126 protein-coding genes, 2 tRNA genes and 7 pseudogenes (2 of these 135 running past the window's edge) are annotated in these 106,452 nt (G+C 62.9%); 60 read left to right on the top strand and 75 right to left on the bottom strand.

Annotation, left to right across the window (positions count from 1 at the left end):
• On the bottom strand, positions 1–436 hold the 5' portion of the coding sequence (locus FW760_RS01555) for a CheR family methyltransferase (protein ID WP_043861753.1). 386 nt of this gene lie to the left of the window's left edge; only the first 436 of its 822 coding nucleotides appear in the window; it begins with the start codon at positions 434–436; its stop codon lies beyond the left edge, outside the window.
• Positions 433–3,924, bottom strand: a complete 3,492-nt coding sequence (locus tag FW760_RS01550; RefSeq protein WP_415378330.1) for a response regulator — start codon at positions 3,922–3,924, stop codon at positions 433–435. The genes FW760_RS01555 and FW760_RS01550 overlap by 4 nt, the downstream gene beginning before the upstream one ends.
• 269 nt (positions 3,925–4,193) lie before the next feature.
• Here FW760_RS01550 and FW760_RS01545 point away from each other — a divergent pair, with 269 nt between their 5' ends.
• Both FW760_RS01545 and FW760_RS01540 read left to right on the top strand, forming a co-directional pair.
• Positions 4,194–4,553 (top strand): response regulator, encoded by a 360-nt coding sequence (locus tag FW760_RS01545; RefSeq protein ID WP_100632579.1) that lies wholly within the window; start codon positions 4,194–4,196, stop codon positions 4,551–4,553.
• A gap of 118 nt (positions 4,554–4,671) precedes the next feature.
• Positions 4,672–5,985, top strand: coding sequence for a glycosyltransferase (locus FW760_RS01540; protein WP_446443525.1), 1,314 nt, complete (start codon positions 4,672–4,674; stop codon positions 5,983–5,985).
• Here the strand turns inward: FW760_RS01540 and cobF are convergent.
• Both cobF and FW760_RS01530 read right to left on the bottom strand, forming a co-directional pair.
• Positions 5,954–6,691 carry a precorrin-6A synthase (deacetylating) gene (gene cobF, locus FW760_RS01535; RefSeq protein ID WP_043861749.1) on the bottom strand — a complete coding sequence of 246 codons (738 nt, stop codon included), beginning with the start codon at positions 6,689–6,691 and terminating at the stop codon, positions 5,954–5,956. The genes FW760_RS01540 and cobF overlap by 32 nt on opposite strands.
• A 65-nt stretch (positions 6,692–6,756) precedes the next feature.
• Positions 6,757–8,046, bottom strand: coding sequence for an OprD family porin (locus tag FW760_RS01530; RefSeq protein WP_258662552.1), 1,290 nt, complete (start codon positions 8,044–8,046; stop codon positions 6,757–6,759).
• A gap of 358 nt (positions 8,047–8,404) precedes the next feature.
• On the opposite strand from FW760_RS01530, the gene FW760_RS01525 reads away from it, so the two are divergent.
• The 3 genes from FW760_RS01525 (at position 8,405) to FW760_RS01515 (ending at position 9,857) form a co-directional block, all read left to right on the top strand.
• The gene (locus FW760_RS01525) at positions 8,405–8,764 is read left to right on the top strand and encodes a histone-like nucleoid-structuring protein, MvaT/MvaU family (RefSeq protein ID WP_043861747.1); all 360 of its coding nucleotides are present in this window, start codon (positions 8,405–8,407) and stop codon (positions 8,762–8,764) included.
• Between the two features lie 219 nt (positions 8,765–8,983).
• On the top strand, positions 8,984–9,505 hold the full coding sequence (gene gloA, locus FW760_RS01520; protein ID WP_043861746.1) for a lactoylglutathione lyase: 522 nt from the start codon (positions 8,984–8,986) through the stop codon (positions 9,503–9,505).
• A gap of 103 nt (positions 9,506–9,608) precedes the next feature.
• On the top strand, positions 9,609–9,857 hold the full coding sequence (locus FW760_RS01515; RefSeq protein WP_054914310.1) for a hypothetical protein: 249 nt from the start codon (positions 9,609–9,611) through the stop codon (positions 9,855–9,857).
• Positions 9,858–9,941: 84 nt separating this feature from the next.
• Here FW760_RS01515 and ahpF read toward each other — a convergent pair whose 3' ends face one another.
• From ahpF to FW760_RS01480, 7 genes are all read right to left on the bottom strand, one after another.
• On the bottom strand, positions 9,942–11,504 hold the full coding sequence (gene ahpF, locus FW760_RS01510; RefSeq protein ID WP_078481836.1) for an alkyl hydroperoxide reductase subunit F: 1,563 nt from the start codon (positions 11,502–11,504) through the stop codon (positions 9,942–9,944).
• A 117-nt stretch (positions 11,505–11,621) separates the two neighbouring features.
• Positions 11,622–12,185, bottom strand: coding sequence for an alkyl hydroperoxide reductase subunit C (gene ahpC, locus FW760_RS01505; protein ID WP_043861743.1), 564 nt, complete (start codon positions 12,183–12,185; stop codon positions 11,622–11,624).
• A gap of 218 nt (positions 12,186–12,403) precedes the next feature.
• Complete coding sequence (gene gorA / locus FW760_RS01500) at positions 12,404–13,759, bottom strand: glutathione-disulfide reductase (protein ID WP_054914308.1); 1,356 nt, start codon at positions 13,757–13,759, stop codon at positions 12,404–12,406.
• A gap of 98 nt (positions 13,760–13,857) precedes the next feature.
• Complete coding sequence (gene galU, locus FW760_RS01495; RefSeq protein WP_043861741.1) at positions 13,858–14,697, bottom strand: UTP--glucose-1-phosphate uridylyltransferase GalU; 840 nt, start codon at positions 14,695–14,697, stop codon at positions 13,858–13,860.
• Positions 14,698–14,892: 195 nt separating this feature from the next.
• Entirely contained in the window at positions 14,893–15,741 is an 849-nt protein-coding gene (locus tag FW760_RS01490) for a c-type cytochrome (RefSeq protein WP_370409331.1), read from the bottom strand.
• A 62-nt stretch (positions 15,742–15,803) separates the two neighbouring features.
• Positions 15,804–16,454, bottom strand: coding sequence for a c-type cytochrome (locus FW760_RS01485; RefSeq protein ID WP_100632575.1), 651 nt, complete (start codon positions 16,452–16,454; stop codon positions 15,804–15,806).
• A 146-nt stretch (positions 16,455–16,600) separates the two neighbouring features.
• Positions 16,601–16,954, bottom strand: a complete 354-nt coding sequence (locus FW760_RS01480) for a hypothetical protein (RefSeq protein WP_043861738.1) — start codon at positions 16,952–16,954, stop codon at positions 16,601–16,603.
• Between the two features lie 155 nt (positions 16,955–17,109).
• On the opposite strand from FW760_RS01480, the gene FW760_RS01475 reads away from it, so the two are divergent.
• From FW760_RS01475 to csrA, 8 genes are all read left to right on the top strand, one after another.
• Positions 17,110–17,412, top strand: coding sequence for a DUF1883 domain-containing protein (locus tag FW760_RS01475; protein ID WP_043861737.1), 303 nt, complete (start codon positions 17,110–17,112; stop codon positions 17,410–17,412).
• 4 nt (positions 17,413–17,416) lie between these two features.
• Positions 17,417–17,587: a hypothetical protein gene (locus FW760_RS01470; protein ID WP_088514404.1), complete on the top strand. Its 171-nt coding sequence runs from the start codon at positions 17,417–17,419 to the stop codon at positions 17,585–17,587.
• Between the two features lie 26 nt (positions 17,588–17,613).
• Complete coding sequence (locus tag FW760_RS01465) at positions 17,614–18,687, top strand: NAD(P)H-dependent flavin oxidoreductase (RefSeq protein ID WP_302099059.1); 1,074 nt, start codon at positions 17,614–17,616, stop codon at positions 18,685–18,687.
• A gap of 78 nt (positions 18,688–18,765) precedes the next feature.
• On the top strand, positions 18,766–19,524 hold the full coding sequence (gene modA / locus FW760_RS01460) for a molybdate ABC transporter substrate-binding protein (RefSeq protein ID WP_100632574.1): 759 nt from the start codon (positions 18,766–18,768) through the stop codon (positions 19,522–19,524).
• Positions 19,524–20,204 carry a molybdate ABC transporter permease subunit gene (gene modB, locus FW760_RS01455; protein WP_043861734.1) on the top strand — a complete coding sequence of 227 codons (681 nt, stop codon included), beginning with the start codon at positions 19,524–19,526 and terminating at the stop codon, positions 20,202–20,204. Before modA ends, modB begins: the two co-directional genes overlap by 1 nt.
• A 3-nt stretch (positions 20,205–20,207) precedes the next feature.
• A complete protein-coding gene (gene modC / locus FW760_RS01450; protein WP_078481840.1) occupies positions 20,208–21,296 on the top strand; it encodes a molybdenum ABC transporter ATP-binding protein in 1,089 nt (362 codons plus the stop codon).
• Between the two features lie 52 nt (positions 21,297–21,348).
• The gene (locus FW760_RS01445) at positions 21,349–22,365 is read left to right on the top strand and encodes a DNA topoisomerase IB (protein ID WP_274096946.1); all 1,017 of its coding nucleotides are present in this window, start codon (positions 21,349–21,351) and stop codon (positions 22,363–22,365) included.
• A gap of 336 nt (positions 22,366–22,701) precedes the next feature.
• Positions 22,702–22,899 (top strand): carbon storage regulator CsrA, encoded by a 198-nt coding sequence (csrA, locus tag FW760_RS01440; RefSeq protein WP_043861731.1) that lies wholly within the window; start codon positions 22,702–22,704, stop codon positions 22,897–22,899.
• Positions 22,900–22,947: 48 nt separating this feature from the next.
• Here csrA and FW760_RS01435 read toward each other — a convergent pair whose 3' ends face one another.
• Genes FW760_RS01435 through FW760_RS01425 form a run of 3 tightly spaced genes read right to left on the bottom strand, consistent with a single transcriptional unit; the run spans position 22,948 to position 25,973 of the window.
• Positions 22,948–23,340, bottom strand: coding sequence for a response regulator (locus FW760_RS01435; protein WP_054914301.1), 393 nt, complete (start codon positions 23,338–23,340; stop codon positions 22,948–22,950).
• Between the two features lie 19 nt (positions 23,341–23,359).
• Positions 23,360–24,805: an ATPase domain-containing protein gene (locus tag FW760_RS01430; protein ID WP_213607515.1), complete on the bottom strand. Its 1,446-nt coding sequence runs from the start codon at positions 24,803–24,805 to the stop codon at positions 23,360–23,362.
• A gap of 4 nt (positions 24,806–24,809) precedes the next feature.
• Positions 24,810–25,973: a two-component system sensor histidine kinase NtrB gene (locus tag FW760_RS01425; RefSeq protein WP_054914300.1), complete on the bottom strand. Its 1,164-nt coding sequence runs from the start codon at positions 25,971–25,973 to the stop codon at positions 24,810–24,812.
• 269 nt (positions 25,974–26,242) lie between these two features.
• Between FW760_RS01425 and FW760_RS01420 the strand changes: the two genes are divergently transcribed.
• The 9 genes from FW760_RS01420 to FW760_RS01380 all read left to right on the top strand — a co-directional run bounded on the left by FW760_RS01420 (position 26,243) and on the right by FW760_RS01380 (position 32,589).
• Positions 26,243–26,437: a hypothetical protein gene (locus FW760_RS01420; protein WP_043861727.1), complete on the top strand. Its 195-nt coding sequence runs from the start codon at positions 26,243–26,245 to the stop codon at positions 26,435–26,437.
• Positions 26,438–26,451: 14 nt separating this feature from the next.
• A complete protein-coding gene (locus FW760_RS01415; protein WP_043861726.1) occupies positions 26,452–27,156 on the top strand; it encodes a YoaK family protein in 705 nt (234 codons plus the stop codon).
• Positions 27,157–27,265: 109 nt separating this feature from the next.
• A tRNA-Leu gene (locus tag FW760_RS01410) sits at positions 27,266–27,350 on the top strand.
• Between the two features lie 214 nt (positions 27,351–27,564).
• Positions 27,565–27,987 carry a nuclear transport factor 2 family protein gene (locus FW760_RS01405; RefSeq protein ID WP_116053648.1) on the top strand — a complete coding sequence of 141 codons (423 nt, stop codon included), beginning with the start codon at positions 27,565–27,567 and terminating at the stop codon, positions 27,985–27,987.
• Positions 27,984–28,748: an SDR family NAD(P)-dependent oxidoreductase gene (locus tag FW760_RS01400; RefSeq protein ID WP_043861724.1), complete on the top strand. Its 765-nt coding sequence runs from the start codon at positions 27,984–27,986 to the stop codon at positions 28,746–28,748. Before FW760_RS01405 ends, FW760_RS01400 begins: the two co-directional genes overlap by 4 nt.
• Positions 28,745–29,992 carry an FAD-dependent oxidoreductase gene (locus FW760_RS01395; RefSeq protein ID WP_116053645.1) on the top strand — a complete coding sequence of 416 codons (1,248 nt, stop codon included), beginning with the start codon at positions 28,745–28,747 and terminating at the stop codon, positions 29,990–29,992. Before FW760_RS01400 ends, FW760_RS01395 begins: the two co-directional genes overlap by 4 nt.
• Entirely contained in the window at positions 29,989–30,804 is an 816-nt protein-coding gene (locus FW760_RS01390) for a DUF1365 domain-containing protein (RefSeq protein WP_116053642.1), read from the top strand. Before FW760_RS01395 ends, FW760_RS01390 begins: the two co-directional genes overlap by 4 nt.
• On the top strand, positions 30,791–32,062 hold the full coding sequence (locus FW760_RS01385) for an SAM-dependent methyltransferase (protein ID WP_116053639.1): 1,272 nt from the start codon (positions 30,791–30,793) through the stop codon (positions 32,060–32,062). Before FW760_RS01390 ends, FW760_RS01385 begins: the two co-directional genes overlap by 14 nt.
• A 26-nt stretch (positions 32,063–32,088) precedes the next feature.
• Positions 32,089–32,589 carry a DUF2878 domain-containing protein gene (locus tag FW760_RS01380; protein ID WP_116053636.1) on the top strand — a complete coding sequence of 167 codons (501 nt, stop codon included), beginning with the start codon at positions 32,089–32,091 and terminating at the stop codon, positions 32,587–32,589.
• Here the strand turns inward: FW760_RS01380 and FW760_RS01375 are convergent.
• From FW760_RS01375 to FW760_RS01365, 3 genes are all read right to left on the bottom strand, one after another.
• Positions 32,558–33,082 (bottom strand): DUF3833 domain-containing protein, encoded by a 525-nt coding sequence (locus FW760_RS01375; RefSeq protein ID WP_043861719.1) that lies wholly within the window; start codon positions 33,080–33,082, stop codon positions 32,558–32,560. The two genes, FW760_RS01380 and FW760_RS01375, sit on opposite strands and share 32 nt — an antisense overlap.
• Positions 33,079–33,612, bottom strand: coding sequence for a chalcone isomerase family protein (locus FW760_RS01370; protein ID WP_116053633.1), 534 nt, complete (start codon positions 33,610–33,612; stop codon positions 33,079–33,081). The genes FW760_RS01375 and FW760_RS01370 overlap by 4 nt, the downstream gene beginning before the upstream one ends.
• Before the next feature lie 112 nt (positions 33,613–33,724).
• Positions 33,725–33,916, bottom strand: a complete 192-nt coding sequence (locus FW760_RS01365; RefSeq protein WP_043861717.1) for a hypothetical protein — start codon at positions 33,914–33,916, stop codon at positions 33,725–33,727.
• 168 nt (positions 33,917–34,084) lie between these two features.
• On the opposite strand from FW760_RS01365, the gene FW760_RS01360 reads away from it, so the two are divergent.
• Both FW760_RS01360 and FW760_RS01355 read left to right on the top strand, forming a co-directional pair.
• Complete coding sequence (locus tag FW760_RS01360; protein ID WP_116053630.1) at positions 34,085–34,486, top strand: glycine zipper domain-containing protein; 402 nt, start codon at positions 34,085–34,087, stop codon at positions 34,484–34,486.
• A 213-nt stretch (positions 34,487–34,699) separates the two neighbouring features.
• Positions 34,700–35,263 carry a hypothetical protein gene (locus FW760_RS01355; protein WP_116053627.1) on the top strand — a complete coding sequence of 188 codons (564 nt, stop codon included), beginning with the start codon at positions 34,700–34,702 and terminating at the stop codon, positions 35,261–35,263.
• Positions 35,264–35,299: 36 nt separating this feature from the next.
• On the opposite strand, the gene FW760_RS01350 is transcribed toward FW760_RS01355, so the two are convergent.
• The 3 genes and pseudogenes from FW760_RS01350 to FW760_RS01340 all read right to left on the bottom strand — a co-directional run.
• The gene (locus tag FW760_RS01350) at positions 35,300–35,602 is read right to left on the bottom strand and encodes a hypothetical protein (RefSeq protein ID WP_116053625.1); all 303 of its coding nucleotides are present in this window, start codon (positions 35,600–35,602) and stop codon (positions 35,300–35,302) included.
• 78 nt (positions 35,603–35,680) lie between these two features.
• On the bottom strand, positions 35,681–36,031 hold the full coding sequence (locus FW760_RS01345; protein WP_256213296.1) for a CZB domain-containing protein: 351 nt from the start codon (positions 36,029–36,031) through the stop codon (positions 35,681–35,683).
• Between the two features lie 45 nt (positions 36,032–36,076).
• Positions 36,077–36,352: pseudogene (locus FW760_RS01340) on the bottom strand (methyl-accepting chemotaxis protein); the annotation flags it as partial.
• Positions 36,353–36,991: 639 nt separating this feature from the next.
• Here FW760_RS01340 and FW760_RS01335 point away from each other — a divergent pair.
• Positions 36,992–37,399, top strand: coding sequence for a hypothetical protein (locus FW760_RS01335; RefSeq protein WP_078481846.1), 408 nt, complete (start codon positions 36,992–36,994; stop codon positions 37,397–37,399).
• Between the two features lie 32 nt (positions 37,400–37,431).
• Here the strand turns inward: FW760_RS01335 and FW760_RS01330 are convergent, their stop codons facing one another.
• Entirely contained in the window at positions 37,432–37,854 is a 423-nt protein-coding gene (locus tag FW760_RS01330) for a hypothetical protein (RefSeq protein WP_116053622.1), read from the bottom strand.
• A 130-nt stretch (positions 37,855–37,984) separates the two neighbouring features.
• Here FW760_RS01330 and FW760_RS01325 point away from each other — a divergent pair, with 130 nt between their 5' ends.
• The 4 genes from FW760_RS01325 (at position 37,985) to FW760_RS01310 (ending at position 39,559) form a co-directional block, all read left to right on the top strand.
• On the top strand, positions 37,985–38,419 hold the full coding sequence (locus tag FW760_RS01325; RefSeq protein WP_116053619.1) for a GNAT family N-acetyltransferase: 435 nt from the start codon (positions 37,985–37,987) through the stop codon (positions 38,417–38,419).
• 46 nt (positions 38,420–38,465) lie between these two features.
• Positions 38,466–38,720 (top strand): hypothetical protein, encoded by a 255-nt coding sequence (locus FW760_RS01320; protein ID WP_054914290.1) that lies wholly within the window; start codon positions 38,466–38,468, stop codon positions 38,718–38,720.
• 154 nt (positions 38,721–38,874) lie between these two features.
• Positions 38,875–39,207, top strand: a complete 333-nt coding sequence (locus tag FW760_RS01315) for a hypothetical protein (protein WP_043861710.1) — start codon at positions 38,875–38,877, stop codon at positions 39,205–39,207.
• 25 nt (positions 39,208–39,232) lie between these two features.
• On the top strand, positions 39,233–39,559 hold the full coding sequence (locus tag FW760_RS01310) for a DUF2388 domain-containing protein (protein ID WP_043861709.1): 327 nt from the start codon (positions 39,233–39,235) through the stop codon (positions 39,557–39,559).
• A 129-nt stretch (positions 39,560–39,688) separates the two neighbouring features.
• On the opposite strand, the pseudogene FW760_RS01305 reads toward FW760_RS01310, so the two are convergent.
• Positions 39,689–39,880, bottom strand: a pseudogene (locus FW760_RS01305) (hypothetical protein); the annotation flags it as partial.
• A gap of 170 nt (positions 39,881–40,050) precedes the next feature.
• Between FW760_RS01305 and FW760_RS01300 the strand changes: the two are divergent.
• Positions 40,051–41,199, top strand: a complete 1,149-nt coding sequence (locus FW760_RS01300; RefSeq protein ID WP_116053617.1) for a serine hydrolase domain-containing protein — start codon at positions 40,051–40,053, stop codon at positions 41,197–41,199.
• Between the two features lie 34 nt (positions 41,200–41,233).
• Here the strand turns inward: FW760_RS01300 and FW760_RS01295 are convergent, their stop codons facing one another.
• From FW760_RS01295 to FW760_RS01285, 3 genes are all read right to left on the bottom strand, one after another.
• On the bottom strand, positions 41,234–41,530 hold the full coding sequence (locus FW760_RS01295) for a hypothetical protein (protein WP_078481849.1): 297 nt from the start codon (positions 41,528–41,530) through the stop codon (positions 41,234–41,236).
• Positions 41,531–41,765: 235 nt separating this feature from the next.
• A complete protein-coding gene (locus FW760_RS01290; protein WP_147303867.1) occupies positions 41,766–42,185 on the bottom strand; it encodes a hypothetical protein in 420 nt (139 codons plus the stop codon).
• A 39-nt stretch (positions 42,186–42,224) separates the two neighbouring features.
• Positions 42,225–42,443: a hypothetical protein gene (locus FW760_RS01285; RefSeq protein WP_116053615.1), complete on the bottom strand. Its 219-nt coding sequence runs from the start codon at positions 42,441–42,443 to the stop codon at positions 42,225–42,227.
• Between the two features lie 57 nt (positions 42,444–42,500).
• On the opposite strand from FW760_RS01285, the gene FW760_RS01280 reads away from it, so the two are divergent.
• The gene (locus tag FW760_RS01280) at positions 42,501–42,986 is read left to right on the top strand and encodes a GNAT family N-acetyltransferase (RefSeq protein WP_043861704.1); all 486 of its coding nucleotides are present in this window, start codon (positions 42,501–42,503) and stop codon (positions 42,984–42,986) included.
• A gap of 72 nt (positions 42,987–43,058) precedes the next feature.
• On the opposite strand, the gene FW760_RS01275 is transcribed toward FW760_RS01280, so the two are convergent.
• A complete protein-coding gene (locus FW760_RS01275; protein WP_116053609.1) occupies positions 43,059–43,526 on the bottom strand; it encodes an anti-virulence regulator CigR family protein in 468 nt (155 codons plus the stop codon).
• A gap of 103 nt (positions 43,527–43,629) precedes the next feature.
• A complete protein-coding gene (locus FW760_RS01270) occupies positions 43,630–43,830 on the bottom strand; it encodes a hypothetical protein (RefSeq protein WP_100632513.1) in 201 nt (66 codons plus the stop codon).
• A 175-nt stretch (positions 43,831–44,005) separates the two neighbouring features.
• Here FW760_RS01270 and FW760_RS01265 point away from each other — a divergent pair.
• A pseudogene (locus FW760_RS01265) lies at positions 44,006–44,338 on the top strand (nucleoid-associated protein); the annotation flags it as partial.
• A 1,002-nt stretch (positions 44,339–45,340) separates the two neighbouring features.
• Here FW760_RS01265 and FW760_RS01260 read toward each other — a convergent pair.
• The 35 genes and pseudogenes from FW760_RS01260 to FW760_RS01090 form a co-directional block, all read right to left on the bottom strand.
• Positions 45,341–45,547, bottom strand: a complete 207-nt coding sequence (locus FW760_RS01260) for a hypothetical protein (protein WP_446443524.1) — start codon at positions 45,545–45,547, stop codon at positions 45,341–45,343.
• Positions 45,513–46,055 carry a DUF2514 family protein gene (locus tag FW760_RS01255; protein ID WP_446443523.1) on the bottom strand — a complete coding sequence of 181 codons (543 nt, stop codon included), beginning with the start codon at positions 46,053–46,055 and terminating at the stop codon, positions 45,513–45,515. The genes FW760_RS01260 and FW760_RS01255 overlap by 35 nt, the downstream gene beginning before the upstream one ends.
• The gene (locus FW760_RS01250; protein WP_446443522.1) at positions 46,052–46,546 is read right to left on the bottom strand and encodes a glycoside hydrolase family 24 protein; all 495 of its coding nucleotides are present in this window, start codon (positions 46,544–46,546) and stop codon (positions 46,052–46,054) included. Before FW760_RS01250 ends, FW760_RS01255 begins: the two co-directional genes overlap by 4 nt.
• Positions 46,547–46,618: 72 nt before the next feature.
• Positions 46,619–47,059, bottom strand: coding sequence for a phage tail assembly chaperone (locus tag FW760_RS01245; RefSeq protein WP_446443521.1), 441 nt, complete (start codon positions 47,057–47,059; stop codon positions 46,619–46,621).
• 2 nt (positions 47,060–47,061) lie between these two features.
• Positions 47,062–48,726: a tail fiber protein gene (locus tag FW760_RS01240; RefSeq protein ID WP_446443520.1), complete on the bottom strand. Its 1,665-nt coding sequence runs from the start codon at positions 48,724–48,726 to the stop codon at positions 47,062–47,064.
• A gap of 2 nt (positions 48,727–48,728) precedes the next feature.
• Positions 48,729–49,319, bottom strand: a complete 591-nt coding sequence (locus FW760_RS01235; protein ID WP_446443672.1) for a YmfQ family protein — start codon at positions 49,317–49,319, stop codon at positions 48,729–48,731.
• Positions 49,316–50,359, bottom strand: coding sequence for a baseplate J/gp47 family protein (locus FW760_RS01230; RefSeq protein WP_446443519.1), 1,044 nt, complete (start codon positions 50,357–50,359; stop codon positions 49,316–49,318). The genes FW760_RS01235 and FW760_RS01230 overlap by 4 nt, the downstream gene beginning before the upstream one ends.
• Positions 50,349–50,744, bottom strand: coding sequence for a phage GP46 family protein (locus FW760_RS01225; RefSeq protein ID WP_446443671.1), 396 nt, complete (start codon positions 50,742–50,744; stop codon positions 50,349–50,351). The genes FW760_RS01230 and FW760_RS01225 overlap by 11 nt, the downstream gene beginning before the upstream one ends.
• A gap of 9 nt (positions 50,745–50,753) precedes the next feature.
• Positions 50,754–51,287 carry a phage baseplate assembly protein V gene (locus FW760_RS01220; RefSeq protein WP_116054666.1) on the bottom strand — a complete coding sequence of 178 codons (534 nt, stop codon included), beginning with the start codon at positions 51,285–51,287 and terminating at the stop codon, positions 50,754–50,756.
• Positions 51,284–52,396, bottom strand: a complete 1,113-nt coding sequence (locus tag FW760_RS01215) for a phage baseplate assembly protein (protein WP_116054669.1) — start codon at positions 52,394–52,396, stop codon at positions 51,284–51,286. Before FW760_RS01215 ends, FW760_RS01220 begins: the two co-directional genes overlap by 4 nt.
• Before the next feature lie 5 nt (positions 52,397–52,401).
• Positions 52,402–53,781 (bottom strand): DNA circularization protein, encoded by a 1,380-nt coding sequence (locus FW760_RS01210; protein ID WP_446443518.1) that lies wholly within the window; start codon positions 53,779–53,781, stop codon positions 52,402–52,404.
• Between the two features lie 3 nt (positions 53,782–53,784).
• Complete coding sequence (locus FW760_RS01205; protein ID WP_446443517.1) at positions 53,785–55,956, bottom strand: phage tail tape measure protein; 2,172 nt, start codon at positions 55,954–55,956, stop codon at positions 53,785–53,787.
• A 129-nt stretch (positions 55,957–56,085) separates the two neighbouring features.
• Positions 56,086–56,400 carry a phage tail assembly protein gene (locus FW760_RS01200; RefSeq protein ID WP_043863309.1) on the bottom strand — a complete coding sequence of 105 codons (315 nt, stop codon included), beginning with the start codon at positions 56,398–56,400 and terminating at the stop codon, positions 56,086–56,088.
• The gene (locus FW760_RS01195) at positions 56,400–56,747 is read right to left on the bottom strand and encodes a phage tail tube protein (protein WP_446443516.1); all 348 of its coding nucleotides are present in this window, start codon (positions 56,745–56,747) and stop codon (positions 56,400–56,402) included. Before FW760_RS01195 ends, FW760_RS01200 begins: the two co-directional genes overlap by 1 nt.
• 56 nt (positions 56,748–56,803) lie before the next feature.
• Positions 56,804–58,303: a phage tail sheath subtilisin-like domain-containing protein gene (locus FW760_RS01190; protein WP_446443515.1), complete on the bottom strand. Its 1,500-nt coding sequence runs from the start codon at positions 58,301–58,303 to the stop codon at positions 56,804–56,806.
• Positions 58,300–58,479, bottom strand: a complete 180-nt coding sequence (locus FW760_RS01185) for a DUF2635 domain-containing protein (RefSeq protein WP_043863306.1) — start codon at positions 58,477–58,479, stop codon at positions 58,300–58,302. Before FW760_RS01185 ends, FW760_RS01190 begins: the two co-directional genes overlap by 4 nt.
• Positions 58,476–59,075 (bottom strand): phage tail terminator protein, encoded by a 600-nt coding sequence (locus FW760_RS01180; RefSeq protein WP_446443514.1) that lies wholly within the window; start codon positions 59,073–59,075, stop codon positions 58,476–58,478. The genes FW760_RS01185 and FW760_RS01180 overlap by 4 nt, the downstream gene beginning before the upstream one ends.
• A 56-nt stretch (positions 59,076–59,131) precedes the next feature.
• Positions 59,132–59,641, bottom strand: a complete 510-nt coding sequence (locus FW760_RS01175) for a hypothetical protein (RefSeq protein WP_116054691.1) — start codon at positions 59,639–59,641, stop codon at positions 59,132–59,134.
• Positions 59,619–59,993 carry a head-tail adaptor protein gene (locus tag FW760_RS01170; protein ID WP_446443513.1) on the bottom strand — a complete coding sequence of 125 codons (375 nt, stop codon included), beginning with the start codon at positions 59,991–59,993 and terminating at the stop codon, positions 59,619–59,621. Before FW760_RS01170 ends, FW760_RS01175 begins: the two co-directional genes overlap by 23 nt.
• Entirely contained in the window at positions 59,990–60,373 is a 384-nt protein-coding gene (locus FW760_RS01165) for a head-tail connector protein (protein WP_446443512.1), read from the bottom strand. Before FW760_RS01165 ends, FW760_RS01170 begins: the two co-directional genes overlap by 4 nt.
• A gap of 39 nt (positions 60,374–60,412) precedes the next feature.
• Positions 60,413–61,648 (bottom strand): phage major capsid protein, encoded by a 1,236-nt coding sequence (locus FW760_RS01160; RefSeq protein ID WP_446443511.1) that lies wholly within the window; start codon positions 61,646–61,648, stop codon positions 60,413–60,415.
• A 156-nt stretch (positions 61,649–61,804) separates the two neighbouring features.
• Positions 61,805–62,155 (bottom strand): annotated as a pseudogene (locus FW760_RS01155) (HK97 family phage prohead protease); the annotation flags it as partial.
• 139 nt (positions 62,156–62,294) lie between these two features.
• Entirely contained in the window at positions 62,295–63,521 is a 1,227-nt protein-coding gene (locus tag FW760_RS01150; protein WP_446443510.1) for a phage portal protein, read from the bottom strand.
• Positions 63,518–63,664, bottom strand: coding sequence for a hypothetical protein (locus tag FW760_RS01145; protein ID WP_446443509.1), 147 nt, complete (start codon positions 63,662–63,664; stop codon positions 63,518–63,520). The genes FW760_RS01150 and FW760_RS01145 overlap by 4 nt, the downstream gene beginning before the upstream one ends.
• Positions 63,665–63,671: 7 nt before the next feature.
• A complete protein-coding gene (locus tag FW760_RS01140; RefSeq protein ID WP_446443508.1) occupies positions 63,672–65,408 on the bottom strand; it encodes a terminase large subunit in 1,737 nt (578 codons plus the stop codon).
• Positions 65,409–65,417: 9 nt separating this feature from the next.
• The gene (locus FW760_RS01135) at positions 65,418–65,864 is read right to left on the bottom strand and encodes a phage terminase small subunit P27 family (RefSeq protein ID WP_446443670.1); all 447 of its coding nucleotides are present in this window, start codon (positions 65,862–65,864) and stop codon (positions 65,418–65,420) included.
• A gap of 190 nt (positions 65,865–66,054) precedes the next feature.
• Positions 66,055–66,387, bottom strand: coding sequence for an HNH endonuclease (locus FW760_RS01130; protein WP_446443507.1), 333 nt, complete (start codon positions 66,385–66,387; stop codon positions 66,055–66,057).
• Between the two features lie 40 nt (positions 66,388–66,427).
• Positions 66,428–66,751, bottom strand: a complete 324-nt coding sequence (locus FW760_RS01125) for a phage holin, lambda family (protein ID WP_446443506.1) — start codon at positions 66,749–66,751, stop codon at positions 66,428–66,430.
• A 97-nt stretch (positions 66,752–66,848) separates the two neighbouring features.
• The gene (locus FW760_RS01120) at positions 66,849–67,073 is read right to left on the bottom strand and encodes a hypothetical protein (protein ID WP_446443505.1); all 225 of its coding nucleotides are present in this window, start codon (positions 67,071–67,073) and stop codon (positions 66,849–66,851) included.
• Between the two features lie 203 nt (positions 67,074–67,276).
• The gene (locus tag FW760_RS01115; RefSeq protein ID WP_446443504.1) at positions 67,277–67,963 is read right to left on the bottom strand and encodes a hypothetical protein; all 687 of its coding nucleotides are present in this window, start codon (positions 67,961–67,963) and stop codon (positions 67,277–67,279) included.
• A 10-nt stretch (positions 67,964–67,973) separates the two neighbouring features.
• Positions 67,974–68,291, bottom strand: a complete 318-nt coding sequence (locus tag FW760_RS01110; protein ID WP_446443503.1) for a hypothetical protein — start codon at positions 68,289–68,291, stop codon at positions 67,974–67,976.
• The gene (locus tag FW760_RS01105; RefSeq protein WP_446443502.1) at positions 68,288–69,580 is read right to left on the bottom strand and encodes a tyrosine-type recombinase/integrase; all 1,293 of its coding nucleotides are present in this window, start codon (positions 69,578–69,580) and stop codon (positions 68,288–68,290) included. Before FW760_RS01105 ends, FW760_RS01110 begins: the two co-directional genes overlap by 4 nt.
• The gene (locus FW760_RS01100) at positions 69,577–69,873 is read right to left on the bottom strand and encodes a DUF1364 domain-containing protein (protein ID WP_446443501.1); all 297 of its coding nucleotides are present in this window, start codon (positions 69,871–69,873) and stop codon (positions 69,577–69,579) included. Before FW760_RS01100 ends, FW760_RS01105 begins: the two co-directional genes overlap by 4 nt.
• Before the next feature lie 196 nt (positions 69,874–70,069).
• Positions 70,070–70,738 carry a replication protein P gene (locus FW760_RS01095; RefSeq protein WP_446443500.1) on the bottom strand — a complete coding sequence of 223 codons (669 nt, stop codon included), beginning with the start codon at positions 70,736–70,738 and terminating at the stop codon, positions 70,070–70,072.
• Positions 70,735–71,499, bottom strand: coding sequence for a DnaT-like ssDNA-binding domain-containing protein (locus FW760_RS01090; protein ID WP_446443499.1), 765 nt, complete (start codon positions 71,497–71,499; stop codon positions 70,735–70,737). Before FW760_RS01090 ends, FW760_RS01095 begins: the two co-directional genes overlap by 4 nt.
• Before the next feature lie 250 nt (positions 71,500–71,749).
• Here FW760_RS01090 and FW760_RS01085 point away from each other — a divergent pair, with 250 nt between their 5' ends.
• The gene (locus FW760_RS01085; protein WP_446443498.1) at positions 71,750–71,995 is read left to right on the top strand and encodes a hypothetical protein; all 246 of its coding nucleotides are present in this window, start codon (positions 71,750–71,752) and stop codon (positions 71,993–71,995) included.
• A gap of 127 nt (positions 71,996–72,122) precedes the next feature.
• Here the strand turns inward: FW760_RS01085 and FW760_RS01080 are convergent, their stop codons facing one another.
• Complete coding sequence (locus tag FW760_RS01080; RefSeq protein ID WP_446443497.1) at positions 72,123–72,308, bottom strand: Cro/CI family transcriptional regulator; 186 nt, start codon at positions 72,306–72,308, stop codon at positions 72,123–72,125.
• 109 nt (positions 72,309–72,417) lie between these two features.
• Between FW760_RS01080 and FW760_RS01075 the strand changes: the two genes are divergently transcribed.
• From FW760_RS01075 to FW760_RS01060, 4 genes are all read left to right on the top strand, one after another.
• Positions 72,418–73,074: a LexA family protein gene (locus tag FW760_RS01075; RefSeq protein ID WP_446443496.1), complete on the top strand. Its 657-nt coding sequence runs from the start codon at positions 72,418–72,420 to the stop codon at positions 73,072–73,074.
• Between the two features lie 126 nt (positions 73,075–73,200).
• On the top strand, positions 73,201–73,452 hold the full coding sequence (locus tag FW760_RS01070; protein WP_446443495.1) for a DUF1654 domain-containing protein: 252 nt from the start codon (positions 73,201–73,203) through the stop codon (positions 73,450–73,452).
• A 361-nt stretch (positions 73,453–73,813) separates the two neighbouring features.
• A complete protein-coding gene (locus FW760_RS01065) occupies positions 73,814–74,200 on the top strand; it encodes a response regulator transcription factor (protein WP_446443494.1) in 387 nt (128 codons plus the stop codon).
• Between the two features lie 162 nt (positions 74,201–74,362).
• A complete protein-coding gene (locus FW760_RS01060; RefSeq protein ID WP_446443493.1) occupies positions 74,363–74,638 on the top strand; it encodes a hypothetical protein in 276 nt (91 codons plus the stop codon).
• Between the two features lie 6 nt (positions 74,639–74,644).
• Here the strand turns inward: FW760_RS01060 and FW760_RS01055 are convergent, their stop codons facing one another.
• Together FW760_RS01055 and FW760_RS01050 are read right to left on the bottom strand one after the other, a co-directional pair.
• Positions 74,645–74,878 (bottom strand): PLD nuclease N-terminal domain-containing protein, encoded by a 234-nt coding sequence (locus FW760_RS01055; RefSeq protein ID WP_229589100.1) that lies wholly within the window; start codon positions 74,876–74,878, stop codon positions 74,645–74,647.
• Positions 74,879–75,006: 128 nt separating this feature from the next.
• Complete coding sequence (locus tag FW760_RS01050; protein WP_275731667.1) at positions 75,007–75,240, bottom strand: hypothetical protein; 234 nt, start codon at positions 75,238–75,240, stop codon at positions 75,007–75,009.
• Positions 75,241–75,358: 118 nt separating this feature from the next.
• Between FW760_RS01050 and FW760_RS01045 the strand changes: the two genes are divergently transcribed.
• Positions 75,359–75,697 (top strand): hypothetical protein, encoded by a 339-nt coding sequence (locus tag FW760_RS01045; RefSeq protein ID WP_446443492.1) that lies wholly within the window; start codon positions 75,359–75,361, stop codon positions 75,695–75,697.
• A 63-nt stretch (positions 75,698–75,760) separates the two neighbouring features.
• Here the strand turns inward: FW760_RS01045 and FW760_RS01040 are convergent, their stop codons facing one another.
• Entirely contained in the window at positions 75,761–76,120 is a 360-nt protein-coding gene (locus FW760_RS01040; protein WP_275731665.1) for a hypothetical protein, read from the bottom strand.
• Between the two features lie 76 nt (positions 76,121–76,196).
• Here FW760_RS01040 and FW760_RS01035 point away from each other — a divergent pair, with 76 nt between their 5' ends.
• From FW760_RS01035 to FW760_RS01020, 4 genes are all read left to right on the top strand, one after another.
• The gene (locus FW760_RS01035; RefSeq protein WP_275731664.1) at positions 76,197–76,958 is read left to right on the top strand and encodes a GIY-YIG nuclease family protein; all 762 of its coding nucleotides are present in this window, start codon (positions 76,197–76,199) and stop codon (positions 76,956–76,958) included.
• 82 nt (positions 76,959–77,040) lie between these two features.
• Positions 77,041–77,391, top strand: coding sequence for a hypothetical protein (locus FW760_RS01030; protein WP_275731662.1), 351 nt, complete (start codon positions 77,041–77,043; stop codon positions 77,389–77,391).
• Between the two features lie 18 nt (positions 77,392–77,409).
• A complete protein-coding gene (locus FW760_RS01025; protein WP_275731661.1) occupies positions 77,410–78,333 on the top strand; it encodes a DNA cytosine methyltransferase in 924 nt (307 codons plus the stop codon).
• A 92-nt stretch (positions 78,334–78,425) separates the two neighbouring features.
• The gene (locus tag FW760_RS01020) at positions 78,426–78,719 is read left to right on the top strand and encodes a hypothetical protein (RefSeq protein ID WP_275731659.1); all 294 of its coding nucleotides are present in this window, start codon (positions 78,426–78,428) and stop codon (positions 78,717–78,719) included.
• Between the two features lie 3 nt (positions 78,720–78,722).
• Here FW760_RS01020 and FW760_RS01015 read toward each other — a convergent pair whose 3' ends face one another.
• Entirely contained in the window at positions 78,723–79,019 is a 297-nt protein-coding gene (locus FW760_RS01015; RefSeq protein ID WP_116054764.1) for a hypothetical protein, read from the bottom strand.
• A gap of 183 nt (positions 79,020–79,202) precedes the next feature.
• Between FW760_RS01015 and FW760_RS01010 the strand changes: the two genes are divergently transcribed.
• The 9 genes from FW760_RS01010 to FW760_RS00970 all read left to right on the top strand — a co-directional run bounded on the left by FW760_RS01010 (position 79,203) and on the right by FW760_RS00970 (position 82,802).
• Positions 79,203–79,529 (top strand): hypothetical protein, encoded by a 327-nt coding sequence (locus tag FW760_RS01010; protein ID WP_446443491.1) that lies wholly within the window; start codon positions 79,203–79,205, stop codon positions 79,527–79,529.
• Positions 79,526–79,819: a hypothetical protein gene (locus tag FW760_RS01005; protein WP_275731657.1), complete on the top strand. Its 294-nt coding sequence runs from the start codon at positions 79,526–79,528 to the stop codon at positions 79,817–79,819. Before FW760_RS01010 ends, FW760_RS01005 begins: the two co-directional genes overlap by 4 nt.
• The gene (locus tag FW760_RS01000) at positions 79,816–80,082 is read left to right on the top strand and encodes a hypothetical protein (protein WP_275731655.1); all 267 of its coding nucleotides are present in this window, start codon (positions 79,816–79,818) and stop codon (positions 80,080–80,082) included. Before FW760_RS01005 ends, FW760_RS01000 begins: the two co-directional genes overlap by 4 nt.
• Positions 80,079–80,435, top strand: coding sequence for a hypothetical protein (locus FW760_RS00995; RefSeq protein ID WP_446443490.1), 357 nt, complete (start codon positions 80,079–80,081; stop codon positions 80,433–80,435). The genes FW760_RS01000 and FW760_RS00995 overlap by 4 nt, the downstream gene beginning before the upstream one ends.
• Complete coding sequence (locus FW760_RS00990; RefSeq protein WP_275731652.1) at positions 80,432–80,818, top strand: phage protein NinX family protein; 387 nt, start codon at positions 80,432–80,434, stop codon at positions 80,816–80,818. Before FW760_RS00995 ends, FW760_RS00990 begins: the two co-directional genes overlap by 4 nt.
• Entirely contained in the window at positions 80,815–81,150 is a 336-nt protein-coding gene (locus FW760_RS00985) for a hypothetical protein (protein WP_027609605.1), read from the top strand. The genes FW760_RS00990 and FW760_RS00985 overlap by 4 nt, the downstream gene beginning before the upstream one ends.
• Positions 81,151–81,193: 43 nt before the next feature.
• On the top strand, positions 81,194–81,427 hold the full coding sequence (locus tag FW760_RS00980) for a hypothetical protein (RefSeq protein WP_116054775.1): 234 nt from the start codon (positions 81,194–81,196) through the stop codon (positions 81,425–81,427).
• 81 nt (positions 81,428–81,508) lie between these two features.
• Positions 81,509–81,751, top strand: a complete 243-nt coding sequence (locus FW760_RS00975) for a DUF4224 domain-containing protein (protein WP_088514779.1) — start codon at positions 81,509–81,511, stop codon at positions 81,749–81,751.
• A 1-nt stretch (position 81,752) separates the two neighbouring features.
• Complete coding sequence (locus tag FW760_RS00970) at positions 81,753–82,802, top strand: tyrosine-type recombinase/integrase (RefSeq protein ID WP_275731649.1); 1,050 nt, start codon at positions 81,753–81,755, stop codon at positions 82,800–82,802.
• 99 nt (positions 82,803–82,901) lie between these two features.
• Here FW760_RS00970 and FW760_RS00965 read toward each other — a convergent pair.
• Together FW760_RS00965 and FW760_RS00960 are read right to left on the bottom strand one after the other, a co-directional pair.
• Positions 82,902–82,975 (bottom strand) — tRNA-Cys (locus FW760_RS00965).
• 182 nt (positions 82,976–83,157) lie between these two features.
• Complete coding sequence (locus FW760_RS00960) at positions 83,158–85,323, bottom strand: methyl-accepting chemotaxis protein (protein ID WP_116053604.1); 2,166 nt, start codon at positions 85,321–85,323, stop codon at positions 83,158–83,160.
• Between the two features lie 301 nt (positions 85,324–85,624).
• Here FW760_RS00960 and FW760_RS00955 point away from each other — a divergent pair.
• The 4 genes and pseudogenes from FW760_RS00955 to FW760_RS00940 form a co-directional block, all read left to right on the top strand.
• Positions 85,625–86,713 (top strand): annotated as a pseudogene (locus tag FW760_RS00955) (cache domain-containing sensor histidine kinase); the annotation flags it as partial.
• Positions 86,714–86,743: 30 nt separating this feature from the next.
• Positions 86,744–87,571: a methyl-accepting chemotaxis protein gene (locus tag FW760_RS00950; RefSeq protein ID WP_370409200.1), complete on the top strand. Its 828-nt coding sequence runs from the start codon at positions 86,744–86,746 to the stop codon at positions 87,569–87,571.
• A 208-nt stretch (positions 87,572–87,779) separates the two neighbouring features.
• Positions 87,780–89,870: pseudogene (locus FW760_RS00945) on the top strand (TonB-dependent receptor); the annotation flags it as partial.
• Between the two features lie 241 nt (positions 89,871–90,111).
• Positions 90,112–92,577, top strand: coding sequence for a sensor domain-containing protein (locus tag FW760_RS00940; RefSeq protein ID WP_058540378.1), 2,466 nt, complete (start codon positions 90,112–90,114; stop codon positions 92,575–92,577).
• 41 nt (positions 92,578–92,618) lie between these two features.
• On the opposite strand, the gene pdxR is transcribed toward FW760_RS00940, so the two are convergent.
• On the bottom strand, positions 92,619–94,103 hold the full coding sequence (gene pdxR, locus FW760_RS00935) for a MocR-like pyridoxine biosynthesis transcription factor PdxR (protein ID WP_054914280.1): 1,485 nt from the start codon (positions 94,101–94,103) through the stop codon (positions 92,619–92,621).
• 161 nt (positions 94,104–94,264) lie between these two features.
• Between pdxR and FW760_RS00930 the strand changes: the two genes are divergently transcribed.
• Positions 94,265–95,329: a phosphotransferase gene (locus FW760_RS00930; protein WP_116053598.1), complete on the top strand. Its 1,065-nt coding sequence runs from the start codon at positions 94,265–94,267 to the stop codon at positions 95,327–95,329.
• A complete protein-coding gene (locus tag FW760_RS00925) occupies positions 95,330–96,649 on the top strand; it encodes an aspartate aminotransferase family protein (protein WP_116053596.1) in 1,320 nt (439 codons plus the stop codon).
• 96 nt (positions 96,650–96,745) lie between these two features.
• Here the strand turns inward: FW760_RS00925 and FW760_RS00920 are convergent, their stop codons facing one another.
• Together FW760_RS00920 and FW760_RS00915 are read right to left on the bottom strand one after the other, a co-directional pair.
• On the bottom strand, positions 96,746–97,780 hold the full coding sequence (locus FW760_RS00920; RefSeq protein WP_058540381.1) for an ABC transporter substrate-binding protein: 1,035 nt from the start codon (positions 97,778–97,780) through the stop codon (positions 96,746–96,748).
• Between the two features lie 70 nt (positions 97,781–97,850).
• The gene (locus tag FW760_RS00915; protein ID WP_043861694.1) at positions 97,851–98,624 is read right to left on the bottom strand and encodes a class II aldolase/adducin family protein; all 774 of its coding nucleotides are present in this window, start codon (positions 98,622–98,624) and stop codon (positions 97,851–97,853) included.
• Positions 98,625–98,795: 171 nt separating this feature from the next.
• Here FW760_RS00915 and FW760_RS00910 point away from each other — a divergent pair, with 171 nt between their 5' ends.
• Both FW760_RS00910 and FW760_RS00905 read left to right on the top strand, forming a co-directional pair.
• Positions 98,796–100,196, top strand: a complete 1,401-nt coding sequence (locus FW760_RS00910) for an aminotransferase-like domain-containing protein (RefSeq protein WP_043861693.1) — start codon at positions 98,796–98,798, stop codon at positions 100,194–100,196.
• A 183-nt stretch (positions 100,197–100,379) separates the two neighbouring features.
• Entirely contained in the window at positions 100,380–101,432 is a 1,053-nt protein-coding gene (locus FW760_RS00905; RefSeq protein ID WP_116053593.1) for an NAD(P)-dependent alcohol dehydrogenase, read from the top strand.
• Positions 101,433–101,441: 9 nt separating this feature from the next.
• On the opposite strand, the gene FW760_RS00900 is transcribed toward FW760_RS00905, so the two are convergent.
• The 3 genes and pseudogenes from FW760_RS00900 to FW760_RS00890 all read right to left on the bottom strand — a co-directional run bounded on the left by FW760_RS00900 (position 101,442) and on the right by FW760_RS00890 (position 104,963).
• Entirely contained in the window at positions 101,442–102,269 is an 828-nt protein-coding gene (locus FW760_RS00900; protein ID WP_370409199.1) for a methyl-accepting chemotaxis protein, read from the bottom strand.
• A 30-nt stretch (positions 102,270–102,299) separates the two neighbouring features.
• A pseudogene (locus FW760_RS00895) lies at positions 102,300–103,325 on the bottom strand (HAMP domain-containing protein); the annotation flags it as partial.
• A 222-nt stretch (positions 103,326–103,547) separates the two neighbouring features.
• Positions 103,548–104,963: an amino acid permease gene (locus FW760_RS00890; RefSeq protein ID WP_054914275.1), complete on the bottom strand. Its 1,416-nt coding sequence runs from the start codon at positions 104,961–104,963 to the stop codon at positions 103,548–103,550.
• Positions 104,964–105,323: 360 nt separating this feature from the next.
• On the opposite strand from FW760_RS00890, the gene FW760_RS00885 reads away from it, so the two are divergent.
• A protein-coding gene (locus FW760_RS00885; protein WP_043861689.1) for an aminotransferase-like domain-containing protein crosses the window boundary here: on the top strand, positions 105,324–106,452 show its 5' portion. 284 nt of this gene lie beyond the right edge of the window; the window shows 1,129 of its 1,413 coding nt (coding positions 1–1,129); its start codon is at positions 105,324–105,326; its stop codon lies beyond the right edge, outside the window.

Genomic DNA, 106,452 nt, shown 5'->3' with positions numbered 1-106,452 from the left:
CCTTTTCCAGCGAGCTGGGGTTGATGTCGGTGGCGTAGATGATGGTGCGTTCGAGCAGCCCCTCTTCGCGCAGCAGGATGGCCATGGAGTAGACCTCCTCGCCCGTGCTGCAGCCGGCAATCCAGATCTTGATCGAGGGCCAGGTCTTGAGGTGCGGCACCACCTCCTCGCGCAGCGCGAGGAAGTGACCGGGGTCGCGAAACATCTCGCTCACCGGGATGGTGAGGTACTGCAGCAACTGCATGAACACACTCGGGTCGTGCAGCACCCGTTCCTGCAGGGCCGACACCGTGGCACATTCGAACTGGCGCACGGCATGCAGCACCCGGCGCTTGATCGAAGCGCCGGAATAGTCGCGAAAGTCGTAGCTGTACTTGAGGTAGATCGCCTCGATCAGCAGCCGGATTTCAATGTCGGTGTTACGTTCGATACTCAAATTCGCTCCAGTTGCGGCAGCCATACCCGAATCAGGGAGAACAGCCGGTCCAGCTCTATCGGCTTGGCCAGGTAGTCGTTGGCGCCGGCCTGCAGGCAGCGCTCCTGGTCATCCTTCATGGCCTTGGCGGTGACGGCGATGATCGGCAGCTTGCGCCAGCGCGGGTCCTTGCGAATGCGCCGGGTGGCTTCATAGCCGTCCATCTCCGGCATCATCACGTCCATCAGCACCAGGTCGATATCGCTGACCTGCTCGAGTTTTTCGATGGCCTCGCGGCCATTGCGACCGATCTCCACGATCGCGCCCTTGTGCTCCAGCGCACTGGTGAGGGCGAAGATGTTGCGCACGTCGTCGTCCACCAGCAGGATCTTGCGCCCCTCGAACACCTTGTCGCGGCTGCGCGCGGTCTTGAGCATGCGCTGACGTTCATGGGACAGCGTGGACTCGACTTTGTGCAGAAACAGCGTGACTTCATCCAGCAACCGCTCGGGTGAACGCGCGCCCTTGATGATGATCGAGCGCGAGTACTTGAGCAGGTCGGCCTCTTCGTCGCGGGTCAGGTTGCGCCCGGTGTAGACGATCACCGGCGGGAACGAGCGGATATCGTCGGCGGTCATGCGCTTGAGCAGCTCGTTGCCGAGCATGTCGGGCAGCTTGAGGTCGATGATCATGCAGTCGTAGATGTTCTCGCGCAGCAGCTCCAGGGCTTCCTGGGCCATGCCCACCGCGGTGATCTTGATGTCTTCGTCGCCGATCAGGCGGGCGATGCTTTCGCGCTGCAGGTCATCGTCTTCCACCAGCAGGATGTGCTTGAGCTTCTGGGTCAGCTTGGCTTCCAGGCGGCCGAACACGGCCTTGAGCTCCTCACGGCTGGTGGGCTTGACCGCATAGCCGATCGCGCCCATGTGCATGGCCGCCTCGACACGGTCCTCGACCGAGATGATGTGTACCGGTATGTGCCGGGTGGACGCCTGCTCCTTGAGCCGCTGCAGCACGGTAAGGCCGGAATGGTCGGGCAGGCGCATGTCCAGCAGGATGGCGTCGGGGATGTAGCTGGCCGCCAGTTCGAAGCCTTCGTCGGCGGCCTGGGCCACCAGGCAGCTGTAGCCCAGTTCGTGGGCCAGGTCGAAGAGGATGCGGGCAAAGTTGGGCTCGTCTTCGATCACCAGGATGCAGCGGTTGCTGAACGGTGCCAGGTGACGGTCGTCGGCGAAGCTGGCCGCCGGCCGCGGGGCTTCGGCGGCCGGCAGCACGACGGGTGCCGCCGCGGGCAACGGCGCGGCGGCGCGGGCCACCAGTGCCAGCGGCTGCGCCTCGACGCTCGGCTCGTACGACTCGGGCAGTATCAGGCTGAACACGCTGCCCTGGCCCAGTTGGCTTTCGACACGGATCTGGCCGCCCAGCAACTGCGCCAGGTCACGGGAAATCGACAGCCCCAGGCCCGTGCCGCCGTAGCGCCGGTTGGTGGTGCCGTCGGCCTGGTGGAAGGCTTCGAAGATGCTCTGCTGCTGGTCGTCGGCAATGCCGATGCCACTGTCGCGCACCGAGAACACGATGCCGGTGCCGGCCTGGTAGCCGATGGTCAGCGCCACCTGGCCGCGCTCGGTGAACTTCAGCGCGTTGGACAGCAGGTTCTTGAGGATCTGCTCCAGGCGCTGTCGATCGGTGAACAGGGTGGCCGGCACCTGCGGCTCTACGGTGACGCTGAAGGCCAGCTGCTTCTGCTGCGCCAGCGGCTCGAACAGGCTGCGCAGGCCTTCGGCCATGCGGCTGATGTGGGTGGTTTCGGCGCGTACATCGAGCTTGCCGGCCTCGACCTTGGCGATGTCGAGAATGTCGTTGATCAGGTTGAGCAGGTCGTTGCCGGCCGAATAGATCGACTCGGCGAACTTGACCTGCTCGGCGCTGAGGTTGTCCTGCGGGTTCTCGGCCAGCAGCTTGGCCAGGATCAGCGAGCTGTTGAGCGGGGTGCGCAGCTCGTGGGACATGTTGGCGAGGAATTCGGACTTGTACTTGCTCGAGCGCTGCAGTTCCTCTGCACGCTCCTGCAACTCGACCTGCACCCGGTTCAGCTCGCCGTTCTTGCGGTCCAGCGCATCGCGCTGCTCGGCCAGCGCGTCGGTACGCTCGGCCAGTTGCTCGTTGGTCTGCTCCAGCTCGGCCTGCTGCGTCTCCAGATGGGCCTGGGACTCCTTGAGCACCCGGGACTGTTCCTCGAGCTCTTCGTTGGCGGTCTTGAGCTCTTCCTGCTGCACCTGCAGCTCTTCGTTGAGCTGCTGGGTTTCGGCCAGCACTTCCTGCAGGCGCTGGCGATAGCGCGCACTCTCGATGGAGGTGCCCAGGTTGTCGGCCAACCGCTCGAGAAACTCGATGTCGCGGTCCTCCACTGCGCGCAGAAAGCCCAGCTCGACCACGCCATTGACCTGGCCGTCGTTGATCGCCGGAATCACCAGCACGTTGCGCGGGCACCCCTCGCCCAGCCCGGAGCTGACCTTGAAGTAGTCCTGCGGCACCTCGTCCAGGCGCATCAGGCGACGCTGCGCCACGGCCTGGGCAAGGATGCCCTCCTGGGCGCCGACAACCTGCTCCTGCCCCTGCTGCTCGCGGGAGAAGCCGTAGCTGGCCACGCGGCGCAGGCTGCCATGCTCGTCGCGCACGTACACGGCCGCCACCACGCTGCCCAGGTAATGGGCGAAGAACTGCAGGATGTTGTTGCCCAGCATCGGCAGGGTCAGTTGCCCCAGCACCTGCTCGGCCAGACGCGATTGCCCGGCGCGCTGCCAGGCCTGCTGTTCGAGGCGCTCGGCAGCGCGCTGCTGGGCCTCCAGGTTGGCCGCGTAGTTACTGGACAGGTTGAGCAGGTCGCGGCGGCCGATATAGGCCAGCAATGCGCTGAGCAGCACCACGAAGGCCAGATAAAGGGAAATGGACCACTTCGTGGTGTTGCTGACCTGATCGTTGCGGGCAAGACGCAACTGTTGCTCCATCGCGACGAAATCGTCGAACTCCTTGCGGATCTCGTCGGTCAGGCGCTTGCCCTGACCGAGCTTGATGGGCGTGCGGTAGTCGTCATTGGCGCGGCGCAGGGCGATCATGTCCTTGCCGAAGTTGTTCCAGGCGGCCTGCAGGGCTTGCAGGCGGCTCAGGCGGTCGACCTGCTGCGGGTTGTCGGCCACCAGTTCCTTGAGCGTCTCGAGTTCGGCCTGTATGCGTGGCTTGGCCACTTCATAGGGGTCGAGGAACTGCTCGTCGCCAGTGAGCAGGAACCCGCGCATGCCGGTTTCCATGTCGATGGACAGCTTGACCGCCTCGTTGGCGTTGTTGATCACCCGGTCGGTGTGGGCGACCCACTGGATGACCGACAGCAGGTAGGCAATCACGGCGACGAAAACCACCGCACTGATCAGACCGACCCCCAGGGGCAGGCCGATGTTGCGGCTCAGCAGCTTGCGAAAGCTCTGCTGATCGGTCGAGGCTGGTTGACTCATTGGAAAGGCCCGAGCAAGTAGACGAACGAAAGAGTGTGACGGATTTTCGAGCAATTGTTCCAGTTTTCCGCCAGTTCAATGCCCGCAGCGTGGCGCCGTGCCCGTGTTGGCCGGGCATCGAGCCCGTATTTGAGCCAGTGCTGCGCCAAACGTTCCCTGTTTGGCCAGAGCCCGCTATGCTCACTGGCTGGTACGTTTGACGATCCAGGGAACTAAGCACCGCGTGCTGTTTACAGATAGTGTGTCACCCATTTTCACAGGATCCTGCCATGCCCGATAATCACCCTCTTCTGGTCGTCGAAGACGACACCATCGTGCGCATGCTGATGGTGGATGTGCTCGATGAACTGGGTTACCAGGTGGTGGAGGCCAAAGATGCCGAACAAGCGCTGCAAGTGCTGTGCGACCCGGACAAACCCCTTGCCCTGATGATGACCGATGTCGGCTTGCCCGACATGGACGGCAAGCAACTGGCGGGCAGGGCCCGCGAACTGCGGCCGCTGTTGCCCATCCTGTTCGCCAGTGGCTATGCCGACAGCTTCGATGTGCCCGAGGGCATGCACATGATCGGCAAGCCGTTCAGCATCGACCAGCTGCGCGACAAGGTGACCTCGATTCTGGCCCTCTAGGCGCGCCAGCTCCCGCACCGCTGTACCTGCGGGAGCCGGCCTGCCGCCGAAGTGGCCGAAACGGGTGGCCTGGATTCTGGTTTAATACGCCTTTTTTGCCCAAAGGCCCGCCCTCCCCATGCACCCAACCGCCCTCCACGTACTGGTCATCGGCTATGTCTGGCCCGAACCCCGCTCTTCGGCCGCCGGCGGGCACATGATGCAGCTGCTGGAGTGTTTTCTGGAGCGCGGCTGGCACATCACCTTCAGCAGCCCCGCAGCCATCGGCGAACACAAGGCCGACCTCGCGAGCCTGGGCATCGCCGAGCAGGCCATCGAGCTGAACAACGCCAGTTTCGACCGTTTCATCACCGACCTTGCCCCCGACGTGGTGCTGTTCGATCGCTTCATGATGGAGGAGCAGTTCGGCTGGCGCGTCGAGAAGCATTGCCCGGCGGCCCTGCGCGTGCTCGAGACCTCCGACCTGCAGAGCCTGCGCGATGCCCGTCATCAGTTGCTGCGCCGGCGCCTGGCCGAGGGCCTGGACAGCAACGACTTTCGCGCGCTGTTCAACACCTCGGGCCCCGACCTGTATCGCCAGATGGCCGGTGCCGACCTGGCCCAGCGCGAACTGGCGGCGATCTACCGCAGCGACCTGAGCCTGATGATCTCGGATGTCGAGATAGACCTGCTGGTCAATGGCTTCGGCGTGCCCGAGGCGTTGCTGCACTGGTGCCCGCTGATGCTGGCGCCGCCCACCGAAGCCTTCAGGCCGTTCGCGGAACGCGAGCACTTTCTCAGCATCGGCAACTTCCGCCACGCGCCGAACTGGGATGCGGTGCTGTGGATGAAGCACAGCCTGTGGCCGATGATCCGCCGTCGCCTGCCCAAGGCGCAGTTGCACATCTATGGTGCCTACACGCCGCCCAAGGCCACCGCGCTGCACAATGCTGCCGAAGGGTTTCACGTGATGAACTGGACTGAGGACGCCCTGCAGGTGATGAGCGGCGCACGGGTGTGCCTGGCCCCGCTGCGCTTTGGCGCCGGCATCAAGGGCAAGCTGACCGATGCGATGCTGTGCGGCACGCCGAGCGTGACCACCCCGATTGGCGCCGAGGCCATGCACGGCGACCTGCCCTGGCCAGGCCTGGTGGCCGACACCGCCGAAGGGTTGGCCGATGCCGCGGCGCGGCTCTACAGCGAGCAACCGCGCTGGGAGCAGGCCCAGCGCGACGGGCGCCAGCTGCTGAGCGCCCGCTACGACAGGCGCTGGCACGGCCAGGCCCTGGTGCAGCGCATCGAACACACGCTGGCGCACCTGGATGAACAGCGCCTGTACAACTTCACCGGGGCCATGCTGCGCCACCATCACCACAAGAGCACCCAGTACATGGCCCAGTGGATCGAGGCCAAGAACCGGCCTAGCGGCGGCGCAGCAGATACGTGTCCATGATCCAGCCCTTGCGCGCGCGGGCCTGCTCGCGCTGCGCCAGGATCTGCGCCTTGACCTGCATCAGCGGCCCCTCGATCAGCAGCTCGTCGGCAGTGCCCAGGTAGGCGCCCCAATAGATGTGCAGGTGCGGATCGTCCAGTTCGGCAAAGGCGCATTGCCCGTCAAGCATCACCACCACGTTGTCGATGCCTGACTCATCAGCCAGGCGTCGGCCCGGCAGGATATGCAGCGGCTCGCCGATACGGTTCAGTGCAATGCGGTGAGCGGCCGCCAGGGCCTGGACGCTGCTGATGCCGGGGATGACTTCAAGGCTGAACGCCGGCTGCGCCACCCGCTCCAGAATGCGCAGGGTGCTGTCGTAAAGCGTCGGCTCGCCCCACAGCAGGAACGCGCCGCATTGCCCCTCGGCAAGCTCGTCGTGCAGCAGGCGCCCATACAGCGCAGCGCGCTGGCGGTGCCAGTCCTCCACGGCACCGACGTAGTCTGCAGCCGCCGCGTCGCGTTGCGGGTCTTCGACCTGCACCAGGCGATAGGGCCGGGTGACGTGGCGCTCCAGCAGCTCCTTGCGCAGGCGCAGCAGGTCGTCCTTGGCCGCGCCCTTGTCCAGCACGAAGAACACGTCGGCGCGGTTCAGGCTGTCGATGGCTTCGAGGGTGATCTGCCGGGGGTTGCCCGGGCCTATTCCAATCAGCAGCAGGTGTTTCATCGCAAGCTCTCCCTGGGGCGCGCGGCCATTGTCGGCCGGCCCGCGCCACTTGGCAAAGCCTGCGCCTACAGTACCGAGAAGTTGTAGCTGACGATCACCCGGGTCTCATCCATGTCGCGGGCGAATTTCTCGTAGTTGCTGCGGTAGGTGGAGTTGCGCAGGCGCACGCTGACGTCCTTGAAGGTGCCGCTCTGCACCTGGTACTTGAGTTCGCTGTCGCGCTCCCATTCCTTGCCCTGTGCCGGGCTGCCCGGCACCTTGACGTGATCGCCGCTGATGTAGCGGGTCAGGAAGCTCAGGCCTTCGAGCCCTACTGCCTTGAAGTCGTAGTCGTAGCGCACCTGCCAGGACCGCTCCTGGGCCGCAGCGAAGTCGTTGACCTGGGCGTAGTTGACCAGGTAGGGGTTGCTGCCATCGAGGTACGGCATGGCGTTCTCGCCGTACATGCGCTGCCAGCCGGCGCTGAGCTTGTGCCCGCCCAGGCTGTAGCCAAGCATGGCGCTGAATGCACGGTGGTCGATGTCGCCGGCACGGGCACGACCGATGTCGTCGCTCTTGATCAGGCGCAGGTCGGCCGAGAGGCGGCCCACGCTCAAGGGCTGGCTGGCCACCAGCCCGAGGAAATGCTGGCGATAGATGTTTTCGAGCTTGGCCACCTGGTACTGCGCGCTCAGGCGCTCGTTGAAGCGGTACTCCAGCCCGGCCGTGTCGAAGTGGTCGGCGCGGGTGTCGCAGGCATAGCGCTTGTTCTTGCAGTGCACGCGGATATCTTGCTGGTCGGTCGAATCGCGGGCGGTGTACTTGTCGAGCCGCGCGGCGCTGAAGGTGAGGTTGTCGACCTCTCTGGACGTCAGCATCGCGCCATGGAACATGGTGGGCAACAGGCGCCCGTCGTTGTACTTGAGCAGCGGCATGTCCGGCAGCATGGCACCGTATTTCAATACGGTCTGCGAGTAACGCACCTTGCCGGCCACACCCAGTTTTGCGTACTGATCGGCCGAATGGCGCGGGTTGTGGCCGCTGGAAGGCAGCAGCCCGCTGTTGCTGTCGGCCGGGCTGGAATCGAGTTTGAAACCCAGCATGCCCAGCGCATCGATACCAAAGCCCACGGTGCCCTGGGTATACCCGGACTGCGCGTTGAGTATGAAACCCTGCGCCCACTCTTCACGTTTCGACGCGCCCTGGGAGGAGGCGGTGTGACCGTCACGAAAGTCGCGATTGAAATACACATTGCGCGCCTCGATGTTGACACTGCTGTCTTGCAGGAAACCACTGGCCTGGGCCGAAACAGTAACGAGAGACAACAACGCGCCGACCACCGGGCGTTGGGCAATGAAGGGAGTTGGGGCACGCATGAAAAGCAGTATCCAGAACGAAGGGCAAGGTATCCATCAGCCCCGACGGGGCTGGGCAAGGGCCGCTGCACACAACTAGGCAGCGACCGCTTATTGTCTCCAAAGCGCTCTGGCACGGGCCATTGGACCATGGTCTAGAACAGATGCCGATGCGGTAATTAATTCTTTAGTGTGGCGAGCACTGTGCAATAAGAAAGTTCCGTAGTGTGTTGTCGTAAAAGTTTGATGTTTATCGCAGGGCGATTGACTACACTCTTTTTACTGTGTTGTTTGTTTTCTACCCGGTGACGCGGCATCAATAGCGGCCTCAAGCGGTTGCGCCGCGCACGGCCCTTACCGACCAACAGGAGAGATGACAGTGTCCAGACTTGCAGAGTTTCGTGCTGCCGAAAAAGCCCTTCAGGAACAGCTTGCTCAACTGGAGGCACTGAAAAAAGACGCCGGCCTCAAACGGGAAATCGAATTCGAGCAGAAACTTGTCAGCCTGATGAAAACCTATGACAAGGGCTTGCGCGACATCATCAATATTCTCGACCCGGCGGCCACTACGCGCCGGCCTGCCAGCGCGCCCAAACAACGCCGTGCGCGCGTGGTGAAAGTCTATGAAAATCCGCATACCGGCGAGCTGATCGAAACCAAGGGCGGCAATCACCACGGCCTCAAGGCATGGAAGCAGGAGTACGGCGCACAGACAGTCGACAGCTGGTTGCGCAAGTGAAACAGTACTTCACACTTTTTTCACATGTACTGGCTCAGGATGAAGACTGCTAAAGGATTAGCGCCCCATACGCCCGCTTCGGCGGGCTTCTAATTCTTGCGCCCCGTCAGGCCTGGCCGACGGGGCGCAAACCGTTTGCGCAATCGCTTCAGTTCCGTATCATTGCTCCCTGACTGTTTTGCTGGCGCGCCAAGCGCCGGCCCTATCTGCGGAGTGCCCATGAGCCTGCAAAACCTCGACACCCTCCCCGGCGTCACCGCGCAACCGGATGCCGCGACCCACAACTTCGTGTTCAACCACACCATGCTGCGGGTCAAGGACGTCGCCAAGTCCCTGGACTTCTACACCCGCGTTCTGGGCTTCAGCCTCGTGGAAAAACGCGACTTCCCGGAAGCCGAATTCAGCCTGTACTTCCTGGCGCTGGTGGACAAGGCGCAGATTCCGGCCGACCCGGCCAAGCGTACCGAGTGGATGAAGTCGATCCCGGGCATCCTCGAGCTGACCCACAACCACGGCACCGAAAACGATCCCGCGTTCGCCTACCACAACGGCAACACCGACCCGCGCGGTTTCGGCCATATCTGCATTGCCGTACCGGACATCCGCGCGGCCTGCGAGCGCTTCGAACAGCTGGGCGTGAACTTCCAGAAGCGCCTGAGCGACGGGCGCATGAAGCACCTGGCCTTCATCAAGGACCCGGACGATTACTGGGTAGAGATCATCCAGCCGACCGAGTTCTGACAGCGGCCCCGGGGGCGCGCTCGTCGGCGCGCCGCCCCGGCGCACCTGGCTGTGGTATACCGGAGCTGATACCGGTTGAAGCCACCACAGCGAGGTAGCGCTCATGCACACCCTTGAATGTGTCCACCGCAACTACACGGTCACGGCAAACGTGGTTCCGCATGCCGGCATTCCCCTGCCGTTCGAAGTCGGATGCCGCATCACCTCCCCAGACAAGCACAGCACCCGGCGATTGTGTGCCCACGCGCCGCTGTTTCTGGCCGACCTGGAAAACGCCCAGCGCGCGTCGATTGCACTGGGCAAGTCGCTGGTCGACCAGCAGCTGGACAAGGGCCGGTCGCTGTTCGAATAGGCCACGCAAAAGCCCTGACAGGCTGACCTGTCAGGGCTTTTGCGTTGTTGCACCGTCACAGGCCGGCAAGGCCGGCGATGCGCCTCAGGCCGGAGCGCTGGTACGGATCAGGTGGTCGAACGCTGCCAGCGACGCCTTGGCCCCCTCACCCACCGCGATCACGATCTGTTTGTAGGGCACCGTGGTCACGTCACCGGCGGCAAACACGCCCGGCACGCTGGTCTGGCCACGCGCATCGACAATGATCTCGCCACGGGGCGACAGCTCGAGGGTGCCCTTGAGCCAGTCGGTGTTGGGCAGCAGGCCGATCTGGACGAAGATCCCTTCCAGCGCGATGTCATGCTGCACGTCGCTGTTGCGGTCCTTGTAGCGCAGCCCGTTGACCTTCTGGCCGTCGCCCAGCACTTCGGTGGTCAAGGCGCTGGTGATCACGGTCACGTTGGCCAGGCTGTGCAGCTTGCGCTGCAGCACCGCGTCGGCACGCAACTGGCTGTCGAACTCGATCAGCGTGACATGGGCGACGATGCCGGCCAGGTCGATGGCCGCCTCCACACCGGAGTTGCCACCACCGATCACCGCCACACGCTTGCCCTTGAACAGCGGCCCGTCGCAGTGCGGGCAGTAGGCCACGCCACGGCTGCGGTACTCCTTTTCGCCCGGCACGTTCATCTCGCGCCAGCGTGCGCCGGTGGCCAGGATCACGGTCTTGGCCTTGAGCGTGGCACCGTTGGCCATGCGCACCTGGTGCAGCGCGCCGTCCTGGCCCGGCACCAGCGCATCGGCGCGCTGCAGGTTCATGATGTCGACGTCGTACTGCTTGACGTGCTCTTCCAGCGCCGTGGCCAGCTTCGGCCCTTCGGTCTCCTGCACGGAGATGAAGTTCTCGATGGCCATGGTGTCCAGCACCTGCCCGCCGAAGCGCTCGGCAGCCACGCCGGTGCGAATGCCTTTGCGGGCCGCGTAGATCGCTGCTGCCGCGCCTGCCGGCCCACCACCGACCACCAGCACGTCGAAGGCGTCCTTGGCGTTGAGTTTCTCGGCCTGGCGCTCGCTGGTGCCGGTGTCGAGCTTGGCGACGATCTCCTCCAGGCCCATGCGGCCCTGGCCGAACACCTCGCCATTGAGGTAGACGCTGGGCACTGCCATCACCTGGCGTGCCTCGACTTCGGCCTGGAACAGCGCGCCGTCGATGGCCACATGGCGCACGCTGGGGTTGAGTACCGCCATCAGGTTCAGCGCCTGCACCACGTCCGGGCAGTTCTGGCACGACAGCGAGAAGTAGGTTTCGAAGTTGAACTCACCCTTGAGCCCGGCGACCTGTTCGATCAGCTCGGCGCTCGCCTTGGAGGGGTGGCCACCGACTTGCAGCAGCGCCAGCACCAGCGAGGTGAATTCGTGGCCCATGGGGATGCCGGCAAAGCGCAGGCTGATATCGCCCCCCGGGCGATTGAGCGAGAACGACGGGCGACGGGCGTCGGCACCGTCCTCGCGCAAGGTAATCAGATCCGACAGGCTGGCGATTTCCCGCAGCAGGTCGTGCATTTCACGGGACTTCGCGCCGTCGTCGAGGGAGGCAACGATCTCGATCGGCTGGGTGACCCGCTCCAGGTAGGCTTTCAACTGAGTTTTAAGCGTGGCGTCCAACATACGGGCGATTCCTTTTCAAACGGTAGAAAAAACAACGCCCGGGCAGAGTCGCCCGGGCGTTTTGCGGGGCGGGACAGACTTCAGGTGCGGTGGCCCGCCCTCGGCTGGTTCACGGTCTTAGATCTTGCCGACCAGGTCCAGCGATGGCGCCAGGGTAGCTTCGCCTTCTTTCCACTTGGCCGGGCAGACTTCGCCTGGGTGGGCAGCGACGTACTGGGCAGCCTTGACCTTGCGCAGCAGCTCGCTGGCATCACGGCCTACACCGCCGTCGTTGAGTTCGACGATCTTGATCTGGCCTTCAGGGTTGATCACGAAGGTACCGCGGTCGGCCAGGCCGGCTTCTTCGATCAGCACGTCGAAGTTGCGCGAGATGACGTGGGTCGGGTCACCGATCAGCGGGTACTGGATCTTGCCGATGGTTTCCGAGGTGTCGTGCCAGGCTTTGTGGGTGAAGTGGGTGTCAGTCGACACACCGTAGATTTCCACGCCCAGCTTCTTGAATTCAGCGTAGTTGTCGGCCAGGTCGCCCAGTTCGGTCGGGCAGACGAAGGTGAAGTCGGCCGGGTAGAAGAACACCACGGACCACTTGCCCTTCAGGTCGGCTTCGGAAACAGGGACGAATTCGCCGTTGTGGTAGGCAGTAGCGTTGAACGGTTTGACCTGGCTGTTGATGATAGGCATCGGTGACTCTCCTCAGGGTTGAAAAACTTGATGGGAGAATCCTAACCATTCATCGCCGATAGCGCTCATTGGCAAAGCTGATGCTGGTGATTGGTTTTGGCTATAAAGCTCAGTTCAGATAGACGATTTATGTTGATGCAATCGCGGGCCAAGCCCGCTCCCACAAAGACCGTTGCAATCGCTGTGAGAGCGGGCTTGACCCGCGCTGGAGGCACCGCTTAGCGCGTAGGCGTACGCAGCGTCACGAACTCCTCCGCGGCTGTCGGGTGCACACCGATGGTTTCGTCGAACTGCTGCTTGGTCGCCCCGGCCTTGAGCGCGATGCCCAGGCCCTGGATGATCTCGCCGGCATCCGGCCCGACCATGTGACAGCCCAGCACGCGGTCGGTGTCGGCATCGACCACCAGTTTCATCAGGGTCTTCTCCTGCACGTCGGTGAGGGTCAGCTTCATTGGCCGGAAGCGGCTTTCGAAGATCTGCACCTTGTGCCCCGCCTCCAGCGCCTGCTCCTCGGTCAGGCCCACGGTGCCGATCGGCGGCTGACTGAACACCGCCGTCGGGATGTTCCGGTAATCCACCGGGCGATACTGCTCCGGCTTGAACAGGCGCCGCGCCACGGCCATGCCTTCGGCCAGGGCCACCGGAGTGAGCTGCACGCGGCCGATCACATCGCCAATGGCCAGAATCGACGGCTCGTCGGTCTGGTACTGGTCATCGACCTGCACGTAGCCGCGCTTGTCCAGTTGCACTTCGGTGTTCTCAAGCCCCAGGTTGTCGAGCATGGGGCGCCGGCCGGTGGCGTAGAACACGCAGTCGGCAATCAGCTCGCGGCCATCCTTGAGGGTCGCCTTGAGGCTGCCATCGGGCTGCTGGTCGATACGCTGTATGTCGCTGTTGAACTGCAGGTCGAGACCGCGTTTTTCCAGCTCTTCCTTCAGGTGCGTGCGCACTGCGCCATCGAAGCCGCGCAGGAACAGGTCGCCCCGGTAGAGCAAGCTGGTCTTGGCGCCCAGCCCCTGGAAGATTCCGGCGAACTCCACCGCGATGTAACCACCCCCCACCACCAGCACACGCTTGGGCAGGGTCTTGAGGTAGAACGCCTCGTTGGAACTGATGGCCAGCTCGCGCCCGGGGATGTCCGGAATCTGAGGCCAGCCGCCGGTGGCGATCAGGATGTTCTTCGCGCTGTAGCGCGTGCCGTCCACCTCGACCTCATGGGGCCCGGTGAGGCGGCCGTGGCCTTCGAGCAGGGTCACGCCACTGTTGACCAGCAGGTTGCGGTAGATGCCGTTGAGCCGCTCGATTTCACGGTTCTTGTTGGCGATCAGCTGTGCCCAGTCGAACTGTGCATCTTCCAGCGACCAGCCGTAGCCTGCCGCCTGCTCGAAGTCATCGGCAAAGTGCGCGCCATACACCAGCAGTTTTTTCGGCACGCAGCCGACGTTGACACACGTGCCGCCCAGGTAGCGGCTTTCGACCACCGCCACTTTTGCGCCGAAACCGGCAGCAAAACGTGCTGCACGCACACCGCCGGAACCGGCGCCAATCACGAACAGATCAAAATCGTAGGCCATATCAGTCTCCTTGGCAGGCCGCCAGCATACCGCCAGCCAGGCCCATAAACAAAAAAGCCACCCGAAGGTGGCTTTGTGACGCAACCGACCGAGTGAACTCAGTAGGCCTTGCCGGTCTTGTAGAAATTTTCGAAGCAGAAGTTGGTCGCGTCGATGTAACCCTCGGCGCCACCGCAGTCGAAACGCTTGCCCTTGAACTTGTAGGCAATCACGCAGCCGTCCTGGGCCTGCTTCATCAGGGCGTCGGTGATCTGGATTTCACCGCCCTTGCCCGGCTCGGTCTCTTCGATCAGCTTGAAGATGTCCGGGGTCATGATGTAGCGGCCGATGATCGCCAGGTTCGACGGGGCGTCTTCCGGCTTTGGCTTCTCGACCATGTTGCGTACACGGTACAGGTCGTCGCCGATCAGGTCGCCGGCGATCACGCCATACTTGCTGGTTTCCTGCGGGTCGACTTCCATGATCGCAACGATGGTGCAGCGGTACTGCTTGTACAGCTTGACCATCTGCTTGAGCACGCCGTCACCGTCAAGGTTGACGCACAGGTCGTCGGCCAGCACCACGGCAAACGGCTCGTCACCGATCAGCGGGCGACCGGTCAGGATCGCGTGGCCCAGGCCTTTCATTTCGGTCTGGCGGGTGTAGGAGAACGAGCACTCGTCGAGCAGGCGACGAATACCGACCAGGTACTTTTCCTTGTCGGTGCCCTTGATCTGGTTTTCCAGCTCGTAGCTGATGTCGAAATGGTCTTCCAGAGCGCGCTTGCCGCGGCCGGTGACAATGGAGATTTCGTTCAACCCAGCGTCCAGCGCTTCTTCAACGCCGTACTGGATCAGTGGCTTGTTCACCACTGGCAGCATTTCCTTTGGCATGGCTTTGGTTGCTGGCAGGAAGCGGGTGCCGTAACCGGCTGCCGGGAACAAGCATTTCTTGATCATAAACGTCCTTAACAAGGGGCTGTGCAGTACGAAATTCGGCGCAGTCTAATCAGGCGGCGATGCGCTTACAATGCCCCCGTGACCCGGCCGAATGAATGATAGAGAAAAACTCAGTGTAGATAGTTCCCGCAGGTTGCAAATAATCCGCGTATCCAGGCCCGCAGGCAGGCCTGGATACGCGGATGGGCGAGCGTTCTAGCCGCCTGTGCCCTGCCCGATCAGCACCCCGTCGACCTTCTGGCCGTAGAGGTTGACGCCGTCATTGGCGTGGAACTTGAGCCGGGTTTTTTCCACCGAGCCTTCAACCAGGCGCGGGTCCTGCGGGCGCTCATGCGCGTTGATGAAGGCCGCCACGTCCCAGGCCTGCTGGTCGGTCAGCGTGCCTGGCTTGCCCAGCGGCATGTTGTGCTTGATGAACGAGGCCGCCGTGTTGATGCGGTGCATGCCGGCACCCCAGTTGTAGGAGTCCTTGCCCCACAGCGGTGGCATCACGTAGTCCTTGGCCACCTTCTGGCCCTGGCCGCTGTCGCCGTGGCAGATGGCGCACTGCTGCTGATACACCTGGGCACCGCGCTTGATGTCATAGCCCTGCGCAGGCTTGTCGACCTCCGGGTAGCCACGCCCCGGTGTCTCGACGCCGATCGGTGCCTTGCTCGCCAGCCAGTAGGCATACACCGACAACGCCGTCATCTCGGGGCTGTCGGCCGCCGGCGGCTTGCCGTTCATACTGAACTGGAAGCAGCCCTGGATACGCTCGGCAAAGGTATTGACCTTGTCGTTTTTCTTGCGATAGGCAGGGTACATCGGGTAAGCCCCCCACAGCGGCGCCGAATGCGCCAGCCGCCCCTGATCCAGGTGGCAGTTGCTGCAGTTAAGGCCGTTGCCCACATACTCGGGGGCCAGGCGCTTGGTGTCGACGAACAGCGCATAGCCGTCGCGCACCATCTTGCCAAAGGCGTTGTCGGGCAACTCGCTTTCGGCGGGGGGCTTGAAGCTGGCCGGCGTGCTGGCCGGCGCCACCTTCAGTTGCGACTGGTCTTCCATGGCGATCGGGGCCGCCTGAACGCCGCCCATGAACAGGGTCAGGGTAGTGAGTAGCAAGCGATTCATTGAGCGGCCTCCTGGCTGGCGCGGGTGGCAAAGTATTCAGCCAGCGCCTTGACCTCGGTATCGGTCAGGGCTTTGGCGACACCGACCATCAACTGGTTAGGGTCGTTGCTGCGCCGGCCGTCGCGCCATGCGTCAAGTTGCCCGGCCAGGTAGCTGGCAGGCTGGTGGGCCAATGGCGGAAAGTGCTCGCCTACCCCCACACCACCCGGCCCGTGACATTGCACGCACCCGGGGATGCCTCGGCTCCAGTCGCCGTAAAGCGCCAGCGACTCGACCGGGTCGGTTGCCATCTGCTGGCGACGGGTATCAGGGGTGGGCGGTACCGGCATTGCCGCCAGCGTGGCGCTGATGGCGCTGATCTCGGCGTCGCTCAGGGCCTTGGCCAGCGGCTCCATGATCGGCTGCTTGCGGCTGCCGTCACGAAAGTCCTTGAGCTGTTTGCTCACATAGGCGGCCGGCAGGCCAGCCAGGCGTGGGAAGCCGGCGGCGGCCATGCCCAGGCCATCGGGGCCATGGCAGCTCATGCAGGCCATGGCAGAGGGGTTCTCCCCTCCCTGGGTGAATATTTTCTGGCCATCGGCGGCAGTGGCGGCTTGCATTGAAAGCAACAGCAGGCTGCCTATCAGGATTCGATCCAGTGGGATCATCACGGACTCCATTTTTCTTGTTATAAGCTTAGACTTATAAAATATAAGCCTACCGATACTAGGCCTATCCGGCCAGCGCTACAACGCGGGCAGGCACAGAAAAATGCAGGGACAACCACTGAATCGTTTAAACGAGGCTCACGCCGTCACTTGGAGATGCACACGCTCACAGCCGCTTTGACATCCCCCGGGCGCAGGGGAAAATTGCTCAACCGCTCATGCAACTTGACCGCGCTGCCACTCGAGCGCTCGCTGATCTCCAGCACTGCAGCCGGGGACTTGTCCGAGAGCTTCTGCGGTACCACCACGCGCAGGCCGCTGCCCCGCTCCTCGATGGTCAGCGGGCCACGGCTATCGGCCAGTTTTTGCTGGACGCAGGTGGCAAACTCGCGTGGCGACTTGCCCGAGATCACGCTCATGGTCTCGGGGCTCTGTTCGATTTCGGCTACATTGGCACAACCGGTCAGCGCAACTGCCAGCGCTGGTACAACCCATTTCATCGGTACCCCTCCATAAAAAACCGTTGGACCATGGCCAGGCCGATTTGCTCCCTGGATTGGCAGTTTTATCTCTGGCCTTGGCACTCAGCCCCACAGTGTAACCCGACATCGTGCTATCGTTTTGATTTGCCAAAAGATCCCTTGCGGAGAGCGACATGAAATTCGTACACCAGCGCGAGCACCTCAATGAAGACGACATCGTCGTCATCCACTGCTCCCAGCGCTGCAATATCCGCCTGATGAACGATGCCAACTTCCGCAGCTTCAAGAATGGCGGCCGGCATACCTATCACGGCGGCGCCTTCGTCGACTTCCCGGCGAAGATCACCGTGCCCAGCGACGGCTTCTGGAACATCACCATCGACACTGTTGGCCCCCGTGCCCTGTCGGCGGTAAGCAAGCCGACCTTCACCCACACGATCAAGATCATCCGCCGTTCGTCGTCGAAGCTGAGATAACCCCATGAGCGAAAACATCAAGTACGTCATCAAGTACAACCTCGACGGCGAGCGTCGTTTCGACTTCGCCGTGCTCAGCAGCACGGCGCCACAGCAGGTCGAGGAAGCCTTGCGCAAACTGCACGGCGAAGACTTCAGCAAGATCACCGACATCAAGGTAAGCAAGGCGCTGTAACCCACGCCCACACAAGGAGCCCCGCGATGAGCCAATGGCCGGACCCACGTATCCTCGACCTGCTCGGTATCGAGTTGCCCATCATCCAGGCACCGATGGCGGGCGCCACGGGGTCGGCCATGGCCATCGCGGTCAGTAACGCCGGGGGGCTGGGCTCGCTGCCATGCGCGATGCTCACCCCCGAGCAGATACGCCAGGAGATCGCGACCTTCAGCCAGGCCAGTCGCGGCCCGCTCAACCTCAATTTCTTCTGCCATCGGCCACCCGCCACCGATGGCGAACGTGCAATCCGCTGGAAGCAGGCACTCAAGCCGTACTACGAAGAAGTGGGTGCCGACTTCGGCGCCACCACCCCGGTCTCCAATCGCGCGCCCTTCGACGAAGCGGGCTGTGTCTTGGTGGAAGACTGCAAGCCTGCAGTGGTGAGCTTTCACTTCGGCCTGCCTGCGCCCGAGCTGCTGGCGCGGGTCAAGGCCAGCGGGGCCAAGGTACTGTCCAGTGCCACCACGGTCGAGGAAGCACGCTGGCTCGAAGCCCATGGCTGCGACGCGATCATCGCCATGGGCTATGAAGCAGGTGGGCACCGCGGCATGTTCCTGAGCGATGACCTCACCACCCAGATCGGCACCCTGGCGCTGGTGCCCCAGGTGGCCGATGCGGTCAAGGTGCCGGTGATCGCGGCTGGCGGCATCGGCGATGCCCGCGGTGTTGTGGCGGCCTTCGCACTGGGCGCCTCGGCCGTTCAGCTGGGCACCGCCTACCTGTTCTGCCCCGAGGCCAAGGTGTCGGCCGCGCATCGCCAGGCACTGCACAGCGCACAGGCCAGCGATACCGCGCTCACCAACCTGTTTACCGGGCGCCCGGCACGCGGCATCAATACCCGCATCATGCGTGAGTTGGGCCCGATGAGCCCCCTGGCCCCTGCCTTCCCCCTGGCCGGCGGCGCCTTGATGCCCCTTCGCGCCATCAGCGAGCCGCAGGGCAACAGCGATTTCAGCAACCTGTGGGCCGGCCAGGCGCTGCGCCTTGGCCAAGCCCTGCCGGCAGCCGAACTGACGCGCCAACTGGCAGAAAAGGCGCTGGCATTGATGTCACGGTAAAACAGATCTTTCCGTTTGTCGGGCAATCGCTATATATTCCAATGCATAACGATTACCTCATGCACATGGAGCTGTTTGATGAGAATGCGCGCCCCTCGTTTTGCCCTGACCGCCGTATTCGGCATGCTGACCCTCAACAGCGCCTGGGCCGATGAAGTCCAGGTGGCCGTCGCGGCCAACTTCACCGCGCCCATCCAGGCTATTGCCAAGGATTTCGAAAAGGACACCGGCCACAAGCTGGTCGCCTCCTTCGGCGCTACCGGGCAGTTCTACGCGCAGATCAAGAATGGCGCGCCCTTCGAGGTGTTCCTGTCGGCCGACGACACCACCCCCGAAAAACTCGAGAACGAAGGCGAAACCGTCAAGGGCTCGCGCTTTACCTACGCCATCGGCACCCTCGCGCTGTGGTCGCCCAAAGCGGGCTATGTGGATGACAAGGGCGAAGTCCTGAAGAAAAACGACTACAAGCACCTGTCCATCGCCAACCCCAAGGCCGCGCCCTACGGCCTGGCCGCCACGCAGGTACTGGCCAAGCTGAACCTGACCGAAGCCACCAAGGGCAAGCTGGTCGAAGGCCAGAACATCACCCAGGCGTTCCAGTTCGTTTCCACCGGCAACGCCGAGCTGGGCTTCGTGGCGCTGTCGCAGATCTACAAGGACGGCAAGGTCAGCAACGGCTCGGCCTGGATCGTGCCGGCCAACCTGCACGACCCGATCAAGCAGGACGCTGTGATTCTCAACAAGGGCAAGGACAACGCCGCCGCCAAGGCGCTGGTCGATTACCTCAAGGGCCCCAAGGCCGCTGAAGTGATCAAGTCGTACGGCTACGAACTCTGATGCCACTGGACGCCGGCGACCTGGGCGCCATCTGGCTGACGTTCAAGCTGGCGTCGCTGACTACCCTGATCCTGCTGCTGATCGGCACCCCGATCGCCTGGTGGCTGGCGCGCACGCGCTCCTGGCTGCGCGGGCCGATCGGGGCGATCGTGGCCCTGCCCCTGGTGTTGCCGCCCACGGTGATCGGCTTCTATCTGCTGATCGCCCTGGGCCCCCACGGCTGGCTTGGCCAGGCCACCCAGGCGCTGGGCCTGGGCACCGTGGTGTTCAGTTTCACAGGCCTGGTGATCGGGTCGGTGGTGTACTCGATGCCGTTCGTGGTGCAACCGCTGCAAAACGCCTTCAGCGCCATTGGCGAACGCCCGCTGGAGGTGGCTGCCACCTTGCGCGCCAGCCCGTGGGACTGTTTTTTCAGCGTGGTGCTGCCCCTGGCCCGCCCTGGCTTCATTACCGCGAGCATCCTGGGCTTTGCCCACACCGTCGGCGAGTTCGGCGTGGTGCTGATGATCGGCGGCAATATTCCCGACAAGACCCGCGTGGTTTCCGTGCAGATCTTCGACCATGTCGAGGCCATGGAGTACATGCAGGCCCACTGGCTGGCCGGCGCCATGCTGGTGTTCTCGTTCCTGGTGCTGCTGGCGCTGTACGCCAGCCGCCGCGGCAAGCCGGCCTGGAGCTGACCGATGAGTGCATTGATCCAGGCCCGGTTGCAGGTGGCCTTCGACGATTTCCGGCTGGATGTCGACCTGCAACTGCCCGGGCGCGGTGTCAGCGCCCTGTTCGGCCATTCGGGCTCGGGCAAGACCACCTGCCTGCGCTGCCTGGCAGGCCTGGAGCGGGCCGACCAGGCCTACATCGAGGTCAATGGCGAGGTCTGGCAGGATTCCGCACGCCAGTACTTCATGCCGCCCCACCAACGCCCCATCGGCTACGTGTTCCAGGAAGCCAGCCTGTTCCCCCACCTGAGCGTGAAGAACAACCTGATCTTCGGCTGGCGACGCATCGCCCAGCACCAGCGCCAGGTCGGCCTGGAGCACGCCTGCGAGCTGCTGGGCATCAGCCACCTGCTCGCGCGCAAGCCGGACACCCTGTCGGGCGGTGAACGACAGCGCGTGGGGATCGCCCGTGCGCTGCTCACCAGCCCCAAGGTGCTGCTGATGGACGAACCCCTGGCAGCCCTGGACGGCCCGCGCAAACGCGAGATCCTGCCGTACCTGGAGCGCCTGCACGACCAGTTGCAGATCCCGCTGATCTACGTCAGCCATGCGCAGGACGAAGTGGCGCGCCTGGCCGATCACCTGGTGCTGCTCGAACAGGGCAAGGTGCAGGCCAGCGGGCCGATCAGCCAGACCCTGGCCCGCCTGGACCTGCCGCTGGCCCTGCAGGAGGACGCCGGGGTGGTCATCGAGGGCGAGGTGGACGCCCACGACGCGGCCTACCAGTTGCTGGACCTGAAACTGCCGGGCAGCGACCTCAGGTTGCGCCTCACCCACGAGGCGCTGGCCCCGGGGGCGCGCCTGCGGGTCAAGGTCCAGGCACGCGACGTGAGCCTGAGCCTGGCCGACGACAGCCGTTCGAGCATTCTCAACCGCCTGCCGGTGCGCGTGTGCGCGTTGCGCGCCGGTGACAACCCGGCGCAGATGCTGGTGAGCCTGGACGCCGATGGCACAGCCCTGCTGGCGCGGGTGACGCGCTACTCGAGCGACCAGCTGGGGCTGCACGAAGGCCAGCAGTTGTGGGCGCAGATAAAATCGGTGGCATTGCTGGGCTAACTTGCGCGAACGGCTGCTGTCCATCGTCAGAGCCCCTACGCGAGCGCCCAGCATGAGTGTCGACCTGCCCCCTTTGCCCAGTGGCCTGCATTACGTGGATGACAGCCGCCCCGGTTTCCATCGGCGCCTGCTGCGCAAGCACTTCGCCTATTTCGACGCGCACGGCCAGCGCATCACCGCACCGGATACCCTGGCCCGCATCAAGGCGCTGGCCATACCGCCGGCCTATACCGATGTATGGATCTGCGCCGACCCGCGCGGCCACCTGCAAGCCACCGGACGCGACGCACGTGGTCGCAAGCAGTACCGCTATCACCCCGACTGGCGCGAACTGCGCGACAGCCACAAGTACGACCGCATGCTGGCCTTCGCCAAACGCCTGCCGAGGCTGCGCAAGCAACTCGACGAACACCTGGCGCGGCCCGGCCTGGACCGCGAAAAGGTCATGGCACTGGTGGTCAGCCTGCTCGACAACACGCTGATCCGCGTGGGCAACCGTCAGTATGCCCGCGACAACCGCTCCTACGGGCTGACCACGCTGCGCACTCGCCATGTGCAGGTCGAAGGCAGCGCGATACGGTTTCGCTTTCGCGGCAAGAGCGGCATCGAGCACCAGGTGACCCTCAAGGACCGTCGCCTGGCACGCATCGTCAAACGCTGCCTGGAATTGCCGGGCCAGGACCTGTTCCAGTGGCAGGACGAGTTGGGGCAATGTCACACCGTCGGTTCGGCAGACGTGAACGCCTACCTGCAGCAATTGACCGGTGCCGACTTCACCGCCAAGGACTATCGCACCTGGGCCGGCAGCGCGCTGGCGCTGGAGTTGCTGCGCGAGCTGCAATGGCAACCGGAAACCGAAGCGCGCCGACAGATCGTGGCCATGCTCAAGCAGGTGGCGTCGCGACTGGGCAATACCCCCGCCGTATGCCGGCGCAGCTATGTGCACCCGGCGCTGCTGGAGCGCTTCGTGCTGGGCGAGCTCCACGCGCTGCCCCGGCCACGGGCGCGCCAGCGCATGGAGCTGGCCGAGGTGGCCCTGGCACGTTTTCTCATGACATTGAATACATGAGATACGAATGAAAATCATTAACTAGCACATTAAATAACCCTACTTTTTAAACGCCGCCGTTCCATAGAAAAAAGACATATCCCCCATCAGGCAGAGAAATTTCCCATATGCGTTGAAGCCCCCTATGCTTGCGTCCATGGGCGATACCGGTTGTGCGTAATTGCCCATCTGCCCAATCGGAACCTGTGACTAAAGACCTCAACAGAATCTTGTGCTCGGGGAATTAATTTCCATCGAATGCGTCTTTAATGAAGGGAAAGACGGCTGTGCCACCGCGCACACCCGGCCTGTGCAGCTACCGCCTGCAAGGCATTCAAAGTTACCAAGGAGAAGTACATGCTGATACTCACCCGCAAAGTTGGCGAAAGCATCGTCATCAATGATGACATCAAGGTCACCATTCTAGGGGTCAAGGGGATGCAAGTGAGGATCGGCATCGATGCACCCAAAGATGTCCAGGTGCACCGTGAAGAGATTTACAAGCGCATTCAAGCCGGCAGCCCGGCGCCGGAGAAGGGGGATGATCATCAGTAACCAGGGCTAATCGAGTCGCACGGATGCGCTTGGTCCCGGCAACACGGTTCACTGAAGCTCTGGCGTATCCCGCCCGGCCTCCGCCACACCGATGAATGCCCTGACCCTGGCCACCATGCTGGCAGTATCGAACGGCTTGTCGAACACTGCAGAAAACAGGTCAGGTATGGCTTTGCCGATACTTGCCTGGGCCCCGCTCATGAGAATGACCGGTAGGTCCGCAAACTGCGCATTGCTGCGAATCGCTTTGGCCAACTCCTCGCCATTCATTATCGGCATCATGTAGTCGGTGATGACCAGGTCGATTCGCACCTTCTCCAGCACGTCCAGGGCCGTCTTGCCATTGGGCGCCTTCTCGACCTTGTAGCCGGCATCCTCCAGGGCATACCCCAGGATATCGGCGATCACATACTCGTCGTCCACGACCAGAATCGTGCTCATGGCTGCCAGCCCAGGGCTTTCATGCCCCTTGCGCCGATGAAGCGGTGCCCGACATCACCGCGCTCGCCTGAACGAACGCCTTGTCGAGCTCGATGCCTGTCGAACGGATGACCAGCTCCAGCAGCGCCGGATCGTATTCACTGTCGCGCACCTTGAGGATCGACAGCAAGCGTTTGAGCTCGGCGTCCAGCTCGACGAAACGCATCAGGAACAGGTTGTCGACGATCGACGACAGCTCCGACGCGGGTGCGTTGATTTCAGAGCCGAACAGGTCGCGCATCTCCCAGGTCGCCAACACCGTCACATCCTCGGCACGCAGCTCGCCCATCAGCGCACGGAAGAACTCGTTGAGCCGCCCCTGGTTGGTGGCGAGCCGGGCAAACGCGCCCAGGCTGTCGATCAGCACCCGTTTGATGCGGTGCTTGCGTACATGGCTGAGCAAACGGGCGCCCACGCCATCGAGCAACCCTTCGGTAGTGGGCTGCCACGCCAGGTGCACCGCCCCGCTTTTCTCCAGTGCCGGCAGATCGATACCGATGGCCTTGGCCTTGATGCGCAAGCGCTGCGGGGTCTCGTAGAAGCCGAAATGCAGGCCCGGCTCGGCCACTGTGGCACCGGCCAGAAAACTCAGGCCCAGGGAGGTCTTGCCAATGCCCGACGGCCCCATCGCCAGCGAGACCGAAGCGCTGGGAAAGCCCCCGCCCAGCAAGCCATCGAGACTGGCCAGGCCCGTGCCGACGCGGGTCAACACCTCGCTGCCCGGGCTGGAGGGGTGGCTGTAGAGTGCTTCAAGGCGCGGATACACCTTCAGCCCCTGCTCGGTGATCTCGCATTCGTGTACCCCGGACAGCGCCCCGCTGCCGCGGGTCTTGCGCAACTGGATGCGTCGCACCGAACGTGCGCCGTACAGGTCCTCGCCCAGCTCGATGACGCCATCGACCATGGTGTGTTCCGGGCTGCCGTCATCCAGGCGCGAACTGGTAAGCAGCAGCAAGGTGCAGCCGGCAAACGCGGCATGGCCTTGCAGCTCTGAAATGAACTTCTTGGTGTCGAGCACGTTTTCGGCGCGTGAACGTGCATTGAGCAGGCCGTCGACAATCAGCAGGGAGGCGCCCTGGCGGCCGATTTCACCGCGCAGCAGCTTGACCACCGCCTCCAGCCCCTCGCTTTCGAGGGTATCGAAGGCACTGACGAACTGCAGCTGGTTGCCCACCAGCGCAGGGTCGAAAAAGCTCAGGGTGGACAGGTACTGGAACAGACGCTCATGGGACTCGCTCAGCAGCGTCGCCACCAGCACCCGCCCGCCCGTGGCCACATGGTTGAACGCCAACTGGTTGGCCAGGATGGTCTTGCCCGAGCCCGGGCGACCCTGGACGATATAGGACGAGCCGGCCACAAGGCCGCCCTTGAGCAGGTCGTCCAGACCTTCGATGCCTGTAGCAAGACGCTTGAGCTGCTCCACGATAGGTTCACTCGCTTTGAAGGTTGTCGGGCTGGGGTGGCTGCCATGCCGGCAGGCACAGGGTCATGCAGGTGCCGCGACCGCTTTCGCTCTCGACCCTGATGCAACCGTTGCTCTGCTTGGCAAAACCGTAGGCCTGGCTCAACCCCAGGCCGGTTCCCTTGCCAAAACTCTTGGTGGTGAAAAACGGTTCGAAGATGCGCGGCAACACCGCAGCATCGATACCACGTCCGGGGTCGCGCACGCTGATGAGCACATGATCGCCAACCAGCCCGTCCCACTCCCCCTGCAGCACCTGGTTGCGTGCAACCAGTTCGATGCGCCCCTCGGCATCCATGGCGTCACGGGCGTTGAAGATCAGGTTGAGCAGCACCATCTGCAACTGGCCGCTGTCCACCTCGATATCCGATACCTCGCCCTGGATATCCACCAGCAATTCGATGCCCTTGGGCAGCGCCTGGGACAGCAACGCCTGGCTCGCCCGGACCAACTGCGCCACATCGACCCGGCTTGTGCTCTGCACCTTGCGCCGGGCAAACCCGAGCAACTGCTGGGTCACCTGGCTGCCGCGTTCGCCGGCATCGACGATATGCTGCAACAGGCGCTCGGTACGCTGCGGGTCGCGAGAGGTCATGGCCAGCTTGGCCGAGCCGATGATGATCGTGAGCAGATTGTTGAAATCGTGGGCCATGCCCCCGGTAAGCTGGCCGAGGGCTTCCAGCTTCTGCGACTGGAACAGCTGCGCACGCATGGCGTCCAACTGTAATGCGGCTTCCCGACGATCGGTGATGTCGCGGGTGATTTTCGCCAGCCCCACCACCTCGCCCTGCTCGTCCCGAATCACATCCAGTGCCGCCAGGGCCCAGAACTGCGTACCGTCCTTGCGCATGCGCCAGCCTTCGTCCTGTGCCCCGCCGGTGCTCAGCGCACGATTGAGCAACCAGCCAGGCCGGCCTTCGGCGCAATCCTGCGGCGTGAAGAACATCGAGAAGTGCCGACCGATGACCTCGTCGGCGTTGTAGCCCTTGATGCGCTGGGCCCCCAGGTTCCACGACACCACATGGCCCTCGAGGTCGAGCATATAAATGGCGTAGTCCGCAACGGTCTGCACCAACTGCTCATAGCGGCTGGCGTGCATGGTTTGAAGGTCAGAGCGCTGGGAAGAATCCATGGCAAACCCGCAGGCACCGCAGTGAGGACAATGAGAAGGTAGACAACCGGGTGCCTCTGCAATTCCGTAATTTCGAAACAGTCGTATCGACCTGCAGGACGTGAACGATAAATCACTGGCGGAACAGTGGCGCAGTGATTGCCCGGTGTCAACGGGTGCTCACCTATCCGGGCAGTGCCCGGGGAAATCGTTCCGGGCCGGGGGGCAACTTGTTATAGTCCACAGGTGCAAGCGCAACCGGGGGAAGGACGTTGACCACAGATGCAAGGATGAAAGGCATTCACGATGACCTGGAGCACACCGCCGCCGATCTGGAGCAGATCGCGCGCGAAATGGCCGGGCATGCGCGCTACCTGCAGCACTCGGCCCACCCGCAGGATGCCCTGGAAGTGCAGCGCAGCATCAATGGGCTGCAGGCATCGATCGACCAGTTGCGCAGCGTGGCCGACCGCATCGAACCCTAGCCCCGGAGACGCCCATGCTGCCAGAGCGCCCACAGGGCCAACGCGGGCCGCTGACTACCCTCGTCTACAAGCGCCGGGGCCGCGTCGGGTTGTTTTTCGTCGCCGCCCTGTCGGTGCTGGCGGGCATGACCGACGCCATCGGCTTTCTCGCCACCGGCGATTTCGTTTCATTCATGAGTGGCAACACCACGCGCATGGCCGTCGCCCTGGGCGATGCGCACTGGGCACTGGTGGCCCGCCTGGCCCTGCTGATCGGCGCCTTCATTGCCGGCAACGCGCTGGGGGTGATCATCGCCCGCCTGAGCGCCAAGCGAGCATGGCCGCTGCTCGCCCTGTCGGCGGCACTGCTGCTGGGGGCAGGCCTGTGGGGCGCGCAGGCGCAGTTGCCGGCGCTGCTGGGCGCGATCATCGCCATGGGCATGCTCAATGCGGCGGTCGAAGAGGTGAACGGGCTGCCCATCGGGCTGACCTATGTAACCGGCGCCCTGTCGCGCTTTGGCCGCGGCCTGGGCCGCTGGCTGATGGGGGAGCGGCGTCCGGGCTGGCGCGTGCAACTGGTGCCGTGGTCCGGCATGTTCGGCGGCGCAGTGCTGGGCGGGCTGCTGGAGCACCGCTACGGCCTGGCGGCGCTGATGGCCTGCGGTGGCTTCGCCCTGGCGCTGGCCATCGTGTCACTGCTGATTCCGCGTCGCTGGCTGCGGCGTTACATGGCAAAGTAGCGGGTGCGCGAGTTGACTCGAATATAACGATGAGTTATAAAGCCGCCTTGATCCGGAAGGTAAAGTGTCGCACACACCCTGTGCCTGACCTTGCAGCCGGATGATCCGTGCGAGTGTGGTGGAATTGGTATACACAGCAGACTTAAAATCTGCCGGCGTGAGCCTTGCGGGTTCGAGTCCCGCCACTCGCACCATCTTCTGAAAAGCGCCCCTTGGGGCGCTTTTCTGCTTTCTGCGTCCTGCGTTATCCCTCGCCTTGCACCTGCCCCTGCCCCTGCGTCCATCTCCCTGCAGCAAAATCTGCAGGGATGAATTGACTTGTACAAATTTCCCTCTAACCTGCAAATATCTTGTACAAATAACAACACATGTACAACTAAATGACCACAATGGTCATGGGTGCAGGCAATGTCCGAGTATCTCAAACGCTTTGCAGAGCGATTCTGCGCGATCGACGCGCACAACCTGGGTGTGCTGCGCGAGTTGTACAGCGACGATGTCCAGTTCCGCGACCCGCTGCATCAGATCCACGGCATGGCCGCGCTGCAGGATTATTTCGCTCAGCTGTACGCCAACGTCGATCAGGTGCGCTTCGAGTTCCACGGTTATGACCAGGTCAACGACGGGAAGGGCTACCTGCGCTGGACCCTGCACTACCGGCATGCGCGCCTGAACGGTGGGCGCCCGGTTCAGGTACAGGGTTGCTCGCACCTGATGTGGCGCGACAAGGTCTACCTGCACCATGACTACTTCGACGCCGGGGCGCTGCTGTACGAGCACCTGCCGGTGATGGGCAGCGTGATCGGTTGGCTCAAGCGGAGGCTGGCATGAGACGCATCTGGCTGACCGGCGCCAGCAGCGGCATTGGTGCGGCACTGGCCCCCCTGCTGCTGGCCCAGGGGCATCGCCTGGCGGTCAGCGCGCGCAATGTCCAGCCCTTGCAGGCATTGGCGCAGCGCTACCCCGACCAGGTACTGGTGGTACCGGGCGACCTTCGCGAGGGTGACCAGGTGCGCGCGATCGCCCAGCAGATCGCCCAGGCCTGGGGTGGCCTGGACCAGGTGATACTCAACGCTGGCACCTGTGAGTACCTGGACAGCGAAGCCTTCGAAGCCGCCATGGTCGAGCGCGTGGTGGCTTCCAACCTGTTCAGTGCCAGCCACTGCGTGGAGGCTGCCCTGCCCCTGCTGCGCCAGGGCCGACAGCCGCACCTGGTGGCCGTGGCCAGCGCCGTGACCTTTCTGGCGCTGCCACGCGCCGGTGCCTATGGCGCCTCCAAGGCCGCGGTGCGCTACCTGTTCGAATCGCTGCGCATCGACCTGGCCCGCGAAGGCATTGCCGTGACGCTGGTCAGCCCGGGCTTCGTCGACACCCCGCTGACCCGGCGCAACGACTTCCCCATGCCGCTGTGCTGGCCCGCCGAAAAGGCCGCACGCCATATTGCCCGGCGCCTGCACAAGCGCCCGTACACCATTGCCTTTCCGCTCCTGTTCATCGCCGGCCTGCGCCTGGTCGCGCTGCTGCCGGTGAGCCTGCAACTGGCACTGGGCAAGCACCTGTCACGGCCACTGCGCCAGGAACCCCACCCATGAAGATAGCCATCATCGGCAGCGGTATCGCCGGGCTTACCTGCGCCCACCTGCTGCAGCGCCAGCACGCCATCACGCTGTACGAGTCCAGTGACCGGATTGGCGGGCACACCCATACCGTCGACGTGCAGCTTGGCGAGCGACACTACGCGGTGGATACCGGGTTCATCGTATTCAACGACTGGACCTACCCCAACTTCATCCGCCTGCTCGATCAGCTGGGCATCACCTCGCGCCCTACCGAAATGAGCTTTTCGGTCCACGACCCGCAGACCGCCCACGAGTACAACGGCAACACCCTCAACAGCCTCTTCGCGCAGCGCCGCAACCTGTTGTCGCCGCCCTTCTGGGGCATGCTCTACGACATCCTGCGCTTCAATCGCCAGGCCCTGAACGACCTGGAGCAGCAGCGAGTCAACGACACCCTTTCGCTGGGCGACTACCTGTACATGAACGGCTACGGCGAGCGTTTCATCGACCACTATATCGTGCCGATGGGAGCCGCCATCTGGTCGATGCCGCTGGCGCAGATGCTGGGCTTCCCGCTGCAGTTTTTCGTGCGCTTCTTCAAGCACCACGGGCTGCTGTCGGTCAACGATCGCCCGCAATGGCGGGTAGTGGAAGGTGGCTCGCGCAGTTACCTGGCCCCGCTGTGCGCACCGTTTGCCGAACGCATTCGCCTCAACTGCCCTGTACTGGGCGTGACCCGCGATGCCGACGGTGTCAGCCTGTTCAGCCGAGCAGGCATGGAGCGTTACGACAAGGTGGTGTTCGCCTGCCACAGCGACCAGGCGCTGCTGATGCTGCATGATCCCAGCCAGGCCGAGCGCGAGATTCTTGGCGCGCTGCGCTATGCCGACAACGACGTGGTCCTGCACACCGACACCCGCCTACTGCCGCGTCGCCCCTTGGCCTGGGCCAGCTGGAACTACCGCCTGGGCGGCTCGCAGTCCCAGCCGGCCGCCGTCACCTACAACATGAACATTCTGCAGGGCATCGATGCCCCGCAGACCTTCTGCGTGAGCCTCAACCAGACCGGCGCCATCGACCCCGGCAAGGTCCTTGGCCGCTACACCTATGCCCACCCGCAGTTCAGCCTTGCCGGGGTACGGGCCCAGGCCCGTCACGCCGAACTGTGCGGTGCCCGACACAGCTACTACTGCGGCGCGTACTGGGGCAACGGCTTTCATGAAGACGGCGTGGTCAGCGCGCTGCGCGTGGCCGCCGAATTTGGTGAGCAGTTGTGAACAGCGCGCTCTACCAGGGCTGGGTCAGCCACCGCCGCCCCGCCAGGGGGGATTTCGGCTTTGCCTACCGCATCGGCCTGCTGTACCTGGACCTGGACGAGCAGGCGCAGCTGCCAGCGCTGTCGAGGCTGGCCGGCGGGGGCCGGTGGAGCGCCTTTGCCTTCGACGAGCGGGACTATCTGCCAGCCGCCACTCACCAGGGCACGCCCCTCAAGAGCGCCGTGCTGGACCTGCTCGAACAGGTGCTGCACCACCGCCCCCAAGGGCCGGTGTGCGTACTGACCCAACCCCGCAGCTGGGGCCTGGCCTTCAACCCGGTGAGCTTTTTCTACTGCTTTGAAGGTGACGGGCGTCTGGCTGCGATTCTCTGCGAGGTCACCAACACGCCCTGGCGCGAACGCTTTCACTACGTGTTGCCCGCCGACGGCCCGGGGCCGTGGAACTTCAGCGTGGCCAAGGCGTTTCATGTGTCGCCGTTCCTGCCCGCCGACCTGGAATACCGCATGCACTTCTGCACACCTGCAGCGCGTATCCGTGTGCGCATGGAGGACTGGCAGGCACACACCCGGGTGTTCAGCGCCGTGCTGAACCTGGCGCGCATCGACCTGAACCGACGCAGCCTGCACCGGCACCTGCTGAGCTTCCCGTGGATGACCGCCAAGACCCTGCTGGCCATCCATTGGCAGGCGTTGCGCCTGCTGCTCAAGCGTCATCGCCTGTTCGACCACTTCGCCGCCCGGGGCACCTGGCGGCGAGCCAAACCGATCAATGCACCCGACAGCGCAAAGGACACCCCCCATGAAGAGCCCTGAGGCAATCCCGGCAAAACGCTTCGCGTCCGCCGGCAACGGCATCGGCGTGATGCTGCTGCGGCGCGCTGTGCTGCGCCAGCTCGAACGCCTGCGCCACGGCGCACTGGTGGTCATCGAAGCCAATGTGGTGCACCACTTCGGCAACGCCGGCGCGAGCCTGCAAGGGCATGTCCAGGTAGTGGACGACGCGCTATGGGGCCTGGTGGCCAGCAACGGCTCGATTGGCGCAGGCGAAGCCTACGTCCACGGCTACTGGACCAGCCCGGACCTCACCGCCGTGGTCCGCGTGCTGGTGGCGAACCTGGAGGTACTCGACGGCCTGGAAGGCGGGCTGGCACGCCTGGGGCGCCCGCTGCTGCATGGCCTGCACTGGCTCAACCGCAATACCCGGCGCGGCGCCAGACGCAACATCGCCGCCCATTACGACCTGGGCAACGAACTGTTCGAGCGCCTGCTGGACCCGAGCATGATGTACTCGGCGGCCATGTTTCAGAGCGCCGACGATACCCTGGAACAGGCCCAGCACTACAAGTTGCAGCGCATCTGCCAGAAGCTCGCCCTCAACCGCGACGATCACCTGCTGGAGATCGGCACCGGCTGGGGCGGCCTGGCCATTTACGCGGCACGCCACCACGGCTGCCGGGTAACCACCACCACGGTGTCGGCCGAACAGTTCGCCTATGCCCGTCGACGCATCGACGAAGCCGGCCTGCAGGACCGCATCACCCTGCTGCTGGAGGATTACCGCGACCTGCAGGGCCAGTACGACAAGCTGGTTTCCATCGAGATGATCGAAGCTGTCGGCCATCGCTACCTCAGCAGCTACTTCAGGCAATGCGCGCGGCTGCTCAAGCCCGATGGCCTGATGCTGCTGCAGAGCATCACCATCCGCGAACAGCGCTACGCACAGGCGTGCCGCTCGGTCGACTTCATCCAGCGCTACATCTTTCCGGGCGGCGCCCTGCCTTCGGTAGGGGTGATGCTGCAGGTGATGGGCCGCGACACCGATCTGAACCTGCACCACATGGAAGAATTCGGCCTGCACTATGCGCGCACCCTGCGCTGCTGGCACCAGAACCTGCAGCAGGCGCGCCAGCCGTTGCAGGCGTTGGGTTATGACGACACGTTCTACCGCTTGTGGGAGTTCTACCTGTGCTACTGCGAGGGGGGCTTTCTGGAGCGTGCCATCGGCACCGCCCAGCTGTTGCTGGCCAAGGCCGGCGCACGGCCCGCACCGCTGCTGGGGCAACCAGGCTGAACCGGCGGACAGCGCATTGGGCACCGGTGCTGGGCAATGCGCTGCTGTTTCAGCTTGGCTGGTTCGCCTGCGTGCTGGGTGCTCGCCACCCCGCCTTGCTGGCAGTGGCAGTGGCCTGCCTGGTGACGCACCTGAGCTGCCTGGCCAGGCCCGGCGAGGTACGCCTGATCGTCGCCGTCAGCCTGTGCGGCTGGCTGACCGACAGCCTGCTGCTGGCGCTCGGGGTGTTCGAGTTTGGCGGTCATCGCTGGCTGCCGCCGTTCTGGCTGCTGTTGCTGTGGCCGGTGTTCGCCTGCACCTTGCGCCACAGCCTGCACTGGACCGCCAACCCCTGGTGGCGGGCCAGCCTGCTGGGCGCGGTGGGCGGCCCGTTGTCCTACTGGGGCGGTGTGCAGCTTGCCGGTGCCAGGCTGCCATTGGGCACCTGGCCGAGCCTGCTGGTGCTTGCCGCCGTGTGGGCCTTGCTGCTGCCGGTACTGCACCGTCTCGGCCGGCCTACTGCACCTGCTTGCGAAAGAACAAGGTGACCTGCCCGACTTCGATGCCGAACTTGGTCATGTAGGAGCGGTTGGCCAGGGTGTTATCGTCCAGCAGGTACATCCAGTCGTCGAAGCGGATGGCCCAGGTCTTGCCGTCCACCGGTACGTCGAGCACGTACTGCCAGCGCAAGGCGAAACCGGCGTTCTGCCCGCGCGCCTCTTCCACCACATCCCCGGCCGTGCCGCGCCAACGTCCCGGGCCGTCCGGGCGAATGGTCCAGGTGCGTTGCTGCCGGGTGCCGTCGCTGTAGGTGAAGTGCTCGTTCAGCACCACGTTATCGCCTTCGCTGCGCCCTTCGATCAGCACGTGAAAACGCTTGATGACCTCGCCGGAACGCTTCTGCACGATGCCCCAGCCGTCGACGCGGCCGTTGAAGTACTGACGCAGGTCGAACGCCGGTGACTGGTTGCGGTAAGCCTCGACATCGACATTGCCGCAGCCGGCCAGCAGCAGGAACACCAACAGGTACCAGGCTTTCATGGGGAAGCTCCAAGGAGTTGCCGACGCAAGTCGGGGTAGCGGCTGCGAGGGTCCAGCCAGATGGCAAAGAACGCACGGGCGAATGCCTGGTCACGCACTTCGTGCTGCAGGCGCTCCCCCACATAGAAGCGACAGCCCAGCCCGGGAACGTACACGCCCGCGATGCGCATACCCGCCTCGACATCCACGAACGCCTGCTGCATCTGCGCCTGCCACTGGTCCCGTTGCGCTGCCGTCAGCGGGGTGGCAGACAGACGCTGGATCTCCTCGAGGCTGACCTTGACCAACCGCTCGCGACTGACCGCGCGCCGGTAGGTGATCTCGAGGGCGAAGCCATCGCCCTCGTTCAAGCGTGCACCGGGGGCCCACAATCGCGCCGTATAGATATCCAGGCCCCAGGTCCTGAATTCAGCACTGCCTACCAGAAGCGCATCCGGCAGGTCGGCCCGCCACCCCGCCTGGGCGTAACCGCAGGCCAGCACACCGATCAGCAACAGCAGCCTGCACAGCGCGATGGGTGGTGGTCGCATGCGGTACTCCCTGGCAGCCCCTTGGGCGGGGGTTGCGGCGATACTTGCACATGGAAAATTTTCTGTACAAGTTAATTGCCGTATCTGTACACGCTAGCACAGCCTGCAGAAGTCACTGCTTGACGAACACTACCCACGACGGCGAGGAGTCGATGATCTGCTCCTTGAACTCGATCTGGACCTGCCCTGCCCCGAACAGGCTGATGTCCTTCAGGCCCAGGCCACCCTGAACCACCACCCGTGCATCCTGCGGAAGCCGCGACAAGGCTGCCACCAGCTCGCCAACGGTCTTGTACTGCGCCATATCAACCTCACTGTGCAAAAGCCAATCGGCCATCTTCGCCGAGGCCTGCGAAGCCTCGCAAGGGCGCACCACGTTTTTAAATGGCGCGACGGGAAACTAAACCTTCAGCGCGCGGTCTGAACAGCACCAAAAAATCATCTTGCAGATCAAGTACCTGAGGTTCACATCATGCGTTTCACCCTGCCTACCCTCGCCCTGGGTATCCTGCTGCCCCTGACTGCCGTTGCCGGCGACGGCACCACCGCCATCGGTGGCGGGCTGGGCGGCGCACTGGGCAATGTGGTTGGCCAGCAGATCGGCGGCAGCACCGGCGCCGCCATCGGTGCCGGGCTGGGTGGCGCTGCAGGTAGCGCGGCCGGTGCGCGCAAGGGCAACCGCACCCAGGCCGCCGTGAGCGGTGGCCTGGGGTCGGCTGGCGGCTCGCTGATCGGCAATGCGCTGGGCGGCTCCACCGGTTCGACCGTCGGCGCCGGCCTGGGCGGCGCGGCCGGGGGCGCGGTGGGCAATCATCTGGCAGATGACAACAGGCACAGCGCCAGCAAGCACAAGCGCAAGCACCGCCACCGTTAAGTCGCCTGCCACTACGCAAACGTCCGGCACATGGCCGGACGTTTGCGTTCAAGCCTTGTGCAAATCACGATTTTCTTTTGAATCAGAAACACTTTTGAGAAAAATCCTACATAAAGCGAATCGGCTTTCTGTTTGACTGAGTGCATACGCCGCCAAATAGGCGTGGCTTTTTCGCGTGCATCACGCGGCACCGTCTGATCAAAAGGTTTCGACTTGAACGCTCATCTGCTGACCATCACCTTGGGGCTGCTCCTGGCACCTGCCACTTGGGCCGACTACTGGCCGGGAAACGCCAAAATCTGGAAGTTCGAACCCGACAACTTTGCTGGCATCAAGCTCAATGGCAACAACCTTGCCGAATTCGCACCCTGTTCCGCCGACGCTACGCATATCCCTCCCGAGGTGATGTGCCTGGAGCAGACGTCGATGAGTGATTACTACCAGGTCAGGGGCGCTCCCTACATCGGACTTGGCGCGGACTACCAGCTGGGCATGAAGCTCAACGCAGGGCAGTTGGAGTACCTGTCTATATCGGGCAGCGCGGAAGGCTTCAACGAGGTGCAACAGTTGCTCGTGTCCAAATACGGCCAACCGAATCGGCGCGAGAACCAGAACCTGGAGATGCGCTCAGGGCTTCTGTTCAACAACGACATTCTGATCTGGGACGGCAAGCACGTAGCCATTACGCTGCAGCGCGATGCTGAAGACTACCGACGCTACTCGGCGAGGTTCAGCAACCTCGACAGCCACCCGGAGATGGTGGAAAACCCGCGATAAAACCTTGCCAGCACGTGCCGACGCAGCCAACCAACGTCAAAGCAGCAAAAGGCCGTACCACAGCGCAAACAGCGCCATTGCAATGCCTTGCACCACAAGCAGCACGCGAGCGCCATGGGGCCGGAACGCCAACAGCCAATAGGCAAACACCAGTGGCAGGCACAGCAGATTGGTCAGTGCCAGCGTGAAGATCGCCAGCACCGGGCCCAGCGAGGGGAACATGCTGGCCGGGCTCAACAGGCAGTACAGGGAAGCACAGAGACCAACCGCCGCAATGATGACTGCGCAGACAACGCAGAAACGACGCGCGACGTCGCGCTCATCCAGCTCCCCAACCATGCGACACTCCCTTTACCCGATCCGATCGCACGGATCCTACCACTCTTGCTCCCTCGCGCCTGTGCCTGCAACTGTCGATCAGTCGCCGCGATGGGCGAGCGCCTGCAGCACCTGGTTCACCTTGAGGCTGGCGGTCTCCATGCTGTCCAGCGAGGCCACCACCGCGCTCCAGTCCTTGTGCTGCGCCTGGTGCAGCGCATGGCTGGCCGATTCGTGGCAGATACGGTGGGGGTCGTCGAGCTGGGCGAATGCCCGGTCGTGCTGGTAGATCTGCTGGGTTTCCGGCATCAGGTACCACTTGCCCAGGCGGCAATGCTTGTGGTCCGACAGCTCAAGGTTCGGGTCCTGATTGAACAGGCGCAGGTACACCATCAGCTTGAACAACAGGTGGTCGAGCTTGACCGCCTCGCAGAACGAACTGAGGGCCATGTTCTCGATCAGGGTGGTCATGTGGTCCCCCATCACCACCATTTCGTCCAGGGTCTGCGCCGAGGTCGACACGTCGCCAGCCAGGCGCGTGGCTTCATTGGAGAGGTTGCCGATCGAGTTGCTCGCCGCCGTGGTATCGACATTGATGGCGTCCACCAGCACGCTGATGTCCTGGGTGGCCTGGTGGGTGCGCTGGGCCAGGGCCCGTACCTCGTCGGCCACCACCGCAAACCCGCGCCCCTGCTCACCGGCCCGCGCCGCCTCGATGGCGGCGTTGAGTGCCAGCAGGTTGGTCTGGTCTGAAATGGCCTTGATCAAGCCCACGATGCTGCTGATTTCGCTGACCCGCGCCTGCAGGTGGGTCACGCTCTCGACACTGCTCACGCCTTGACCGGCCATGTGCGTGAGCGAGGTGGAGAACGACGAAAGCAGTTCGGACGTCTCGCTGAACACGCCGCTGTTGGCCTTGAGGTGGTCGACCTCCCCGCGCAGGGTTTCGGCCTGGCTGACCACCCCATCACGGGTCTGCTTCATCGACTCGTCGAACATACCCATCTTGCTGTGCAGATCACATTGGTAACGGCTGTAGGCATTGAGCTCGGCCTGCTCACCCTGGGTTTGCGCCAGCAAATCGGTCAGTTGCTGGTTTTCCTGCTGGAGCGCCAGATTCTGCTGCTTCAGCTCCTGCAACTCACGCGCCTGTGCGTTGACCTGTTCTCGCCACTTTCTACCAAACATTGCCACAACTCCCCGGCACGCAACGCCTATCGATATGTGCCTCGATTTTAAAGGCGCAGCAGGGAGGCAACATTGACATCAATCAGCCATCATGCATGAATTGGCCCCTTGCGCACTGCCGCAGAGCGTCTACATCGCGTTTTTCGCGCCCTTGAAAATGCCCATGGCCATGGCACAGTGCGTGGGCTGCAGTGTTTTCTCTTCGTTGTCGCAGGTAGCTGTATGGACAAACTCACCACCTTTCGAATGGGCCTCACCCTGGCTGCCGTACTGGGCCTGATGCCCCTGACGCTGCTGTTCATTGCCGGGTGCATCGGTTTTTTCTTCCCGATGTTGGTCATCAGTGAGCAACCGCTGTTCGCGATACCCATAGCCATGGGCCTGATGTCGATTTCGTTGTTCGGCCTCTGGTCGTGCTGGAAGATCTACCTGCTGGCGATGGCTGAAATACCCGTGGTACCCAACCGCCGCCTGCTGATCTGCGGGGTGGCAGTCACACTGATATGGGGCGGCGTGCTGGCCGGCTTCACTCACAAGTTCCCGCAGCTCGTGTATATCTTCATGATGCCCGGCCTGCTGTCGGCCGCCCTGTTGTGGCATACACTGCGGCGGGAACGGCAGGCGGGGTGACGCGCCCCTTCATCCCCCCCTTGGTCAACGGCTTAGCGCTGGTCAGCCCCCAGCGACCTATCGGGCCCGCGCCGCTCGAGGGCGACCGCAAGCCCCGCCAGCAAAATGGCCAGCGCGTAGGCAAAAAGACCAAGGTTGACGCCCAGGATCATCTTCTCCGAACCGTCTGTGAGTACCATCGAGCCGCCGTAGCCATCGCGCAGCCAGTACGCCATCAGGAACCCGCCTGTAACGAACAGGGTCAGCAGGCTCGCCAGCCTCAGGTTGTCGCGCCCCCACACCAGCCAGACGCTGTACGCACCAATGGCGGTATTGGTGAAGAGTTGCCAGGTTTCATGCAGGCGCGCGTGTGGCTCCCAGGCCTGATTGAAGACGTGGGTATCATTGATTTCGAGGATCGGTACCACGACGGCGTAAAACACGATACCAACGGTGACCATCAACTTCGCTATCATCGCAAACTTCCTTGTTCAGACCATGACGGGACTATTCGGCACTGTAGCGCCAAGTTGCGTATATCGCGACTTTTATGGATTCAGTGTCCCTGAAGTACACTTCGCGGCATCAAACCGACAAGGCGAGACCATGAGCCTATCTATCAGGCAGGCCCTGGCAGAGGACATCCACCACCTGACAGGCATTGACGCTGTTGCACGCAACGATGAACGCCGCCGCGAGCAGCTTGCGCAGGCCATCCGCGCACGTGAGTGCTGGATTGCATGCGAAGCGAACGACGCCGCCACCCCCTTGGGTTATGGTTGCCTGGACCGAAGCTTTTTCGGTGAGTACTTCATTCCCCTGGTGGTCGTTTCAGATGCATCCAGGCGCACCGGTGTCGGCCGCCAGCTGATGACACACCTGGAGCGAGTCGCCTCGGCGCAGAAGGTGTTCACATCCACCAACACCTCCAACCTGCCGATGCGCCAACTCCTGGCACAGCTGGGCTATCAACACAGCGGGACAATCGAAAACCTCGACCCGGGCGACCCGGAACTGGTGTTCGTGAAGTTCATGCGTTGAGTGGGCTTGTCGCCAGGCTTCTACAGAACAGAAAAGGATTTCATCGATGGCATTTTCCCCGACAGAACGTACTGCCCTGCTGGCGCTCAAGGGCGTAGGCCCCACCGTTATCACCCGGCTCGAGCAGATGGGCATCGATTCCCTGGCCGAGCTGGGCAGATCGGATGTCACTGACATCCTTGCCCAGGCATCTGCCGCATTGGGCTCGACCTGCTGGAAGAACAGCCCCCAGGCCAGGGCCGCCATTACCGCAGCCGTGGACCTGGCCAGAGGGCTGGCCGACGGTGAGCCCGCGCGCTAGCGAACTCCCCATCGATGGCGGAACCGCCCGGCGCAGCACTGGCATCGCCCGGGCGAATCTTTCAAAACGAGACTCAGTGCAGGGTAATGAAAACCCTCACCCTGTAGTCTGCAGCGCTAACGCAACAATGATGCAACTACCAGGACCCGTGACCATGAAGTGCAAGTACCTGTTGCCCCTGGTGCTGCTGGCCGGCTGCACCACCCAGCCCAATCATCAGCCCAATCATCAAGGCATCGACTGGGGCCAGGGCACTTGCCCGGCCCCAGACCCGCAGAGCATCTCGCCCAACCACCAACTGGTGATCGAAGATGGCAAGACGCTCAAGTGCCAACTGCGCCCCTACGTGTCGAACATGGCATGCCAGGGCATCGTCGACAGCCAGAATGAAGGCGTCATCTGCCAGGACAACGTGGGCAACCAGATCATCTTTCTGTTCGACGACAAGGGCGTGCTGAGCCTGCATCGAAGCCTGAGATCACGCTAAGCAACCCGATGCCATGGAACCGCAAATGACCGTATGGAACGCCCTGGGCGCCGCCCTGCTTGTCCTGGCCAGCAGCCACGCTGCGGCTGCCGAAAACGCCAATCCGTTCGACAAGGCGCTGATGTACACCACGTTCGTGCCGAGCATCCTGGTGGCGGGCACCACCGCGCTGACCTTCAATGCGCCCGATCTGTTCAAGTCGGCCAGAAGCGACGCGCTGGCCTTCGTTGGCTCGGATGGCCAGATACGCGGCGCACAGTTCGAGCAGGCGTCTCGGCATTATCGTGCGACCGCCCGGCCACCTTTGATGACAGATCGGCAGCTGGCTCAGGCGATCACCGCCACCTACTGACCAGGCGAGGGTTCAGGCACCGGACTCAGGATCGCTCGCAGGCACGTCGCGCGTCTCCTTTCTCTCATCGCCCTGCTCGCGCAATGGCGAGCCCGCATGCGGGTGGTCGTCGCGACTGTGGTTTCCTGCCTCGGGATGCTCGCTCAGTACCGAGTTGCCGGCCTCCACATCGGTCATGTCTTCTTCGACCGCCGCTTCGTCGTCAGGCGGCAGTGGCACCTCTGGCGCCTCGCGCCTTGGATCGTGACCGGTTTCGTTGTCGGTGGTGCGCGTAACGCCCTGCTGTGACCTGTTGCCAGGTGCGTTCTCGTCGATGTCCATGGTGCTTCTCCAGGCTGCTGCACGGGATGCCCGCGCATAAGCGTGAGAAGCCTCGCAGGGTGTGGGAGTGCCGGGCATTGGACGAACGGTGCGCACAAGCGCAGGGCACCGGCACCCCCACCGCGCAGTACGGGCTAGAGTTCAGCGCTCGATCGAATGGAGTCAATGAGATGCAGGTACAAGGACGATGTGACGCTGCTTTTGAACCGGTCCGCCAGGCCTTCGCCGCCATCCTGGAAGAGCCCCACGAGCGCGGTGGCGGTGTCTGCATACAGGTCGGCGGCAAGACCGTCGTAGACATCTGGGGCGGCGTGAAGGATGCGCACGGCCATGCCCCCTGGCAGCGCGATACCCTGGTCAACGCCTATTGCACCATCAAGCCGATCACCGCTGTGGCGGTACTCATGCTGGTGGAACGGGGCCGACTGGGTCTGGATGATCCCGTGGCCAAACACTGGCCTGAATTCGCTCGACACGGCAAAGAACGAATCACCCTTCGCCAGGTGTTGAGCCATACCAGCGGCTTGCCTGCGCTGCGCCTGCCGGATCGCACGCCCCACATGTACGACTGGAACCACATGGTCCAGGTGACAGCAGACGAACAGCCGTGGTGGTCGCCAGGCACACAGGTGGGGTACGGCGCGACCACCTATGGGTGGATCATCGGTGAGCTGATCCGCCGCGTGGACGGTCGCGACGCCGGGGTTTTCATACACCAGGAGATCCTCGAACCCCATGCGCTGGATGTGTTCCTGGGCGTGCCTGCCGATCAGTTCAAGCGTATCGCTCACTTCGAGCATGCGCCCGGCCGAGTGGGTGACCGGTTCGCACAGGACCTGCGCACCCTCATCCTCAATGAGCCTGCGCATGTGGCGACCCTGGCATTCACCAACCCCAGCCTTTCACCCACCCGTACGGGTAATCCGCGCTGGTGGGGCTACCACCAGCCGGGCGTTTGCAGCCATGGCAACGCCCATGGCCTGGCGGGCTTCTACAGTGCCCTGCTGCAAGGCAAGTTGTTGGGGCCACAACTGTTGAAGGCGTTCGGCACAGAGCAAAGTGCAGGGTTCGACCAGACCCTGCGGCGCCCCATGCGCTATGGCCTGGGTTGCATGATGGAACATGCCGCCGACCCTGACGCGTCCTATTGCATGGGGCCGCAGGCATTCGGTCATGTTGGGCTGGGCGGGCCGGTGGCGTTCGCAGACCCAGACCGGGAGATGAGCTTTGGTTTCGTGACCACCACCATGGGCAGCCATGTGCTGATGGACCCTCGCGCCAGAACGCTTGCGGCACTTGCCTTCGCAGCGGTTGAGTGACGCATCGTGCCAGCGCTTACCGGGCGCTGGCGTTTCAGTCCTGATCGGCCAGTTCGCAGACGCCATTCGCACGATTCTTGCCGGTGTACGACACATCCGGCGAGCCGTCGGGCCTGATGGTGAGCGACACGGTTATCCCGCTGCCCTTGGCTTCGAAATAGTTGTCGTTGACTTTCTTCAACGTGGCCTCTTTGCCATTGATATAGATCGGCCCGCCTTCATCGGCGTGAACCTCGATGTTGCCTGGGCAGGTGGCGTTAAGCAGCGGGATGTCCGCATGGGCAATGCCGGCAGCGCTCACCAGCAAGGCGCCCAACAGTAGCTGTTTCATCGAATTGTCTCCTGAGTCGGCCAGGTGCCGAAACATCAGCAATAGCTCACTTCAACGGTGCACGCCACCCTGGTGCAGGGGCGGATGAATTGACTGCGCTACCACAGCGATGGATTCAAGATGAAAAGAGCCCCTCTCGGTCAACCAGCAAAGTGGCTGCAAGCAAAATGCCACCAAGTGCAAGAATGTTCGGAGCTGTTTTAAAATGCGCACTTTGTCATTTCAAAGGAATGAACTAGTGGTAAGTCACAATGCCGTCGCGTGCCCACACTGTCACGGGCAAAATGTTCAACTGCTGTCCGTTATCCATGCCGCAGGCACCTCCCGCATCAAAACCACTCATCAAGTGCAATCCGGAGTAGGGCCAAGTGTTACGGTCGAGACGACGGGTAAACATCAGACTGACCTGGCCGCCAGCGTCTCTCCCCCACCAGGCAAACGCTTGCTGGGGCCCGTCATACTTACGATCGTGGGCTCCATCATCCTGTATGACGGCCTTAAACTCATGAACACCTGGTGGGGAGTCGATTGGACCAGGTTCTTCATTGGCGTTGCGTTCATTGCAATCGGCGTGATCGGTTTTGTTCGTCATTGGCGGTTCAACGTCGCGCAATACGACAAGTTGGAAGTCTGGCGCCGTAGTTGGCTTTGTCATGCTTGCGGCACCCGATTTCAGCCCTCATAACGTGTGAGGTCACTGTCCCGACGCGTACTTGAGCCCGTCTAGCGCGGGCTTTTTTTGAGCCATTTTTCTGCATGAGCATAATTTAAGGGCCGCCAGCTTCTGGTTGTACTCGTCGAGGCTCATGCCGCAGGCGCTGTCACCGTACTGGTTGGCCAGGTTCAGCTTTTGCTGGTTGATCCGGTCGGCGATAGTGGCGGCATCGGTCTGCTCATCACGCCCCCTGGACATTGAAATAATGGTGGGTTGCCGGTATTGGTGAACATCAAGTCATCCGCAAGGCAAATCATGCAGCTAACGTTCCGACATCTCAGCGATGTTTCAACCGATGACATCATGGCGCTTAACAACAATCCAGATGTCTTACGCCAGATGCCCTTGGGCCGCCCCGACTTTGACGAAAAAAAATGCAAGGCATGGGTCGCCCAAAAAGAGGCCCAATGGGTCCTTAACGGATATGGGCCCTGGGCCTTCTTCGTCGAGAATGAATTTGCCGGTTGGGGTGGGCTACAGAAAGAGGGCGACGACGCCGATCTTGCCTTGGTGCTCCATCCACACTACTGGGGATTGGGAAAGGTAATTTTCAATGAAATCGTACGGCGCGCTGTTCAGGAGTTGAGGCTGGAGTCGATTACCCTACTGCTTCCACCAACCAGAGTTCGAATCAAAGGTGTACTGCGCCTAGGGTTTCGCCCTGACGGAGAAGTTGATATCGACGGTACGTACTTCAGGCGCTATCGGCTCCTTGTCGGTCCAAGCGCACAGCACCCGTAACCCTTCAACTCGCATCCAGAGGAGCAAGCGCGCCGCCTGTAAAGCCTGATGCGAGCTTCTAATAGATCGAGCTTAATCCAGCACTCCATTTATCACTTCGTAGATGATGCCAGTGGCAATAGCAACGAGAATCAAGTCTGTGCCAGCTTGTTGCCACTCATAGCCATCGTAGCGCGGTAGATGGCCGATAAGTCTTGCGTCGAGCTTTTTCGCGATGCCAGGAGGGAGCGGTTTTCCTCGTGCCAAGTTCTTCTGGATGCCAGGCGGTAGTGCTGGGCCTGGGGCCCAATAATTGTGGTAACTGTTCAGAACGTTCAGGACGCTGCCACGATCAATGTTCGGGCCGTGGTCCCAGTCATTTTGCCCTGAACGCGTTCCCTTCGCCCCGCTCCCCTGGTTGCCGTGGCCTTGAGCATTGTGAGCGTTACCCTTTCCGTTGCCTTGCCCTTTTCCATTACCGGGGTCAGCGTATGCGCCGACCGAGCCTGTAACTAAAACAAGGCTTGAAAGCACTGAGATCAACGTTTTCGATTTGAGCATGGCCGTACTCTCAGAAAGGGGATAGCTCCTCCAATGTAGACGACGCTGTATGAAAAGGTTCATTCACCCCCATGCCGCATCCGGCCACGGAGGGCCACCAGAGTCACCATCTGCCTGCCAGGTAGAACATGCCTCCTGCAAACACAGTCAAGATGATGCCGTCCAGTACATCGCCAAATGCGGCGTTATCTGAACGCCATGCTTCGAGCTGTGCGGCTAGAAAGAAGATCGCAATGAACAACACGACGCCCGCGATGCGCCGCTGAACCTTGAACCTGGCTTTGTCGGTTCCGAACCACAGCATTCACGCCTCCTTCAGTAATCCATCCATAACCGCACGATAACTTGCGTAGGCGCTAAGGTCACGGAGGGCGGCGCATGCCGCCGCGAAGCATTACGTATTGCCCCACCTGAATGCGCTCCCGCATTGACCCTGTTCCGACCGGTTGATGTTGATATTTGGGCCTCACTACACGGTGCAGGTGCTCGATGAAGATCGACCCGCAACCTTCGCCGAACTTATCAAGGCCGGGGACTACGGCCTGATGGAAAGCTTCACTGCGCACAAGCGCACCCTGAACCAGTTCAGGCGCTACACCGGTCGAGCAGAGGGTTTGTCGATCAGCTTCGAGCCTCACTTGCTCGGCTCCAAGATTGAGTTCGACCAGGACAGCAGCAGCCTGACTATCCGCAACCTGCCAACGCAGCTTACTGATCAACTGAAGCGCCGCGCGCCAGCGCTTCAGCGCTTGTCATGGAGTTCGGGAGGCCAAGCGCTCATGAACCACATCATTCCGGGAATCATCACGTAGATCCAGTGCTTGCCAGGGTAAACGCAGATGCCGACAGTCCAGATGACGAGCAACGTACCGCCCGCTCGCCGACGCCGCCGCGGCGTGAACCATTCCTGAAATACCTTATGCTTTTCCCGCAGTTTCACTACCACTCTCCCTGTTTGGTAAGCGGCGAAGCATAACACCAGCAGCGCTGCCCGCCAGCGCCTTCCCCCCATACGAAAACGCCGCCTGATGAGGCGGCGCTGACTGTAACGGACGTTACTAGGTCTTTGGCTCTGACTTTTTGTACGAGCCACCAGTCATGCACTTCTCGACCAGGGAAAGAGGAAATCACCAAGCGTGTTTATCGCCGAGTCGGCGAAGTGGTCAGCCCGACCAAGTAGAGGGCTGATGCGGAAACGATGCCTCAAGATGCGGAAACGATCAGGTTTTCTATCGCCCAAATAAAAACCCCGCAGACGTTAATCTGCGGGGCTTTCAATAATGGAGGCCGAGGTCGGAATCGAACCGGCGTAGACGGATTTGCAATCCGATAGAAGAACTCCCGCCCGCTGCGGCCTACGATGCGAAAATAGTTCCAAAACAAAATCGCAACCGCTCGCCTACAGGCCGCGCTCTAGAAGGGTCCGCGTTTTAGTTTTGGAACCGATTTGCACCCCTCCTCCGGCGTCCTGCCGACCGAACAAATCCCCTCCCCCTGTGCAATTCGTCGCCTTGATTCGCCGTATCCGCTCAGCTGGATTACTGTATATGCAAACAGTATTCGTGAAGTGACGGAAATGACCCAAGACCTTGAAGATATTGAAGACTTTGACGGCTTCGGAGCGCCAACTGAGCTTGAGATGTGGAAGCACCAGGTAGTGCTCATGACGAATGAGGCCGAATACCTGACCCGAGAGCTGAGCAAGGCGCGCAGAAACATCGCCAAGCTTGTGGCAATGAACGAGGGCTTGACGAAGGATCTGCACAGCTTGCAGCTGCAATCTACGGGACGAGTGATCCCAACGAGCTGCGTACTCAGTGGCGAATTGCCGTCGGGCCTCCAAGCACAGCCTGCTGATACTCACTGACAGCCTGCATGAGCGATTCGGCCTCAACCCGCAGCCGGTCGACCTCTTCTGCGGCAGTAAGCGAATCTCGCGCCTCGTGGTAGCGCCGCACCGCATCCATCGCTTGCTGCATCAGCGGCTCACCCGCCGCCATCTTCTCCTCCAAGTCGTCCATGCTGCCCTCCGATTTCGGTCAGGGCAGTATAGGCCTGTTCGCAGGTCACCCCCCTTCCCCGGCTTTGATCAGCATCTGTCGCCAGGTCTCCCGCTCTTTCATCAGCGCGCTTGAGCACGTCGGCAAGCACCAGGGCGACACGGGAAGCTGCCGCGCTTGCTGCGGCAGTGCAGGAATGGCCGCCGGCCGGGTTGGTGATACGGCCGACTGATCGATCGGCTTCGTCCCGCAGGCTGAGATCAGCGCGAGCAGCGGCAGTATCAGCCACCGCACGGTCAATGATTTTCTGTCCATCCAGAATCACCTTGTTCATTTGTTGTTGATGGGCCTGCTCCTTGGTCCGCTCTGCAGCCTCGGACAGCGCCCAGGCCTGCTTGTCACTGGCATCGCGCGCAGCCCACCTGCCCTGCCACTCGGCGTCCATCGTCGTGCGCCCATGCTCATAGGCGCCCCAGTACGACACCAGCAACAGCAGCAAGCCCGTAGCGCGCCAGGCCCAGCCGTTCACGCCAGCCTCCCGCCGGCGGCGATGTAGTGCGCCAGCAGGTCATCAAGCTTGCGCTCATGCTGCCCATACCCGGCGCCTGGCAGGCTGGCCCAGATATTCCGGCACTTCGTAATTGCGGCCTGGACACGGCCGGCGTGCACGTCCGCCAGGGCGCCACGTTCCTTGACCAGGTGCAGGGCCAGCTTGTCTTGGCTGGTGGGCCCGAAGTCGGGCAGCTTGAGCAGGTCGCGGTAGTGCGGCCAGTAGCGCTGGAGTTGCTGGTACCGGCCAGCGGCCGTGGACTTCAGGCCCTTATTGTTCACTGTCACCAGCACGCCAGGGTGAGTGCTGTAGCTCTTGAAGGTGTTCGGGCTATCGATGCCGCCAACCACCACGTCATAGCCGTCGTCGCGGGTGTGTCTGCTGATCGACGTGCCTTCGGACCATGCGAGCATGTCGAGGAAAGCGAGCGCGTTCTTGCTGCCCGCCAGTGAGTCGGAAATTCGAGCCATGCGTTTCTCCAGGTAATAAAAAGCCCGCTCAAGGCGGGCTCAGGAAAGAAAAAGCCCCGTCAGTGCGGGGCTTTATGGGGTCAAGTCGGCCAACCAGGTCGGAGGCATAGGGCGGTGCTCGATGCCGGGAAACAGCTCCGACTGGGGCCAGTCGCGCAGGGCCTGGCGGTAGTGCAGCAGCTCGGCGAACTGCTCAGCCTGCAGCGTGCTGGTCAACTGCATGTCTTGCTCATCACGATGGCGATTCACCAGCCACTCGGTGCTATTGACCTGCCCATCACGCCAGCCACGCTCATAGGCGAATAGCTCATCGGGGCTCAGGGATGATTCTGGCGGAGCGACCAGGATTGGCCGACCTTCGGCGTCATGGCTGCGAATCATCCCTTGCGCAGGGTTGGCGATCACGTCGTGATAGATCTGCTCACTGATCTGCACAGCATCGTCCGGCATGGTGTCGTGAATCTCAGGCATGTATGTGCAGCCAGTGGACTGCGAGTAAAAACGTGTGAGCATGATCAATCTCCCTCCGCAAACCACATAATCTCAAGCGCGCCCGTCGCCACCTTGAAAAACCCATTCCCGTCTACGGTGTGGCCGCCATACAAAAAACCTTGGGCAGCGAATCCGGTACGAGACGGCAGCCATAGACCGTGGTGCCGCTCACTTGTCGAAACTGGCGTGACATGGATTGTCCTAACGCTGTTCGGAAACTCCATCGGAAAGGATACGGCTTGATCATCTTTCGTCAGGGTTACTCGCCCCCACTGCTTGATGCCACCGCCAAGCCATTTCGGTCTAACTTCGAATCCGTTTACTCCCGGGCTGATCAACACACCATTGGCAAGTTTCTTGGGCGTGACAATCACGTCATCCGCCACGCCAGCATCAACTTGCGCCTGGGTCGCGATTCTTGCCGTCCCCAGGTTGGCCTCAGTCGCCTGCCCCGCCAATACGGCAAGCGCCGCAATGTCGATGTTTCCCTGATTGATCGGCGCGTTCCAGGCCTTGATGCACCACATGACTGCGACGTTGCGCGGCCGTGTAGCACCCCATGCAATTTCACTGGAATCGGTAATTCCGGTTACGTTGCTGCCAGCTACTGAAACCGTCTGAGCCAACGTGTAGTCGGCGCGCTCGCCAGCGTCATACCCAAGGCCGCTGCGCGCATCAGTTGCTGTCGTAGCACCCGAACGGTCAGCAACCGAGCCAACGGCAGGACCAATGTCGAAGCTGTGCACAGAACCTTTTTGCCAGCTGCCCAACTCGCGACCGGCATCAATCCCACGTCCATGATCCCAGCCGCGCAGGAACTCGCCGCGCGACTCCGGCAAACGGAAGTATCCCGCCGGCTCTGTGCCGTTGTTGAAGGCCCCACCGAGGAAAGCGGCCAGGTCAGGATAGGCCGCAATGCTTTGAGCGCTGCCATCGACCTCCAGCCATCCCGGCGGGATCTTGTTCACTGGCAGCGCCGCCATCACCCCCACAGGCAATGCCGAGGCTTTGGAAAGCAACGCCTCAACCTCAGTTTTAGTGTACGTGTCGGTGATGTTGTGCCCGGCCAATGTGCTGGGGTTTGTGCCGGCCGTCACGCGGCCCTGCTCGTCTACCGTGACCTTGCCGTAGGTGCCGGGCGCGACGATCTTGCCACGCACCTTGATGAACACCAGGGGCGTAGTCCCGAGAGTCGGCACGGCGGTATTACTCAGTTGCCACGCAGACAGCGCGTTGTTGGTACCTGACTGCACCGGTACAACGTGGCCCGGGGTGCACTCAATGCTTTCGTTGGCGTCCTGTGCGCGTACCCAGGCACCGACGCCGGCGGTGTAAATCCAGTTCTGCGCCGCGTTGGTCTGATCCTTCACCAGCACACGGTCGCCGGCCGTTACGGTAACGCCGTCAATGGTCTGCAGGCCGCTCAGGGCAATAGGGCCCGTGGTCGCGCAGCGCACTGAACGCTTGTAGTCAGATGCACTGATCGACGTGACGGCCTGCAGCAGCTGGGCCACGTTCGACTCATCCGGCACCAGCCCGGCGCCCTTGATCACGTTCAGGATTTCTTGCGTGATCGAATCACCCCATGCCGCTGGAATCAGCGAGCCGATTTGCCCGGTCACTGGGTTCTCGTCGACAAAGTGCCCGTCCACCAAACCGATGTTGGGCACGCTCTTTGGATAGTCCATTACTACTCTCCGTACTTGATAAATTCGACCGCATGCGCCGGGGCGCTGCGTCGCAGAATGCATTCCAGCGCACCGCTCGGGTTACCCCCGAACTGCTCGCCGAAGTAAGTCGCGCCAAAGCGCCGCCCCAGGCGCCGCCGGGGCCCCGTGTCTAAAGTCCACATGAACTGCGCAGCCCAGGTGCCGAAGCGGGCCGCACCGAAGCGAGAGCGCCCGAAGCGCGGCGCCCGGTGCTCGATCACCCGCGCATGCGGGTAGCCCTGGGCGATTGCCATGTCGACGAAATACGCCGGCGACTGCCCGCCGACCTCGATCAGCCGCCGGCGCACGGCCAACTGCCGATCCTCGAACTTGGGCGAATCGCCCAAGCAGGGGTCGGGCAGGTCCATTACCCGCTCCCAATCCGGTACCAGCTCGCGCACGGTGTACGGGTCTGACTCGGCCAGCAGGTCTGCGGCGCGCAAGTCTTCCTTGGCCAGCAGTTCGGCAGCCACCTGCAGCAGCTCGTCCAGCCCCGGGTTGAACTCGCGATCCCACGCGGGGCCGGGCGGTAGCAGCAGGCGCAGCTGCGCGTGGTAGTCCTCGGCGGTCATGATCGCCACAGCACACCCCCGTAGGTCAGAAGCTGGTTGGCGGCGGCCGTGACGTTGCCGGCTGGGCTGATGACGTCATGATCGCGCTCGCCCGTGGCGCCGCTGATAGCCTCGCGGATATGCGATAGCAGCAGCTCGGCACCCAGGGCAGATTCGCGGTTATGCAGATCGATCAGCGCTCCCTCAACGGCCCGGCGCACGGCGCTGCTGTCGGGGCTGACCTTCAGTTCGTACTGCACCGGCTTTTCGGCCGGCGGTAGTACGTACAGCTCGGCGGTCACCGGTCGCTCTTTCTCGATGTACACCCGCACCACCTCGCACGCGGCCGGGCTGGGGATCGGGTCGACGTCGCTGTCGCGCATGAAGAACAGGCCAACAGTGCCCGGCCCCATCCAGTGCCGCACGACCCAAGCGCGGGTCACCCCCGCCACCTCAAGCGCCCAGGTCACGTAGTCGCTTTGGCTGCCACCGTGGGGAATCACCCGGTAAGAACGAATCACCCGGGCGCGCAGGGCCTCAATGCTCTCCTGGGCCACGCCGCCATGCAGGCCAGGCGCATCGACGGTAACCGTTTCTTTCACGCCCAGCACCGGCGAGACGAAGCGCAGCACAGTGCCCGCCGGGGTATTGCCCAGCGGGCCGGCGTCCAGAGCTTCAAGCTTTGCGCTCCCACTCGTACCGGTCAGGGTGACCGTGGTCGTCACACGAAAGCGCACGCCGTCTTCACGCTGCAGCAGCGTGCCGGCATCGAGCGGCGCCGAGACCGCACCGGCGAATGTCGCGGCACCCGTGGCGGCCACCGCCTCCAGGCGGCCACGCTTCAAGCGCGCCTGCGCCATTCGCAGCAAGGTTTCTTCGTCCGCCGTGTCCGGCAGAATCTGGTCGGCAATGTAGGCCTGATGCCCGTAACGGCCATACGACGCGGCGGCCAGCACGCGTGCCAGCACCTCGGCGTCAGAGCGCAGCAGCGCACTGGAGCCTGCCAGGCGCGACAGCTCGGTGCTGATCAGCTCGGGCAGGCTGGGGGTGTTAAACGGCATTGATCACCTGCCATAAGTTGTCGAGTTGCAGATCGATGGTTCGCCCGTCTCGCAACGTGAGCACCACCGCCATGTTCAACCGGTCAATGCCCCGGGCCACCGTTACCGTAACGGCGGTCACGCGACCGTCATCGAGCATCCAGGCCAGCGCCTCCCGGGCGAAGGCCTCGGCCTCCTGCAGCGTGGCGTCGGTCAGCGTGCGCCGGCGCAACTGCCACAGCCGCGACCCGATACGGTCGTCGGCCTGGCTGGGGAAACTGTCGCCCCACCAGCCGAAGCGTTCGGCGTCGTCGAGACGGTCATCGGCGCCGGCGCGGCGCCAGGTCAGCAGGCTGATCACCGCCGCCCGTTGCCAGGCCGTGTCGGTTTCGTCGCCTTCAATCAGTGCCATGCGCTACCCCTTGACCGGCTTCTTGTCCGAGCCTTCGTGTACATGCAGCGACGTGCTAACGCCGGCGGCGACCTGATCCCCGACCGACTCGATACGGCCGGTGGTGCTGATCAGCGGCGTGTCGAACTCAACCGCCGTGGTGGCCTTGATGCGCATGACCGGGGTATCAATCGCGACCGCCATGTCGGCTTTGATGCTCAGGGTAAGGGTTTCAATCGCGATTTCACGGCCGCGCTTGAAGTGCAGAAAGTCGCCCTCATCGGTGTAAAGCGCGACCTCGCCGGACTCGAGCCCCTGCAGACGAAAGCGCCGGTCAGCCACCACGACCACGATGCCGTGTGATCGATCACCGCCGACGAACACCGCCACGGCCTCGGCCCCTGGGTGTGGGTTGGACGTGAGCCCGTAAGGCTCGAAATGCTCCATGCCGTCTTTCACCTCATCCGCGTTCAGACGCATCTGCAGGCCCTGCATCTTGCTGTCAGCATTGACCAGGGCCAGTTCGCCCCGGGCTATCACGTTGTTGCTCGGTTTCATGGGCTTGGCTTCCAGTCGGCGGGAATGAGGTATTCGAAGTTGTCGGCCTTGCCGCCCTTCTTGAGCTTGCGCGTGCTGTGCGGGTCTTTCGGCTCGGGGTCGAAGGCATCCGGAGGCGCCACGGTCAGGTTCGCCACCGTGCCGCCTTCGTCCAGGCTGTATTCGATTTCGCTGATCAGCATGTCGCGGTCGATGCCGATCAGTGGGTCGACCACGCGCACGATCATGTTTGGCAGCCACAAGGCGCCGTTGGACTGCCTCCAGCCCTGCACTTTGTAATTCAGGGTCAGGGCCTTACCCATGCGGTTGCCGCGCTCCCAGTTCGCCCGAGCGGCGGCCAGGTCCGGGGTCATCTGCCCGCTTTCGTGAATCACCAGCACACGCTTGCGTGCGGCACGCGGGTCAGTCACAGCGGCCTGCACCTCCGAGGCCTTGGCCCCAAAGGCGTCATCCGTGCCCGAGCGTTGGCCGGTCACCTTGTAGTCCGAGAACACGCCGGAAAAGTCGAGGGCAGCATCACCGGTCAGGATGTTCTGCCCCAGCTCCAGGCGGTCGACCGCCCGGCCGGCTGACCCTGGGCGAATGATCACCAGCCGGCCACGGGTGTCGTCCGTCGACAGCAACCGCGATAAGGTCAACAGCCGGTCGATGGACTCGAACACCGTTTCCCCGGGCTCGATGGCATGCTCGGCCAGCTTCGACGTTTCCGCCGCCTGGCTGATGACCTGCACACCGTAGGGCTCGGCCAGTGCCTGCACGATTTGTTGCACGGTCTGGCCCTTCCACTGCCCGGGCTTGTTGATCGCCGAGCAGTCCACCAGGTCGGCGGTCAGCGACCGCCCCTGAATCGAGCGCGTCACTTGCTTGCTGTCGTAGCTGACCGGCGTGCCGAAGATAAAGCCCGTCAGGGCCAGGTCATCGCCGATCTTGACGACGCAGTGATCGCCCTGGCGGATCGGGATTTCATCCGCCTGGCCGGGCCAGCGCCAGGTCACGTCAAGTTTGAAGTCCCGGCTTTGCCGCTCAATGCCGGCGCTGATGCTGACTTTCTTCCAGCCGCGATAATCCAGGCCGTTCACGCTCAGCGTGACAGCATTCTGTTCATGCATAGGGGTTACTCCTGGGCGACCTGCAGCACCCCGGCCGGCAGAAACCCGGGGTGCTTCACTTTGTTACGCGTAACGATTTCGCCGGCGCGGGATGCGTCAGCGAACAACTGATAAGCCAGCACTACCGCCGGCAGGCTTTCCTTGCGCTCAACCTCGACCAGGCGCACACCGGCGCCGGCCACAGCCGTCAGGTGATCCCGAACGCGCTTGCGCACTGCCTCCAGCAGCTGGAAGTGCTCATGCGTGGCCATCAGCGATGCCGACCACAGCGCGTCACTGATCGCCTCGCGCAGCGCGATCACGTCCGCCGCCACCGGCACCTGCGGCCGATCAATCGGCGCCGCCACCTGCTGCGCCAAGCCCGGTACCCCGGGCAACGCCGCCGGCGCCGACACCACTGGCATCGACGCGGCAACGCGCACGGCCTGCACGATCAGCGTGTCACGCATCAGCTCGCGTGCCGCCTGTACCACGGCAGCCGTGGCCAGCCCGCCGTCGGCATTCGCCGCTGCAGCACTGCCCTGCAGCTCGCCGCTCAGCCCCTGGGCCAGCTCAATCTGGTTGGTGATGTCGCGTGACGCCGACACAAAGCTGCTGAATTCCGGCTCGGTGCCTGTAAGCCGCGCCACGGTGCGCGCAAACTCGGGGTCAGCCTCGACCCCGGTTGCGCCCGAACTGCCCCCCGAGGGGCCCCAGCGGTAGCCAGACGACCGGTTGCTACCGCCAACACTGGCGAACTGGGCGCGAATCATCGCCGCGAAGTTGCCCGGGGCGTTGATCAGCATGTCGGCCAGCGCCTCGACCGACGACACCAGCCCCAACACCTGGCCCAGCTCGCGCTGTATAGCCATCTGAATGCCGGCTATGCCGTTCTGCAGGGCGACCACGGCCAGCCGCGCTTTGTTGACCACGGCCATTGCTGCCTTGTAGCGAGCAATGGCCGACTCAAGCAGGCTTTCCGAATCGTCTTCCAGCTGGCTGGCCGGGTTGGGCACACCGACTGGGTAGCCCTTCTCGCCGGCTTCGATGAACTCCAGTTCAAATCGCACCAGGCCGCCTTCGCGGCGTTCGTGCGACACGTCGCAGGCCTCGCCCGGGGTGACCGTCATACGCCCGAACCACGGGTGCACCAGCTCGCCAGAGCCCGGTTGGTTCAGCGCGTGCAGCAGGTTGTCACGTTGAAACAGGCAATCTTCGCCGACGATAAACGCCGTCATCTGGACTACCCGCGTCTTCGCACCCATGTCTTCCACCAGCGGCTTATCGCGCTGGGGGTACTCATGCAACTGCGTGCGCCGGCCGACCGGGGTTGAATCACTCTCGACAAAGAACGGCACCCCACGAAAGGATGCCGGTTGCCGCTTCTCCCGCCATGTTCCCGACATTTATCACGTCCTCCCCAGTGAGCGATAACCCACGCTCGGCGTGACCGACAGCCCGGGCTGGTTGGTTTGCGCTGGGTTCACGACCATACCCGGCGGGGCATTGTCGAAGCGCACGACCATTGAGCCCTGCAGCTCGGTTTTCGAAGCCGCGGCTGTTTGCTGAACCAGCGAACCGCGCGCAGTAGGCAGGCTGCCGCCCGGGGTTGCCCCAGGTAATGGTCGACCACGCGCCGCGTCCCGGGCCAGCGTGTCAGCCTTGGCCAGCGACTGGGCAGCCGCTGCAGACTGCACCGCACTGGCCGGTACCGACGGCACAGCCATCAGCGGCACCCGTCCATCATTCGCCGGCGCCCGCATCATGCTGGCCACCGTCGTCGCCTCGGGCAGCAGCTGCGGCATCGGGGCGATCGGCTTGACCAATCGTCCCTGGCCCTGCTCGTTACGCGCCTTCTGTTCCTCGGTCCAGGCGTTGACCTTATCGGTCGCCCCCTTGACCACGCCGTCACCGTCCGAGCTGAACCCTAGAAACTTCATCATCGGTTCAATGATCGGCTTGAGCTTGTCCCACAGGCCTTTGAAGAATCCGGTAATCGGCTCCCAGTGCTTGAGGATCAGGCCCAGCGGCGACCAGTCGAACAGGGTTTTCATGAAGTCCAGGAACGGCACCGACAGGGCTTTGATCAGCTCCCACACCGCCCCAAAGAACTCCGTAATCGGCCCCCAGTTGGCGACGATCATGCCGAGCGGGGTCCAGCTGAAAGCCTGTTTCATCCAGCCCCACACCGCCATCGCCGGGCCTTTCACCATGCCCCAGACCTTGGCGAAGTACGGCCCCACCGTTGACCAGTTGCCGATTAACAAGCCGGCAGCCAACGCGATACCCCGCACAACCAAACCAATGGGGCTCATGCTGGCCACCGCGTTCATCAGCGTGAGCGCGCCGGTTGCGGCGGCCGTGGCCAGGCGCAGCACGGTAAAGCCCACAGCGGCGCCGAGGATGCCCTTGATCAGCCACGGGTGCGCCCCGGCCAGCTCGGTCACGTTGCTGATGATCGGCCCCACCGTGGCCATGAAGTCGTTGAACGGCGGCAACAGCGCCGTACCGACCGTGATGCCCAGGCGGGTTACCCGGTTCTGCAGCAGCTGCAGGGCGTTTTCCGTGGTTGCCGCCCGGGCGGTGTACTCGTCCTGCATCGAGCCGGCAAAGTCGCCCTCCTTGCCCACCGACCTGAAGTTCTTCTGCAGCGTGTCAAGGTTCGTCAGCAGCGGCGCGATGGCCCCTACCGATTCCTTGCCGAACAGGCTGGTAAGAACCGCCGCCTGCTTGGCCTTGTCGACCTTGGCCAGCGTCTTGAGCACGCGGGTCATGGTCCCTTCACTGTCGGTCTGCATGCCCTGGGCGATTTCGTTCGCGTCCAGCCGCAACGCTTTGTAGGCCTCGCGCTGCGACTTGGTGGCCGCGTTGCCGGCGGTCATCGTGAGCATGAAGTTCTTGATACCCGTCGCGGCCACGTCCTGGGCGATACCCACCCCAGCCAATGCCGAGCCCATCGCCGCCAGTTGCCCGGCGTTGACCCCCGCCACCTCGCCCAGCGGGCCGATGGCGGTCACGATGGCCGAGATTTGCGCCGTGCTGGCCGCGCCCGTGTTGCCCAGGTAGTTGATCTTGTCGGCCAGGGTGACCACTTCGTCTTGGCTCATGTGGAACGCGGTGCGCCACTTGGCCATCATTTCCCCGGACTGCGCGGCGGTCTGGTCGAACGCCACGCCCATCTTTACCGCGTCTTCGGCGAACTTGTTCAGTTCCTCTCGGGCAATGCCCGACTGCCCGCCGGCCGCGACGATTTGCGCGATGCCATCGGCCGCCATCGGCAGCCGCTCGGACAAGTCGAGCACGTCATTGCTCATCGCCTTGAACTGCTCGGGCGTGTCGAAGTTAACGACCTTCTTCACGTCGGCCATTGCGCTTTCAAACTTCATCGCCGCCTGAACGCCCATGACAAAGGGGGCCGCGATGGCCCCCCCTTGCACTGCATCCATGAACGTGATCTTTCCCAAGCCCGAGCTATTCAACTGCTTGCGCAGCATCGCCGCGTTTTTGCGTACACCGGTCATCACCGGCGACAGCTTGTCGACGCCGGTAATCAGCGCCTTGAGCTGGAACTTATCCGCCATTGCTGCCCCCCGCTAACGCTTGAATCCGCCAGGCGTTTTCCTCACTTTCGAACAGCACGTCGAGCGGCCATTCCTTGACCTGCTCCGGGCTGGTTTTCCAGTACCAGGCCAGGTCGTAGGCCAGCTCGGTCAGGTGCTCGGGGCTTCGGAATCGGGGGCCTTCGTCGCCGGCGTAAGGAAAAAACCGATCACCATCCACACCAGAGTGTTCAGGTCGGACAGGTCCAGCTGGTTGACCGAGCCCGGCGGGATACCGGCGCACACCGCGATGTACTTGGCCGCCACTTCCACCTCAGCAACGGGCTGATTGGATTCGCCCAGGACATAGGGAAGCATCTTGATAGCGCGTACTTCCTGGGTGGTGGGGCGGCGCAGCGTCAGTTCGTTCAGCGTTTCGCCGTGTGCCTGAATCGGTGCGCTCAACGTGTGAGTAGTGGTGCTCATTATTGCCAGTCCCCTGCGATGCCTTCGAAATTGAGTGAAACCTTGCCGTCGTCACCGGTGACGTTCACGTCGTCGACCAGGTACGCGCCGGACAGCACATAGCTGCGCCCGGTCTTGAACTCGACTGTCACGGTCATGTTGATGCCGTTGGTCAGCTTGGTGATGGGGAAACCCGGCGTCATCACTGCATCAAGCTTGACAAACGGGGCACGGTCTTCCTCCTTGAAATAGCCAGTAACAACGGTTTCGCGCTTGACCTTGGACAGCGGCGCCTCGACGCCGCCCGTGATTACCAGTTGCTCGCCATCGACCTTGACGTAGCAGGTGCCTGCGACTTTCTGACCCATAAAAGGGCTCCCATGAAAAAGCCCGCACTAGGCGGGCCGGGGTGGATTGATGCGGGTTACGCCGCGTCGGGGTACTGCAGGCGGAACTGGTACAGCAGCGCGAACACGCGCAACTGGTTGACCAGGTCAGGCGGAAACAGCACGTTCAGGCGGTTCGGGTTGCTCGCATCACGCTCGACAATCAGGTGCTCTTTGAACGCCTCAATGTTCTCGACAATGCCGGCGCGCTCCAGCTCGCCATACGCCGCGATCAGTTCGCCCCGGATCACAATCGGCGTGACGATGGCCGCGCCGGCGCCAAAGCTGGTGCCGTCGTTGGCCAATTTGCTGCGCCCGTATTTGCTGGTGATACGGCTTTGCAGGTTGCGGATCACATACGCAGACTGGTGCAGCGGCTCGCTGTCCAGGTAAGAGTCATCCGCCTGGCCAAACGCATTGCGCTGGTAGGTGGTGATACCCCGCTGAATGCGGTAGCTGCCGCCTTCGTAGTACGCCGTGGCAATGCCGTTCATCAGCAGCGATTGCCGCTCGGTCAGCATGAAGCGGCTGCTGGCCGGCGCCGGATCGATGCCGGGCAGCGTGCCGGTTTGCGTCGGCCGTGCTGGGTCGGCGCTGATGAATACAGCGGTGCGTGCGGCGTACTGCGCGGCAATTTCCCAGACCGGCTGGGGAACGCCGCGCTCGAACCCGTGAATCGTCATGTGCGGGTCATTGCGCGCCCGACCGGCCGCCACCAGCTCGCCCAGGGTGCCGCGCTTGGCGGTGTACACATGGCCATAGAGTTGCTTGGCCCAGGACCAGCGGCCGGCCGTGTCTTCCATGGTGACTTTCCAGGCGTCCAGGGTCGCCACGTCGCTCCAGGGCTGACAGATGAACTCGAAAGGCTCATCGCCCAGGGCAGCCAGCGCGGCCGCCATGTCGGGGCTGCCAACGCCGCCCGTCATCACACCCACCACCAGCGTCAGCCCGGCCGGGGTTTCCTCGCCGTTGGTGCGGCCCAGGCGGTTCAGCTCGACCCGAATATCGTTGCTCAGGTCACCCTTGAACTTGGCCGTCAGGGTCACCACGGCCGCCTCCACGGTCGCCGTGACCGGCAGATCAAGCGAGGCGTTGACGCTGGCCGCGACAGCGGTGGCCACCGCCTCGGCCGACATACCCAGGGTGACGGTGGTACGCACGCGCTTGCCAGCCACGTACAGATTGACCAGGCCGGCCGACGACGGCGTGCCCGTTACGGTAACGCTCGCCGTGGCCGCCGTGCCTTCGGTCACCTGCAGCGGCAGACACCACACCTCGCCGGCGATATCGATGGCGCGGTGCTTCTCGTACATCGCTGCCAGCATCGAGCCGGTACCGCCGATGGCGGTGGCTTCGGCCTGGCGCGACACCAGCACCAGGTTGCCGACCTCTTGGCTGTCTACACCGTCGTTGACCTGGCCCACCAGCAACCGGCGCAGCGCGGCGCCGGCATTGCTATTGGCCATCGAGCTATCAACCTCGGCGTAGAACAGCGGCACGCGCAGGTCGGACGGAATGTTGCTGAAACCAATGCTCATGGCTTGGTCACCCTCGCTTTTTTGGGTTCGACGACAACCGCGTCGCCATCAGCCAGGCGGCGCTGCCACCAGGCATTGTGGGGCACCTTGGCCCCTTCGTCGGGCAGCAGCTCGCCGCCCTTCTCCGGCATCGGGCAAGCACGCCCCGGGGCCGGTTTCAGGTGAATCAGTGTCATTGAGGTAGATCCTCTCGGGTTTTGAATTCGACACGGCCGTCAGGGCCCGATTGCGCGACGTTGTGATCGACAAGGGGGTCGATGAAGTCATACGCGGTGTCGACGCCATCAAGCGCCGGCAGGCCCAACAGAACGCGCTCTTTCCACGTCTCCGGGTTGCTGCCGGCGCCGAGTGAAAGGTTTCCGAGCTGGAAGTCTGCATAGAACCGGAAGCGGTAGACCACCCGATCCCGATCGATCAGCAGTAGCGACCCGCCGTCATACAGCAACTCGCCGTAGTCCGCGTCTGGCTCGAAACCAACCAGGGCACGCCAGAGACTGGCACGCACCAGGTGCACTTGGTCGGCCACCTGCTGGCCGCGCTCGTCGTGGTTCTTCAGCACAACGCACACGTCGATGGCATCACGCACCATCTGCGTAATGACGTTCTGCTGCTCGGGGTCGTCGGCACCGTCGCCGGTGGGGATCACGTAAGCCGCCGGCAGCTCCAGCAGCGAGCTACCTTTGACAGGATCCCAGTCCAGCCCCCCCGCCACTCGGCCTTTGAAGTCCGGGCAGCGTTCTTTAAGCTGATTGATCACGGGGGTGATTCGCATGTTTTCCTCGGGCACAAAAAAGCCCCATCGCTGGGGCTTTGGCGACGCCTGCAGCGTCAGTTCAACAGCGCATCGGCAAAGGTCTTCTGCAGAATGCGTTGCACGTCGCTCGCTGAATCCGCCAGGGCGTCGGTCATGTAGTTGTCACGCGGCGTGATACGCCACCCGTTCGCCTTTCGCGCCACCTGCAGCGCCTGCCGCTGGCCAGCTGCGCGACGCCCCTGGCCCGGGCTCAAGCCTCTGACCCGCGACCCAAGGCGCACCCCGTAGTGCAGATACGCCGGGTAGAAGGCCGCCATGCTGCTGGTCTTGGTCGGCGCGATACGCACCAGAAAGCCCGAGCGCGACAGCTTGAAGTTGATCGAATCAACCGTCGCACCCGTGCGTGTTTCCGGGTAGCCCGCCTGGCCTCCCCCAAGCGCCAGGTTCATTTGGGCGCGGCCGGTGACCAGTCGGCCCACCTTGCGCATGCCGGCGCGAACCTTGCGCTTGTTGAACACCTCGGTTTCGAACTTCTCGAAACCTTCAATGTGCAGGTAGCCGTCAACGGAAACTGAATTCGCCATCAGTGCCCCCTTCGTTTTCTGGTAGGTCCGGGCCCAGCTCTTCGACCTCTATCACCGACCAAACCGCCCGGCCGCTCATCGCCGTGGCCCGCTTGACGCGGAACACGCGGCCCCGCTCGACCAGCTCATGCCGAATATCCACGCCCTTGATGAACTTGCAATAGAGCCGGTGGGTGATCACGTTGCCGGTTTGCTGCACGCCGGTGTACGTGGCCGTACCCAGGGGCTCGACCTTGACCCATCGCCTCGCCACCGGGGTGTATTCAGACGTCTGGCCCACCCCGGCGGGTTTGTCATGGCGAATACGCACGGCCATGCGGTGGCTCAGCTCGCCCGTTTCTGGCTCCCTCATAAGCTGAACCACCGATAGGGCCCGACCAGGGCGTCATAGGCCAACGGGACCGACTTGGAACCGTTGGCCGTGGCCTCGGTGACTGGCTCGCGGTTGCGGTACCAGTGCGCCACCAGCATTAGCATGGCCAGGCGCACGTCATCCGTTACGGGTAACGCATTCTCCGGTGCGCCCTCGGGCAGCAGGCTGCGCAGGTAGACTTCATCGCCGCCGGCATCGGGCGGTGCATCGTCCGGCAGCTCGACCAGGAACAACCGGCGCCCGGTCGAAGTCTCTACCTTGCGGCGCGCTGCCCGCCCGTAGAGCCGCAGCAGCGTGTCTTCCTCGGTTTCGTCCAGCTCAAGGCGGCAATGCCCCTTGATATCCTCAAGCGTCAGCATGACCACACAGGGGCCGCTTGCACGGTCCCGCCTCCAGGCTTAAGCAGTTTTGCCTTCCAGCGCCTTGACGGCGGCGGTGTCCTGCAGGACAAAGCCGAAGCGCACGAAGGCCAGGAAGGCAACTTGGCCATATTCCGCGTAACGCTCTACCAGCCGCTTGAGAACCAAACTGCGCACCGCACGCAAGATCACTTCGTTCCAGTCACCGGCAAACGCAAATTTCTTGCCGGCGCCAATGTCGGCGATGGCCTGATCGATCACGTATTGCTGTTTCAAAATGGTGGCCGGACGATCATCAGCAATGCCCGGCAGCCACAACGGACGGTTGTTGGCGTCGACCATCTCTTCCAGGGTTTGCGCCGTCTTGTCATTGAAAGCCAGGCGGAATCCAGGCGCCGCGCGATAGGCCGGGTCAACCGAGTGAATAAGGCTGTTCATTTCCTGCCAGGTGAAAGTGGCCGCTTTGGCCGTCATTGCACCCCGACCTACAGATACCTCCAGGCCTTTCGGCTGTGCCGGTGCGTCGGCCGTTTCAGCAGCGCCAGTGCCCTGGACAATCAAGCGGTTACGGGTGCGGGCAACACGCTTGCTGATACGTCCGGTCAAGAACGTCTCCATGTCGATTCCCGAGTCCTGCAGCAGCTGTTCGGAAACACGAATGATCTTCGAACTGATCGTGTGCGAACCCAGGGTAGCGGCACCAAATTCGACATCCTTTTCACCGGCCGCTTTGTTCTCGCCGATCAGCTCGCCCTCTTCCTCGCCGCCGTTACTCACTGCCCAGGCGATGGGCGCGCCGTTGTCGGTCTGCAGCAGTTGGCACACCGACGCAATGCCGCCATAGGTGACCAGCGCTTCGATCACTTTGGCCTGCAGGGTGGTCGGCACGGTGAACCCGCCTGCCTCGGCGGGGCTGGTGCCCTGAGCGCGCATTTCGGTCAACAGCGAGCGCTGTTCAGCCGTCAGGCCTTCCATTCCGCGACGCGCCCAGGCGTCCCACGCCGAACGGCGCTCGGCATCAGGGCCTTCCTGCTGCTCGCCGGGGCGGCGACCACTGGCAGCCAGGCGCTCGCGTTCCTCGACAAAGCTTTGATCGTTGGCGCGCAGCTCTTCTTCGCGCTCGATCTTTTCCTTGATGCCTTTCAGCTCGGTGCGAATGGCTTCCCACTTGGCGCGAACCTCACCGGTCCAGGCATCATCACCAGTACTTTCGTGCAGGCTGCGCATTTCAGCCGACAGCTGGGTGTAACGCTCTTTCAGTTGTTGCAGTGTCATAAATCCCCCAGGGGTTCAAAGTTCGTTCAGTTCAAGCACGCGCTCGCGGGCTTCGCGCTCAAACAGAGCACGACCCTCAAGGCCTTCTTGTTGCGCCTGCTTCCAGGCATCCATAGAGCGCTGGGCAGCGCTTGAATCGGGATACGCCGGAAAGGACACCGGCCCCACGTCGCGCAGTTCGGCGATCTTGTAGATCGTTCGAACCACCACCCCGCCGGGTTCTTCGTGCCAGGTATCGCCGCCCTGGGCGACGCGCATGGCGAAACTGCTGCCGGACATATCGCGGCGCTTGATCGGCTCGACCACCAAGTCGCGGATGGTCTGCGTGGACGGTGTATCGATCTCATACGCCAGGCCGCGCGCATCCACCGCCAGGCGCAGCGTGCCGCTGGCCGTGCGTCCAAGCAGGTAGTTGGGGTCATGGTTGAACAGGCCGCGCACGTCCTGGCCCAACACGTCATCAAAGGCGCCCGGGGCGATCACTTCGACGAAGAAACCGCCCAGCATTTCGCTGCGCTGGTTAAAGACGGCGGCATAGCCGGCGATCTTGGGCGAGGTTGCATCGGCGCCCTCGCCTTCTGGCGAGACAGCACGAAGCTCGCACAGCTGCGCGGGCAGCATGCGTTTCTCAAATTCACTCACGGGGTTATTCCTTTGGCGTTACGGGTAACGGCAAGCCATCAGCGCCGAGCAACTGGGTGTTGACGTTGAGCAACATCGAGTCGAGGCCTGCCAGCGGGTTGAGGTCTTCCAGCACGCGCACTTCGTTGCGGTTCATCCAGCCGTCTTGGATGGCAATGCGGTAGAACTCGGCGCGCTCTTTCGGGGTGCCGCGCAACAGGCCGGCCAAGTTGAACTTGACGTAGTAACCGGCCAGGCGCTCTGCCCGGGTGAACACCCGGCGGTTCAGCTCTTCTTCCCAGTTCTTTACCCAGGGCATCACCGAATGCCGCACGAACTGGATGGCCTGTTCGCTGATGTTGGAGAACGTCGCCTTTTCAAGGTCATTGATCATGTGCGACGGCACGTTGAAGATGCTGGCAATCTCGCTGCGGGTCAGCTTGCGCGTCTCCAGAAACTGCGCATCCTCGGGCGCGATGGTCAGGGCCTTGTAATCCAAGTCCGCGGGCAACAGCAGGGTCTTGTTCTTGGTGGTAGTGAGACCAGACACGGCACCACGCCAGACCTTTTTAAGCCGCTCCCAACTATCTTCCTTCAAGTCCCCGTTCTTGAGCGTGACCAGCCCCGTAGGGCGGCCGCCGCCTTCGAAAAACTCTTTGCCGTAGCGCACCGTGGCCAGGCCAAGGGCGATAGTGTCAGCGTTCTGTCGAATCGGGCTGGTCCCCATTCGCCGCCCTGAACCAATGGCGCGCAGGTGCACCATGTCTTCGGGCGACACCGCCAGCGGCTTGCCGTCTTCATCCTGGGTCGCATAGACCCAGCGACTGCCGTTTTTCACCAGGTCAGTGACTTGGGGCTCGCACATTTCCAGCGTCTGCAGCTCGCCCCTACGGCCGCGCACCAGGCGGGTAAAGCCGTTACCCCAGCCCAACGTGTGGGCCTGCTTGGTTTCCCGCCAGCGGTAAGAGGTCTGCCACTGGTTGGGCTCATCGTGCAGCAGGTAGTGCGCCGGGTGGTCGGTGGCCGGAACAATGCGGCCATCGACCTTGCGCAACACGTTCAGCGGTAGCTGCGCCATCGTGCTCGACAGCACGTAGATACACGCATAGACCGCCGTCAGTTTCTGCGCCATTGCCGGGCTGACCGTGATGCCGTTGACCGCGCCCAGATACTCGGCAAGCTCCTGGCTGTTCATCGGCGTATTCGGATTTTCCAGGCTGCTGCGCTGCTCATACATCGCCCCGAAAATCATCGCCTCACCATCTTGATGGCCGCGCCCACCAGCAGGGTGCCGCCGACGATCAACGCCACACCTGGGCCGAACTGGATGTAAAGCCCAGTGACAAGCAGGCAATAGCCGGCCGTCCCGAGCCCTTCAGGAAGCCACTGTTTCATAGGGTTCTCACATGGTTAGAACATCATCATCAGTCAGGGTGCTAAGCAGGTCTTGCGGCTCAAACTCGCCCAGCATGGCCCGGCTCATGGCCATTAGCGTTGCGACCAGGCCGTCGATCTTGCGCAAGTTGGTCTTGCCTTCGTCGGCCTTCTGCGGGGTCAAGCAGCCTTTGTATTCGCGGGTCACCACGTTGCCGGCCTGCCAGGTGAACACCGGGTCAGCCGAGTGGCGGAAACGACGCGATAACAGGGCAGCCTCAAGCTCGCGCATCGGCAAGTTCATGGTGGCGATACCACCGCCGACCTCGACCACTTCGGCGCCGTCCTTCTCCAGCTGGTGCGCCAGTTGGGTCGCACGCCATTTGTCGTAGGCGATATCTTGAATGTCGAACATGTTGGCCAGGTCGGCCACGTCGTCACGCACCAGGTCGAAGTCCATTTCCTCGCCGTCGCATAGCTCCAGCAAGTTCGCGTTCGCCCAAGCCTGATAGGCGTCCTTGTTTGGTCCGGCGCGCTCGATGGCCCCCTCGGGCAGGTACGACCGGCAGAATGCCGTCCAACGGTCGACCAACTTGCCGCTGCCGGTGACCAGTTCCACTTTGTCGCGGAACACCAGGGCCACAGCGGTAATGTCGGACTTGCTGGCCAGGTCAATGCCGACCCAGCACGGCTGGCCCAGGAACTGATCAAGGGTCAACGTCGGGTCGCCGCACGCCTCCCAGTCAGCGATGTTCAGCCAAGCCAGCTTGGCGCTCACCCAAATGTTCAGATGCTTTGTCTTAAAGGCGTTCTGCCGTGACGGGTAACGGGTCGCATCAAGCTGCCGCTTCAGCAAAAACTCAGCGCTGACCGACACGTCATAGTTCGGGTTGGCCTTGCGCAATACAGCCGGGTCTTTCCAATCGTCGTCATCGTCAATGGTGTAAATGATCCCGAACAACTCGTCGTTCGGTACCGTCCCGTTGAGCTTGTCGATCACCTGATTGCGCTGCAGGTAGCACGGGCCGGCGATGTTGTAGCCCGCCGTGGTGATGGCGAACATCATCGGCTCTTCCCGAGCGCCCATGCCGGTCAACATGGTTTCGTACAGTGCGGCCGTGTGGTGTTCGTGGAACTCATCGACCAGGGCGCAGCTGGGCGACTGCCCATCGCCGGGGTCGCCGATCAGCGGTTCAAACTTGCTCTCGTCGTCGATAATCGACAGGTTTTTGGCGGCGACCTGAATGCCATAGGCCTCGATCAGCTGCGGCGTGCGCCTAACCATCTGCCGTGCCGGCTTGAACACCTCCCAGGCTTGGCGCTCAGTCGTCGCGCCGCAATACACCTCGGCACCGAACTCACCGTCACGGCACAGCATGTACAGCCCCAACCCGGCGGCCAACACGCTCTTGCCATTCTTGCGCGGCACCTCGACATACACTTCACGGTAACGGCGCCTGCGGGTCTTCTTGTCGACCCAACCGAAGATCGCGCAGAAGATGAACAGTTGCCAAGGCTGTAGCTTGATCAGCTCTTTCTTCGCCGCCCACTTGCCTTTGGCATGCGGCAGCAACTGAATGAAGTCGCCTACCACCTCGGCCGCGTCGCGGTCGAAGGCCCAGCGAAAGCCACGTTTCTTTGACTTGGCCAGGTCGTCCAAGTGTTGCTGGCAGGTCTTGCGCACCCACTTACACGCAGGTATCCGGCCCGCCACCACGTCACGGGCGTACTTGTTCGCACCGTTCACGTTCGGGTAACTGGCCATGGGGTCAACTCACTTTGCGGCGGCCCTGCCTCCTTTGAGCAACAGGAACGGGTTCTCGGGTTTCTCTGTACCGCCGCCACCGGTCAAGCGGGCCCGGCTGGCCGGGTCCAGGCCCAGCGCCCCGCCGAAGCTGGCCATCTGGCGTAGCGACTCGTTGATTACCGTGCATGCGGGGTTCTTTTTCATGACCCCTTTCTTGTCCGTTACGGTAACGCCAGCAGTTGCGACCTCGGCTTCGGCGGTCCGCCACCGGTGGTAGGCCGCGCAGAAGGCGGCCAGGTTGTGTGTATCGGTGCGGGCCATGATCCCGGCATGGGTCAACCAGGGCGCGACCACATGCCAAATCTCGACGCCCCAATCGCCGAGCCATTCCGGCGGGTCGGGCACCTCGGCCAGCGGCGCCGGCGCGGGGGCGTTCTTGTCCAATCGACGCTTGCCCGGATTGCCCTGCAGCACCTTCAAAGCGACGGGCTTTGCATGCCGTCCCATCGTTCAGCCCCCCGATTTTTGCCAAATGCGATTTTTTTTAATTTCGCGGCTGTAAGAAAAAGACTGGGCGATCGGTGGAGAGGGACGAAGGTTGTAGAGATTTGCCCCCGCCCCCCTACTTGGTGATTTTTTCACCAATTTTAGCCACCTGATCACCTCACGTTCGCTGGCGAGCCTCTTGTGCCTCCCGCTGTGTTTTCGCCTTGTGGCAGTCCTCGTTTATGGCTGCCAGATTGCTGAATTCGTCCGTTCCACCCATGTGTTTTGGCACAATGTGGTCAACTTCTGATGCAGGAAGGCGCCGACCTTTGCAGCCGGCGCATTGGCACAGGTAACGGTCACGCTTGAGTACGGCGGCGCGCTTCTTGCGCCACGCCCAGTCATACCCCCGCTGCTCGGCGGTGCCGCGCGCCGGATTGTTCCAGCCGCTGGCCAGGTGATTGTGGGTATCGCAGTAGCCGCTATCGGCCTGGGTCTTGCCCGGGCACATCGGTGCACGGCAAGGTCGCTTTGCCTTAGGCGGCATAGCATCAGCCCTCAACCTTGCGAGTCATGAATCGGTCGGAGTAGTCGCGTAACTTCTCCACACCGATGAAGCCAACCATGCAGCCGGCGAAGACAGAGAGATTGGGTGGTAGCGCGAAGTACTCCAGCACTGGTAGCAGGCTGATAGCGATCAGACCACAGATGGTGCCTTCAAGTACGATCTTGCGGCCACGTCCACCACCATAGATTACGCGACTCATGGCCACGGCAGCGGCTATGCCGCCCGTGTACAGCTGCGGCTGATGTGCAATCAGCCAAGTAAGCAATGCGGCCCAAAGGCCAGGGTCCTTCTCGGGCATGTTCGGCATCTCGATTCCTCCCATCTCGGGAGCGCAAATGAAAAGCCCCAGCATTTGCTGGGGCGTAGAAACAACAAAGCCCCGCGTTGCAGGGCTTTGGATGAGGTCAAGCCTCGTATGGGGTGGGGATCGTACCGTTTGCCATCATGCCGCACCAGATGGAGATGATTGGTGTAGCGAAGTATGTGTAGCTTTGCATCAGGAGATTTTTGATCATCAGGTTATCCTCAGTTGTGTGTTGCGTGATTGCGATAAGTTGTTCTGGGTTTGTGGAAATTGCAGTCATCAAGACCGCAAGTAAGAACAGTACCGCCAACTGGGAGGCCTTCATGGCCGGATTCGAACCGTTTGATCCCCGGAAACTGGGTGACAGGTAGTAACGCCTGCTTATGGTCACATGGTACCAATGTTCAGATCGCATCTAAACAAACAAGGCCGACTTTATAGCCGGCCTTTACGGTCACTCATCAACATGCGCAGGAATGACAGGATGGGGTTAATTTCGCTCACTCGCTCACTGATGTCAACAGACAGTTAAGCAGCCTCTTGCATCAGCAGCCCTTCAGCCTGAAGGATCGCCCGAACTTCGGTCAGTGCGTCGCTGACCATGCCGTCGAGTTTCTCGTTGATATCGGCCCTCCATCGGCGACGTGTCGACTCTGGGGCGGCATCCAGATCCCAGGTGTTCATGTCGTAGAAGCTGTCGACCAGAACTATCACCTCCTCCTGCTGCCCCTCGATACGACGCTTCTCTGCCTGGCCTGCCGCCACCGCAGCATTGACCAGCGAATCACGCCGCCACGCAGGCGCATCCAGCGGCACCTCGACCGATACCGAACGCGGCGCTTTCCGGCGGGCGCCCTTCAACTTAGGGATCGCCCAGGCCGTCACTGCCTTGAAGATGAACAGCTGCGGCGCAGGGCTGGCAATGCGCGGGCGAACGGCCGTGATTGCCTGCAGCTTCTTCACTTTGTTGGTGCTGTACTTCGCCACCAAGGCATCCCAATGCCAGTCCTTCAGAAGGTGATGAAGACGTGCAGCAATCCAGTAGTCCACTTGTGTCCGGTCAAGTCCGTGCGCCTGACCTCCCAGCGAAGCCAGGCACCCGCCCTCCTCTTCAGCTGCCCTGTACAGCTTCTGCCACGCCTGCCCCTTTGCTGAGCCCTTCTCACCAGCCGCCAATGCCGCGACTACCGCCCCCGATACGCTGCTATAGATCATGCCCTTCCCCTCAATCGCCCGTGTAGTTTGTGCCGCCGGCGCCCAGCCGGTTGCCATCCTGATACAGAGCCTCCGGCCCAGTGGCCCGAGGCTTCTTCAACTGTTCGATCTGCCGTGTCGCTGCCTGCAGCCTCATGCCGAGCTGGGTCACCAGCTCATCCAGGGCTAGGGCCTCTCCAGTTGCTGCCGCTACCCAGCCCGAGGCGTTGCAGCGGTCGCATGGCAGATCGTGAAACACGCCCTTGATGACCGCTTTGCCGCGGCATTCCGAGCACTGAGCCAGGTCGATTGCCGGCTTCGTGAAGGCCGGTCCGTGGCTCTTTTTCATGCTTTCGAATCCTCGCTTATGGTGGATACCGGAAGTCCGTCGAAACCCGCACGTTCTGCGGCCCGCGAGAGAATCCATGAATCCATCGATCTATCACCGGTCAAGCCGTGAACCGACTCGAAACCCTTCTGATCAAGGTGTGCGTGCCACCTCTCCAGCGCCTCGCGCTTGCGGGCCATGACGTCGGACTGGATGTACACCTTCACGTTGTGGCCCATGGCATGGTTGATCAGCAGCTCACCCACCAGGTGGTCGACACCCAGGTCAGCCCAGCCGGTACGGGCCAGCTTGCGCAGATCGTGGCTGGTCCACTCACCCTGCCCCATGACGGTGAACACGGCCGATGCCTTGGCCTCGCTCATCGGCTTGCCCTGGCGCCCCGGAAACACGAACTCGCCGTCATAGCCCCCGTTGCGCTGGATCTCGCGGTAGGCCATCAGCAGGAAGCGCACCTGGTCGGTCAGTGGCAGGCGGTGCTGCACGCTAGTTTTGGTGTGCTCAGCCGGAATGAACCACTCCCGCTCCGCCAGGCTGATGTGGCTCCATCGAGCCAGGCGGGTTTCGCCCAGTCGGGTGCCGTGACACAGCATCATCAGGGCCAGCACCCCATGCTGCGGGCGGTTCGCCAGGGTGCTCTTCATGCGAGCCATCAGGTCTTCGAGGTGCACGCCACGCAGCCGTGATGGCTTGACCGTGACCTTGGCTTTGGAGAAGTCACCAAAGCGAATGCCGGCCATCGGGTTCGAGCTGATAAGCCCGAGCTTGAAGGCCTGGCGGAATGACAGGGCCAGCAGCTGAAACACCAGTCGCACGTAGTCGATAGACAGCGTCTCTTGCAGCGGCCACATCAGCTCGCGGTCGAGCAGCGCCTTGTCGATCTGGGCCAGCGGGATCTCGCCGAGCCGTGGCACCAGGTGCTGCTTGATCGCTGACGCCGCCGTGCCCTTGCGCTTGGCCGACAGGTTGCGGTCGCGGGACATGCGCTCAGCGAACCAGGCCAGCAGCTCGCCGGTCAGTAGCCAGCTCGACAGGCTGGAGCCCTCTCCAGCCTCCAAGCGCAAGCGGATATCCGGCAAGGCTGCTGCAACCTTGGCTGCGCCCAGCTCTGGGTATGAGCCGATCAGGTTCCACTTACCCTTGTGGATCAGATACCAGGACCCCCGCTCGCGCGAACGGTGAAACCGGAAGTACAGGCCGTGGTTGCCCAGGGCCCGCAGGTCACGCACTTGGCCGGCGGCCTGCCGGCGGATCTCTGCATCGCTGATCTTTACGGCGGCAGTATTGGTCATGCGATGAGAGCTCCTTCATTGAGCAGTGCGGCCTGAGTGCGCATCACGCCCTCGGCGTGGTACTGGCGAGCAAGTTCGCGACCTACTGCACGGCTGCGGCCATCGCAGGCGTCATGGCAGGCACTGCAGCACCAAGCGCCTTGCATGTCGTGCGGCTTCTTGCCGACACCGCAGGTTCCGGCCAGTCGGTAATGGGCGAGAACGGTGGTTTCTGGATTGCCGTTGCAGATACCCGGGATGCGCACCTGGCACTCCCGTCCGCGGGCGGCTTTGGTCAATTTGGATTGCCTCATGGGCGTTCGTCCCCGTGCAGGTCGATTACAGTGAAAGTGCTGGGCCACATACGCAGGCCGTGCAGCCTCGCCGACTGCTCGTCGCGATACAGGCCCACAGGTGGGTGTGGCTCAGTGGTGAGGTCGAGCAGATGCCCGCAGGCATAGAGCGCCCAGCGGTACTCTGCGAGGTCGGGCGCAGCCAGCATTGGGTTCGTCATGGCCGGGCGCCCCGAGCGGAACGCAGCGCGTCAAGCGCGGCACGGCCAACATCCAGCGAGCGCGGGGCGGCCGGTGCAGCGAGCTCGGCAACCGGTACCGGGCCAAGGCTCTCGCCTTGCCAGATCTTCCGGCACTGCACCAGATAGTGCTTCTCGAAGCAGGCCAGCCCGAGCTCACGCGACATCAGTGGCAGGCTGTGGAAGCCAGTGGCAGCAGTCGCGTGGTATACGGCTGGGTGCATCCACTTCGCTGATGCGCGCATTGCCGGGTGGCAGTTGCGCAGGCCCTGGGCATAGGCCTTCTCGACGCTGGGCAAGCCAAGGCCTTCGGGAGCGAAACACCAGCTCACAAACACTCCGGGCGCCGGGATGAATGCCGACTTGCTGGCACTCAGCACGCGCATGCCGTGATCGATCTGCTCCAGACGGGTGATGCCCGAGCGCATAAACTCGCCGAGCCATTCCAGCTTGGCCGCGTCCATCACCGCAGGAGTTGGCCAGGATTGGCGCCAGGCACCGCAGGCACCACGCAGCCGAAGAAACAGGTCTTCAATCACTTGGCGGGTTGCCGGATCGATCGGCATCGCTCCCGGCTCTACCGGAGGCTGATAGGTCGGATCGGTTCGGCGGTTGGCCAACAGCTGACGGACGTTGGTGGCAGTCATACTCGAACCCCCTTCTTGGCCCAGTCGACACCGGCCTCTTCCTGCTCCGCTGCGCCTTTGGCTTTTTCGGTCTTGGCCCACTTGGCGAGTCGGAAGCACCAGCCGCCGTTGCTGTCGAACACCTGCGACTTGGCGACGTAGTAACCCAAGAAGCTCTGCAGCGTTTCGTCGGTCAGCGCCTCCAAGTTCAGGCCGGCCAATTTCAGCTGGGTGGTAACCAGGTCTGCCGGTGGATTCCACTCGGCGAACATGGCGAAGCGCTGGCGGTCTTCCTGCGGCTCAATGGCCTTGCGATCCTGCTGCTCGATCACCTCGGCCAAATCGCGCGGCTGCTGCTGATTGGTATCTTGATTACTGGTATCTTGATTTGTCGGAGATTTTTCCGAGGTTGATCGGATTTTTTTCCGACCATTAAAGGTCCGAGAGGTCGGATATTTTTCCGACCCATCGAGCTTGCGATTCCACGCTTTACCCTTCTCTGTCAGTCGCACCAACGTGATGCTGGAAGTACTGGACAGCTCGATCAGGCCCGCTGCATTGAGGGCCCTGAGAAGGCGGTATGCGGTATCAGGTTTATCGGTCAGCAGGGGCAGCTCTTCGACGATCTTGGCCTTGCTCAGGGCAAAGTAAATCCCGCTATCCGTCTTGACTGGCTTGGCCCAGCTTGGGCACTCGTAAACGAACGCAAACAGCAGTGCTTGCTGGGCATTCAAGCCCCACTCCACGGCAAGCGACTGATTGATGTGAATGGTAAACTGCATGGCTATACCGCTGCCCGGGCTTGATGGCCTGCACACTGACGTGACAAATTCACGTAGAAACCGAAAACTGACGCGATAGGGCTGGTATTGCTTGCATCGATTGCTATGTGCATAATCGACCCCGTTGTGATGTAGAGAAGACCGCCCTGCCAGGCGGTTTTTTTATGCCTGCGATTCAGGCGTTACTGGTGTCCGATGCATCCGTGATAGCTTTTTGCTTCCACACAACAAGCGTCCAAGGAGACCGGACATGTCAGAAGAACTATCGGTGAATCCAATTGCTGGCTGGGAAGTCAAAACCGTTGAGGCAATGCAGGCCATGCTGGTGAAATTCAGCTACGTCTCGACGCCGTTTCAACGGCCGGAAGAAGCGCAGAAAACTCCCCTACTGGCGATAAGTGTTCAGCAGGCGAAAGAGCTGATTGCGGTATTGCAAAAAGGCGTCGATCAGGTGGAAAGCTCTGGGATATCGTCGCCCCCAGGTCCGAAGCACTGACCGAAAACGGAGCGAGCACCCCGCTCGCTTCTTTCTTGCCCTGATCAGCCCTCATATACAGCTCCCTACTGGTTAAATTTACAGGTGTGTTGGTCATCTACTGGCGCAATGCCAGGAGACGGATAATTTACTCATCGACCCCGGGGGCCTTCCGGTCGGCGCGAAATTGCCCCTGTGAAAGAACCTGGATTTGGTACTGCCTCGACTCGGGGACGGTGTCGCCCCACATGGTCACGGCGCTGGGCTGAATACCCAGAGCCTCGGCGAGCTTTTTCTTGCTCCCGAAAAACTTTGCTACGTCACGCGTATTCATTGCGCATCCTCATTCGTGCGTGAGGCAATTTCAGCATGCTTAAGTTTCTGCGTCAACGAGCCCGAAAGACATCTGCATGCTTAAATTCAGTTAACTTAATATCGGTGCTATGGAAAGACATGAGCGGATAGCCCGGGCCATTGCGGTCAGCGGCAAGAAAAAAGGCGAAATCGCAACCGAATGCGGTGTTGCGAATTCAGCAGTGACTCAATGGATCTCAGGCGAAAGCAAAAGCCTGAGGCCAGAAAACCTGTACGCCCTGGCGAAAGCCACCGGCTTCCGGGCTGAATGGCTCGCCATTGGCGAAGGCCCTGAAACTGATGGCGCAGCACAGAGCAATGTCGCACCCGCTATTCAGCCCAGCATGTCGTATCGCTACCCAGTTATCAGTTGGGTGGCGGCTGGGGCGTGGGCCGAGGCCGTCGAGCCCTTCCCGCCTGGGTTCTCTGATCGCTATGAGATATCCGACTACAACTCGAAGGGCGTGGCGTTTTGGCTTGAGGTGCGCGGCGACTCGATGACCTCGCCAACCGGAACCAGCATCCCGGAAGGAATGATGATCCTTGTTGATACCGAGGCCGAGGTGACATCAGGCAAGCTTGTGATCGCAAAGCTCGCAAACAGTGGCGAGGCTACCTTCAAGAAGCTTGTCGAAGATGGTGGAAGACGCTACCTCAAGCCACTCAACCCGGAGTACAAGATGGTCGAGTGCGGAGAAGACTGCCGGATTATCGGGGTAGCCGTTCGCGTAATGGGCAAGCTTTAAACGCCCCGATCACCCAAGAGCCCGGCCCTGTGCCGGGCTTTTTCGTTTCACCTGGTCCGGTCAATCTTGCCAAAGGGGAACACCTCAAATACTGTATATTTATACAGCCAGCAAGGAGGTACCCACGTGGACCAAGGCATTCCAGATACACCAGTTTCCCCCTCTTCCTACGAGCTACTTGGCCGCCGCGTTCGGCGACTGGTTGTCTCCCCACACGTGCAAAAGCTTCAGGCCGTAACGGTGACACCTGCGCCCGGGGAACTGGCTGACGACTGGGAGCGGCTTCTGGATGAGCTGGGCAACACCGATGGCATACGCATCGACCGCCTTGAGAGCGGCGCCTATCGCATCGGATGGCGCGATTACATCGACTGCTGACTGAAGCCCGCCGTTGTGCGGGCTTTTTCATACCTACGGAATTCAGCAATCTGAAATTATTTATTCAGCATGCTTGACCCTGCAATTTCAGTTTGCTTAAATTCTCTTCAAGCAATGCCGGATCACCACCGGCCAGCAACGAAGGCAGCGATGGACAGGCCTCAACAGTCCAGAGGGTTGGCAACTGACCCAGGCGTGCAGCGTAAAGCGCCAAGAACAGTTATCCGGCGGACCAGGGTCGCGGTCGGATGAACAACCAACGATGTGCACCCGGTCTGTCGCCAGTAGCGAGACCGGGATGATTTCACCGACTGGCCTTGGCGTCAGGGCCAGACGGGAAATCAACCCGCCGAGGTAACTCATGGAATCGACAATCGTTAGCGGCCAGTGGAAAGGTCACCTCGGGCGCGGCCTGGCCCCGCGCGAGCTTCAGTGCCTGCTCGCTGTCGCCCAGGGCATGACCGCCAAAGAGATCGCCCGCCTGATGCAGATCACCCCGGGCACCGTAGCAAACCGAATCGAAAACGCGATGTACAAGCTTGGCGTACACCGCCGCGCCGCCTTGGTGGCCGAGGCGATGAAGCGCCAGATCATCAGCCCGATGTGCTTTGTGCTGGCCGGCCTGATCGCCATGCACTCGATGGTCGCTGACGGTGACCCAGTGCGCCGCGACCGCCGGGCGCCGGAACGGCGTATTGCCCAGGTTCGAGTGCTGCGCAAGGCCGAGGCCTACGAACTGCACTCATAGGTAGCCACTGCCTTCCCAGTGGTACGCAACGGAGGATGCCGCCATGTAACCGCCAGCCCTTGCCGGACCGCCACATGCGGCCTCGGTAGCTCACGTGAGGTGGTACTTACTGAGCCAGCCCGGTACGCCGGGCTTTTTCTTGCCCGTCCCTTGGAGATCCCCATGCACCCATCCATGCAGCAGCGCGTCGACGGCCTGGCCGCGATTCGTGCACGAACAACCCTGCCGCCGGCAAACCTGCACGTCATCCTCGGCCTGACCGCGCCGGCCCAGTCGGTGCGCTACCAGGTCGTCGCCAAGGGCAAGGCCTACCACATCATTGAGCGCGCCACGGGCAAGACCCGGGTGTTCTGCTTCAACTACAAGGTCGCGGTCAACACCGCCCAGGCGCTGGAAGCTGCCGCCGACCGTAAGTTGGTGGGCAGGCCGGCAACGTGACTACTGTCACCCTTTGCTGTGCTCTGGCGAAGTTGGTCCGGTCCCTGGCTTGATTCCCCGTGGCCCAAACAGCGCCCAGATGATCAATCCCACAACCGGGAAGATCACGATGCCGAGAAACCACATGACCTTAACGCCATCAGTTTTGTCACTGCGAAACACACTGACGATGGCCCATAGGTCGACAAGGATGACGATCACCGCAACGGCGATCCAGAAATAGATAGCGAGGTTGGACATGACTGCTGCTCCCTGTGGGTTGATACAGGGTTAGGCGAGCGGGTCAGCAGGTGGGTTCAATATTTCGATGGGCTGGACTGAAGAGGACCTCGACGCCACCTAGCTCCCCAAGCGGCGCCGCATAGTTTTCAGCCCTGTTGAATGGCTGCATCAATACTGCGTTTCGAAGCAGCTTTCGCCCTTTCAATTTCGTCGATAACACTCTGAACGTGCGCTTCAGGAATATTGGCGAACTCAACACCGCCAATAATGCCGCCAATGGCGCGATTGCACAGAAAATCAATGTTACAGCCAAGTAATTCTGATGATGCGATCACTGCTATAAGCGCCTGTTCGAGCTGCAGCTCGCGATCAGTTGGCATGCTCCTGAGTCTCCGAAAAGTTGATGGAACTCTAAATTTAGTCTGCTTCAAATTAGGTTTCAACTTGCACAAATGTCTCATGCGCTAACTACATGAGACCCAGCAGAAGGAATTGAAGATGGCCGAGAAGAAGACGGGGGCAGCGAAGCACTCGGCGGATTACCGCGACAGGAAGAAGGCGGAGGCCGAGCGCCTGGGCATCGAGACGCTGCCTGTAGAGACGGCGGCCGGGACGCGCGCGGAGCTGACCAAGGCGATGAAGGTTCACGGCTACACCCAGCTGCAGGAGCTGCTGCAGGACATGCACTGGGCGTTCATTGCTGTTGACCATCGAGAGCAAGCGCGCCGCCTGAAAAAGCCTGACGCGCCAGCTTTTAAGATATCGCCAAAACTAGCGCGAAGGTTTGAAGCGGCCAGTAGGGCCGAGCTGAAGCATGACCCTGGCGAGAGCCGGTAGGCCGCAAGAGCATGCTGATGATTCAGCAGGACCCGGGTGATGAGGTATTTGCACCAAATACCATTACCAGTCGCGCTTAGACCCTTCAGCAAGAGCTAAATCATCCGCTGCATCGTTGATAGCTTTTCTCCCAAGGTCTCCAGACTCACCATCTAGGCGATAGATGGTCAAAAAAGCCCCTACACGAGTGCAGATCCAGCTGCTGCCAAATGCATCCTCCTCGCCCACTTCAGAGTTGAGGTGTTCACAGTAGTAGGCAAGCTGGCCGTCGTGCATTGCCAGCGGATAATTTGGCTGGACGCTAGTGATGAAGCCCTCATCCTCCAATTGCTGAAGATTAATAGCCACTGTTGCTGCTTGAACTACTACGCATCCGTTGAGAACAAAATCCGCCACGATAATTTCCTTTGGCAACAAAGGCATACGAATACATCATCCCAAACCAAATTGCCACCATGCCGCCACCAGCACGGAGGGCGGCGCATGCATGGAGAAAGCCATGGCCAAGTTCTACTTCCAGATCAAGGGCCGACGCCCGGCCAAAAACGCATACGGCGAGGATGAATGGGCCTGGCCGCCAGTGTTCAGCGGCATGGTTGAGGGGCCCGACCGCAAGGCAGCGAAAGTCGTGGTCGAGGAGCAATACGAGCGCCAGTTTCCGTCGCGCGTGCTTCGCAAGGACATGGAAGCGCACGAGTATCTACTGCACATCCAGCCGATCGACGAGGACGACACCTACCTGCTGGGTCGCTTCGAAAACAGGCCATGCAAGGAGTGCGGCACGGTCTTCAAGTTGATCGACAAATACAACGACCCGCACACTGAAACCAAAAGCCACGACTACTGCACCGAGAAGTGCCAGGCGGCGGCCAGGTTTCGCGACCTTTCGGAATTCAAACTGGCAAGCGAGGGTCGTTCGCCTCCGGTGATCTACCAGGTGCGCCAGAAGTCTAGCGGCCGCGTCTACGTCGGCCAGACCACGCAACCATTCACGCTGCGGTGGTGGCAACACCTGAGCAACCCAACCAGCTGCAAATTCCACGCGGCCCTGGGCGGCTCCGATATCACCGACTGGGAGTTTTCCGTGCTCGAGGTGATCGCCTACCCGGCAGATTGCACCAATCGAGCGGCCTACATCACCCAGCGGGAAAGTCACTGGATCGAAAACCTGGCGGCGGTTGAGACAGGGTTCAACACCGTTCGCCCTGCCGGTGCCGTCGATCAGGCCCAGGTGCCGCTACCTCTGGTCGAGCTGGTCTGACCCTTCCGCGCTGCCCGCCAGCGCCTTCCCCTATTCAACGATAACGCCTCCCCGGCGAGGGCGGCGCATGCCTGGAGGCACCATGAAGATTCAGATCAGGACGCTCTACAAGTGCGGCTCCTGTGGCGACATCCACGACGATGAAGATGGAGCCCGGGAGTGCTGTCAGCCAGAAGTGGAAGAGATGTTCGAATGCCCAGCATGCAAAACCATCCACGACGGCGAGGACGAAGCTCGCTTGTGCTGCGACATCGACTCGATCACGTGCCCTTCCTGCTACCGGGGCCACTCATCCATCACGCTGTCGTTCCAGGCCATCAAGATCGCCGGCCACTGCACCACCTGCAACCCCATGTTCACCATCGACCAGCAGCAGGCAATTCAGGACCTGCACTACCACGAGACCGGGCGCCGCGAGCACCTGTTCGACTGATCCTCCAGCGAGACCACCATGACCACAGCAATCGACCTGTTCGCCGGCCTCGGCGGATGGAGCACCGGCGCGCGCGCCGCAGGCGTCCAGGTTCTCTGGGCGGCAAACCACTGGCCGGTGGCCGTTGAATGGCACAGCGCCAACCACCCCGATACGCAGCACGTCTGCCAGGACCTGCACCAGGCCCGCTGGGAGCATGTACCGGCGCACGACATCCTGCTGGCCTCGCCCTGCTGCCAGGGTCACGCCAAGGCCCGTGGCAAGAAGTCGGGCAACCCTGAGCACGACGCATCACGCTCGACAGCCTGGGCGCCGGTATCGGCTCTGGAATTCCACCGGCCGCAAGCGGCAGTGATCGAGAACGTGCCGGAGTTCACCGACTGGGTGCTCTACCCGGCCTGGTTGCAGGCTGTTCAGGCGCTGGGGTATCAGGCGGCGCCTCACATCGTGGACTGCGCCGACCTGGGCGTGCCACAGCATCGGGTTCGCCTGTTCATGGTCCTGACGCGCAGCAAAGCGCCGCTGATGCTTCAGTTGCCGCAGGAGCGCCATGTACCGGCGAGCAGCTTTCTCGATTTCGACACCGGTCGTTGGTCGCAGATCGAGAAGCCAGGTCGGGCCCAGGCCACGCTTGACCGGGTGCGCAACGGACGCCAACGCTTCGGTGAGCGATTCATCATGCCTTACTACGGCAGAGGCTCCGGCACGACAGGGCGCGATATCGGTCGGCCGATCGGCACAATTACCACGGTGGATCGCTGGGCCCTGGTCGATGGCTCCCGAATGCGAATGCTCAGCGCTGACGAGGGCCTAGCAGCAATGTCATTCCCGTCTGATACCAGGCGCCCAACAAACCATCGCCTGACTATGCACATGGCAGGCAACGCGGTACCGCCGCTCGCTGGACAGCGAGTCATCGAGGCATTAAAGAAGGCTGCATGACCAAAGAGAACATTTGTACTCCATCCGACGAACCGCCATCGACGGGCGAGTTTTGCGGGAACAAAATACTGTTTATTTGAACAGTACTCTCTATGCACTTCCTTATCGTTCCAATGCGCGTGCGCGGCGTGCCGCGTAGCCAGAAGGAGATCCGCGCATTCCATCCGATCCGCGGCGACGTGCACCTGCGCCTGGATGAGTTCGCGCCGCTGGGTCGGGCTTCGAACTCGGCGTCGATCCTCAAAGTTCACCCGGGCGAGCCTGATTTGCCACCCTTGTATGAAGCAGTCATGACTGGTATGTCCACTCTGGGCGCGACGTTCACAGGAATCGAGATCATCGAAGGCGTTGCTTACGCCCAGAGTTGGTGGGTTCGCATCCCTTGAGATTTAGGCCTGCTTCGCAACTGCCCGAGCTGGTTCCTGCTCAACTGCAATGCGGCGAGCTCTACCTACGCCCCATGCCAAGGCGCGTGTCATTGATTCTTGCGGGCGTGAATCGTAAGCCTCTTCGAGAATGGCCACACCACATGCGGCATACACACCGATAAACATTTGTGTGGCGCCCGTCCTCGACAACCTCACTTGAACGTCGATGGTTGTACCGTCGTCGAGCATTTCGTCGTGAGTTCTGGTGTGCAACCGAGGATCCGCCCACGCCCAGTAACACTCCCCACGATGTCTCATTTCGGACTCCTTTTTCCGGTTATTAGCACTTGATCGTATTCAAAATGGCGAGTCTGGCCAGCCTGTTAGGAAGCTCTTTTTCGTATTTCAGACGACCGGCTAAGTAACTTCTACATAACCTGTACAAATACAAATAAACGTACAATTTCAATCATTTGCTGCGGCCTGCGGCAGGAGAGAGTCATGCCTGAAGAAATCAAACTGATCCAGCCGGCGCCGGTCGTGCGCGACGAATACGGAATGTTCCAGCACCCGGACCTACCCGACTTCGACGAGGGTGATGGCGACAAGTGCAAGGCCTGGATTGCTGAGCAGGGCCTAGAGGTCGGCAAGGTCAGCCTGGAATACGCCGACGAGGCTATAGCTAACAGGTACTTCGAAAGCCACGACCCGGACTGCAGCTACTGGGAACCCTACCGGCCCGATGGTGATGGCTGGTTCTGCCTGGCAATCCACGACACCGACGACGGTCCGGTGTGCTGGTGGGGTCGTAGAGTGGTGACGCCATGAGGCTGAAACAGCATCCGCTCGACGTGCAGAGCGTTGGCGAAGACACCTACATCGTCATGAGCAAGGGGCATCACGACCTCGAGCAATTCATGGCCGCAGCCATCAAGCGGTATCCGGGCTGGGCGCTTGGCGGCCCTGTCCACGTCTGGATCAAGACAACCCCGGGTCGCGGCACCTACGCCTGCATGTACAACATGGTGCCAGAGGGCACCCGGGGTGCCTGGCCTGCGACCTACTGCCATGAGTACGGCGAAGGCTACGAGCGCTACAGCGGCGAGGTGCAGCCATGACCCGCCTCGCCCTCTGCCTCCTGCTGCTGGCCGCCAGCGCCAGCGCGGACTCATTGCCGTATGGGGTCAGCGTCTTCCACGACGGCGAGAACGGCGCCACCTGCTGGATCTACGACGGCCCAAGCAAAGGCGGCATCAGCTGCATCCCCGACAGCCAGCTGCAGGCCGGCAACGAGCGCCAGCTCTCCCCGCACGAAACACAACCCGAACCTACACCCGCACTGGCGCCTGGGCGCTGGATTGATGAGAGGTATGAGCTGTGAAACTGACCAGCAACCAGCAGCGCGTCCTCGATGCCTTGCGCGAGGTATCCCGCGCCAACGTACTGCGGTACCGGGAGAAAACCCCGTACCTGTACGAGCAAGACTGCAAGAAGCTGGCGGCCGGCGATCAGGCATGCGCATTTGGGCTTGGCGGGCTGACCTACCAGGTCGGCGCTCGCCTCGACCTCGCAGCTGCTTCGGTGCTCAGCATTTTCAAGGCTCTTGAGCGAAAAGGTCTCGTACTGCGCGAGGCCAGCTACCCGGATCATCAGCGCCCGCGCTACTGGTGGCCCGTTGGCCTCGCTGCCGAGATGGCAGCACAGTTACTTCAAGCCGATACGGAGGCGACATGACCGACCTGATCGAAGTGAAGACGGCGGACCTGGCCGGCGAGCAGTTGGCCTGGGCGATCGCCAAGGCCGAGGGGCTGGATGTGCATGTGGCCAAGCCGCACTACGGCGCGCCGGCCAGGGTGTTCGTCCAGTACCGCGGCGAAGCAACCGAACGCTGCGAGCGGTACAACCCGCAAGAGAACTGGGTGTTTGGAGGGCCGCTGAAGACAAAGCATCAGATCGGCGATGGCCCAGTGCGGGGCGGATGGACGGCCTACCCCAGCAGGCCGAATGAGCCCACCGACTGGCTGATGGGCCCAAGCCCGCTTGTAGCGATCTGCAGAGCCGTCATAACCAAAATCACCGGCTGGACAGTCCAGGTGCCGAAGGAGCTGATGCCATGACGGAACAAAGCACCAAGGAATTCTACTCTGTCGATCAAGCCTCTCAGCATGCTGCTGAATGGTGCAAGCGCAATCCCGCATGGCGCAGGATCTGTGATATCCCTGATATCTCCGTGTTCGAAAAAACCTACGATGAGATCCCAAAGCGCGAGCGCGCCTACTGGGAAAAGAACGGCGGCGAAGAATGCTGGCGTGAATTCGGCGCCGGGGGAACCAAGGTGCCTACCGGATTCATCTCTGGAAAGGGCGAGTTCTTCGACCACGTCCTCAAAGTTCCGCTCCATCACAACATGATGATGGTGTACCGCGTGGGCAAGAGGTGGAAGCCATGATCGCCCTCTCCTACATGGCCTACCTGATCTACAGGGGGCCGCGATGAGCCGCTTTATTGCCGTTGTCCACGGCTGGCACGTCCATAGCAACGGCTTCAACGTGCACGAGCTGAACGCAACCAGTCATGAAGTTGCTGATGACGAAGCGTGCCTTCTTGCAGCGCGCCGTGACGCCGCCTTCGACCGCACAGCCTATGTGGTGGTCGAGATCGGGGACCGCGAGCGCCTACCCCGCCGCCTGACCTGGCGCGAACGCCTCACCGGCAAGATTCAGTAACCCTCCCCCTACAACTCAAGCCCGCCGATATGCGCGGGCATGGAGAGCTATTGCCGCCAACATGCGGCTTGGAGCCTACCCATGGAAACCGAGATCCTTTCGGACGAAGAGCTGGCTGACCTGACTGGCTACAAGGCCAGGGGCTGGCAGCGTCGCTGGCTCACTGATCGCAACTGGCACTTCGTCGAGAGCCGCGGCGGTCGCCCCCTGGTGGGCCGCCAGTACGCGCGCATGAAGCTTGGCATCACGCTCGGCGTTCTGCCTGTTACACCCCCACCCCTGCCGACCGCGGCGTGGACACCTGACTTTTCCCGAGTGAAATGAAATGCGCCCCAGAAGTACCGAGAATCGCGACCTGCCGCCTGGTGTTTACCGGCGCAAGCGCACTAGGAAGAGCGGCAAGGAATGGGTCGGATATTACTACCGAGACCCCGTCGGCAAGGAGATTCCCCTCGGCACGGATCTGACCCAGGCCAAACTCAAATGGGCCGAGCTGGAGGCGAAAACCATACCGGCCGAACTCACGACCATGAAAGGGATCTTCGATCAGTACGAACGACATATCTTGCCTAAGAAAGCGCCCCGCACCCAGAAGGACAACATCTACGAACTGAAGCAACTGAGGATGGTGTTCGATTCGGCGCCTATCGATGCCATCACACCAGCCATGATCGCGCAGTACAGGGATAGCCGATCCGCGAAGACCAGGGCCAATCGTGAGATCGCGCTTCTGTCGCACGTATTCAACACGGCTCGCGAGTGGGGGCTGACGACGCAGCAGAATCCATGCCTGGGGGTGAGGAAAAACAAGGAGAAGCCCCGCGACTACTACGCTAACGAGGCAGTATGGCGAGCGGTGTATGAAGAGGCCCCGATGGAGCTGAAGGACGCGATGGACCTGGCATACCTGACCGGCCAGCGGCCAGCGGACGTGCTGTCCATGCGAAAGGACGACTTGGAAGGGGCCTACCTGCTGGTCAGCCAGGGCAAAACCGGTAAGCGACTGAGGATCATCTTGGAAGTTAATGGGGTGAACAACAGCCTGGGCACACTTCTGGATCGCATCAAGCTTAGGAATCGGGAGCATCTGTCGCCATTCTTCATCCTGAGCGCCAGCGGCAAACGGCTGTCTTGGGAGATGCTGCGCAACCGGTGGCAGGAGGCACGGGAGTCTGCCCGACTGAAAGCCATCAGCGAGAAGCAGCCTGAGCTCGCCAACCGAATCGCGCAGTTTCAGTTCCGCGACATCCGCCCCAAGGCGGCTTCGGAGATCACAGATCTGGGCGATGCCAGCTTGCTGCTTGGCCACTCGAAAGAAGGCATTACCGAGCGCGTTTACCGCAGGATCGGCGCCATCGCGAAGCCTTCTAAATAGAAAAGTTTCGGAACTCCACCCTCAAAGTTTCGGAACTCAGGCCTTTTCTTTCGCCCAAAGAAAAACCCCGCAGACGTTAATCTGCGGGGCTTTCAATAATGGAGGCCGAGGTCGGAATCGAACCGGCGTAGACGGATTTGCAATCCGGAGCATAACCACTTTGCTACTCGGCCTCAAATGACTGAACCCTCTGAAGCAGCTCAATCACGTACAAACTGTAGAGATTTGCATCTCATTGAAAACGTTGAGATTTTTATTTCTCGTCGCTTTCGATGGACGCCATTATGTCCGCATTCGGGAGGGCTTGCAACCCCCTGATTTAAAAAAGATTTGGGGTGGGTTTTCGCCAACGGGGTCATGCGGCGGCAGGCTCTCCTGCCCCGCGGCTGACTTCGAACACGCCCACCAGCTTCTGCAGCTTGTTCGCATTCAAGCGCACGGTCTCGGCACTGGTGTGCAACACCGTCACGGTCTGGCGCATTTCCAGTGACGCCTGATCGACCTCCTTGATGGTGCGCCCGTATTCGAGGCTGCGCTGGTTGAGCTGCTGGATGATGCCGAACATGTTCTCCACGGCCCGGTGCAATTGCACGTTCTCGGACGAGGCCTGCTCGGCCAGGCGCAGGCTGTCATCCACGTCCTGCACGCCGCTCTGCATGAAGCCCACGGCCTGCTGCGTCTCGCTGTGCAAACCGTCGACCATCGTACGGATATCGTCGGCCGCCCGTGCCGTGCGCGCCGCCAGGCTGCGCACCTCGTCGGCCACCACCGCAAAGCCGCGACCATGCTCGCCGGCACGCGCCGCCTCGATGGCGGCATTGAGCGCCAGCAGGTTGGTCTGGCTGGTGATGTCGCTGATCAGCCCGGTGATGTTGCCGATCTCGGCCATGCGGCTGTCCAGCAACCTGACACTGGACGATGAACGCTGTACCACATCGCGTATCGACTGGGTGCCCGCCTGCACGGTCAGGAACTGCTCCCGCGCCCGGCTGACCACCTCGTCCATGGCCTGCTTCATCTGCTCGGCGCCAGCCGAGGCCTGCTGGATCTCGCCCAGTTGCTCCTCCACGATCACCATCATGCGGTGCACGGCATCGGCCACTTCCTCGGAGGTGAGGCTGGCGGCCTGGCTGCGCCCCAGCATCATCTGGTTGGTGGTGCCCACGCTGTGGCTGGCCTTGATCACCTGCCCCACCACCGCGTCCAGGTGGTCGATGAAGCTGTTGATCCAGCGCCCCATGTCGCCGGTCTCGTCATTGGCCATGCGCGTGGTGTCCAGGCGCTGGCGCAGGTTGCCCTCGCCTTCGGCGATGGCCCTGATCACGCCGGTCATCTCGCTCAGGCGCGCGGCGAGGCGCCGCGGCCCCAGCACGCTGAACACCAGCGCGGCCAGCAGCAGGCTCACGCCCTCGCACGCATCGATCAGGCCCTGGTCGAGGCCGCTGTAGTGCTGCACCAGGTAGTTGCTGACGAACAGGCCGAGCATGGTCGCCAGGTACGGCTTCATCAGGCCGTAGCTCAGCGAGCGCCGCCGGTACACCTCCTCCAGGTCGGCTTCGCACATCATGCCCCAGCGGTCCGGCGAACCGGGCAACTGAAAGGTCACACCCTTGCCCACCACGGGAATGTGGCGGTAGTCCGAGTAGCCAGGGTAGCTCACGAACAGGTTGGCGCCGGTGCGGATGGTTTCGCGCACGCCGGGGTGCAATTGCCCGGTGGCCGGGTCGGTGAAGCGCAGCTCAAGCTCGGTGTGGCGCTGCACCTGCACGGTCTTCCACGGGGTGTGCACGCCGCTCTTGAGGTTCTCGCCGTGGCTGAAGGTGCCGTCCTCGAAGCGCGAGCGCGACAAGGCCACCCCCGGCTGCAGGCCGGGGTCGAAACGCGACTGCACCATGAACAGGTAGTTGTCCCCGGACTCGGCAAAGATATGCCCGGCCTCGCGCTGGATCAGGTCGCCCAGTACGTCGTTGGGCACCCGTGCGCACAGGCAGCCCACCACCTGGCGGTCGACCTTGATCGGCTGGTAGAACATCAGCGTCACTTCATCATGAAAGCTGGAGGTCGACGGGCCGATCGCCAGGGTCAGCGGGTCGCTGTAGGGCCCATGCAGAAACGGCGCCTTCAGCCCCTCGGCCAGCGGCCGTGGGTCGATGCGCGGGCGCGTGCCCTGGCCGCGCCAGGTCGAGGCAAGCACCTCGCCCGCCGCATCCACGACGAACAACTCGGAAAAGTCTTCGGCCTGGGCCAGCTTCTGCTGCAATACCTGCCCATCGAGGCTGCGGATGTCGTTGCCGGCACTGGCGGCCAGCTCCGCCAGGTGCTCCCACTGCTCCTGGGCCCAGCCCTGCAGCAACTTGACGCGGGTTTGCGCAATGGCTTCGAAGGTCTGCCCGATCACCGGGTACGCCGATCGGTTGAGGCGGCAGGCCCAGCCCATGGCCAGTTTGCCGGTCTTGCCAAACCATGGCAGCCAGCGCTTTTCTGCGGCGGACAGTTGCATGCAATTGTTCGATAGCGACATTTACATCTCCCGATACGACATTCCTTTGTCCATTCGGCAGGCAACTACCAGGCCAACGCAAAAAACCACCTTGAAAACCGACGCGCAAGCCAGCCAGATAGCACTCTGCCAGCCCCTTCCATGCCCCTGCGAACCCACCTTTTCTGCGCCCCGAAACGGCGCATGAACGCGCTTGTGTGCACCGCAGGAGTGCGCAGATGAAATGTCCTACAATCCTTGCCTTTGCTGCTCAAGCGGCCGCTCGCCACGCCGATAACCCGACCAGACGAAACAACAATTAAACGGCGTCAGCGGAGCGGATATGAACATCAAACAGAAACTCACGTGGGGCTTCGCGACCATCGCCTGCGTACCGATACTGGTCGTCGCTACGCTGGTGATACTCAACATCCGCCTGGAAGCGCGGGACAACTTCGTCGACGGCAGCGACCGCGAAATTCGACAGGTGGCCAATGCCATGCAGTTGTTCTTCGACGGCATCAGCCAGAACATCGAATTTCTCAGCAAGCTGCCCATGCTGCAGAACACCGACGCCAGCCTGAAGAAGTACATTTCGCCCGACGCCCCCACGCTGCCGATGGGGCCGCAGGACAAACCGGTGTTCGACTACTTTGCCCGCCTCGGCGCCAGCCACCCGGCCTATGGCTACATCTCCATCGGCACCACCGAGGGCGGCTACATCTCATGGCCCGAAGACCCCAGCCTGGCCAACTACGATCCGCGCCAGCGCCCCTGGTTCAAGATGGCCCAGGCCAACCCGGGCAAGACCCTGCGTACCGCCGCCTACTACTGGGCCAACGACGACGCGGTACTGGTCAGCACCGTGCGCAGCCTGCCCAACGCGCTGGGCGCCAACGGCGGCGTGGTGAGCGTGGATGTGTCGCTCAAGCAACTGACCGAGATCATCAAGCAGCTCAAGCTGGGTGAAACCGGCTACGTGATGCTGCTGGAGCAGAGCGGCAACATCCTGGTCGACCCCAAGCAGCCGGCGCACAACTTCAAACAGCTCGACAGCCTCGGCCAGGGCTATGCGCAACTGGCCAAGACTACCCAGGGGCTGGTGGAGATCGAGCTCGACGGTGAGCGCTACATGGCCAACGTGTGGCCTTCCGAGCAACTGGGCTGGCGCTTCATCGGCCTGGTCAAGCAGAGTGAAGTGATGGCCTCGGCCACCCGCCTCACCTGGCTGATCGTCGGCATTGCCGCCGCGCTTGGGCTGCTGTTCGCCTTCGTCGGTGCCAGCTTTGCCAAGGTCATCGTGCGCCCGATCAACGACGTGTCCCACGGCCTGGAAGGCATCGCCCAGGGCGAAGGCGACCTGACCCGCAACCTGCACGTGCGCGGCAACGACGAAACGGCCCAGCTCTCGGGCTGGTTCAACCAGTTCCTGGGCGCGATCCGCAGCCTGATCCAGCACATCATGCACGCCGCCGATGGCATCCTGACCAACTCCCACAGCGCCACCAGCGTGTCCAACGAAATGGCCGACGCCGCCAGTCGCCAGCGCGAGGCCGTGGACATGGTGTCGACCGCCTTCCATGAAATGGTCGCCACCGCCAACGAGGTCGCGCGTTCGTGCAGCCAGGCCGCCGAGTCGGCCGACAACGGCCAGCGCCAGGCTTCCGAGGGCCAGCAGCAGATCGACGCCGCCGTGGGCAGCGTCGACCAGCTCAGCCAGGAAATCGCCCAGTCGGCGCAATCCATGCAGCAGCTGGAGCGCGACAGCAACGCCATCCAGTCGATCCTCAGCACCATCCGCTCGATTGCCGAGCAGACCAACCTGCTGGCCCTGAACGCGGCCATCGAGGCGGCGCGGGCCGGCGAGCAGGGTCGCGGCTTTGCCGTGGTGGCCGACGAAGTGCGTGCGCTGGCCAAGCGCACGGCCGACTCCACCGCCGAGATCGACGGCATGCTCGCCAACCTTGCCCGCGGCACCAGCCAGGTCGCCGCACAGATGAACACCAGCCTGAGCCTGTCGCAGGACTCGGTCAGCCGCATCGGCGAGGCACGCACCCGCTTTGGCCAGATCCGCGAGTCGGTGGACATGATCCGCGACATGAACACCCAGATCGCCACCGCCGCCGAAGAGCAGCACCAGGTGGCCGAAAGCATCAACCAGCACATCAGCCAGATCCACGGCGATGCGCAGCGGGTGGCGCAACTGGCCAGTGAAGCCAAGAGCGATGCGTTCAACCTGACCCAACTGTCCAACGAAATGAACACGCTGGTACGGCGCTTCAAAACCTGAAAAAAAGGCGCTGCACGATTTATTTTGCAGCGCCTCTGTCACTTTTTGTTTCTCGTGCGGCAACAGGGTTACTGAGAACCATTCACATCAGGAACCTGACCCCATGTCCGTTGCCGCTCCTACGCCCCGCCCTCACCTGCTGGCGCTTGCGATTGCCTGCGCCGGTATCGCCACGCCGCTGCTGGCCGCCGATGAACAGGCTGCGCCCCAAGCCCGGCTGAACCTGCCGCAAACCGACGTCAACGCCACCCGCATCGCCGACGGCAGCGCCGAAGCCGGCTACCTCACCGACTCGCTGAAGAACGTCGGCGCCCTGGGCGGCATGGCCCTCAAGGACACGCCCTATTCGATCAGCGTGGTGTCCAGCGAGCTGATCCGCAACACCCAGGCCACCTCCACCGACGACATCTTCAAGCTCAGCCCCTTCACCCAGTTCACCTCGCCCTCGGGCGCCGGCTATGCCAGTTCGGTGGCGATCCGCGGTTTCAACGACCTGGGCAATCTCAACATCGCCAACGACGGCCTGCGTTTCAGCAATGGCTCCGACAGCGGCAACTTCGTCGAGGAGATGGAGCGCCTGGAGATTGTCACCGGCCTCAGCGGCTTCCTGTATGGCCCCGGCAGCCCGGGCGGGCTGGTCAACTACGTGCTCAAGCGCCCCACCTATGAGCGCTACAACAGCGTGACCCTGGGCAACGCCGGCGGCGAGAACGCCTATGTGCACGGCGACTTCGGCGGCCCGATCGACGATCAGGGCGTGCTGGCCTACCGCGTCAACGTGCTGGCCCAGGACGGCGAGACCGCCATCGACCTGCAGAACCGCCGTCGCAAGATGGTCAGCCTGGCGCTGGACTGGAACGTCAGCGACGACCTGCTGGTGCAGTTCGACGCCTCGTACAAGAAAAACCAGACCCACGGCCTGACCAGCTACTGGTACTTCGCCGACCAGCGCCTGCGCCCCGACGCCGATCAGTTGGACAACGACAAGCTCTACAGCCAGCGCTGGGCGTTCTCCGACAGCGAGCACGAGCGTGTCGGCAGCCGCTTCAACTGGCGCCTGAACGAGGTGTTCAGCCTGCGCGGTGCGGTGGCCCACGACCGCAACCGCACCCAGTACGCCTACACCGGCCCCACCGTGACCTCGCCCGGGGTCTACAGCCAACCGCTGTACGCCTTCGCCCCGGTCGAGCGCGAGGAAACCTCGGCCTACCTGTTCGCCGACGCGGCCTTCGACACCGCCAGCATCGGCCACAAGGTCACCTTCGGCTACCAGGGCAACGTGGCGCGGGTACGCGACTACACCGACTACATTCCCTTCCCGGGGCCGCAGTACCAGCCGGTGGGCGGCAACGGCTCGATCCCGCTGGATGAAACCCCGCAGTACGCCAAGCCCGACTACTCCATCGGCCACGGCGACCAGCGCCTGTCCTCGCGCACCCAGGCCGACAACCTGCTGCTGGGCGATGTGATCACCTTCAACGAACAATGGTCGACCATCCTCGGGGTCACCCGCACCCGCATCAAGACCTTCAGCGACAACTTCGTGTGGGCCGAATCGTTCGGCACCCCGAGCCAGATCGACAACTACAACCAGAGCAAGACCTCGCCCAACGTCTCGCTGATCTACAAGCCGCTGCCCTGGCTGACCACCTACGCCACCTACATCGAAGGCCTGCAGGCCGGCGGCATCGCGCCCAACACCGCACTCAACGCCGGCCAGGCCATGGCCCCGGCCATCAGCGAGCAGTACGAGGTGGGGGTCAAGGCCGAAGTGGGCGAAGCCCTGCTGACCCTGGCACTGTTCAACATCGACAAGCCCAATGGCTACACCAACCAGCAGCAGATCTACGTGCAGGACGGACGCCAGGAGAACAACGGCCTGGAGTTCGGCATCACCGGCAAGGTCACCCCGCAGCTGACCCTGGTCAGCGGCCTGACCCTGCTCGACCCCCAGGTGAAGAAGGCGGCCAACGCCAGCATCGAGGGCAACAAGCCGGTGGGCGTGGCCAGCCAGCTGGCCAAGGTGTACGCCGAATACGACCTGAACGGCGTGCCCGGATTCGCCGTGACCGGCGGCGCCTATTACACCGGCAAGCAGTACGTGGATGAGGCCAACCACTACAGCCTGCCGTCGTTCACCACCTTCGATGCCGGTGCGCGTTATCGCCTGCCGCTGGCGGAAAACGCCCTGACCCTGCGCGCCAACGTCAGCAACCTGACCAACAAGGCGTACTGGCTGAGCGACCACTTCCTGGGCGCGCCGCGTACCCTGACGTTCTCGGCACAGCTGGAGTTCTGAGCCCCTTCGCCGGCATTGCCGGCTCCTGCACGGGCGCACGCAGCCTGCAGGAGCCGGCGTTGCTGGCCAAATGCCCACCTCGCGCCGCGCAAATCCCTGAGCGCCGCCAAAATCAGTACCAAAGAACCATTGCCGTTCGCATCCGGCCCTGATATTGAGTGTGCCGCTTTGCGCACCCGCGCCTTTCGTTTCCTCTTGCCCACCCCGCTGGCTTCATCCCCACGCGATCCGAGATGCCGACATGATTGAAAACTCCGATGTAATGTATCGCCTGCTGGTACAGAGCGTGATCGATTACGCGATCTACATGCTGACCCCGGAGGGTGTGGTCAGCAACTGGAACGCCGGGGCGCAGCGGGCCAAGGGGTATACCGGCGAAGAGATCATCGGCGAGCATTTCTCGGTGTTCTACAGCGCCGAGGAGCGCGCCACGCAGTTGCCGCAGAAAAACCTGCAGACCGCCCGCGACCAGGGCCGCTTCGAGGCCGAGGGCTGGCGCCTGCGCAAGGACGGCAGTGCGTTCTGGGCGCACGTGGTGATCGACGCGGTGCATGACGACGACGGCCACCTGGTCGGCTTTGCCAAGGTTACCCGCGACTGCACCGAACAGCGCCGCGCCCTGCTCGAACAACGTGAACAGGAGCGCCACTTCCGCCTGCTGGTACAAGGCGTGAACGACTACGCCATCTACATGCTCGACCCGCTGGGCCATGTGATCAACTGGAACGCCGGCGCCGAGCGGGCCAAGGGCTACACCCACGACGAGATCGTCGGCCAGCATTTCTCGGTGTTCTACACCCCGGCGGACCGCGCCGCCGGCCTGCCCGCCCAGTGCCTGGACGCCGCACGCCAGACCGGCCGCTTCGAGGCCCAGGGCCTGCGCCAGCGCAAGGACGGCTCGCACTTCTGGACCAACGTGGTGATCGAAGCCATCCACGACGACGATGGCCAGCTGCTGGGGTTTGCCAAGATCACCCGCGACATCACCGAGCGCCGCCAGTACGAACTCGACCTGCTGGCAGCCAAGGAGCTGGCCGAGGCGCAGAGCGAGAAAATGGCCGCGCTGTCGCAGTTTCTCGACTCGGTGATCAGCAACATCCCGTCCAGCGTGATGGTGCTGGACGTGGCGTCACGCCAGATCCTGCTGGCCAACCCGCAGGCCGAGAAGCTGTTCTCCAGCCAGCAGTGCGCCCTGGTCGGCAGTACCCCGCAGCAGAGCCTGGTGCCGGTGATGGCTGGCTACCTCGAACACCTCACCGAGCATTGCCTGAACCACAACGGCCTGCACCTGACCGAAGACCACCTCGACACCCCGCTGGGCCGACGCACCCTGCGCTCACGCACCCTGCTCAGCCGCAACCCGCAGGTGGGTGCGGGCCACTATGTGCTTCAGATCGCCGACGACGTCACCGACGAGATCGCCGCGCACGCGCAGATTCACCACATGGCGCACCACGACGAACTCACCGGCCTGCCCAACCGCACGCTGTTCCACAACTGCCTGGAAGAGGCGCTGGCCGACGGGCAGGCGCGCCAGCACATGACTGCGGCGCTGTGTCTGGACCTGGACAATTTCAAGAACATCAACGATGCCCTGGGGCATGCCTTCGGCGACCGCCTGCTGCGTGCTTTGGGCCAGCGCCTGCGCAGCGTGCTGCGCGACCAGGACACCCTGGCGCGCCTGGGCGGTGACGAGTTCGCCGTGGTGCTGCCGCACCTGGCGCGCCTCGAGGATGCCCAGCGCACCGCCACGCGCCTGATCGAGGCAGTGGCGCCGGCGTTCCTGATCGACGGCCACAGTTTCTCGGTGGGCCTGAGCGTGGGTATCGCCATCGCGCCGGTCGACCACCATAAGGCCGACCAGTTGCTGCGCTACGCCGACATGGCGCTGTACGAGGCCAAGCGCAACGGGCGCAACCGCTACGAGCTGTTCCACCCCGAGCTCGACGAAGCCGCGCGGCGCCGTCGCATCATGGAAACCGACCTGCGCACCGCGCTGCACCTGGGCCAGCTGCACATGCACTACCAGCCGATCATCGGCAACGACGGGCAGATCACCGGCTACGAGGCGCTGATGCGCTGGCAGCACCCGGTCAAGGGGCAGGTCATGCCGATGGACTTCATCCCGATTGCCGAAGAGACCGGGCTGATCCACGAGGTGGGTACGCGGGCGCTGAACCTGGCCTGCCAGGAGGCCGCCAGCTGGGCCACCGAGCAATCGGTGGCGGTCAACCTGTCGCCGGTACAGTTCAAGAACAGCGACCTGGTGGAAGTGGTGCAGCTTGCGCTGACCGACGCCAGGCTCGACCCGTCGCGCCTGGAACTGGAGATCACCGAATCGGTGCTGCTGGAGAACAGCGACGGCAACCTGCGTACCCTGCAGGCGCTCAAGGACATGGGCGTGCGTATTGCCCTGGACGACTTCGGTACCGGCTACTCCTCGCTGGGCTACCTGCGTTCGTTCCCGTTCGACCGGATCAAGATCGACAAGTCGTTCGTGCACGACATGGGCGAAAGCCGCGAGGCGATGTCGATCATCCGCGCCATTACCGGCATGAGCAGCAGCCTGCTGATCAACACCACCGCCGAGGGGGTGGAGACCGAGGCGCAGTTCAAGCAGTTGCAGGCCGAGGGTTGCTCGCATTTTCAGGGGTATCTGTTCGGGCATCCGCAGCCGGCTGACAAGCGCCAGAAGGGAGGCCGGTAGATCAGCGAGCGCGCAGGCCGTTTCGCCGGCAAGGCCGGCTCCTACACGACAGGTGCGGGAGCCGGCCCTGCCGCCACCTGATCGTACAGCCGCCGCAGCCGCTGCACCGCCGCCTCGATCTCGCCCACCTTGACCCCGCCGTACCCCAGCACCAGAAGGTTGTCGTCATCGGCGTCGGGCTCCACGCTGTAGCCGCCGCGCAGCACCAGCCCATGTGCCGGGGCCTGCGCCAGCATCTTGCGCGCCGTGCCCGGTGCACCGATGCGTACCGCCAGGTGCAACCCCGCCTGCCCCGCCGAGTACCCGATCAGCGCCCCGAAGGCCTCGTCCAGGCACTGCTGCAGGCAACTGCGGCGCTGGGCGTACTCGGCGCGCATCTTGCGGATGTGCCGGGCAAAATGCCCTTCCTGGATGAAGTCGGCCATCGCCGCCTGAATCGACAGGTACCCTGGCCGGTACAGCTGGATCAGGCCCTTGCCGAAGGCCTCGGCCAGCCCCTCGGGCACCACCAGGTAACTCAGGCGCAGCCCCGGGAACATCACCTTGCTGAAGGTGCCCAGGTAGATCACCCGGTCTTCGCCACCGAGCCCCTGCAGCGACGGCATCGGCTCGATGTCGTACCGGAACTCGCTGTCGTAGTCATCCTCCACCACCCACAGGTTGTTGGCCTGGGCATACGCCAGCCAGTCACGCCGGCGCTGCAGCGACATGATGTTGCCGGTGGGGTACTGGTGCGACGGCGTGACGAACGCCAGCCGCGGCGCAGCAGCCGGCACTGCCGAGGGCAGGCAGGCGCCCTGCGCATCGATCGCCAGCGGCGCGCAGTGAAGGCCCGCCGCCGAAAACACCACCGGCGCACCCCAATGGCAGGGGCTCTCGACCCACACGGTGTCCCCCGGGTCGCCCAGCAGCTTGGCCACCAGGTCCAGCGACTGGTGGGTGCCCTGGGTCACGATCACCTGCGCCGGGCTGCAACGGACTGCGCGGGCCGCATACAGGTAGGCACTGAGCGCCTCGCACAGCGGGCGGTAGCCGCCCTGATCCACGTAGCCGGCCAGGTGCGCCTGGCGCTTGCTCAGGTAGCGGTTGTGCAGGCGCTTCCAGATATGAAACGGAAACAGGTCGGCGTCCGATACGCCGCCCACGAAGGCGCCCTCGGCCCGCGCCACTGCGCCGAAGCGCGCGTTGATCGCCTTGCCCCGGGCCGACAGCGGCGCCTGGTCGGGCGTATCGGGGGCCGGCACGCCGGTTTTCACCTGGGGCAAGGTGTCGGCCACGAAGGTGCCGCTGCCGGGCCGGGCGTACAGGTAGCCTTCATCGAGCAGACGGTCGTAGGCCAGCGACACGGTCAGGCGCGAGACCAGCAACTGCTCGGCCAGCGCCCGGGTGGAGGGCAACTTGTGGTTGACCGGCAGGCGCCGCTGCAGGATCGCCGCCTGGATCGCCTGGTACAACTGGCGCTGCAGGGTCACGCCGCCGTCGCGGTCCAGCGTGCCGACCAGCAGGTCGTGGAGAAGCGATGCCATCGGGTGCCTCACTGCAGGGGCGGGATCGGAACCGCGAGCATACAAGTGGCCTTAACAACTGATCAACTCTGGATATAACCGATATAGCCAAACAGGCCTATGTTCGAACCAGTGCTGGCCTGACACCCCAGCTTTCCCGGCAATCGACAGAGTGATGTTCAGTGACCCTTCACACACCCCCTGCCTTCGACGCATTGCTGGTCGCAGCTCCGCCCAAGGTTTCGGCCGAACAGGCGCAGGCCGTGGCAGCGCAGTACTTCGGCCTGCACGGCGCATGCCGCCTGCTCACCGGCGAGCGTGACCTCAACTTCCAGATCACCTGCGCCGACGGCGCCCAGTACCTGCTCAAGGTCTCCAACGCGGCCGAAGACCCGCAGGTGGCCGACTTCCAGAACCAGGCGCTGCTGCACATCCAGCACTGCGACCCGACCCTGGCGGTGCAGCGCATCTACCCCAACACCAGCGGCAGCTACCAGATCCCGCTGATGTTCGATGGCCAGCCGCTGCTGGTGCGGCTGTTCTCGTTCGTCGACGGGATCTGCCTGCACCGCGTCGAACACCCCGACGTGGCTCTGCGCAGCAGCCTGGGCGAGCACCTGGCCCGCCTGGGGCTGGCCCTGCGCGGCTTCTTCCACCCCGGCGCCGGGCACGAGCTGCTGTGGGACCTCAAGCACGCCTCGCGGCTGAGCGACAAGATCGGCCTGATCCAGGACCGTGAAGAGCGCCAGCTGGCCCAGCACTTTCTGGACAACTTCGAGCGCCACGCACAACCGCACCTCAAGGGCCTGCGCGCCCAGGTGATCCACAACGACCTGAACCCGCACAACGTGATCGTCGATGCCAGCCAGCCGCACCCGGTGCGCAACATCCTCGATTTCGGCGACATGGTGCATGCCCCGCTGGTCAACGACCTGGCCGTGGGCGCCGCCTATCAACTGGGCAGCCAGGGCGACCCGCTGGAACACGCTGCACCGTTCATCCGCGCCTACCACCGCATCGCGCCGCTGGAGCCGCTGGAACAGGAACTGCTGGTGGACCTGATCGCCACCCGCCTGGTGCTGACCGTGACCATCACCAACTGGCGCGCTGCGCTGTACCCGGAAAACCGCACCTACATCCTGCGCAACGCGCCGTCTGCCTGGCGTGGCCTGAAGGCCCTGGCTGACGTGCCGCGCGAGGTCGCGCAGCAACAGATTCGTCGTATCTGCTCCGAGGAGACGCTGTAAATGACCATGATCAATGGCTTCACCGCCGAAGATGCCGCACGCCTTAGCGAAACCGAACGTGCCCTGATCGAGCGCCGTGCGCGCGTGCTGGGCCCGGCCTACCGCCTGTTCTACGAACACCCGCTGCACCTGGTCAAGGGTGAAGGCGTGTGGCTGTACGACGCCGACGGCAAGCGTTACCTGGATGCCTACAACAACGTGGCCTCCATCGGCCACTGCCACCCCAAGGTGGTCGAGGCGCTGTACGAGCAGGCCAAGGTGCTCAACACCCACACCCGCTACCTGCATGAAGGCATCCTCGACTATGCCGAGAAACTGCTGGCCACCTTCCCGCCCGAGCTGGACCAGGTGATGTTCACCTGCACCGGCAGCGAGGCCAACGACCTGGCCCTGCGCATCGCCCGTCAGTACACCGGCGGTACCGGCCTGATCGTGACACAGCTGGCCTACCACGGCGTGACCGACCAGATCGCCGCCGCCTCGCCTTCGCTGGGTGCGGGCGTGCCGGTGGGTGACTTCGTGCGTACCGTGCGGGCTCCCGACGCCTACCGCCTGGGCGCCGAGAACGTGGCACAGATCTTCGCCGACGACGTGCGCGCCGCCATCGCCGACCTGCGCCGCTGCGGGATCAAGCCGGCAGCACTGCTGCTCGACGGCATCTTCGCCAGCGATGGCGTGCTGTCCGACCCGGCCGGCTTCCTGCAACAGGCGGTGGCCGTGGCCCGCGAAGAGGGCCTGCTGTACATCGCCGACGAGGTGCAATCGGGCTTTGGCCGTACCGGCTCGCACATGTGGGGCTACCAGCGCCATCGCGTGCAGCCCGACATCGTCACCATGGGCAAACCCATGGGCAACGGCCAGCCGATTGCCGGGGCGGTGTTCCGCGGCGAGGTGCTCGATGCGTTCGGTCGCACCGCCCGCTACTTCAACACCTTCGGCGGCAACCCGGTGTCATGTGCAGCAGCCAACGCGGTGCTCGACGTGATCCAGGGCGAAGGCCTGATGGCCAACTGCGCGGCGGTGGGCGAATATTTCAAGGCGGGTCTGCAAGGGCTTGCCGAGCGCTACCCGCTGATTGGCGACGTGCGCGGGGCCGGGCTGTTCGTGGGGGTCGAGCTGGTGACCGATCGTGCCAGCAAGGCGCCGGCCACCGAGGCAACGGCACGGGTGGTGAACGGCATGCGTGAACGTGGCGTGCTGATCAGTTCGGCGGGGCCGGCGGCCAACATCCTCAAGATCAGGCCGCAGTTGATCTTCCAGCGCGAGCATGCCGATCTGTTCGTGCAGACGCTGGAGGCGGTGCTGAAGTCGCTGAACTGACAGCGAGAGGCATTGACGGTTGTGGCCCTTTCGCCAGCAAGGCTGGCTCCTACAACGATTGGTGCAGGAGCCAGCCTTGCTGGCGAAGGGGTTCACTCACTTGGTCTTGGCAACCCAGGCATTGAAGCGCTGCTCGAGGTCTTCGCCGTTGTTGACCCAGAACTCGCTGTCCATCGGGATGGCCTGTGCCAGGTTGTCCGGCGCGGTGTTCAACTGCGCCGCCAGTGCAGGGTCAAGCAGCCCGGCGGTATGCAGGTTGGTCGACCCATAGCCCAGCTTGGTGGTGTGGATCTTCTGGTTTTCCGGGCGCAGCGAAAACGCGATGAAGTCCTCGGCCAGGGCCTTGTTCTTGCTGCCCTTGGGGATCGCCCACGAGTCGATGGCGTAGATGCTGCCATTCCATACCGTGTGCACATTGGCGCCGGCCGCCTGTGCGGCGAACACCCGGCCGTTGAACGCGGTGCTCATCACCACGTCGCCGCTGGCCAGGAACTGCATCGGCTGCGCACCGGCCTCCCACCACTGGATGTCGGGCTTGATCTGGTCCAGCTTGCGGAATGCACGCTCCACCCCTTCCGGCGTCGACAACACCTTGTACACGTCGGCATACGGCACGCCATCGGCCATCAGTGCCGCTTCCAGGGTGTACTTGGCGCCCTTGCGCAGGCTGCGCTTGCCCGGAAACTTCTTGGTGTCCCAGAAATCGCTCCAGCCGGTAGGCGCCTGCTTGAGCTTGTCGCCGTTGTAGGCCAGCGCCATCGACCATACCAGCAGGCCGCCGCCGCAGTCCGACAGGGTGCCGGGCACGAAATCCGCTTCCTTGCCGATACGGTTGAGGTCCAGGTGTTCGAACAGGCCCTCCTCGCAGCCACGGATCAGTTCGGCGCTCTCGACCTGCACCACGTCCCAGTTCACGCTGTTGGTGTCGACCATGACCTTGATCCGGCCCATTTCGCCGTTGTATTCACCCGCTACCACCTTGCTGTGGCTGGCGGCGGCAAAGGGGGCGTAGAAGGCCTCGGTCTGTACATCCTTGCTGGCACCGCCAAACGAAATCACGGTGATTTCGGCAGCAAGGGCGTTGGCGGCAAAAGCACTGAGCAACACGGCGGCAATGGTGGTTTTTTTCATGTCTACCTCTGTAATTTATTGGTTTTGGCAGAGTTGATACACGCTGGGCGTCCTTTCGGGTGGTCGCACTTCAGCTTCGGTAATCCACCTGATCACCACTGATCAGGCGCAAGGCGGCGGTCCAGGCCAACAGGTGGAGTTGCTGATCGAATTCGGCGTCGGACTGCTGCGCGGTCAGTTCGCAGACCGCTTCGTCCGGCAGGCGCAGCGGCGGGTTGCCCGCCAGTGCCTGTACCTGCGCCTGGCAGGCGCGCTCCAGGAAGTAGATCTGGTTGAAGGCTTCGGCAATGCAGCGCCCGGCGGCCAGCAGGCCATGGTTGCGCAGGATCATCGCCATGTGCGGGCCCAGGTCCCTGACCAGGCGCTCGCCTTCGGCCGGGTTCAGCGCAATGCCCTCGTAGTCGTGGTAACCCAGGCGGCGATAGAACTTCAGCGCATGCTGGGTGATCGGCAACAGCCCCTGCTCCTGGGCCGACACGGCCATGCCGGCAGCGGTATGGGTGTGTACCACACAGGCCAGGTCCGGACGTGCGGCGTGGATCGCCGAATGGATGTTGAAGCCGGCACGGTTGACGCTGCCGGCGTCATAGCCAGGGTCGATGGTGTTGCCGTGGTGGTCGATCTTGATCAGGTCCGAGGCGCGCATTTCGTGAAACAGCACGCCGTAGCGGTTGATCAGGAAATGCCCCGGCTCGCCGGGGACACGGGCCGAGATGTGCGTGTCGATCAGATCGGTCATGCGAAAGTGGGCCAGCAGCCGGTACAGCGCTGCCAGGTCGCAACGGGTCTGCCACTCTTCGGGCGAAACCTGCTGCGCGTCGATCCGCGGGGTGTTGGGGTGCATCGCGCCTCCTTGTTCATGGTATGTTTCGGGCACTTGGCCCGCCGGCATGCAGGGATGTTGCAGCAGCCCCCGGCGGCCCACCATGCACAGAACGCGCTGGTTGTGCCGGCCCTGTTATGGTGTTTTCACCAGTACACCCACCGCCACACCCTCGCCTGACGGATGTTTTCTATGATGTTGTTGGATGCCAGCTCGTCGCAGTCGCTGGTCAACCAGATCGTTGCGGGCATCACCCTCGCGATCAACGAACAGCGCTTGCGCCCGGGCACCAAGCTGCCCTCCATCCGCAAGTTCGCGCAAACCCACAAGGTCAGCCATTTCACCGCCGTCGAGGCTTATGACCGGCTGGTGGCCCTGGGTTACCTGACGGCGGTGCGCAATGCCGGCTTCTATGTACGCAGCGCCCCCGACACCCCCGCCCCGCCGCCGATGCCCAGTGCCAGCGACGATGCCTTCGACTTCGACGCCTACCTGCTGCTGCAGAAGGTGTTCCAGCCACTGGGCATGGACCTGCGCCCGGGCATCGGCCTGCTGCCCGAGCCCTGGAGCGACGATGACGGGGTGCAACGCAGCCTGCGCGCCCTGAGCCGTCGCGACCCGAGCGAGTTCACCGGCTACGGCCATGCCAAGGGGTGCGCCAACCTGCGCGCCCGGCTGGTGGAGAAACTGCTCGATACCCGGGTCAACGCCCACCCCGAGCAGATTCTGCTGACCAGCGGCGCCAGCCATGCGCTGGACCTGCTGGTGCGCTACCTGGTGCACCGCGGCGACAGCGTGCTGGTGGACGAACCGGGCTACCACAACCTGTTCCTCAACCTGCGCCTGCAGGGGGCCCGCCTGCTGGGGGTGCCACGCACCCGCGACGGCATCGACCTGGACGTGCTCGAGGCGCAGATCCGCGAACACCGGCCCAAGGTGTTCTTCACCAACACGCGCCTGCAATGCCCCACCGGCACCAGCCTGACACTGGCGGTGGCCCACCGTCTGCTGCAACTGGCGGAAAAGTACGACTTCCTGATCGTGGAAAACGACATCTACGCCGACCTCGACCCGTCCGACCAGCAGGCGCTGGCAGGCATGGACCAGCTGGCGCGGGTGATCTACGTGGCCAGCTTCTCCAAGAGCATCGCGCCGTCGCTGCGGGTGGGGTTCGTTGCCGCGCACCGCGACCTGATCGACGAACTGGTGCCACTGAAGATGGCCAGCGGCCTGACCACCTCGGCAATTGCCGAGGAACTGGCACTGGAGGTGCTGCTGCAGGGGCGCCACCGCAAACACGTCAAGCAGTTGCAGGCCAACCTGGCCCTGGCCCATGAACAGGTGGCGCGCAAGCTCGAGGCGGTGGGCATGGAGATCTTCGTCAAGCCCCATGCGGGGTTGTTCCTGTGGGCCCGTCACCCCCAGGTCGAAGACGCCACGGCACTGGCCATGGACGCGCGCGAACACAAGATTCTGCTCGCGCCCGGGCAACTGTTCATGCCCGATGCGCGGGTGGTGCCGTGGCTGCGCTTCAATGTGGCGCACGCGCAGGATGAGCGGATCTACCGGCTGTTGGAGCAGGCCGCGCACTGACCGGATTCGACTCGCCTCTTCGCCAGTAGGCGCCGGCCTTGCCGGCGAAGAGGCCCGCCCGGGCGACACCCCCGCAGGTCCGGAGAATCAGGCATGACACGCAGAGGAATGCCGGTGGGCACGCCCGGTGCCCGCGCGGACAATGCGCCGCCTCTACTGTCATTGCTTTTGCGAGGTTCCCCCATGTACACCGCCATCGGCTACGCCGCCCAGTCGGCCACCACACCCCTCGCCCCCATGACCTTCCAGCGCCGCAGCCCACGCCCCGACGACGTGGCCATCGAGATTCTCTACTGCGGCGTGTGCCACTCCGATATCCACCAGGCCCGCAACGAATGGGGCATCGCCGTGTACCCGCTGATGCCCGGCCACGAAATCGTGGGCAAGGTCACTGCCGTGGGCGCCAGCGTCAACCGCTATCAGGTGGGTGACCTGGTGGGTGTGGGCTGCATGGTCGACTCCTGCCGCCACTGCCAGGCCTGCGCCGCCAACCTGGAGCAGTACTGCCTCGAAGGCCCGACCATGACCTATGCCACCCCCGACCGGGTCGACGGCAGCAACACCATGGGCGGCTATTCCAGCAGTATCGTGGTCGACCAGCATTTCGTGGTGCGCATTCCGGCCGGCATGGACCTGGCCAGCGCCGCGCCGATCCTCTGCGCCGGCATCACCACCTATTCGCCGCTCAAGCACCACGGGGTCAAGGCCGGGCACAAGGTCGGCATCCTCGGCATGGGCGGCCTGGGTCACATGGGCATCAAGCTGGCCAAGGCCATGGGCGCCGAAGTCACCCTGTTCACCCGTTCGGCCAGCAAGGCCGAGGAAGCCCGCCGCCAGGGCGCCGACCATGTGGTGGTGTCCACCGATGCCGCGCAGATGGCCGCCGTGGCCGGGCACTTCGACTTTCTGCTCGACACCATCCCGGTGCAGCACGACCTCAACCCCTACCTGGAAACCCTGAAGTTCGACGGCGTGCACATCCTGGTGGGCCTGATCGAACCGGTGGAGCCGCCCCTGCACGCCGCCAACCTGGTGCTCAAGCGCCGCGTACTGGCCGGCTCGCTGATCGGCGGCATCGCCGAAACCCAGGAGGTGCTGGACTTCTGCGCCGAGCACGGCATTTGCTGCGACATCGAGATGCTCGACATCCAGCACATCAACGAGGCCTACAGCCGCATGATCGCCGGCGACGTGAAGTACCGCTTCGTGATCGACATGGCCTCGCTCAAGGCCTGAGCCCCCGCCTCACAGGTTGAAACGCCCCAGCAGGTGGTGCTGTTGCCCCACCTGCTCCACCATCACCGCACACTGGCGCACCTGCACCTGGGTGCCTGCGGCCACTTCATGACTGATGTCGCGAATGGTCGTGGTGTTGCGGTTGATCTCTTCGCTGGTGGCGCTCTGCTGCTCGGCCGCGGTGGCGATCTGGGTGTTCATGTCGTTGATGCGGGTGATCGCCTGGCGAATGCGCACGAGCCTGTCGTTGGCCGCGCCCGCCTCCTCGGCGGTCTTGCCGGCGCTGTCGCGGTTGTGCTGCATGCGCGACTCGGCGTGGCGCACCCCGGCCTGCAGCTGGTCGATCATCTGGCGGATCTCCTGGGTCGACTGCTGGGTGCGCGAGGCCAGCGTGCGCACCTCGTCGGCCACCACCGCGAAACCTCGCCCCGTCTCGCCGGCACGCGCAGCCTCGATGGCGGCATTGAGCGCCAGCAGGTTGGTCTGCTCGGCAATGCTGGTAATCACCGCCAGGATCGACTCGATGTTGTCGCTGAGGCGCGACAGGTCATTGATTGCATGGCCGGTGTCGTCCATTTCGCTGGCCAGTTGCCGGATCGCCGCCGTCGAGCGTCGCACCACGTCCTCGCCGCCGTGTGCTTCCTCGTCGGCAATCACTGCGGCCTGCGCCGCTGCCTGGGCGTTGCGCGCGACGTCTTCGGCGGTGGAGGCCATCTCCTGCATGGCCGTGGCCAGTTGGTCCAGCTCCTGCAACTGGCGCTGCAGGCGTTCATCGGTCCGGGTGGCTTCGGCCGACGTCAGGTGGGTGCTCTCGCGCACCTGGTTGGAGGTGCTCATCACCTGATGGATCAGGTTCTGCAGGTTGCCCAGAAAGCCGTTGAACTCGCGCGACACCAGCGCCACCTCGTCATTGCCGCCGTCGGGCAGGCGCCGCGTCAAGTCGCCGTCGCCCTGGTTGACCTCATGGAACGAGCGGTGCAGCAGCTCCAGCGGCTTGAGCAGGCGCCCGAGCAGCAGGCCCAGCACCACGAGGCTCACCAGCACGCCGAGCAGCGTGGCCAGCACTGCACGCCAGGTCAGGCTGTCGGCCTCGGCCATCACGATGCGCTGGTCGAGCACCACGCCGATCAGCCAGTCCATGCCCTCCAGGTAGGTCAGCGGAGTGAAGGACACCAGTGAATCGTGATCGCCGGTTCTAACCGTCTGCAGCTGGCTGTCCAGCGCCGGGTGCTGGCCATCGAACAGGCTGCTGTAGGGCTTGCCGTTGTACTGGCTGTCGGGGTGGGAAATGATCGTGCCGTTGCGGCTGAGCAGAAAGGCATGGCCGGCGCCGTTGAAGTCCAGGGTATTGATGGCATCGGCCACGCTCTTGAGGCGGATATCGCCGCCCAGCACGCCGGCGAAGGTAGCGCCATCGTAGAGGCGCGTGACCGCCGAAATCAGCGTTTCGCCAGTGGCCGAGTCGATGTAGGGCTCGGTGAGCACCGCCTTGTCGGCGCCCTTGGCGACGGCATACCAGGGCCGTGTGCGCCCGTCCCAGCTCGCATCGGGGCGCCAGCTGGGCGTGTTGGTGAGGGGTTTGCCGTCGCGTTGCAAGGCGCCGAATATCAGGATGAACTCGTCCTTGAGCATCGGGCTGTCGATGATGCGCTGGGTGTTTTCAGGGCTGTAACGGCTGTCGATGACCTGCGCCACCAGGCCCATGAGCTTGAGCTTGGCGTTCAGCCAGTTCTCTATCTGCCGGGCCAGGGCACCGCTGGACTCGGCGATGCCGGCAGACACTTGCTTGTGCAGGGCGTCGCGCACCTGGCTGACCTGCGCGACCGACAGCAATCCGGTGGTAATGAACAGCAATGTGGCGGCCGCCAGGCCAGCCTTGTGAACGATCTTCATGCCTGCACTCCGTGCCGAATCGAGCAAACGGGCATGCTAGGCAGGCGTACTGGCACACTGCAATCAACGTTGCGATGATTGCCCGGTGCCGTAATGGGGATTGTTTACCGGCATCACGGCCACTGCTTGTAGGACGAACCCGGCGCACGGCATCCGCGCCGCGGGCAGGCAAAAAAAAACCAGGGCCGTTTGCGGCCCTGGTCTTTTTCGTCATGGTGCCTGTCAGCCCTTGAGCTGCCTGGCCGCACGCACGTGCATGAACACGCCCATCAGTGCCACGATGGCCGCGGCCGCACCGGTGGAGAACACCAGTACCTGGTAGTCCGGCACAAAGGCCATGGTCACCAGGCACCCGATGATGAACACGATCACCAGGTAGGTCAGCCACGGGAACAGCCACATCTTCAGGCGGATTTCCTTGCCCTCGGCTTCCAGCTTGCGACGCATCTTCAGTTGCGAGAACGCGATCACCAGGTACACCAGCAAGGCGATCATGCCGGTGGTGTTCATCAGCACGTCCAGCACGTCTTTCGGGCGCAGGGTGTCGCTGAAGTTGATCAGGGCGACGAACACCGCCACCGAGCACGAACCGATGATGGCGAACACCGGCACACCGGTACCGGCGCGGGTGATCTTGAAGAACGACGGTGCATCACCGCGGGTCGACAGCGAGAACAGCATGCGCGAGGCGGTGTAGTGCGCCGAGATCAGGCAGCTGCTCACCGAGGTCAGCACCACGAAGTTCATCACGAACTCAGCGCCCGGAATGCCCAGCAGTTCCAGGGTACGACGGTACGAACCGTAGCCCGACTGGCCCATCAGCGGGTCGTTCCACGGCACCAGGGCCACGATCAGGAAGATCGAACCCACATAGAACAGGCACACACGCCACACCACCGAGTTGGTGGCCTTGACGATCTGCTCGGACGGGTTCTTCGACTCGGCGGCCGCGATGGTCACGATTTCGGCGCCCAGGAAGGCGAACATCACCCCCAGCATGGCCACCACCACTGCCTCTACCCCATTGGGCATGAAGCCCTGGGCCGTGAGGTTGGTGATGCCGTGGACCTCACCGGTGGGCCACAGGTTGGCCACGGCCAGCCCGCACACCACAAGGAAGCATATGATCGCCACCACCTTTATCAGCGCGAACCAGAATTCGAACTCCCCGTAGTGCTTGACGTTGAAGAAGTTGACGCTGATCAGCACCAGGGTAGTGGCCAGCACGAACACGTTGACGCTGATGGAGGGGAACCAGCCGTGCAGGATCTTGCCCGCCACATAGGCTTCCCAGGCCATCAGGATGACCCAGAACCACCAGTACAACCAGCCGATGGTGAAGCCTGCCCAGCGCCCGATGGCGCGCTCGGCGTAGGTGGAGAACGAGCCGGTGTCTGGCGAGGAGGTGGCCATTTCACCCAGCATGCGCATGATCAGCACCACCAGGATGCCGCCGGCCAGGTACGCCAGGATGGCGGCCGGCCCGGCGCTGTGGATCACACTCCCCGAGCCCACGAACAGCGCACCGCCGATCACCCCGGCGATGGACATCATGGTCAGGTGGCGCGATTTGAGCGAAGCGCTAAGCTTGCTCTCGGGCTCCACCTTGGAGGATGTGGAAGTCGATGTAGCGTCCATCAGTTGTCTACCCCTTGTTTTTCTTTTTCCAGCGAACACGCAAGACCGGCGAATGCCGGGCTTCATTGCTCGTCAGTGTCTGATTGTGTACGGGATGGATCGCAAACCCGGCGGGCATCCATGGCCTTGAAGGTCGGCAATCGTGCTGTGCACGCCCGGGGGCTTGCCCCTGGCGGTAGTGATCGGGCCTCTCAACATGCTTTAGCTGGCGAATACAGACCCCTAATGTAAAAATGTACGACACAGAGAGCCATGCACAGCGCCGTGAAATATGCACTGCACTGTACAGGCCGCCAATGCAGTACACCCCCGTTCCCTGCAGGCGCCAGGCGTTACGCACCCTGAAGGCACAGCCCCAACATGCTTGAATTACGACCCGACTCCGCCCCCCCGCTCGTCAACCAGATCATCAACGGGTTGCGTGAGTTGATCGAGAACCAGACCCTCAAACCCGGTGCCAAGGTACCGTCCATCCGCGCCTTCGCCGCCACCTACTCGGTCAGCACCTTCACCGTGGTCGAAGCCTACGATCGGCTGGTGGCCCAGGGCCTGCTGGTCAGCCGCGGCAATGCCGGCTTCTTCGTCAACCGCTCGGTGAACGAGCGCATCGAAAGCCAGGCCAGCGACGCCGAGCCGGGCAAGCCGGAGTTCAACTCCGAGTGGTACCTGCAGAACATCTTCGAAAGCCGCCAGCTGGCCTTCAAGCCCGGCTGTGGCTGGCTGCCCAACGAGTGGATGTTCGAGGACGGCCTGCGCCGCGGCCTGCGCCAGGTGGCCGGCAGCGTGATGGAACTGAGCGGTTACGGCGACCCCATGGGCCTGCTCGAGCTGCGCACCCTCACCGCGCAGAACCTGGAGCAGGACCAGCGCATCGTGGCCAACCCCAACCAGCTGATGCTCACCCACGGCGCCAGCCAGGCGCTGGACCTGGCGGTGCGCACCCTGGTGCGCCCAGGCGATGTGGTGCTGGTGGACGACCCGGGCTACCCCAACCTGATGAGCATCCTGCGCTTTCAGGGCGCCACCCTGATCGGCGTGCCGCGCACCCCGGCCGGGTATGACCTGGAGCATCTCGAGCGGCTGCTGGCCCACCACCGGCCCACGGTGTTCTTCACCCAGCCGCACCTGCACAGCCCCACCTGCTCGCGCACCCCGCTGGCGCAACTGCACCGCCTGCTGCAACTGTCGGCGCAACACGGCTTTCGCCTGGTGGAGAACAACCTGTACGCCGACATGGTGGCCGAACCGCAACCGTGCCTGAGCAGCCTGGACCACCTGCAGCAGGTGGTGTACGTGGGCAGCTATTCCAAGAGCATCTCGCCGAACGTGCGGGTGGGCTACATGCTGGCCAACCCCGAACTGATCCAGAAGCTGCTGCAACTGAAGATGCGCTCGGGCCTGACCACCTCACAGGTGATGGAGCGCGTGGTGTATGCGGCCATCACCGACGGGCGCTGGCGCAAGCACCTCAAGCGCCTGCGCCAGCGCC

Source organism: Pseudomonas sp. 1176_21, assembly GCF_052850635.1.
Note: the sequence above shows the minus strand (reverse complement) of the source record. Positions and strands in the feature narration are given on the sequence as shown.

What these genes read in the sequence shown, in the direction of transcription:
- FW760_RS01280 (WP_043861704.1), top strand. Translation starts at nt 42,501, where the DNA reads ATGCAGCTAACGTTCCGACATCTCAGCGATGTTTCAACCGATGACATC.
- FW760_RS01405 (WP_116053648.1), top strand. Translation starts at nt 27,565, where the DNA reads ATGTCCGAGTATCTCAAACGCTTTGCAGAGCGATTCTGCGCGATCGAC.
- FW760_RS01220 (WP_116054666.1), bottom strand. Translation starts at nt 51,287, where the DNA reads ATGAAACCGAGCAACAACGTGATAGCCCGGGGCGAACTGGCCCTGGTC.
- FW760_RS01435 (WP_054914301.1), bottom strand. Translation starts at nt 23,340, where the DNA reads ATGAGCACGATTCTGGTCGTGGACGACGAGTATGTGATCGCCGATATC.
- FW760_RS01290 (WP_147303867.1), bottom strand. Translation starts at nt 42,185, where the DNA reads ATGACAAAGCCAACTACGGCGCCAGACTTCCAACTTGTCGTATTGCGC.
- modB (WP_043861734.1), top strand. Translation starts at nt 19,524, where the DNA reads ATGCCACTGGACGCCGGCGACCTGGGCGCCATCTGGCTGACGTTCAAG.
- FW760_RS01285 (WP_116053615.1), bottom strand. Translation starts at nt 42,443, where the DNA reads ATGTCCAGGGGGCGTGATGAGCAGACCGATGCCGCCACTATCGCCGAC.
- FW760_RS01375 (WP_043861719.1), bottom strand. Translation starts at nt 33,082, where the DNA reads ATGAAAGCCTGGTACCTGTTGGTGTTCCTGCTGCTGGCCGGCTGCGGC.
- modC (WP_078481840.1), top strand. Translation starts at nt 20,208, where the DNA reads ATGAGTGCATTGATCCAGGCCCGGTTGCAGGTGGCCTTCGACGATTTC.
- FW760_RS00905 (WP_116053593.1), top strand. Translation starts at nt 100,380, where the DNA reads ATGTACACCGCCATCGGCTACGCCGCCCAGTCGGCCACCACACCCCTC.
- FW760_RS01090 (WP_446443499.1), bottom strand. Translation starts at nt 71,499, where the DNA reads ATGCAGTTTACCATTCACATCAATCAGTCGCTTGCCGTGGAGTGGGGC.
- FW760_RS01240 (WP_446443520.1), bottom strand. Translation starts at nt 48,726, where the DNA reads ATGGACTATCCAAAGAGCGTGCCCAACATCGGTTTGGTGGACGGGCAC.
- FW760_RS00925 (WP_116053596.1), top strand. Translation starts at nt 95,330, where the DNA reads ATGACCATGATCAATGGCTTCACCGCCGAAGATGCCGCACGCCTTAGC.
- FW760_RS01210 (WP_446443518.1), bottom strand. Translation starts at nt 53,781, where the DNA reads ATGTCGGGAACATGGCGGGAGAAGCGGCAACCGGCATCCTTTCGTGGG.
- FW760_RS01485 (WP_100632575.1), bottom strand. Translation starts at nt 16,454, where the DNA reads ATGATCCCACTGGATCGAATCCTGATAGGCAGCCTGCTGTTGCTTTCA.
- FW760_RS01015 (WP_116054764.1), bottom strand. Translation starts at nt 79,019, where the DNA reads ATGAGACATCGTGGGGAGTGTTACTGGGCGTGGGCGGATCCTCGGTTG.
- FW760_RS01550 (WP_415378330.1), bottom strand. Translation starts at nt 3,924, where the DNA reads ATGAGTCAACCAGCCTCGACCGATCAGCAGAGCTTTCGCAAGCTGCTG.
- FW760_RS01085 (WP_446443498.1), top strand. Translation starts at nt 71,750, where the DNA reads ATGTCAGAAGAACTATCGGTGAATCCAATTGCTGGCTGGGAAGTCAAA.
- FW760_RS01170 (WP_446443513.1), bottom strand. Translation starts at nt 59,993, where the DNA reads ATGAGGGAGCCAGAAACGGGCGAGCTGAGCCACCGCATGGCCGTGCGT.
- FW760_RS01260 (WP_446443524.1), bottom strand. Translation starts at nt 45,547, where the DNA reads ATGGACGACTTGGAGGAGAAGATGGCGGCGGGTGAGCCGCTGATGCAG.
- FW760_RS01125 (WP_446443506.1), bottom strand. Translation starts at nt 66,751, where the DNA reads ATGCCGAACATGCCCGAGAAGGACCCTGGCCTTTGGGCCGCATTGCTT.
- FW760_RS01325 (WP_116053619.1), top strand. Translation starts at nt 37,985, where the DNA reads ATGAGCCTATCTATCAGGCAGGCCCTGGCAGAGGACATCCACCACCTG.
- gloA (WP_043861746.1), top strand. Translation starts at nt 8,984, where the DNA reads ATGAGCCTGCAAAACCTCGACACCCTCCCCGGCGTCACCGCGCAACCG.
- FW760_RS01310 (WP_043861709.1), top strand. Translation starts at nt 39,233, where the DNA reads ATGACCGTATGGAACGCCCTGGGCGCCGCCCTGCTTGTCCTGGCCAGC.
- FW760_RS01315 (WP_043861710.1), top strand. Translation starts at nt 38,875, where the DNA reads ATGAAGTGCAAGTACCTGTTGCCCCTGGTGCTGCTGGCCGGCTGCACC.
- FW760_RS01300 (WP_116053617.1), top strand. Translation starts at nt 40,051, where the DNA reads ATGCAGGTACAAGGACGATGTGACGCTGCTTTTGAACCGGTCCGCCAG.
- FW760_RS01470 (WP_088514404.1), top strand. Translation starts at nt 17,417, where the DNA reads ATGAGCGAAAACATCAAGTACGTCATCAAGTACAACCTCGACGGCGAG.
- FW760_RS01100 (WP_446443501.1), bottom strand. Translation starts at nt 69,873, where the DNA reads ATGAGGCAATCCAAATTGACCAAAGCCGCCCGCGGACGGGAGTGCCAG.
- FW760_RS01175 (WP_116054691.1), bottom strand. Translation starts at nt 59,641, where the DNA reads ATGGCGAATTCAGTTTCCGTTGACGGCTACCTGCACATTGAAGGTTTC.
- FW760_RS00975 (WP_088514779.1), top strand. Translation starts at nt 81,509, where the DNA reads ATGGAAACCGAGATCCTTTCGGACGAAGAGCTGGCTGACCTGACTGGC.
- FW760_RS01120 (WP_446443505.1), bottom strand. Translation starts at nt 67,073, where the DNA reads ATGAAGGCCTCCCAGTTGGCGGTACTGTTCTTACTTGCGGTCTTGATG.
- FW760_RS01075 (WP_446443496.1), top strand. Translation starts at nt 72,418, where the DNA reads ATGGAAAGACATGAGCGGATAGCCCGGGCCATTGCGGTCAGCGGCAAG.
- FW760_RS01055 (WP_229589100.1), bottom strand. Translation starts at nt 74,878, where the DNA reads ATGTCCAACCTCGCTATCTATTTCTGGATCGCCGTTGCGGTGATCGTC.
- FW760_RS01020 (WP_275731659.1), top strand. Translation starts at nt 78,426, where the DNA reads ATGCACTTCCTTATCGTTCCAATGCGCGTGCGCGGCGTGCCGCGTAGC.
- FW760_RS01245 (WP_446443521.1), bottom strand. Translation starts at nt 47,059, where the DNA reads ATGCTCACACGTTTTTACTCGCAGTCCACTGGCTGCACATACATGCCT.
- FW760_RS00960 (WP_116053604.1), bottom strand. Translation starts at nt 85,323, where the DNA reads ATGTCGCTATCGAACAATTGCATGCAACTGTCCGCCGCAGAAAAGCGC.
- FW760_RS01415 (WP_043861726.1), top strand. Translation starts at nt 26,452, where the DNA reads ATGCTGCCAGAGCGCCCACAGGGCCAACGCGGGCCGCTGACTACCCTC.
- FW760_RS01275 (WP_116053609.1), bottom strand. Translation starts at nt 43,526, where the DNA reads ATGCTCAAATCGAAAACGTTGATCTCAGTGCTTTCAAGCCTTGTTTTA.
- FW760_RS01540 (WP_446443525.1), top strand. Translation starts at nt 4,672, where the DNA reads ATGCACCCAACCGCCCTCCACGTACTGGTCATCGGCTATGTCTGGCCC.
- FW760_RS00980 (WP_116054775.1), top strand. Translation starts at nt 81,194, where the DNA reads ATGAGCCGCTTTATTGCCGTTGTCCACGGCTGGCACGTCCATAGCAAC.
- FW760_RS01295 (WP_078481849.1), bottom strand. Translation starts at nt 41,530, where the DNA reads ATGAAACAGCTACTGTTGGGCGCCTTGCTGGTGAGCGCTGCCGGCATT.
- FW760_RS00915 (WP_043861694.1), bottom strand. Translation starts at nt 98,624, where the DNA reads ATGCACCCCAACACCCCGCGGATCGACGCGCAGCAGGTTTCGCCCGAA.
- cobF (WP_043861749.1), bottom strand. Translation starts at nt 6,691, where the DNA reads ATGAAACACCTGCTGCTGATTGGAATAGGCCCGGGCAACCCCCGGCAG.
- FW760_RS01050 (WP_275731667.1), bottom strand. Translation starts at nt 75,240, where the DNA reads ATGCCAACTGATCGCGAGCTGCAGCTCGAACAGGCGCTTATAGCAGTG.
- FW760_RS01205 (WP_446443517.1), bottom strand. Translation starts at nt 55,956, where the DNA reads ATGGCGGATAAGTTCCAGCTCAAGGCGCTGATTACCGGCGTCGACAAG.
- FW760_RS01040 (WP_275731665.1), bottom strand. Translation starts at nt 76,120, where the DNA reads ATGCCTTTGTTGCCAAAGGAAATTATCGTGGCGGATTTTGTTCTCAAC.
- FW760_RS01115 (WP_446443504.1), bottom strand. Translation starts at nt 67,963, where the DNA reads ATGATCTATAGCAGCGTATCGGGGGCGGTAGTCGCGGCATTGGCGGCT.
- FW760_RS01545 (WP_100632579.1), top strand. Translation starts at nt 4,194, where the DNA reads ATGCCCGATAATCACCCTCTTCTGGTCGTCGAAGACGACACCATCGTG.
- FW760_RS00910 (WP_043861693.1), top strand. Translation starts at nt 98,796, where the DNA reads ATGATGTTGTTGGATGCCAGCTCGTCGCAGTCGCTGGTCAACCAGATC.
- FW760_RS01395 (WP_116053645.1), top strand. Translation starts at nt 28,745, where the DNA reads ATGAAGATAGCCATCATCGGCAGCGGTATCGCCGGGCTTACCTGCGCC.
- FW760_RS01180 (WP_446443514.1), bottom strand. Translation starts at nt 59,075, where the DNA reads ATGCGAATCACCCCCGTGATCAATCAGCTTAAAGAACGCTGCCCGGAC.
- FW760_RS01200 (WP_043863309.1), bottom strand. Translation starts at nt 56,400, where the DNA reads ATGAGCACCACTACTCACACGTTGAGCGCACCGATTCAGGCACACGGC.
- FW760_RS01330 (WP_116053622.1), bottom strand. Translation starts at nt 37,854, where the DNA reads ATGATAGCGAAGTTGATGGTCACCGTTGGTATCGTGTTTTACGCCGTC.
- FW760_RS01005 (WP_275731657.1), top strand. Translation starts at nt 79,526, where the DNA reads ATGAGGCTGAAACAGCATCCGCTCGACGTGCAGAGCGTTGGCGAAGAC.
- pdxR (WP_054914280.1), bottom strand. Translation starts at nt 94,103, where the DNA reads ATGGCATCGCTTCTCCACGACCTGCTGGTCGGCACGCTGGACCGCGAC.
- FW760_RS01065 (WP_446443494.1), top strand. Translation starts at nt 73,814, where the DNA reads ATGGAATCGACAATCGTTAGCGGCCAGTGGAAAGGTCACCTCGGGCGC.
- FW760_RS00990 (WP_275731652.1), top strand. Translation starts at nt 80,432, where the DNA reads ATGACCGACCTGATCGAAGTGAAGACGGCGGACCTGGCCGGCGAGCAG.
- FW760_RS01045 (WP_446443492.1), top strand. Translation starts at nt 75,359, where the DNA reads ATGGCCGAGAAGAAGACGGGGGCAGCGAAGCACTCGGCGGATTACCGC.
- FW760_RS01105 (WP_446443502.1), bottom strand. Translation starts at nt 69,580, where the DNA reads ATGACCAATACTGCCGCCGTAAAGATCAGCGATGCAGAGATCCGCCGG.
- galU (WP_043861741.1), bottom strand. Translation starts at nt 14,697, where the DNA reads ATGATCAAGAAATGCTTGTTCCCGGCAGCCGGTTACGGCACCCGCTTC.
- gorA (WP_054914308.1), bottom strand. Translation starts at nt 13,759, where the DNA reads ATGGCCTACGATTTTGATCTGTTCGTGATTGGCGCCGGTTCCGGCGGT.
- FW760_RS00985 (WP_027609605.1), top strand. Translation starts at nt 80,815, where the DNA reads ATGACGGAACAAAGCACCAAGGAATTCTACTCTGTCGATCAAGCCTCT.
- FW760_RS00890 (WP_054914275.1), bottom strand. Translation starts at nt 104,963, where the DNA reads ATGGACGCTACATCGACTTCCACATCCTCCAAGGTGGAGCCCGAGAGC.
- FW760_RS01480 (WP_043861738.1), bottom strand. Translation starts at nt 16,954, where the DNA reads ATGAAATGGGTTGTACCAGCGCTGGCAGTTGCGCTGACCGGTTGTGCC.
- FW760_RS01150 (WP_446443510.1), bottom strand. Translation starts at nt 63,521, where the DNA reads ATGATTTTCGGGGCGATGTATGAGCAGCGCAGCAGCCTGGAAAATCCG.
- FW760_RS01230 (WP_446443519.1), bottom strand. Translation starts at nt 50,359, where the DNA reads ATGCCGTTTAACACCCCCAGCCTGCCCGAGCTGATCAGCACCGAGCTG.
- FW760_RS01345 (WP_256213296.1), bottom strand. Translation starts at nt 36,031, where the DNA reads ATGGCCCTCAGTTCGTTCTGCGAGGCGGTCAAGCTCGACCACCTGTTG.
- FW760_RS01365 (WP_043861717.1), bottom strand. Translation starts at nt 33,916, where the DNA reads ATGGCGCAGTACAAGACCGTTGGCGAGCTGGTGGCAGCCTTGTCGCGG.
- FW760_RS01400 (WP_043861724.1), top strand. Translation starts at nt 27,984, where the DNA reads ATGAGACGCATCTGGCTGACCGGCGCCAGCAGCGGCATTGGTGCGGCA.
- FW760_RS01235 (WP_446443672.1), bottom strand. Translation starts at nt 49,319, where the DNA reads ATGACCGCCGAGGACTACCACGCGCAGCTGCGCCTGCTGCTACCGCCC.
- FW760_RS01185 (WP_043863306.1), bottom strand. Translation starts at nt 58,479, where the DNA reads ATGACACTGATTCACCTGAAACCGGCCCCGGGGCGTGCTTGCCCGATG.
- modA (WP_100632574.1), top strand. Translation starts at nt 18,766, where the DNA reads ATGAGAATGCGCGCCCCTCGTTTTGCCCTGACCGCCGTATTCGGCATG.
- FW760_RS01445 (WP_274096946.1), top strand. Translation starts at nt 21,349, where the DNA reads ATGAGTGTCGACCTGCCCCCTTTGCCCAGTGGCCTGCATTACGTGGAT.
- FW760_RS01080 (WP_446443497.1), bottom strand. Translation starts at nt 72,308, where the DNA reads ATGAATACGCGTGACGTAGCAAAGTTTTTCGGGAGCAAGAAAAAGCTC.
- FW760_RS01420 (WP_043861727.1), top strand. Translation starts at nt 26,243, where the DNA reads ATGAAAGGCATTCACGATGACCTGGAGCACACCGCCGCCGATCTGGAG.
- FW760_RS01270 (WP_100632513.1), bottom strand. Translation starts at nt 43,830, where the DNA reads ATGCTGTGGTTCGGAACCGACAAAGCCAGGTTCAAGGTTCAGCGGCGC.
- FW760_RS01030 (WP_275731662.1), top strand. Translation starts at nt 77,041, where the DNA reads ATGAAGATTCAGATCAGGACGCTCTACAAGTGCGGCTCCTGTGGCGAC.
- FW760_RS01320 (WP_054914290.1), top strand. Translation starts at nt 38,466, where the DNA reads ATGGCATTTTCCCCGACAGAACGTACTGCCCTGCTGGCGCTCAAGGGC.
- FW760_RS01465 (WP_302099059.1), top strand. Translation starts at nt 17,614, where the DNA reads ATGAGCCAATGGCCGGACCCACGTATCCTCGACCTGCTCGGTATCGAG.
- FW760_RS01515 (WP_054914310.1), top strand. Translation starts at nt 9,609, where the DNA reads ATGCACACCCTTGAATGTGTCCACCGCAACTACACGGTCACGGCAAAC.
- csrA (WP_043861731.1), top strand. Translation starts at nt 22,702, where the DNA reads ATGCTGATACTCACCCGCAAAGTTGGCGAAAGCATCGTCATCAATGAT.
- FW760_RS01060 (WP_446443493.1), top strand. Translation starts at nt 74,363, where the DNA reads ATGCACCCATCCATGCAGCAGCGCGTCGACGGCCTGGCCGCGATTCGT.
- FW760_RS01215 (WP_116054669.1), bottom strand. Translation starts at nt 52,396, where the DNA reads ATGCATGAACAGAATGCTGTCACGCTGAGCGTGAACGGCCTGGATTAT.
- FW760_RS01110 (WP_446443503.1), bottom strand. Translation starts at nt 68,291, where the DNA reads ATGAAAAAGAGCCACGGACCGGCCTTCACGAAGCCGGCAATCGACCTG.
- FW760_RS01130 (WP_446443507.1), bottom strand. Translation starts at nt 66,387, where the DNA reads ATGTGCCCGGGCAAGACCCAGGCCGATAGCGGCTACTGCGATACCCAC.
- FW760_RS01165 (WP_446443512.1), bottom strand. Translation starts at nt 60,373, where the DNA reads ATGCTGACGCTTGAGGATATCAAGGGGCATTGCCGCCTTGAGCTGGAC.
- FW760_RS01195 (WP_446443516.1), bottom strand. Translation starts at nt 56,747, where the DNA reads ATGGGTCAGAAAGTCGCAGGCACCTGCTACGTCAAGGTCGATGGCGAG.
- FW760_RS01190 (WP_446443515.1), bottom strand. Translation starts at nt 58,303, where the DNA reads ATGAGCATTGGTTTCAGCAACATTCCGTCCGACCTGCGCGTGCCGCTG.
- FW760_RS01145 (WP_446443509.1), bottom strand. Translation starts at nt 63,664, where the DNA reads ATGAAACAGTGGCTTCCTGAAGGGCTCGGGACGGCCGGCTATTGCCTG.
- FW760_RS01095 (WP_446443500.1), bottom strand. Translation starts at nt 70,738, where the DNA reads ATGACTGCCACCAACGTCCGTCAGCTGTTGGCCAACCGCCGAACCGAT.
- FW760_RS01160 (WP_446443511.1), bottom strand. Translation starts at nt 61,648, where the DNA reads ATGACACTGCAACAACTGAAAGAGCGTTACACCCAGCTGTCGGCTGAA.
- FW760_RS01425 (WP_054914300.1), bottom strand. Translation starts at nt 25,973, where the DNA reads ATGGATTCTTCCCAGCGCTCTGACCTTCAAACCATGCACGCCAGCCGC.
- FW760_RS01360 (WP_116053630.1), top strand. Translation starts at nt 34,085, where the DNA reads ATGCGTTTCACCCTGCCTACCCTCGCCCTGGGTATCCTGCTGCCCCTG.
- FW760_RS01530 (WP_258662552.1), bottom strand. Translation starts at nt 8,046, where the DNA reads ATGCGTGCCCCAACTCCCTTCATTGCCCAACGCCCGGTGGTCGGCGCG.
- FW760_RS01385 (WP_116053639.1), top strand. Translation starts at nt 30,791, where the DNA reads ATGAAGAGCCCTGAGGCAATCCCGGCAAAACGCTTCGCGTCCGCCGGC.
- FW760_RS00970 (WP_275731649.1), top strand. Translation starts at nt 81,753, where the DNA reads ATGCGCCCCAGAAGTACCGAGAATCGCGACCTGCCGCCTGGTGTTTAC.
- FW760_RS00920 (WP_058540381.1), bottom strand. Translation starts at nt 97,780, where the DNA reads ATGAAAAAAACCACCATTGCCGCCGTGTTGCTCAGTGCTTTTGCCGCC.
- FW760_RS01475 (WP_043861737.1), top strand. Translation starts at nt 17,110, where the DNA reads ATGAAATTCGTACACCAGCGCGAGCACCTCAATGAAGACGACATCGTC.
- FW760_RS00900 (WP_370409199.1), bottom strand. Translation starts at nt 102,269, where the DNA reads ATGAGCACCTCCAACCAGGTGCGCGAGAGCACCCACCTGACGTCGGCC.
- FW760_RS01250 (WP_446443522.1), bottom strand. Translation starts at nt 46,546, where the DNA reads ATGGCTCGAATTTCCGACTCACTGGCGGGCAGCAAGAACGCGCTCGCT.
- FW760_RS01035 (WP_275731664.1), top strand. Translation starts at nt 76,197, where the DNA reads ATGGCCAAGTTCTACTTCCAGATCAAGGGCCGACGCCCGGCCAAAAAC.
- FW760_RS00940 (WP_058540378.1), top strand. Translation starts at nt 90,112, where the DNA reads ATGATTGAAAACTCCGATGTAATGTATCGCCTGCTGGTACAGAGCGTG.
- FW760_RS01370 (WP_116053633.1), bottom strand. Translation starts at nt 33,612, where the DNA reads ATGCGACCACCACCCATCGCGCTGTGCAGGCTGCTGTTGCTGATCGGT.
- FW760_RS00950 (WP_370409200.1), top strand. Translation starts at nt 86,744, where the DNA reads ATGCACGCCGCCGATGGCATCCTGACCAACTCCCACAGCGCCACCAGC.
- FW760_RS01490 (WP_370409331.1), bottom strand. Translation starts at nt 15,741, where the DNA reads ATGGAAGACCAGTCGCAACTGAAGGTGGCGCCGGCCAGCACGCCGGCC.
- FW760_RS01350 (WP_116053625.1), bottom strand. Translation starts at nt 35,602, where the DNA reads ATGGTTGGGGAGCTGGATGAGCGCGACGTCGCGCGTCGTTTCTGCGTT.
- ahpC (WP_043861743.1), bottom strand. Translation starts at nt 12,185, where the DNA reads ATGCCTATCATCAACAGCCAGGTCAAACCGTTCAACGCTACTGCCTAC.
- FW760_RS01140 (WP_446443508.1), bottom strand. Translation starts at nt 65,408, where the DNA reads ATGGCCAGTTACCCGAACGTGAACGGTGCGAACAAGTACGCCCGTGAC.
- ahpF (WP_078481836.1), bottom strand. Translation starts at nt 11,504, where the DNA reads ATGTTGGACGCCACGCTTAAAACTCAGTTGAAAGCCTACCTGGAGCGG.
- FW760_RS01335 (WP_078481846.1), top strand. Translation starts at nt 36,992, where the DNA reads ATGGACAAACTCACCACCTTTCGAATGGGCCTCACCCTGGCTGCCGTA.
- FW760_RS01010 (WP_446443491.1), top strand. Translation starts at nt 79,203, where the DNA reads ATGCCTGAAGAAATCAAACTGATCCAGCCGGCGCCGGTCGTGCGCGAC.
- FW760_RS01000 (WP_275731655.1), top strand. Translation starts at nt 79,816, where the DNA reads ATGACCCGCCTCGCCCTCTGCCTCCTGCTGCTGGCCGCCAGCGCCAGC.
- FW760_RS01025 (WP_275731661.1), top strand. Translation starts at nt 77,410, where the DNA reads ATGACCACAGCAATCGACCTGTTCGCCGGCCTCGGCGGATGGAGCACC.